Raw genomic sequence first — 112,844 nt, forward strand, 5'->3', positions numbered from 1 at the left:
CGACCAGCATGGTGAAGGTGTTGGCGATGATGAAGATGCCGACGAAGAGCGCGATGCCCGCGAAGATCAGCAGGACCTGGCTCATCGAGCTGGTCTGCTGCTCGATCATCGCGTCCTGGTCGTCGGAGAGCTGGGTGCCGGTGACGGCGTCCGTGTCCTTGGGCAGGATCTTCTCGACCGAGCTCTTGAGCGCGGTCTCGGAGGTGCCGGCGGCCGCCTTCACGTCGATCTCGTCGTACTCGGTCTTGTTCAGCGCCTTCAGCGCGGTCGCGTTGTCGAAGACCATCAGGCTGCCGCCCGCGACGACACTGCCGTCGTCGGTGTCGAAGACGCCGCTGACCTTCGCCTCCCGCACCGGACCCTCGGTGGAGTAGCGGACCGTGTCGCCGACCTTGTAGCCGGTGCGCTCGGCGGTGCGCGAGTCCAGGGCGACATCGCCCGCGGACTTGGGCGCGGCGCCCTCGGTGAAGTCGTAGCGCGGGTCCTTGCCGTCCTTGGCCGGGTAGTAGTTGGAGCCGGTGGTGCCCCACTCGCCGCCGACCAGCTTGCCGTCCTTGTCGGCGAGCGCGGTGAATCCGGAGACCCCGCCGATCGCCGATGCGGCGCCGGGCAGCTCCTTGGTCTTGGCGAGCAGGGAGTCGGTGAGCCGGGGCTGCTGCTTGGTCTCGTCGTCGGAGCCGCCGTTCTGCTGGATGGCGACCGAGACGTGGTCGAAGCTCTTCGCCGACTTGTTCTTGTAGGCGTTGCCGAAGGTGTCGGTGAAGACGAGGGTGCCGGAGACGAAGGCGACGCCGAGCATGACGGCGAGCACGGTCATCAACAGCCTGGCCTTGTGCGCGAGCACGTTGCGCAGGGCGGTACGGAACATGGTGTGAGTCCTGGAGAGAGAGGGCCGAGGGGCGCGCCCCGAAGGGGCGCGGGGAACTGCGCGACCAGCCACGACGGACCGCAGGCGGTGAACCTGCGGACGTGGCACGGCGCTTAGCTCGTACGGCCCTTCGCGTCGAAGGACTTCATCCGGTCAAGCACGCCCTCGGCGCTCGGCGAGAGCATCTCGTCGACGACCCGCCCATCGGCGAGGAAGATCACGCGATCCGCGTACGCCGCCGCCACCGGGTCATGGGTGACCATCACGACGGTCTGCCCCAGCTCGCGTACGGAGTTCCGGAGGAAGCCAAGCACCTCGGCACCGGACCGCGAGTCCAGGTTTCCGGTGGGCTCGTCACCGAAGATGATGTCCGGCTGAGAGGCCAACGCACGGGCCACCGCGACGCGCTGCTGCTGCCCGCCGGAGAGCTCGGTGGGCCGGTGGCTGAGCCGCTCGGCGAGGCCGACCATGCTGATGACCTGCTCCAGCCACGCCTTGTCCGGCTTGCGGCCCGCGATGTCCATCGGCAGCGTGATGTTCTCCAGGGCGGTCAGCGTCGGCAGCAGGTTGAAAGCCTGGAAGATGAAGCCGATCTTGTCCCTGCGGAGCTTGGTGAGCTGCTTGTCCTTGAGGGTGGAGAGCTCGGTCTCGCCGATCCGCACGGAGCCGCCGCTGAAGCTGTCGAGCCCCGCGACGCAGTGCATGAGCGTCGACTTGCCGGAGCCCGAGGGGCCCATGATCGCGGTGAACTCGCCCTGCCGGAAGTCGACGGAGACATGGTCCAGGGCGACCACCTGCGTCTCGCCCTGTCCGTACACCTTGGAGAGATCCGTGGCGCGCGCTGCCACGGCGGTGGCGCGGGCGGCGAAGGGGGTGGTGGTCACGGGACGGTGCTCCTGTCGGGACGACGAGTGGGGACGTACTCCATCGTGCTTGCCGATCCGCGCCGTGTAGTCAGCCGCTGTTCCGGTTCCCGGGGCCCTCTCCAGTCGGACCCGGGACGCCCTTGTCATACCTGGGGATGACACCTGCCCCTGAGACGGGCAGCAGGCGGAAGCGAGCCGGGTGCGGTCCGGCTGCGGCTAAATTCCGTCATTCCGTGCAGGAGGCCGGGAACTCGCGGAATGGCCTGCGGCATGTACCGATGGCCCGTACCGGTGGCTGATGCACCCTCAGACGTCAATAAAATAAGACAACATCGGGCTGTTGTTCCGCTGTTCGGGGGACGCCTCCCGATAGGGTCGAATCACTTGATGCGGAGCCCATGGCCTGCCCGGATGGTGGAATGCAGACACGGCGAGCTTAAACCTCGCTGCCCCTCGGGGGCGTGCCGGTTCGAGTCCGGCTCCGGGCACCTCAACCGTCCCCTTGCGGGACGCTTGGGCAAGTCTGACGGAAAATCAGTTCAACGGTCAAGCATCGGCGTTGGCCAGTCACAGCGCATCGACGGCGCTCACCTTCCAGCCGTCCGTCATACGCGTGAGGGTCATCCGGACCCGATTCAGATCCACGCGCGAGCCGGAGACCTGAGTGCTCTTGGTGACCTGGTTGACGAAGAGCACCACAACGGCGCTGTCCGCCGACGCCGACGCCACCGAGGCCGCCGGGGCACCGCCGTCGGGCGGCGTGACCACGGAGGCCTTCACCACCCCCTTGTACTTCTTCGCGGTCGGCGCGACCACCGCCTTCGTCGTCCGGCCGTACTCGTCGCGGAAGGAGCCCGTGAGCCGACCGCGCGCCGCGGCGAAATCCCGGTCCAGATGTCGGTAGTCGTACGACAGGACGAGGGGCGCCGCCTTCTGCGCGGCCGCGAGGGCCTGTGCCCGCGCCGCCTCGACCTGGCGGCCGTCCCGGTACTGCCACCCGAGCACCGCGACCGCGACGAGGCCCGCGGCGGTCAGGAGGGCAAGGACGGCGCTCAGCCGTGCGCGCCGGCGCCCGCGGGGCGGGTCCTCTTGGTCCGAGGCCTCCGGGTCCGGCCCGGGATCGGACTCCGCCGGCGCGAGCAGTACCTCCCCGACCACCTTCTCGACGGGCGGCAGCCCCGTCAGGTCGTTGACCAGATCCTCGGGTACGCCGTCGAGCGCGTCCTGCGCGCCGGAGCGGCTGCCGTCGGCCCGCTTCGCTGCGGCGCGGGCGGCCGCGGTCAGGGAGCGCCGGCCCGGTGAGCCGGGTCCGGTGCCGCGGCCTCGGGTACTGGTGTTCGCCACGGTGTCTCTCCTTACGGCGAGGTGATGCGCCTTACGGGGCATGCGTTGTACGGGGTCATGCGCTTCGTGGGGTGGGGTGCGGTCAGCCGACGAACTCGACTCCGGACGTCAGCCAGCGGCCGTTCTTGAGTTCCAGGTCCAGCTGCAGCCGGTAGGTGCGGGCCTGGCCGTCGGGGGCGGCGGTGTTGGTCACCTTGCTGTCGGCGACCACCAGGACACGGGCGGAGTCCTCGTCGGCCCGGGTGATGCCCGCTTCGAGGACCTGCCCCTTGGAGACCGACTTGTTCTTGGCGACCAGCTTCGTCAGCTGCGCGGTCTGCGCCGTGAACTGCTTCTTGAAGTCACCGGTCGCGCCCTTCAGCACGTTCTCGCTGTCCCGCCCGTAATGCCGGTAGTCGAGCGAGGTGAAGTTCAGGGCCGACTGCCTGGCCGCGGCCAGGATGTCCTGGTGCCGCTGCTCCGTCGCACGCTGCTCGTACACCTGGAGGCCGAGCCAGAGGGCGAGCGCCGACGTTCCCGCGGTGGCCACGGCGAGTCCCGCGGCCATGGCGCGGCCGCTGCGGGCGGCGCCCGTGAGTCTGGCGCCGATGCGGCGCAGCGCCCATCCGGGGCGGGAGATCAGGCCCCCGGCCGAGCGGGCGATGCGGGCGATCAGAACCCCGCTCATGCCATCGGTCCTACGAGCAGCCATTGCCACGAGTCCTTTCCGAACGCGTTCTGTTCGCCGCCCGTCGAGCCGATCTCGACGGGCATTCCGTCCGGTCCGACGGCGGTGCCGGTGTCCGGGTCGTACGGGGTGACGTGCGCCGCCCGGTCCGCCCCGCCGGAGCGGGCCGGGGCGCCGGGGGCGTTCTGCGCACCGCGCACCGAGGTGTCGCCGCCGCGTGGTGCTGTGCAGCGTGCGCCGGTGTTGGCCGGGCGGTCGCCGGTGTCCGCGGGGTCGCGCCGCCGGGTGTCGTACCCCTGGCGGCAGGGCGCCGGTTCGTCCTTGCCCGCGACCAGTCCGAAGTGCGTGGTGCCGTCGCCCGGCACCACCGTGTAGCTGCCCGCGACGGTCAGGGGGAAGGTGACCAGGGCCTGTTCCACCCCGGGCAGTCGGGCCACCGTGATCTGGCCGCCGCTGATCAGATTCCCGAGGAGTACCGGCAGTTGGGTCCGGTTCGCCTTGAGCAGCGAGTCCACCTCGTGCGCGGCGGGCGCGCCCGACCCGATCAGCCTGCGGATGTCCCCGTCACTGGACTTGAGTTCCGCGGTGAGGGCCGCCAGGTCCTCGGAGAACGACTTGATCGACGAGCCCTGCTCCGACTGGGTCCTGAGGACCTTCCGCGAGTCCTCGATGAGCCTGATCGTCTCGGGGAGCGATTCGGAGGCCGACTCGACCAGCTCATTGCCCGAGTCCACCAGGCGGCTCAGGTGCGGTCCCGTCCCCTTGAAGGCCTTGCCCAGTTCGTCGACCGTGACCCGCAGATCCTCCTTGCCGACGGACTTGACCAGGCGGTCCACGCTGAGGACGAGCTCCGTGCTGGCCAGCGGCACCCGGGTGTCGCCGCGGGCGATCGTGCTGCCCTCCTTGAGCAGCGGCCCGGAGCCGGTGCGCGGCTGCAGATCGACGTACTGCTCACCGACCGCCGAACGGTGCGCCACCACGGCAAGCGTGTCCGCCGGAATCCGCGCCCCGTCCTCGATGTCGAGCGCCACCGACACCCCTCCGGCGTCGGCGAGTTCGAGCTGCCCGACCCGGCCCACGGGCACGCCGCGATAGGTGACCTCGGCCCCCTGGAAGATGCCCCCGGACTCGGCGAACTCGGCGCGCACGGTGTACCCGCGGTCGAGCAGGGCGTCGGGGATGCCGGTGTACTGCGCGCCGACGTAACTCACGCCCACGGCGGTCACGGTGGCGAACGCGAGCAGTTGGATCTTGACCGTACGTGTGATCACTAGTAGACCCCCCTCAGCAGGAGCTCGGCCAGAGCGAGGTTGATCCCGGGCGCAGAGCCCTCGGCGTTCCCGTTCCCGTACGCGGCGTACTGGCCGGTGCACACCGGCGGGCACAGCTGCCCGCCGTCGCCATCCGGGTCCGATAGGTCGTCGGGGGTGTCCGGCAGCTTCGGGCCGTCGGGCAGCTCGGGGATCTCGGGGGCGTCCGGAACGCCGGGCACGTCCGGCAGCTTCGGTGGCTTCGGCACCTCGGGCAGCCCGGGTTTGTCCGAGCCGTCCGGCTTCTCGGGGTCGTCGGCGAGATTGCCGTAGATGCTGTCCAGATCGAGATCTGCGGTGATCTTGAGGTTGACGTAGTCGCCCTTGATGGCGTCGGTGGCGCCGCGCGGGAAGGGATAGGTCGTCAGGAGCTCAAGGGAGTTCGGCAGATCGTCGCCCGCCTTGTTCAACTGCTCCAGGATCGGCCGCAGATGCTTCAGATTGGCGACCACGTCGGAGCGTGAGGCGTTGACCACCTTGGTGCCCGCCTTGCCCAGCTTCGACAGCGACGTGAGCATCCTCGTCAGATCGCGTCGCTGGTCGGCGAGCACCTTGAGGGCGGGCGGCACGGTGTCGACGGCTTTGCCGATCGTCTTCTTCTCCTTCTTGAGGCGCTTGGCGAGGCGGTCGACGCCCTTGAGCGCCCGCACGATCTCCTTGCGCTGGCCGTCGAGACCGCCGACGAACTTGTTCAGCTCCTTCAGCAGCGACTTGACCCGGTTCTCGCGGCCTGACAGGGCCTTGTTGAGCTCCGTGGTGATCGTCTTGAGCTGGGCCACACCGCCGCCGTTGAGCAGCGCCGACAGCGCGGAGAGCACCTCTTCGATCTCCGGGTTGCGGCCGCTGCGGGACAGCGGAATCCGCGCACCGTCCTTGAGCCTGCCGACGGGGGCGCTGTCCGGTGGGGCGGACAGGGCCACGTATTTCTCGCCGAGCATGCTGGTCTGGCGCAGACCGGCGAACGCGTTGGCGGGCAGCTTCACCGAACCGGCGACCCGCAGCCGTGCCTTGGCGTGCCAGCCGTCGAGCTCCACCTTCTCGACCGAGCCCACGGTGACGTTGTTGACCTTCACGGCCGACTGCGGCACCAGGTCGAGCACGTCCCGGAACTCGACCGTGACCCGGTAGGCGCCCGCGTCCTTGGCGGCGCCGCCGGGCAGTTCGACGTCGTACAGACCGTTGAACTCACAGCCGGCCAGGAGCAGTGAACCGATCGCGGCCCAGGCGGCCGTCCCGCCCTTGCGCAGTGCGCTCATGCCGCGGCCTCCAGGATTCCGCCGAGGGTCTTGTCGCCCGGCTTCGCGCCCGAAACCCCTTGTGGCTGCGACAACTTGGGCAGCGAGTCGAAGAGTTTCCGCAGGTCCTTGCAGTCCGCGGCCTGCTTCTCGCCGGTGGTGCCGAGCAGCGAGCAGAGCAGCGCGGCCGGGTCCTGTGCCTGCTCGGCGTTGTTGCGGGTGTCGAGGGTGCCCGAGCCCGGGTTGTAGGCGTTCTGCAGATTCGACAGGCCGGTCGGCGTGGTCTCCAGGATCTCGGCGAGCGCCTTCTTCTGGGTGACGAGCACCTTGGTGACCTTGCTGAGCCCCTTCACATTGGAGGTCAGCGACTTCTTGTTCTTCTTGACGAACCGCTGCACATCGCCGAGCGCGGTGCCCAGGTGCTTCAGCGCGGCCGCCAGGTCCTTGCGCTCTCCGGCGAGCTGCCCTGCCACCTTGGCGAGGCTGGTGTTGAACGACCGCACGCTCTTGTCGTCCTTGGCGAGCATGGCCGTGAACACCTGCAGGTTCCGTACGGTGCCGAACAGATCGCCCCGGCCGTCGGAGAGGGTCGTGACGGCCGTCGAGAGATCCTCCACGGTCTGATGCAGGTTCCCGCCCTGCCCTTCGAGGTTGTCCGCGCTGACCCCGAGCAGCCGGGACAGCGAGCCCTTCTTGTTGGCGCCGCGCGGGCCGAGCGCCTGCGACGTGGTGTGCAGGCTGTCGAAGACGCGGTCGAGCTCGACCGGTACGGCGGTACGGCTCTGCGGAATGACGGCGCCGTCCCGCATCGCCGGGCCCTTCCGGTACACCGGAAGGAGCTGGAGATAACGGTCGCTGACCACGGAGGAGTTGATGATCGCGGCCCGGGCGTCGGCGGGCACCTTGCGCTCACTGTCGTACTCAAGGGTCACCCGCACCCGCTCGCCCTCCGGGGTGATCTCCTTGACCTCGCCGATGCGGACGCCGAGCACCCGGACGTCCGAACCCGGATAGATGCCGACGGTGCGCGGGAAGTACGCGGTGACGCGCACCGGTTCACCGCGCGGCCACAGCACCACGGTGAGGGCGGCCACCACAGCCAGGGCGGTCACCAGGGCCGTCCGCCGCAGGAGTCGTGCGTGCTTGCTCATCGCTTGTCTCCCGTCCGCGGGACCACCGGAGTGGCGACCAGGTTCTGGATGTAGCTGTCGAACCAGCGGCCGTTGCCGAGGGTGTTGGTGAAGAGCCGTACATAGGGCGCGAGCAGCTGGACGCTGCGATCGATGCTGGAGTAGTTGCGCTCCAGCATCGACACCACTCTGTTCAGGCCCTTGAGCGCCGGGCCGATCTCCTTGCGGTTGTCCGCCACCAGGCCCGAGAGTTCGATGCCGAGCGTGGCCGAGCTCTTGAGCAGGGTGTGGATGGCCTTGCGGCGCTTGGCGATCTCGGTGAGCAGTTTGTCGGCGTCCTTGACCAAGGTGGAGAACTCGTCGGAGCGGTCGGCGAGCACCTTGGTCACGCCGTTGGCGTGGTCGAGTAGTTCGCGCAGCTCCTTGTCGCGCGATGCGACCGTGCGGGAGATCTTCGACAGGCCCTTGATGGACGCCTTCACCTCGGCGGGAGAGTCCTCGAAGGTGGTGGAGATGGTGTCCATGGCCTTGGCGAGCTGTTCGGTGTCGACCTTCTCCGTGGTGGTGGTCAGATCGCTGAACGCGGTCACGACGTCGTACGCGGGTGTCGTCCGGGACACCGGGATCTCGGCGCCCGGCTTCAACTGGCCGGGTCCCTTGGGCTCCAGGGCCAGGTACTTCGAGCCCAGGATCGTCTTGATCCGGATGGACGCGCCGGTCCTGGTGCCGAACTTCGGCTCGCCCTTGACCTGGAAGGTGACCTTCACATGGTCGCCGTCCAGGTCGACCTCGTCGATCTTGCCGACCTTCACCCCGGCGATCCGTACCTCGTCGCCCGGCTTGAGCCCGCCCGCCTCCGAGAAGGCCGCGCTGTACGTCTCGCCGTTGCCGATCAGCGGCAGGCTGTCGGCGTTGAACGCGGCGGCGGTCAGGAGGCCGAGGGTGGTGAGACCCACGACACCGATCGTCACCGGGTTCCGCTCACGGAAGGGCGTCATCCGCCCACGCCTCCGCGGGAAGAGCCGCGGAATGCGCGGCACACGCAGCCTCATCCGCCACACCTCGCCCGTGCCACATGCAGCTCGGGAGTGAGCACCTCCTTGGTCTTCGGCAGCACGATCCGGCCGTCGAAGTCACAGAGGTAGAAGTTGAACCAGGAGCCGTAGGACGCGGTCCCGGTCAGCTTGTTGAGCTTGTTCGGCAGCCGCTTCAGCACGCCCTCCACGGTCTTCTCGTTGTCGTTCAGCGTTCCGGTGAGCTCGCCGAGCTCCTTGATGTCGTCCTTCAGCGGGGGCCGTGCCTCCCCGACCAGGCCCGAGGTGGCCTCGGTCAGGTGCCCGATGTTCACCAGTGACCTGCCGATCGGCTTGCGGTCCGCGGACAGTCCGGAGACGAGCCGCTGCAACTGCTTGAGCAGCGAGGAGAAGCGGCCGCCGCGCTTGTCCAGCGTCGTGAGCACCTCGTTGAGGTTGTCGATCACGGAGCCGATGAGCTTGTCGCGGCCGGCCAGGGTGGTGGTGAGCGACGCCGTGTGGGCCAGGAGGCTGTTGACCGTGCCGCCCTCGCCCTGCAGCGTCTTGACGATCTCGGTGGCGAGCTGGTTCACGTCCTTGGGGCTCAGCGCGGCGAACAGCGGCTTGAACCCGGCGAGCAGCGCGTTCAGATCGAGCGCGGGCTGCGTCCGGGACAGCGGGATCCGGCCGCCGGGCCGCAGCGGTGTGCTGCCGCCCGCGCCCTCGGTCAGCGCGATGTAGCGCTGCCCGACCAGGCTCCGGTAGCGGATGACGGCGCCGGTGCTGGTGAACAGCGGGCGGTCCTCGGTGACGGTGAAGGTGACCTCGGCCCGGGTCCGGTCCTTGATCCGGATGCCATCGACCTCGCCGACCCGCACCCCGGCGACCCTGATGTCGTCGCCCTCCTCCAGGCTCGTGACATCGCTGAACACCGCGCGGTAGGTGTGCTCCGGAGTGAAGGAGATATTGACGATGGTGGCCGCGAGCAGCGCCGTCGCCACCACCGTCACCACCGCGAACAGCAGGAACTTCACCAAAGGCGCCGCGGTGTCCGTGGCTCGTGCCGTCTTCATGCGACGCTCACCGCCGTTCCGCGTGCCATCGGGCCGAAGAGGAGCGTCGCGACCGGGGGCACCTGGTCCGCCGGCATCCCGAGGACCGGGGCCACGAGGGAGCCGACGGCCCGCTGTTCGGCCGAGGTCGAGGACATCGTGGCCGCGCCGGAAGGACCACCGACCTTGTTGGGCTTCGTACCGTCGTTGAGCTGGTCGTCCCCCGCGGGCACCCGGGGATGGGGCAGACCGCGGCAGTCGGGGCCCGAGCGGTCCGCGTACCGCGGTTCCTCGCCGGGCTCGTACGCGGGCTGCGGGTGGACGAATTCGAGGGTGATACGCATCTTTCCGCCTCGATAGGTCTCTTCGGACGCCTTGTCCTGCCGCACCAGGCCCTCAAGGAGGCAGGGGTACTCGGGCGCATAGCGGGCGAACAGCGCCAGCGTCGGACGGGAGACCCGACCGAGGGCGATCAGGCGCTCGCCGTTGTCGTCGAGGAAGTCCTCGCCGGTGTCGGCCGCGGTGGCGGTCGCGGTGAGGGCGGCGGCCAGTTGGCCCTGCTTCTCCACGAGGGTGCGGCTGGTGGTGACGGAGTTCCGCAGGATCTTCATCAGGTCCGGCGCCGCGTCGGCGTACACCTCGGCGACGTCGGCGAAGCGCGTGATGTCCTCCTTCAGGGACGGCAGATGCGGGTTGAGGCGGCGCAGATAGCGCTCGACGCGGGTGAGGTTGGCGCCGATCCGGTCGCCGCGCCCGTCGAGCGCGGTGGCGAACGCGGAGAGCGTCGCGTTGAGATCGGCGGGTCGCACGGTGCGCAGGAGCGGCAGCAGATCGTTCATCAGCTGCTGCACCTCGATGCCGACCGTGGTGCGGTCCTGCGTGATGACGTCACCGGCGCGGATGTGCCGCTGTGCCGGCTCACGGGGCTCCACCAGCTCGACGTACTTCTCGCCGAACAGCGTCTTGGGCAGCAGCCGCGCGTGGACATCGGACGGGATCCGGGCGATGTGCTCCGGCTTGAGGGCGATGCCGAGGGTCGCCTTCTCCCCGTCGGCCCGCACCTCGCGGACCTCGCCGACCAGCAGGCCGCGCAGCTTGACGTCGGCCCGCGGCTCCAGCTGGTTGCCCAGGGTGTCGGCCTGCAGCGTGATCCGTACGACGGAGGTGAACACCTGCTGGTACACGGCGACGGAGAGGGCGAGCAGCAGTGCGATGACCGCGATGAACACGATGCCGTACAGCCGCAGTCTGGCGCCGGGCGAAACGAGAGAGACCGGAATCCGCATCTGCCCTACCCCGCTATTCGTACGGTCGTGACGGCGCCCCAGATCGCGAGGCTGAGGAAGAAGTCCAGGACGTTGATGGCGACGATGGAGGTGCGCACGGCACGGCCGACCGCGACGCCGACCCCGGCGGGGCCGCCGCTCGCGTAGTAGCCGTAGTAGCAGTGCACCAGGATGATCACGACGGCGAAGACGATCACCTTGCCGAAGGACCAGAGCACGTCCACAGGTGGCAGGTACTGCTGGAAGTAGTGGTCGTAGGTGCCCGCGGACTGCCCGTAGTAGCCGGTGGTGATGGTGCGCGCGGCGAAGTACGAGGACAGCAGGCCGACCACGTACAGCGGGATCACCGCGACGAATCCCGCGATCATCCGGGTGGTCACCAGGAACGGCAGCGAGGGGACGCCCATCACTTCGAGCGCGTCGGTCTCCTCGCTGATCCGCATCGCGCCCAGCTGCGCGGTGAACCCGGCCCCGACCGTTGCGGACAGGGCGAGGCCCGCCACCAGGGGCGCGATCTCCCGGGTGTTGAAGTACGCCGAGAGGAACGCCACGAAGTTGGAGGTGCCCAACTGGTTGAGGGCGGCGTAGCCCTGGAGGCCGACCTCGGTGCCGGTGAAGAAGGACAGGAAGGCGATCACACCGACCGTGCCGCCGATGACGGCGAGGGCGCCTCGGCCGAAGCTCACCTCGGCGAGCAGGCGCAGGATCTCCTTCTTGTAGCGGCGCAGGGTGCGGCCTGTCCAGGCCAGGGAGCGGCCGTAGAAGGCCAGTTGGCTGCCCAGCTCTTCGAGCGAGCGGAGCGGGCGGTCGAGAAGTCGCATCAACTACCCTCTCTGCGGGACGATTTGGAAGTACACGGCGGTCATCACGAAGTTCGTCACGAACAGCAACATGAAGGTGATGACCACGGCCTGGTTCACCGCGTCACCGACGCCCTTGGGGCCGCCCTTGGCGGTGAGCCCCTTGTACGAGGCGACGATCGCGGCGATGGCGCCGAAGACCAGGGCCTTGAGCTCCGCCGCCCAGAGGTCGGACAGCTGGGCGAGGGTGGTGAACGAGGCCAGATAGGCGCCCGGAGTGCCGTTCTGCAGGACCACGTTGAAGAAATAGCCGCCGGCCACCCCGACCACCGAGACCAGGCCGTTGAGCAGTACGGCGACGACCATCGACGCGAGGACCCTGGGCACGACGAGGCGATGGATCGGGTCGATGCCGAGGACCTGCATCGCGTCGATCTCCTCGCGGATCTTGCGCGCCCCGAGATCCGCGCAGATGGCGGTTCCGCCGGCTCCCGCGATGAGCAGCGCGGTGACGATCGGCGAGGCCTCCCTGAGCACCGCGAGCACCGAGGCGGCGCCCGAGAACGACTGCGCGCCCAGCTGCCGGGTCAGGCTGCCGATCTGCAGCGCGATCACCGCACCGAACGGGATGGAGACGAGCGCGGTGGGCAGGATCGTGACGCTCGCGATGAACCAGGACTGCTGGATGAACTCCCGCACCTGGAACGGCCGTCGAGGCAGCGTCCGCAGCACGTCCAGGCCCATCGCGAAGAGACTGCCCGAGTGCCGCAGCGCCCCCTTGGGTGACAGACTCATGCGCCGCTCACCTCGCGAGCCTCTTGCGCCTCTCGCGTCTCCTCCTGCTCGGCGATCGCCTGCCAGCGGGGCGGGCGGTCGATTCCGGGCCCCGGAAGGAGTCGTGGGGTCATCTCGGCGACGCCCACGCTGTCGGCGGCGCCGCCGTTGCCGAAGTGCACCGCCTCGCGCGCCATCGTGGCGGCGTCCTTCTCCTCGGCCATGCCGATCGGCCCCTGCATCCGGCCGTTCAGGAACTGCCGTACGACTGGCTCATTGCTGGTCAGGAGCTGCTTGCGGGGGCCGAACATCACCAGTTCACGGCGGAAGAGCAGTCCGATGTTGTCGGGGACCTGGCGGGCCGACGCGATGTCGTGCGTGACGATCAGGAAGGTCGCGTCGATCTGCGCGTTGAGGTCGACGATCAGCTGGTTGAGGTAGGCCACACGGACCGGATCGAGGCCCGAGTCGGGCTCGTCGAAGAGAATGATCTCCGGATCGAGCACCAGGGCCCGTGCCAGACCGGCCCGTTTGCGCATCCCGCCGGATATCTCGCCGGGCAGCTTGTCCTCGGCGCCGATCAGACCGACCATGTCCATCTTCTCGAGCACGATCTTCCTGATCGCGCTCTCCTGCTTACGGGTGTGCTCGCGCAGCGGGAAGGCGATGTTGTCGTAGAGGTTCATCGACCCGAACAGGGCGCCGTCCTGGAACAGCACGCCGAACAGCTTCCGTACCTCGTACAGGTCGTGCTCGCGGAGCTCGGTGATGTCCGTGCCCGCGATCCGGATCGACCCGCGCTCCGGCTTGAGCAGTCCGACGAGGCTCTTGAGGAAGACCGACTTGCCCGTGCCCGAGGGGCCCAGCATGACCGAGACCTCTCCGGCGGGCAGTGTCAGCGAGACGTTCTGCCAGATGACCTGGTCGCCGAAGGACTTGGTCAGCCCTTCCACGCAGATCTCGACACCCATCCGGTTCACCCTTCGCCGTGAGCAGCTCTCTCATCTGCTCTACGGGGAAGGGCGCCCCGTCCGTCGCGGAGAAACCGAAGTTTTTTCTACGGGGCCTGTGTGACGCCGTCGGCGGGCAGCTTCGGGGCTGTCGCGGAGGCGGACGGGGCCGCGGGTACGGACACCTCCGGCGGCTCGACCGGTACCTCGGGGACGTCGGGGGAGGGCACCGCGGGCAGTGTTTCCAGGGCCGGGAGCGGCACCTCGGGCAGGGACGGCACCACGGGAAGCGAGCCGTCGGCCGGCGCCGTGCCGGGGGTGGTGGTCGACGGAGCCTGGCGGGAGCGGGCCGAGGGCGTCGCCCCGCGCTCCGGAGTACGTGCGTCATCGGCCCCATCGGAGACGGAGGACACGGAGGAGACGGAAGGGGCGGGCCGTGCCGGTCCTGGCCGGTCCCCGTCGGTGATGCCCGGCAGGACGAACCCCGCCACGGCGAGCGTCGCCGCCGTCATGGTCACGGCCGCCAGTTGCACGTTTCCGCCCGGTCGCGGCCCGCGCCCGCACAGCCACAGGGCGAGACCAAGGGTGGCGGCAAGCGCCGTGCGCAGTGTGCGCCGGGCCCTGGCGAGCAGCGACTCGGCCGTCCGGTAGCTCAGGCCCATCTTCTTGGCGACCTGACCGACGTCCAGGTCCTCGGACTTGAGCCAGATCGCCTCCGCCTGCCGCGCGGGCAGCTCCCCGCTCCGCGCGGCCAGCCACCGCGCCTCCGCACGGTCGCACACCGCGTCGTCGACGGGCAGTTGGCCCGGCGCGACCAGTTTGGGGCTGCTGCGCACCTCGGCCTCGCGACTGACCTGCCGGTACCGGTCGACACACAGCCGTATGGTCACCGTCGTCAGCCAGGCGCCGAGCCGCTCGTCGTCGAGCTGCGGATGCTCGGCGGCGCGCAGCATCGCCTCGTGTACGGCGTCCTCGGCGTCCTCGGCGCTCATGGATCTGCGGCGGGCCACCCGCAGTAGTTCCTCGCGGTGACTCCACGCGCGCTGCCACCGGTCGAGGTCCGCCTGGTCGGCCGCCCCGCCCGAACGCGCAGGGTGCATGTCCGTCGCCATGAGGGCTCCTTTGCACTCACCCGCCGGTTCTGTCCTCCCGGCGGCGCCGCGACATTACCGTTCGGTATCCAGTGTTGTGCAGGGGGAGGCGCTCATCGATTCCGTACCGTTGCCGACCGGCTGATCGGCGGTTCGACTCCGGCTCGGGGCACTTTCACCGCCCTGTGCGGGCGCGCTCAGGGCATGCGTACGGCGTTGAAGCGGGCCGCGGTGTGCAGATCGGTCTCGATCGCCGCCGCGGTCTCGCGCAGGGCCGGCAGCAGGGCCTCGACCGTCTCGCTCAGCGGGGCGGTGCCCGCGTGCTGGGCCACGTTCAGGGCGGCGACCACGCGGCCGTCCGCGCCCTTGAGCGGTACGGCGACCGAGCGCAGGCCCTCCTCCAGTTCTTCGTCCGCGGTGGCGTAGCCGTCGGCGGCGGCCCGGTCGAGGATGCGCCGCAGCTCCGCCGGGTCCGTGACCGTGTGCCGGGTGAGGGCCTTCGGCGGCTCGGCCGCCAGCAGGCGGGCGCGGTCCCGCTCGGGGAGCCCCGCGAGCAGGACGCGGCCCATAGCGGTGGGGTGGGCGGGGAAGCGCGTGCCGAGCGTGATGTAGACGCTCATCACGCGGACCGTCGCCGCCCGCGCCACGTACAGGATGTCCGTGCCGTCGAGCACCGTCACCGACGCCGACTGGTGGACGCGGCCGGTCAGTTCGCGCAGATGCGGCTCGGCGATCTCGGCGAAGCCAAGGCGGGAAAGGCCGGGGTAGCCGAGCTCCAGGATGCGGGGGAGCGGGCGGTAGAGGCGGCCGTCGTGCGCGGCGTACCCCTCCAGTTCCAGGGTGTGCAGGCAGCGGCGTGCGGTGGCCCGGGGCAGTCCGGTGGCCTCGGCGATCGCGGTGAGCGGCAGTCCGTCGCCGCGGGCCCGGCCCAGAGCGCGCAGGACGGCGAGGCCGCGGGCGAGCGACTGCAGGAAGCCGGGGCCCAGTTCGGCCTTGGCGTCGGCGGTTTCCAGTGTCTGGGTCTGAGTCTGGGGCTGGGTCTGAGTCTGATCTGGCGTCAACTCGCCCTTCTCGTACGGCGATGGGGCGGTCGGCAGTGCTTCCAGGTGGGCCGCCTCCTCGCGCAGCCGCGGAAGGACCAGTTCCGCGAGGCCCTGCGCCGTGTGTCTGCTGGTGTGGCTCACCGCGGACAGGGCGTACCGCACGCGGCCCGCGGCGTCGCGCACCGGGACCGCCGTCGCGATCAGGCCCGGCTCGATCAGCTGGTCGTCCAGGGCCCACCCCGCGGCGCGCGAGTGCGTCACGCGGTCCGCCAGGTCCGGGACGCGGGGCGCGGGCCCTGGCGGGAGTGCGGGGAAGGCGTGGCCGTCCGGATCGGCGGCCACGCGCGCGTGCCACGCGGCCCACCCCGTCTCGTCCCACTCGGCGGCGAACAGGGCGCCCGGAGCGCACCGTTCGGCGGGCAGCAGATCTCCGATGCGGAAGGCCACCGACATCGCGCGGCGACGCGCGGCCTGCGTGACGAAGCGGACGCCGTCGCCGTCCGGCACGGCGAGCGACACCGACTCGTCCAGCTCGTCCGCGAGCCGTGCGGTGCGCGCCGCGACCTCGCCGGTCAGACCGCTGGCCGCCAGATAGGCGTTGCCGAGCTCCATGAGGCGCGGGGTGAGCTGAAGCTCCTGGCCGCTCTCGCGTACGTATCCGAGCCGGGCCAGGGTCGCCACCACCCGGTCCACGGTCGAGCGGGCCAGACCCGTGGCGCGGACCAGATCGCCCGCCCTCGCCCTGTCTGCGGCCGCGAGGGCGCGCAGCACCGCGAGGCCGCGCTCCAGGGGGCGTACGGACTCTTCGGGCATGGCGCCGCTCCTCGTGGCCGTGGAAAGCCGTCGAAATGGGTGCCCCGCAACCGTTGACAGCCGCTGGGTCCGGTCGGAGACTCCCGTCAGCACATTATGAACGAAAGTTCACCAGGCGAACAAGTCGAGTGGGCTGGTTCGGAAGCGAAGGGAACGATCGATGCGCACCACCGTCGGAATCATCGGGGCCGGACCCGCGGGACTGCTCCTCGCCCGCCTGCTGCACAACGCCGGCATCGATTCCGTCGTCCTGGAGACCCGGGACCGCGCCTACGTCGAGCAGCGCCAGCGCGCCGGGATCCTGGAGCAGGGCAGCGTGGATGTCCTTCGGGAGGCCGGCGTGGCTGCCCGCATGGACCGCGAAGGCATCCCGCACGACGGCATCGAATTGCGCTTCGACCGCCGCAGGCACCGCGTCGACTTCCCCGCCCTGACCGGCGGCCGGTCCGTGATGGTGTACGCCCAGACCGAGGTCTGCAAGGACCTCATAGCCCTCCAGCTCGCGGCCGGAGGACCGCTGCTCTTCGAGGCGGAGGCGCTCGCCGTCGAGGGTGCCGAGAGCGAGAACCCGCGGGTCCGCTTCCGGCATCAGGGCCGCGAGGACGTCCTGGAGTGCGACTACGTAGTGGGCTGCGACGGCTCCTGGGGCGTGGCCCGCAAGGCCGTGCCCGCCGACATCTCCCGGGTCTTCGAGCGCACGTACCCCTTCGGCTGGCTCGGCATCCTCGCCGATGTGCCGCCCTCGCACGACGAGTTGGTCTACGCCCGCCACGACCGCGGCTTCGCGCTGCTCTCCATGCGGTCGCCGACCGTCACGCGCGCGTACCTGCAAGTCCCCGCGGGCACGGACGCCGCCGACTGGAGCGACGAGGAGATCTGGGACGAGCTCGACCGCCGCCTGGAGACCGACGACCCCTCCTGGACGCTGAAGCGCGGACCCGTCACCGCCAAGTCCGTCACGCCCATGCGCAGCTACGTCCACGAGCCCATGCGGCACGGCCGGGTCTTCCTCGCCGGGGACGCCGCGCACATCGTCCCGCCCACCGGCGCCAAGGGCCTCAACCTCGCCGTCGGCGACGTCGTCACCTTCGCCCGCGCGCTCGTCGACCTCCGCGAGACCGGCTCCGACGCCCGCCTCGATGCGTACTCGGAGACCTGTCTGCGCCGCGTCTGGCAGGCCGAGCGCTTCTCGTACGCGATGACCACGATGCTCCACCGCGGCCCCGAAGCCACCCCCTTCGACGACCGCATCCAGCTCGCCCAGCTGGACCGCATCACCACCACGCGCTCGGCCGAGGCCGACCTCGCGGAGGGCTATACGGGCTTTCCCCTCGACTGAGCCCGCCGCATCGCCGGAAAACCCCCGTCCCCCCGGAAGTCCCCACTCCCCACTCCACAAAGAAGTGAGAGCCCCGTGACCGCTCCCCAGAGCGCCGCCCCCGAGCGCACCTTCAGATCCGTGGCCCCCGTCATAGCCCTGTGCTGGCTCGTCGTCTTCTTCGACGGCATGGACGTCAACATCTACGGCGCCGTGATGCCGCACCTCATCGACGACAAGGGCTTCGGCTTCACCCCGTCGACCGCGGGCACCATCGGCTCCTGGACCACCTTCGGCATGCTGATCGGCGCCCTCGGCTGCGGCACGCTCACCGACTGGATCGGCCGCAAGCCGATGGTGGTGGGCAGCGTTGCGCTGTTCTCACTCGGCTCCGCGGTCTGCGCGCTCGCGCCGAGCGCCGCCGTCTTCGGCGCCGGACGCTTCATCGCCGGGCTCGGGCTCGGCGGTCTGATGCCGATCAGCCTCGCGATCGTCGCCGAGTTCGCGCCGAAGCGCAGGGCCGCGCTCGCCACCGGCCTGATGATGACCTCGTACCACGCGGGCGGCATGGCGGCCACGGGCCTCGGCCTCACGCTCGGGCCCGACCACGGCTGGCGCGTGGTCTTCTGGGCGGGCGTCATCCCTGCCGTCGTCGCCATCCCCCTCGTGGTGAAGTGGCTGCCCGAATCGCCGGGGGTGCTGCTCAACAAGGGCCGGGCGAGCGAGGCCGAGGCGGTCGCCGCCCGCTATCTGCTGCCGTCGCCGACCCTCGCCGAAGCCCCCGAGGCGGGTGCCAAGGGCCGTTTCTCCGCCGTGGCGTCCCTCTTCACCCCGGGACAGCGCCTCGCGACCCCGCTCCTCTGGGTCGCGTCCTTCGCCGGACTGCTCCTCGTCTACGGCGTCTCCACCTGGCTCCCCGAGCTGATGCGCGCCTCCGGCTACTCGCTCTCCTCCTCCGTCACCTTCCTCATGGTGATCAACGCGGGCGGCATCGTCGGCATGCTGGTGGCGGGCCGTGCCGCCGACAAGTTCGGCGCCATGCGGATCTCCGCGATCTGGTTCCTGCTCACCGCCTGCGGCGCCTTCCTGCTCAAGGCGGAGCTGCCGCTCGGCGTCGCGTACGTGATCGTCTTCGTCACCGGCATCTGGCTCTTCTCGGCGCAGGTCATGGTGTACGCCTCCGCTCCCTCGGTCTACACGCCGGCCCAGCGCGCCACGGGCCTCGGCTGGATCACCGGCGTCGGGCGGACCGGCGCGGTCGTCGGGCCGTGGCTGGGAGGCGCCGTCGTCTCGGGCGGAAACGCGTCCCTCGGATTCACCACGTTCGCCGTCGCCGCCGTGCTCGGTGCGGTGGCGATCTCCCTGGTGCCACTCGTCCGGCGCAGCCGCCGCAACCCGGCCGCGGCGGGAGAATCGGCGGGAGACTCGACGGGAACAGAGAGCGCGGCACCGATCGTTCTTGGTCACAAGGAGGGAAAGATCCTCCCCAAGCACTAGGGTCTTCCTTTTGCCTACGCATTACTCTTGAGCCAATGCCACGCCCGGTGGCCATGGAGGAGTGAGATGAGGAGCAGCAACCCGGTCTTCTCGCGACGGGGGTTCAGCCGCGACAACGGCTACGCGGGCTTCGGCCAGCAGCCGCAGGCCGGGGGACCCGCGGGCGGGACGCAGACCCAGTACGCGCAGGGCAATCCGTACGCGGGCGCGGGCCAGCAGGCCCCCACCAACCCGTACGCGGCCAACCCTTACGCCCAGCAGGACCTGCAGTACGGCGCGCCGCAGGCGCCCGTGACCACTGCGGGCCGCATGACGATGGACGACGTCGTCATGCGTACGGCCACGACGCTCGGCACCCTCGTGGTGACCGCCGCGCTCGCCTGGGCGCTGCTGCCGGTGGACGACGCGAACATCAGCAAGTCCTACGGCATCGCGATCGGCGCGGGCCTCATCGCGATGGTGCTCGGCCTCGTCCAGGCCTTCAAGCGCAAGGCGTCGCCCCCGCTGATCCTGACGTACGCCGCGCTCGAAGGTGTCTTCCTCGGCGTCGTCTCCAGCGTCGTCGACAACCGCATCGCGAGCGGCGCGGCCATGCAGGCCGTGCTCGGCACGATGGCGGTCTTCCTCGGTGTCCTCATCGCCTACAAGGCGGGCTGGATCCGGGTCAACCGTCGCTTCTACGGCTTCGTGATGGCCGCGGCGATGGGCTTCCTGCTGCTGACCGCGGTGAACCTGCTGTTCGCGGTCTTCGGCGGCGGCGACGGCCTCGGCTTCCGCAGCGGCGGCCTCGGCATCGTCTTCGGCATCGTCGGCATCCTGCTCGGCGCGTGCTTCCTGGCCCTGGACTTCAAGCAGGTCGAGGACGGCATCGCGTACGGCGCTCCGAAGGAAGAGGCCTGGCTCGCGGCGTTCGGTCTGACGATGACGCTGGTCTGGATCTACCTGGAGTTCCTGCGCCTGATCGCCATCCTGCAGGGCAACGACTGACGCACGACGTCGGTCAACGGCCGGCAGCCGAAGGGCCCCGCGGAACAGATGTTCCGCGGGGCCCTTCGCCGTGTGTGACGTGTGTGTGAGGGGACAGGGGGTCAGAGGAACTTGCGTGCGGCCCTCCGCAAGTCGTACTCGTGAATGATTGCCTTGGCATGTCCGTACGCGAGGTTGTGTTCGGCGCGGAGCCAGCTGACCTTCTCCTCGAAGCGGAAGAGAGAAGGGCCTTCGTCCACGGCGCGAAGCCAGTCGGAGACTTCACGACCGGTGCAGTGGGGGATGCGGGCGAGCAGATTGCGGTGGGTCTCCTCGGAGAAGACTTGGGACATCGGCGCCTCCGGACGCGTCGCGATGTGTTCCGTCCTTCACGCCACCGTGCCTGAGCGTTCGGGCGTTGGCAACAGTCCCGTCCCGGCGCATAAGGTCGCCGGGTGCTTGATACGACGCCTTTGACGGCCGCAGTGGACCATTTCGCCGATCGGTTGCGGGCCGCCCCGCAGAGTCGCCTGCAGCGGGGGGCGGCGACCGAAGCCCTCGCTCTGGCCAGGGAATTGGCGGCGTGGGCGCAGCGGATCGAGGTGCCCGACGAGGAGCCGCGGGAGATGCCGGACGCCGGGATGTTCGCGGCGGCCGACCAGATCACGGTCGCGGGGCGGGACTTGGCCCTCGTACTGGAGGACGAGCGCCAATTGGCGGAAGCGCTGACGCTGGTGGAGAAGGCGCAGAAACGCGCGTCGGTCTGAGGCCGCCCGGCGCGGGGTCTGAGGGGTGGGGACCCTCAGACCAGGGGGACGGTCAGACCGAGGCGATGACGCGGTCGGCCAGGATGTAGACGTTCTCGGTGCCGCACTCGAACGTGAGGGCGTAGGCGCCGGAGACTCCGGAGCCGCCGAGCAGGACCGGGGTGTGGCCGTCGCGCAGGGCGTCGGCGAGCTGCTCCGCGGTCTCGCGGTGGCCCGGCGTCATACAGAGCGTCGTACCGTCCGCGAAGACATAGACGTCCAGGGTGCCCAGCGGGCCCGGGCGGACGTCGGCGAGCGCCGTGCGGGCGCCGGCCAGCTCCTCCAGGCAGGCGACCGTGCGCTCGTGGTCGCCGTGGCCGTCCGTGTGGGGCGTCTGGACCGGTACGAAGTCCGGGTGCGAGGGGTGCCTGCGGCGGGCCGCGGCCAGCTCGGGGGAGTCGCCCGCGAACTCGTCGGCCGGATCCGCGTAGGGCTCGATCACCGGCTCGAGGCTGTCCGCCTCGATGCCCGCGAGATCCGCCTGGCGCGGCAGGAACAGCTCGTCCGCCATGTCGGCGAGCCCCGGCAGACCGCTGAGCAGGGACGGCGCGTCCGACGCGTCGCGGGCTTCCTGGGCGGCCCAGAAGGCCCGCGCCTCGGCGAGCTCGCGCTCCCGCTCCTCGGCGAGCGCGTCGGCCACGGCCGCGCGTATCTCGTCGGTGTCCGGAGTGGTGCGTGCCGCGGGCACGGTGGGGCGCCCCGTCGCGGCGTGGCTCTGGGCCAGCTCGGTGCGCAGGGCCGTTATCTGCTTCCGCAGCCCGTGCACGGCGTGCAGGGCGGCGGCGCCCACGGCCGTGGCGGCAGCCGTGGAGAGCAGCAGGGCAAGAGGCATGGCGCTCACTGACGTACTCCCGGTTTCAAGTCGACCCCCGACTTCCTACATCAGCTTGAAGCCTGCACGATCCACCTGTCAGTGCATTACGTCACGAATTGGACAGGTCTTTTGGCCCGGTGTTTATCCACAGATGTGCTCTGACCTGGGCATATGCATCTCCCCCAGGAGATAGGTCACATCCTGGGGGAGATTGAGTCACGAATCAATGGCGACGCCGGGGATCCGCAGGGGTCCAGAGGGTCAGCTGAGGCGCTCGATGACCATCGCCATGCCCTGGCCGCCGCCGACGCACATCGTCTCCAGGCCGAACTGCTTGTCGTGGAACTGGAGGGAGTTGATGAGCGTGCCGGTGATGCGGGCGCCGGTCATGCCGAAGGGGTGGCCGACGGCGATGGCACCGCCGTTGACGTTCAGCTTGTCGAGCGGGATGTTCAGGTCGCGGTAGGAGGGGATCACCTGGGCGGCGAAGGCCTCGTTGATCTCGAAGAGGTCGATGTCGTCGACGGTCAGACCGGCGCGGGAGAGTGCCTGCTTCGACGCTTCCACCGGGCCGAGGCCCATGATCTCGGGGGAGAGGCCGGTGACGCCGGTGGAGACGATGCGGGCGAGCGGGGTCAGGCCGAGCTCGCGGGCCTTGGTGTCGCTCATGATCACCAGGGCGGCGGCGCCGTCGTTGAGCGGGCAGCAGTTGCCGGCCGTGACGAGGCCGTCGGGGCGGAAGACGGGCTTGAGGCCCGAGACGCCCTCGACGGTGACGCCGGCGCGGGGGCCGTCGTCCTTGCTGACGACGGTGCCGTCAGGGGTGGTGACGGGGGTGATCTCGCGCTCCCAGAAGCCGTTCTTGATGGCTTCCTCGGCGAGGTTCTGGGACCGGACCCCGAACTCGTCCATGTCCTGACGGGTGACGCCCTTGGCGCGGGCCAGGTTCTCGGCGGTCTGCCCCATGGCGATGTACGCGTCCGGGATCAGTCCGTCCTCGCGCGGGTCGTGCCAGGAGGAGCCCTCGGACTTGGACACGGCCTCGGTGCGGGCCTCGGCGTCGGCGAAGAGGGGGTTGTGGGTGTCGGGAAGGCCGTCGCTGGAACCCTTGATGCTGCGGGACACCATCTCGACGCCCGCGGAGATGAAGACGTCGCCCTCGCCCGCCTTGATGGCGTGCAGGGCCATGCGGCTCGTCTGCAGGGAGGAGGAGCAGTAGCGGGTGATGGTGCAGCCGGGGAGGTGGTCCATCCCCATCTGTACGGCGACGATGCGGCCCAGGTTGTGCCCCTGCTCGCCGCCGGGCAGACCACAGCCGAGCATCAGGTCGTCGATCTGCTTCGGGTCGAGCTCGGGGACCTTGGCGAGGGCGGCCTCGATGATCGTGGCGGTCAGGTCGTCCGGGCGCAGATCCTTCAGCGAGCCCTTGAAGGCGCGGCCGATCGGGGTGCGGGCGGCAGAGACGATCACGGCTTCGGGCATCACGGACTCCTGGCGGGGGCGCCCCGAGCGGGGCGGGCGGCTGGCGGACTCCCTGGGAAGTTACCTGTACGTATCGCTGTCAGTCACCGGGCGGGGACTGTGACGCGGGACGCATTTTTCTAAGCGCTTGCTCATTTCTGGCGGGGGCGCCTTGGATGGGGGGTGCGGATTCTGGCTGCGGGCCGGTGGGGGCTTGGCGCGCAGTTCCCCGCGCCCCTGAAGGGGCACGACCGCCTGCGCCCCTTCAGGGGCGCGGGGAACTGCGCGATCAGCCACAGACGGCCCGCAGATCGTGAACAGCGTCAGTGCGGCAGCGGAGACGGATCCGGGGTGTGGATGCGGCGGCGGCGCCGCCGCTTGAGGAGGGCCCAGGGTCCCCGTGGCCCCGTAGGCATCGCGGCAGCGACCTCCGTGCCGCCCTCCGACGCGGCCTGCGCCGCCGCGCGGGCCACCGGCAGGAAGCCCTCCCGGCGGGAGACGTCGGGGCGCTCCTCCTCCGGCCACAGGCCCAGCGCCGCGCAGAGGGTCGGCAGGACCGCCATGGCCGCCGTCGCGTACCCCTCCGCGGAGGGGTGGTAGTTGTCGGGGCCGAACAGCTCCCGCGGGTTCGCCGCGAACTCGGGGCCCAGGAGATCGCCGAGCGACACCGTACGGCCGCCCTGCTCCACCACGCCGATCGTCTGCGCCGCCGCCAGCTGCCGCGAGACCCGGCGGGCCATCCAGCGCAGGGGCTGGTAGACGTTCTCCACGGTGCCGAGGTCCGGGCAGGTGCCGACGACCACCTCCGCGCCGGCCGTCCGCAGCCGCCGCACCGCCGCCGCCAGGTAGCGGACCGACCGTGTCGCCGGGATCCGGTGCGTCACGTCGTTCGCGCCGATCATGATGACGCAGACGTCCGGGATCCAGGACGAGGGGTCGGAGAGGATCAGGGACACCTGGCGGTCCAGGTCGTCCGACTGGGCCCCCGGCTGCGCCACGTTCCGCAGCTCCACCGGACGCTCCGCCACCGCCGCGAGCCCCGAGGAGAGCAGCGCCCCCGGGGTGTGCCGGGCCCGGTGCACCCCCTGCCCCGCGGCCGTCGAGTCGCCGAGCATCGCGAACCGCACGGGCTCGGCGCCGTCCTGCCGCTCCGCGAGCGCCCCGCCGTACCGCCCGTCGGCCCGTGGCGGCGCCGCATGCTCCCCGTTGTTGCCCACCGAACGCTTCGCCAGCTGCACCTCGGCGAGGACCACCCCCACGGTCGCCGCGCCGAGCAGCCCGATGCCTCCGCCGCCGTACGCCGCGCCCGCGGCGATCCGCCTCGCCACCCTCGCCCTCGACATGCCCTGCAGCCACCTCCTCGTAGCCATACCGCCGTACATCCACTCATTGCCCCGTAAGGGCGGTCGGCCAATCGTGATCGGAGGTGAACGGGCGACCAGGAGTCTTACGCTTACGACACCCATTCGTCGCACTACATGGCAGCCCGGAGACAACGGTGCAATTCCACGACTCGATGATCAGTCTCGTCGGCAACACCCCGCTGGTGAGGCTCAACAACGTGACCGCGGGCATTCAGGCCACGGTCCTGGCCAAGGTCGAGTACTTCAACCCCGGCGGGTCGGTGAAGGACCGCATCGCACTGCGCATGATCGAGGCCGCCGAACAGAGCGGGGAGCTCGAGCCCGGCGGCACGATCGTCGAGCCGACCTCGGGGAACACCGGGGTCGGCCTTGCGATCGTGGCCCAGCAGAAGGGCTACAAGTGCATCTTCGTCTGCCCGGACAAGGTGTCCCTGGACAAGATCAATGTGCTGCGGGCGTACGGCGCCGACGTCGTCGTCTGCCCCACGGCCGTCGACCCGGAGCACCCGGACTCGTACTACAACGTCTCCGACCGCCTGGTGCGTGAGACCCCCGGTGCCTGGAAGCCCGACCAGTACTCGAACCCGAACAATCCGCTCTCCCACTACCACTCCACCGGCCCTGAGCTGTGGGAGCAGACAGAAGGAAAGATCACCCATTTCGTGGCGGGCATCGGCACCGGCGGCACGATCTCGGGGACCGGCGGATATCTGAAGGAGGTGTCCGGCGGCAAGGTCAAGGTCGTCGGCGCCGACCCCGAGGGGTCGGTCTACTCCGGCGGCTCAGGGCGGCCGTATCTCGTCGAGGGCGTCGGCGAGGACTTCTGGCCGACGGCGTACGACCGCAATGTGACCGACGAGATCGTCGCGGTGTCCGACAAGGACTCCTTCCAGATGACGCGGCGCCTCGCCAAGGAGGAGGGACTGCTCGTCGGCGGCTCCTGCGGCATGGCGGTCGTGGCCGCGCTGCGGGTGGCGGAACGGCTCGGGCCCGACGACGTCGTGGTCGTACTTCTCCCCGACTCCGGCCGCGGCTACATGAGCAAGATCTTCAGCGACGAGTGGATGAACGACTACGGGTTCCTGGAGCAGGCCGGCGACCAGCCTCGCGTCGGTGACGTACTGAGCCGCAAGGAGGGTGGCAAGCTGCCCTCGCTCGTTCATATGCACCCGGAGGAGACGGTCGGCGAGGCCATCGAGGTACTGCGTGAGTACGGCGTCTCGCAGATGCCCATCGTCAAGCCGGGCGCGGGCCACCCCGACGTGATGGCGGCGGAGGTCATCGGCTCGGTCGTCGAACGCGAGCTCCTGGACGCCCTGTTCGCGCAGCGCGCCTCGCTCGGCGACCCGCTGGAGAAGCACATGTCCGACCCGCTGCCGCAGGTCGGCTCGGGCGAGCCGGTCGGCGACCTGATGTCGGTGCTCGGCGCGGCCGACGCGGCGATCGTGCTCGTCGAGGGCAAGCCGACGGGTGTGGTGAGCCGTCAGGACCTGCTGGCGTTCCTCGCGGAGCAGCAGGGGCAGTAAGCCACCGGGTGTGCCGTGGGCCGAACTTCGCGGAAGTGGTACGAGCGCGTCACGTCCGCGCAGCACCCGCTTAACACGGCTCCGGCACATTGGTCGTTGTCGGCGTACAGGAACTCCGGAGCGGCTCCCGGACCTCTGAACGCCCGGACGCGAGGCCCGGCCTGACCCGGCCCGCGTCCCTCGCGGGGACCGCCGTCGTCCCGCCCCCTGGGAAACCGGGGGTGCGGCGGTCCCCGCGCATGAACTTCACTCGTCCCACTCCGACTTCCGGCCGCCGCGGTCCCCGCGGCGGCCGAAGCGCATGCCGCGCATCGCGTGCACCCCGTTCACCCCGACGATGCCCGCCCAGGTGATGAAGAGGCCCGGCAGATCGGCGTTGACCACGCCGATCGCCGAGAGGGGGATCGCGAGGATCAGTGAGACGACGGCGAAGCCGAAGCGCTCGCCCCATGAGTCCACCGCGTTGTCGGGCGCGCGGGAGCCGCGGGCGACGACCATCTGCTGCTCGGCCATGTGCCGGCGCATCCGCCGGTCGATGGTGCCGTCCAGGCGCTGCTCGACCTTTCCGAGGAACGAGTCGACCAGCGCGGACTCATACTCTTCGCCGAGCTCTCTGCGGGCATGCAGAGTGGCGTCGAGTTCCTTCTTGAGTTCGGCGTCACGGGCTTCCATGGTTCTTTACCGTACGCAGCTCGGACGCCTCTGGCAGTGGGGCTATCCCCCCATTCTCATCGGGGTTCAGCCCTAGAGTGGCGCCGCGCCGGGCCAGCAGCCAATACAGGACCGCCGGTACGACCAGGCCCACGATCCACGACACGTCCGCGCCGCCGAGCGGCTCGACCAGCGGGCCGGTGTAGAAGTGCGTGACCAGGAACGGGAGCTGGGCGAGCAGGCCCACCCCGTAGACGACGAGGGCGTCCCAGCGCCATGCGCCGTACCGTCCCGCCGGGTCGGAGAGCGCCGGGATGTCGTAGCGCTCCTTGGAGATCAGGTAGTAGTCGACCAGGTTGATCGCCGACCACGGCGTGAAGAACGTCAGCAGGAAGAGCAGGAAGTCCTTGAAGGACGTCAGGAAGCTGTCCTTGCCCAGGAGGGCCACCGTCGTTCCCGCGATCATGATCAGGGCGATGTACACCGCCCTGCCGCGCTGCGAGAGGACCTTCTGGCCGCGGAAGCCGCTGACGCTGGTCACCATCGACATGAAGCCGCCGTAGGTGTTGAGGACGTTGATGGTCAGCTTGCCCAGCGCGATCACGAAGTACAGGAACGATGCGATCAGGCCCGTGCCGCCCAGGCCGACGACGTATCCGACCTGGTTGGCGAGGAACGCGTCCCCCGCGGTCGCCGCCACGAGGACACCGAACGTCATCGACCACTGCGAGCCCAGCGCTGATCCGGAGAGGGTCCACCAGAAGGTCGCCTTGCCCGACGTCGTACGCGGCAGATAGCGCGAGTAGTCCGCGACGTACGGCCCGAAGGCCAGCTGCCAGGACGCCGAGAGGGAGACGGCGAGCAGGAACATCGGCAGGTCGAAGTGTGCGTCGGAGAGGAGCGCGGAGAGGTCGACGCGGTCCAGGAGGCGGATGCCGAGGTAGACGAAGGCCAGCGCGCAGATCACGCTCGCGATCCGGCCGAGCGTGTGGATGACGCGGTAGCCGACCGCCGCCGTCACCGCCGTGACCACCGCGAAGATGATGATGCCGGTGGTGTCGTTCGTGTGCGTCAGCTCGGCCGTGGCCTGTCCGGCCAGGACGCTGCCGCTCGCGAAGAACCCGACGTACATCACGATGACCAGGAGCAGCGGGACGACCGCGCCCTTCACGCCGAACTGGGCGCGGGACTGGATCATCTGGGGCAGGCCCAGCTTCGGGCCCTGCGCCGAGTGCAGGGCCATCACCGCGCCGCCGAGCAGATTGCCGAGCAGGAGCCCGATGACCGACCACACCACGTCGCCGCCGAACACGACGGCGAGCGCGCCGGTGACGACCGCGGTGATCTGCAGATTGGCGCCGAGCCAGAGGGTGAACTGGCTGAACGCCGTGCCGTGCCGTTCGTCGTCGGGGACGACGTCGATGGAGCGCCGCTCCACCAGATCCTCAGCTGCCATGCCGCTCGACTCCCCTGCTTCCTTCGTAAGTCCGCCGTAAGTCTGCTTTTCCGTACGTGCGTTACTTCTTCGTCAGGCCGTGGCGCGCCGCCCAGTCGTTCGCGACGTCCTCCGGGTCCTTCTTGTCCTTGTCCACCAGGCGGTTCAGCTCGGTGAGTTGCTTGGTCGTCAGTACGCTCCCCAGGCGGGCGAGGGCCCCCCGCACCGTCGAGTCGGCCTTGCGGTCGGCGATGAGCGGGACGACGTGCTGGCCGGGGATCAGGTTCTTCGGGTCGGTGAGGACCACCCACTTCTCGGCGGCGATGTCGGTGTCGGTGGTGAAGAGGTTCGCCACGTCCACGTCGCCCTTCTTCAGGGCGCCCTTCACCAACGGGCCCGAGGAATCAAGGGACTTGAACTCCTTGAACTCCACGCCGTAGACGTCCTTGAGGCCGACGGCGCCCACGGTGCGCTTCTTCACCTCGGGGGCGGCGCCGATGACGAGCTTGCCGTTGTGCTTCGCCAGATCGGCGAGGGACTTGAGGCCGTACTCGTCGGCGGTCTCCCGCGTGACGGCGAAGGCGTCGGAGTCCTCGGCCATCCCGTAGGGGAGGATCTGCAGTCCGCGCGGCAGCGTCATGGCGAGGGCGTTCTGCATCTCGCCCTCCTCGGTGGCCTTCGCCTTGGGGTCGAGGTAGTGCAGGAGCGCGCCCTGGTACTCGGGCAGCAGGTCGATGTCGCCGCCCTTGAGTGCGGGGATGAGGATCTCGCGGGTGCCGAGGTTGGGGCGGACTGTGGTCTTGACGCCCTCCGCTTCGAGCGCCGCGGCGTACAGGTAGCCGAGGACCTGGTTCTCGGTGAAGTTGGCGGTGCCGATCGTCACGCCGTCCTTGCTGGAGCCGCCGCCCCCGCCGCCGGCGCCCTGGCCGTCGAGGGAGGTGATGCCGCCGCTGCAGGAGGCGAGTGCGGGGACGGATGCGACGGCGAAGAGTCCGCCGAGGAGAGTCCTGCGGTTCATGGGGGCCATCTGGCTTGCTCCTAGGCCGACTTGGCGGGGCGGTGACGGAAGAGGGCGCGCTGCAGTCCGGAGAGCGCGAGATCGAGTACGACGGCGACGACCGCCACGAGCACGGCTCCGCCCAGGACTTGGACCAGGTCGCGCTGGGCGAGCCCGTCGAAGACATACCGGCCGAGCCCGCCGAAGGAGACGTACGCGGCGATGGTGGCCGTCGCCACGACCTGGATCAGCGCGAGCCGGAGCCCGGTCATGATCAGCGGCATGGCGAGGGGGAGTTCGACCTGGAAGAGGACCTGGTGCCAGCGCATGCCCTGGCCCTTCGCGGCGTCCTTCACCTCGCGGTCGACGGCGGTCATCCCGGCGTAGGTGTTGGTGACGATGGAGGGCACGGCGAGCGCGACGAGCGCGATGTAGACGGGCCACATGGAGAGCCCGCTGGCGAGGAAGACGAGCACGACGAGGCCGACGGTGGGCAGCGCCCGGCCGAAGCTCGACAGGTTGATGGCGAGGAAGGCGCCGCGCCCGGTGTGCCCGATGAGCAGGCCGAGCGGCAGCGCGATGGCGGCCGCGATGAGCGTGGCGAGCAGCGAGTACTGGAGGTGTTCGGCGAGGCGGTGCCCGATGCCGTCGGGCCCGGCCCACTGATCGCCGCTGACCAGCCAGGCGCCGAGGTCCTTGAAGAGTTCGTACATGTCACGCGCTCCTCTTGCGGCGGGTCCAGGGCGTCAGGACGTACTGGAGGGTGACGAGCAGCGCGTCCGCGACGAGTGCGAGGAGCAGGGTCAGGACCACGCCGACGATGACGGGGGTCGGGAAGTTGCGCTGGAACCCGTCCGTGAAGAGCTGTCCCAGACCGCCGTCGCCGATGTACGTCGCCACGGAGACGAGGGAGATCGCCATGACGGTGGCGATCCGTACGCCCGCCATGATCACGGGCAGGGCGAGGGGGAGTTCGACGGTGAGCAGGGTGCGCAGTGGGCGGGTGCCCATGGCCTTCGCGGCTTCCTTCGTCTTGGCCGGTACGGAGTCCAGGCCCTCGACGGTGTTCCGCAGGAGCACGACGAGGGTGTAGATCGTCAGGCCGATGACGGTGGTGGTGCGGGTGAGCCCGCTGACCGGCAGGAGCAGCACGAAGATGGCGATGGACGGGATGGTGAACAGGACGTTCGAGAGGCCCAGGAGCAGCCCGCGCAGGGGGCGCACGCGATGCGCGACGACGGCCAGCGGGAGCGAGATCAGCAGGCCGAGCAGTACGGCGGTGAGGGCGGCCTGGAGGTGCGAGAGCGTGAGGGTGGTGAGGTCGTCGGTGTGGTCGGATATCCACGACCAGTCGATGGTCATGCAGGACGCTCCGCCGTGCCCGCGGGGCCCGTCTTGGCGGGCTTGGCGTCTGCGTTTGTGTCGCTGGTGTCGTCCTTCGGGTGCGGGTCGTCTTGGGTTGCTCGCGCCCGCGCGGCGGAGCCGCACATGTCAGAGCCCCGCGCCCCTTCGGGGGCGGCTGTGCGGCCCTGTTCGTGGGCCGTGCCCGCGTGGTCGTGGATGTCGTCGCGGGACGTGACGCCGGTCAGGGCGCCTGCCGCGTCGACGCGGGCGACCAGGCCACTGGGGGCGGCTATGGACTCGTTCAGGGCCGAGAGCAGTGAGTCTGTGTCACGCAGCGGGCGTACGGGAACATCCGCGGCCTGCGCGTCCTTGTGCCGCCAGGCCACCGGGGCCCCCGCGGCGTCCAGGCGCAGCGTCCATGCGCCGCCCTCCGGAGCCGGCCCCTGCGGGACCTCGGCCAGTGTCGTCAGGGAGAGCAGTTTGAGGCCGCGTTCGGCGCCCAGGAAGTCGGCGACGAAGTCGTCCGCCGGGCGGGCCAGGAGTTCGGCGGGGGACGCGCACTGGACGAGATGGCCGCCGGTGCGGAAGACGGCTATTCGGTCGCCGAGCCGTACGGCCTCGTCGATGTCGTGCGTGACGAAGACGATGGTCTTGTTCAACTCCCGCTGCAGGCGCAGGAGTTCGTCCTGTAGCTGGGTGCGGACCACCGGGTCCACCGCGCCGAAGGGCTCGTCCATGAGCAGCACCGGCGCGTCCGCGGCCAGCGCGCGGGCCACGCCGACGCGCTGCTGCTGGCCGCCGGAGAGCTGGTGCGGGTAGCGCTTGCCCGCGTCGGCGGTGAGGCCGACCGTCTCCAGGAGTTCGGCGGCCCGCGCCCGCGCCTTCCTGCGGCCCCAGCCGAGCAGCAGCGGCACCGTGGCGATGTTGTCCAGGACCGTGCGGTGCGGGAAGAGCCCCGACTGCTGGATCACATAGCCGATGGAGCGGCGCAGTTCGGCCGCGTCCTGCCGCAGGACGTCCTTGCCGTTGACCTTGATCGTCCCTGAGGTCGGGTCGACCATCCGGTTGATCATGCGGAGCGTCGTCGTCTTGCCGCAACCGGAAGATCCGACGAGGACGGTCACGCCGCCTTCCGGCATCTCAAGTGTGAGGTCGTGGACCGCGGTTGTGCCGTTCGGGAAGCGCTTGTGGACCGTATCGAATTGGATCATGAGGAGTCCCTTGCCCGGCTGTATATCGTCATGCAGAGTTCTCGTTGACTGAATAGATTGTCAATAGCTAGTCCACGCCCTGACGTAAATCGCCGGTTACGAGTGATCGCAGGGCAAGACGGAGCGTCCGGGTTGAGGAGGAATTGCGCGTGATGTCGTCTCATATCGCGGACAGGGCGACCGGAAGGGCGACCGTCGACAGCGGCTCGGTCGTCGTCCTGGACGGCCGCGGACTGATGGTCGCAGATGTCGTACGCCTGGCCGAATCCACCGCAAAGCCCGTTCCGGCGACCGATGGGATGAAGCGGGCCGAGAGCTCCTGGAACGCCGCGCGGGAGATCGCGTCCTGGGGCCGCGTCTACGGCCGCTCCACCGGCGTGGGCGCGAACCGGAATGAGTCCGTGCCGACCGAGGCGGCCGCCGACCACGGCCTGCGGCTGCTGCGCAGCCATGCCGGAGCGATCGGCGAGGAGCTGCCCGCACGGCAGGTCCGCGCGATGCTCGCGGTCCGCGCCAATCAGCTCCTTGCCGGCGGCGCGGGCCTGCGCCCGACCGTCGTCACGGCGCTCTGCGAGGCCCTGGAGACGGGCGCGTACCCGAAGGTCAATGAGTTCGGCTCGGTCGGGACCGGCGACATCGCGGCCCTCGCCCAGATGGGCCTCGCGCTCGCGGGCGAGCACCCCTGGCAGGGCACCGGGGCGGCCCCGGCGCCCCAGCCCCTCGACAACAACGACGCCCTCGCCCTGATCAGCAGCAACGCGCTCACCCTCGGCCAGTCCGCGCTCGCCCTGCACGAACTGCGCGGCCTGATCGCGGCCACGCAGGTGGTGGCGGCGCTCTCCCTGATGGCCGTCGACGGTTCGTACGAGGCGTACGCGCTGCCCGTCCACGAGGCGCGCCGCCACGCGGGTTCGTACGCGGTCGCGGAACGCATGCGCCTGATTCTCGGCGCACCGGACCGGCCGACCCCACCGCTCGGCCGCATCCAGGACCCGTACGGCTTCCGCTGCGTCCCGCAGATCCACGGCCCCGCGCACGACGCGGCGGACGCCCTTGAGAACGTCCTCACGGTCGAGATCAACGCGGCCGCCGAGAACCCCCTGATCTCGCCGGACGACATGGCTGCGTACCACCACGGCGGCTTCTATCTCGCTCAACTGGCCCTGTCCCTGGACCACTTCAGGCTGGCGATGACACAGGCGGCCCGCCTCTCCACGTCCCGCCTCTCGACCCTGAACGAACCGGCCTTCACCCGCCTGCGCCCCTTCCTCGCGGACGGCGAACCGGCCTCTTCGGGCGTGATGATCCTTGAGTACGCGGCCGGGGCGGCCCTCGGTGACCTGCGGGCCTTCTCGGCGCCCGCGTCGCTCGGCCACGCCGTCCTCTCCCGCGGCGTCGAGGAGCAGGCCAGCTTCGCCTCGCTGGCGGCCCGCCAGACGCTGCGCGCGTGCGAGGCTTACCGGCTGGTGGTGGGCTGTGAACTGGTCGCCGCGGTAAGGGCGTTGCGCCAGCGCGACATGCGCTTGGACGCCGAACTGCCCGTCGGGCGGGCCTTCGAACTCGCGGACTCCGTCCTCGACGCGGAGCTCGCCGACCGCCCGCTGACGGATGATGTGACGGCGGCGGCCGGACTCCTTGACCGGTTCACCGAGTTGTGGGCGGGCCTGGGGGCCGGAGGCGGAACGGCCGTCGAGGGCCAGGGTGTTGTGAGGGGAACGGTATGAGTGACAGTCCTGCGGCACGGCTGCAAGTGCTCTTCGAGGGACACCGGCTTACGCCCACGCAGCGGCGCATCGCGCACTGCATGGTGCGAAGGGCGGCGGACGTCCCCTTCCTCTCCAGCGTCGAACTGGCGGAGCTCGCCGGGGTGAGCCAGCCCTCGGTGACGCGGTTCGCGGTGGCGCTCGGCTTCGACGGATACCCGGCGCTCCGCAGGCACCTGCGGGAACTGTCACCCGCGGAGGAGGGGGGCGAGTCCTCCCTCAACGAGTACCAGCAGGCGGTCGAGGCGGAGATCGCGAACCTGCGGCACCTGGCGGAGGTCCTCGCGGACCCGGCACCGGTGGAGCGCGCGGGCCGGCTCCTCGCCGCCTCCCGCCCGCTCCCCGTCCTCGGCCTGCGGGCCGCCGCCTCCCAGGCGTACGGCTTCGCGTACTTCGCGGCGAAGGTCCATCCGGACGTACGCCTCCTCGACGAGGGCGGCACGATGCTGGCCGACCGGATCGACGCGGCGGTACGGGCGGGCGCATCGACGCTGCTGTGCTTCGCGCTGCCGAGGCATCCGCGCGAGGTGGTCGACGCGCTGGCCTACGCCCAGTCGGCGGGCCTGACCGTGGTGACGGTGGCCGACTCGGCGTTCGCCCCCGTGGCGGCCCACTCCAACCTCCTCCTCCCGGCGGCGGTGGGCACAGGCCTCGCCTTCGACACGGCCTGCGCCCCGATGCTCCTGGGCCGCGTCCTCCTGGAGGCCATGTGCGACGGCCTCCCCGACGCCCAGGCCCACCTGGAGGAGTTCGACGCGGGGGCGGCGGCGCGCGGGCTCTTCGTGGAGTAGGCGCGGCGGCACGCCCCGGACGGTGTCAGACGTCCAGCCCCGACTCGATGCGCTTGAGCTGGTGCCGGGCCATGGCGAGGTTGGCCCTCGCCTTGTCGAGGGCCACGTACAGGAAGAGGCCGTTGTTGTTGCGCCCCTTGATCGGCCGGATGAGGTGGTACTGGGAGCCGAGCGTGATCAGGATGTCCTCGATCTCGTCCTTGAGCCCCAGGAGCTCCATCGTGCGCAGCTTGGCGCGCACCACGTCCGTGTTGCCGGCCGCGGCGACGGTCAGGTCCATGTCCTTGCTGCCGCCGAGCGTGCCGAGCGCCATGCCGCTCGTGTAGTCGACGAGGGCGACGCCGATGACGCCCTCGATCGAGGTGGTCGTTTCCTTGAGTGCAATCTCCGTGGTGGTCACGAGTGCCGCACTTCCTTTCCGTCTGGTGGATTTACGTGGTGAGGAGGGGGATGAGGCTGGTGTGGGGGACATGGGTCAGATTTCCTCCGCTCGGCCGGTGGCGGCGTCGCCCCGTCCGGCGGCGTCGACCAGCTCTCCGATGAGTGCGCTGGAACGGCGGGCTTCCAGGTGCAGCCGGCCCACGTTGACGCGGGGCTCGGCGAGCAGGGTCAGGACGGCCGACGAACCGGCCGCGTACGTGGCCACATAGCCCTGCTCACCGCGGATGAGCAGCTCCCGGAAGCCGCCCTGGTGCGTGGTGTCGGTCAGCCGCAGGGCCACCCCGAGCGCCGCAGCGGTGAGCGCGCAGACGCCCTCCACCTCGACGTCCGTGGCGTCCTGGGCCAGCACGAGCCCGTCGACGCTGGCGGTCAGGGCGCCCGTGAGCTGGGGTATCCGGGTGCGCAGGCGTTTCAGTTCGCCGAGTACGTCGGCTTCGGCAGCCATCAGCTGTCTCCTCCCGTGGCGCTTCCAGAGCGCGAAGAACTTCATGGGGACGGGTGCCGGGGCAGGTGGGCGGTACGGAGACTCACAGGGTCGCCTCCAGCCCGTCACGGATCCGGCGCAGCAGGGCGATGTCCGGCTCGGCGCAGTCCTGTGGAGCCGGGGCGTGCGGGGCCGGGCCGGCCTGCCGTGGGGTCTCCACGAGTCCGGCGGCGGCCAGCCGTCTGACCTCGATCAGGGTGTGGAACGCCGGGCGGCCCAGGGCCCAGGCGATGGCCGTCGGTGTGCGGACGCCGTCGGCGAGCCGCAGCAGGGCACGCTGCCGTCCGGTGACCGCCTGGCCCGGCGCGGGCGGGCGGGGCACCACGGGGGCGGTGTCGAGATCCGGGCAGGACCAGACGCTGTCCAGGAGCGCCCGCCGCCGCCGGGTCTCCCGCTCCACGGCCTCGGCGGGCACCGGACGCACCCGGCCGAGCCAGTGCGCGACGCCGTAGCGGAACCGGGTGGGCCCGCTCGCCGGGCCGAGCACGAAGAACGCGGCGTCGAACAGCGCGCCCAGGTGGCACATCTCCAGCTCGCCCTCGGTCACCCGGCCGCTGTCGATGAGCTGCCGGCCCACCTCGTGCCGGGTCCCCGCCTGCGAGAGGGCCTCCTGCCAGCCCTGCGGGAGCAGCGCACCGCCGACCGTGAGCAGGACGTCGATGCCGGGTGCCGCGGAGCTCTCCGCGTGTACGACACGGCCCTCCGCCAGGTAGAGGGTGCCCTGGTCGCGCAGGAAAGCGCCGGTCGCCCGCTCGTCGGCCAGGCGCATCAGCATGGGGGAGGTGGCGGGCACGGCGGCCGGTGCGGTTCTCACACCAGCACCAGACGCTCGGACAGGTCCCGCAGCCGCATCCGGGCGAGCGCGAGGTTGGCGGAGTGCCGGTCGAGCCAGAGGTACAGGAAGACACTGCTGTCGAAGGTCGTCTCCACGAAGCGGATCACATGGAAGCCGTTCCTCGTGGTGAGCATCAGATCCTCGACCTGGAGCCCTTCGCGGCCCGGTTGGTCGAGCGCTCCGTCGCCGGGGGTGAACGCCCGGTACTCCGCCGCCGACCGCGCCACCTCGGCGGTCTCGGTGGCCGTCTCCTCGGGGTCGCCGTTCGGCGATGCGCCGACGGAACCGAGGGCGAGCCCGCTGGTCCAGTCGACGATCGCTGCACCGCGTGCGCCGGGCAGTGTCATGGCTTCGAGCAGACACTCGTCGATTCCGGGCACGCGGCCTCCCCTTCCCCAGGTGGAACCAGGTGGTCCCCACCACCCGGCCGGGCGGCGGTTGCCCTCGCCCGGCGGGGAGGAAGTTACGCAGCGAAGCCCAAGTGCCGTACGCAATGGGCACTTTCCACGTGAACGTGCCCGAGCTCGACGCGATCGGTTCGGTGCGCGCTTCGGGAAGGCCCACGAGTGACCGGATGTAACGCGCACATGATCCGGCGCCTCTCACGGTCCCTTCACGACTCTCACGGTCCCCTCAGATTCCCCCGCTAACCTGCGCCGCCGAAGGGGCGGAGCAGAGCGGCGGCGAAGGAGGCAGGACCGTGGGACGCGGTGGGCAGGGGCTGGTCAGGGTGCCGGTGGTCGTACGGGCGGGGGCCGCCCCGCTGTGGTGGCTCGGCGTGGTCGCCGCGGGCGTGGGGGCACTGCCGGGCGGGCTCACCGGGCGGCGCATCGGGGTGCTCACCGGAGCGGCTCTCTGGATCGTCGTGGCCGCCGCGACCGCGTGCTCCCGCAGGAAGCGCTACACCGCCCTCGCCCGCGAAGCGACCCGCGCCGCCAAGTACGACGTACTCCAGGACCGCGCCGTCACCGTACGCAACTGGCGCCGCGCGCACCTCTGGTGGCTGGCCGCGGGCTTCGTCGCCGCGCTTGGCAGCGCCTTCGTGGTGCCCGCCGCGGCCGGAATGGCCATGGCGGGCGCGGGAGTCGGGCTCTGGGCCAAGGCCGCCTGGCTCGGGCGCCGCGAGCAGGACGGCGACGTGCTCCTGTGGGTGCGCGTCGACTGGCTCGGCCGCCGGGCCGGATCCCCCGCGGGCAGGGCGGTGAAGGGTTACCGCTCCACCGGCCTCGCCGCGGGAGACGCCGCCCCCGGCGGCGCGCGCCGCCGCCCGCAGCAGCGGGTGGCCGCCTGATCAGTCCTCGCCCCGCGCCTTCATCACCGCCTTGTTGACCACCCAGAGGCCGACCCCGATGGCGACGAGGATGCCGGCCCGGATGTAGACCTCCGCCGGGCGGTCCGCCAGCGGGCTCGCCAGGATCAGCGCGGTGATCGCCCCGATCACGGGCAGCGCCGTCGGCGTACGGAAGTGCTCGTGGTCCACGGGGTCGCGGCGCAGTACGAGCACCGACACGTTGACGATCGCGAAGACGCACAGCAGCAGGAACGCCGTCGTGTCGCCGAGCCCCTCGATCTCGCCCGTCGTGACCAGGCCGATCGCGAGGAGCGAGACGAAGACGATGCCGACCACCGGCGTGCGGCGGCGGGCCAGGACGCGGCCCATCGCGCGCGGCAGGATGCGTTCGTTGGCCATGCCGTAGCAGAGCCGCGAGGCCATCATGATGTTGATGAGCGCGGAGTTGGTGACCGCGAACAGGGCGATCAGCGCGAAGAGTTTGTGCGGGAAGTCGATGCCGCCCGCCTTGACGACTTCGAGCAGCGGGCCGCTGGAGCCTTCCAGGACCTTGTAGTCGACCAGGAGCGAGGACACCAGCGCCACCAGGACGTAGATCGTGCCCGTCACCGCGACCCCGATGAAGATGGCGCGGGGGAAGGTGCGCCCCGGATCTTTTGTCTCCTCGGCCATGTTCACCGAGTCCTCGAAGCCGACGAAGGCGAAGAAGCCGAGCGCGGTCGCGCCTAGCACGCCCGTCAGGAGCGCGTAGCCCGTGCCGCCGCCGGGTGATTCGAAGTTCGTCAGGCGGCCGGGGTCCCCGTCGCCGCTCAGGACCGCGTACGCGCCGATGGCGAGGATGATCGCCAGGCCCGTCAGCTCGACGAGCGTGAGGACCACGTTCGTCTTGACCGACTCGGAGACGCCGCGCAGGTTCAGCGCCGCAAGCGCCAGGATGAAGACGATCGCGATCAGCGTCGGCGGGAGCGCGTCGCTCGTCAGCTCGCTCAGATAGTCGCCGCTGAAGGCACGGGCCGCGGCGCTCGCCGACGCCAGGCCCGAGCACATCACCATGAACGCGATGATGAAGGTGAGGAACGGCGTCTTGAACGCCTTCTGGGTGTAGAGGGCCGCTCCCGCCGCCTTCGGATACTTGCCGACCAGTTCGACGTACGAAGCCGCCGTCAGGATCGCCACGACGAACCCGATCGCGAACGGCAGCCACAGCGCGCCGCCGACCTTTCCCGCGACCTTGCCGGTGGTGGCGTAGATGCCGGTGCCGAGGATGTCGCCGATCACGAAGAGGATCAGGAGCTTGGGGCCGATCGCGCGGTGCAGCGAGGGTTCTTCGGCCGGTGGTGGTGCGGTGGTGGTCGTGTTGGATGTCGTCACGGATGCCTCCCCCGAGACCGGGACCGAGTTACGGGCCTGGAGGGAGGATTTGCCCGTGATCCACGTCACTATGCGGGAGTTGAGGAACCTCAGAGCCTTCGAGGGGGGCGCGCCGGCTCAGAGGCGGCGCAGAGCCTCCCGCGCGATGCCGCCGCCCGCCTCCGCCACGATCTCGTCGAGCGTCTGCGGCTCCCGCACGGCGGCGAATCGCACCTCGTCGGCGCGCGTCGAGAAGCCGTAAATGCCGGGCCTGGCAAGGCTGTTGTACGAGTAGTGGTGCGCGAAGTAGTACGCGCCGGTGTCGAGCGCCGCAGCGTAGTCGCCCTGTTCGAGCAGGGGGAGCGGGCGGTTCTCGGCGAGCAGGTCGCCCGCGAAGCAGGCCGGGCCCGCGATGTCCTGGCCCACCGGCGGGCCGCTCTTGGGGCGGCCCTTCGCGTCGTACGCGGCGATCCGCAGTGGCCAGGACGCGGGCGCGTACACCGTGCGCGTCGCGACCTGAACGCCCGCGTGCGTCACCGCGATCGGCCGGGCGCCCGCCGACTTGGCGTACTCGACGCGGGCGAGGATCGTGCCGTGCTTGGCGAGCAGCGAGCGGCCGAACTCGGTGACCAGGCCGTACCGCCCGTCGAGCAGCCCCGGGACGCGGGACTTGAGGCGGCGCGCGTACTGCGCGTGGGTCGGACTCTCCTCGTCCGAACCGAAGTTGACGGGCAGTCCGCCGCCGATGTCGATCGTGTCGATCTGCCGCCGTCCGGCGCGTTCGTTGATCTCCTCGGCCAGTTCGTACGTCGCCGCCACGCCCCGCACCATCAGTTCCAGGGGCAGGCCCTGCGAGCCGGAGTGGGCGTGCAGGCGGGTCAGCCAAGGGCGGTCGAGGTACGCCTGGACGATCCACTCGCGGGCGCCCTCGTCGCGCAGGCCGACGCCGAACTTCGAGGTCGCCGTCGCCGTCGAGAGTGCGCCGATGGAGCCGCCGCCGATCTGCGGGTTCACCCGCAGGCCGACGGGGGAGCGGGTGGGCGCCGACTGGGTCATCGCGTCGATGCGGGCGAGCTCCTGCGGATTGTCCGCGTTCACGGCGATGCCGAGCGCGAGGGCCTCGCGCAGCTCGGCCGGGGTCTTGGCGGGCGAGTCGAGGACCGTGTGCGCGGGCGGCACGCCGGCGGCCCGCGCGATGGCCAGCTCGCCGGGGCTCGCCACCTCGGCGCCGATGCCCGCGTCGCGGAGCAGGCGCAGGACCGGGACCAGGGGCGATGCCTTCACCGCGAAGGCGTGCAGGACGGGGGTGCCGTCCGGGGTGACCGCGTCGAAGGCGGCGTGCAGGGCGGCGGCGGATGCGCGGATGCCGGTGATGTCGAGGAGCCCCGCGATGGGGGCTGCGGGCCCGACGAGGCCCTGCTCGACGGCGGCGCGGACGGCCTGGTCGCGGCGGGCGGCGGGCTCGGCTGCCGGATCCACCGCCGTGAGGCGTCGTGTGGGGGTTTCCGGGCCGCCGCCCGCCCCGGATGCGTGTGCGGTCCCCGCGCCCTGATCGCTCATGTGTTCAAGCCAATCACCCGCGACGCGGTCCCGCTGCCCTGTCAACGTATTGACTAGCTCTATTCAACGTCGCAGGATGTGAATAACAAGGTCACAGCAACGCACCCCTGCAGTACTTCACGCGAGGAGGCAATCGCCATGTCAGGACCCCGCCCCGTACGGGCACCGCGCGGTACGGAACTGAGCGCCCTGGGATGGCAGCAGGAAGCCGCCCTGCGCATGCTGCAGAACAACCTCGACCCCGAGGTCGCCGAGCACCCCGACAAGCTCGTCGTCTACGGCGGCACCGGCAAGGCGGCCCGCGACTGGCGCTCCTTCGACGCCATGGTGCGTACGCTCCGGACCCTCAAGCAGGACGAGACGATGCTCGTCCAGTCCGGCCGCCCGGTCGGCGTCATGCAGACCCACGAGTGGGCGCCGCGTGTCCTCATCGCCAACTCCAACCTGGTCGGCGACTGGGCGAACTGGGAGGAGTTCCGGCGCCTCGAGCAGCTCGGCCTGACCATGTACGGCCAGATGACCGCGGGCTCCTGGATCTACATCGGCACGCAGGGCATCCTCCAGGGCACGTACGAGACGTTCGCCGCCGTCGCCGCGAAGAAGTTCAACGGGACGCTTGCCGGGACGATCACGCTGACGGCCGGGCTCGGCGGCATGGGAGGCGCCCAGCCGCTCGCCGTGACGATGAACGACGGCGTCGCGATCTGTATCGACGTCGACCCGCGCGCCATCGAGCGCCGCATCGAGCACCGCTACCTGGACGTGAAGGCCGACAACCTGGCCCACGCCCTCCAGCTGGCCACCGAGGCCCGCGACGCCCGCCGCCCGCTCTCCATCGGCCTGCTCGGCAACGCGGCGGAGCTGCTGCCGCAGATGCTGGCCGAGGGCGCCCCCATCGACATCGTGACGGACCAGACCTCCGCCCACGACCCGCTCGCCTACCTCCCGGTCGGCGTGGACTTCGACGACATGGCCGACGCGGCCGCCAAGGACCCGGCGGGCTTCACCACCCGCGCCCGCGAGTCCATGGCCAAGCACGTCGAGGCGATGGTCGGCTTCATGGACGCGGGCGCCGAGGTCTTCGACTACGGCAACTCGATCCGCGGCGAGGCCCAACTGGCGGGCTACGACCGCGCGTTCGCCTTCCCGGGCTTCGTCCCCGCCTACATCCGCCCGCTCTTCTGCGAGGGCAAGGGCCCGTTCCGCTGGGCGGCGCTGTCCGGCGAGGCGTCCGACATCCACAAGACGGACAAGGCGATCCTCGACCTCTTCCCGGAGAACGAATCGCTGCACCGCTGGATCAAGATGGCCGGCGAGCGCGTCCACTTCCAGGGCCTCCCGGCGCGTATCTGCTGGCTGGGCCAGGGCGAGCGCGACAAGGCGGGCGACATGTTCAACGACATGGTCGGCAACGGCACCCTCGCCGCCCCGCTCGCGATCGGCCGCGACCACCTGGACTGCGGCTCGGTGGCATCCCCGTACCGCGAGACGGAAGCCATGCTCGACGGCTCCGACGCGATCGCCGACTGGCCGCTCCTGAACGCCATGGTGAACGTCGCTTCGGGCGCCTCCTGGGTCTCCATCCACCACGGCGGCGGCGTCGGCATGGGCCGCTCCATCCACGCGGGCCAGGTCTCGGTCGCCGACGGCACCAAGCTGGCGGGCGAGAAGATCCGCCGCGTCCTCACGAACGACCCCGGCATGGGCGTCATCCGGCACGTGGACGCGGGCTACGACATCGCGGAGTCGGTGGCGGACGAGAAGGGCGTACGGATCCCCATGCGCGAGGAAGGCACCGCGTGAGCGACACGTTCCACGCCATGTGGCGCTCGCTGCGGCCCATCGGCCGCAGCGACGCCACCGGTGGCTACCGCCGCTACGCCTGGACCGGCGCCGACGCCGAGTGCCGCCTGTGGTTCCAGGCGCAGGCGGAGGCACGCGGCCTTGAGTACGAGGTCGACCGCAACGGCAACCAGTGGGCCTGGCTCGGCGACCCGTCCCGTGGCGACGCGGTCGTCACCGGCTCCCACCTGGACTCCGTCCCGGACGGCGGTGCCTTCGACGGCCCGCTCGGGGTCGTGTCCGCCTTCGCGGCGCTGGATGAACTCCGCGCACGGAAGGTGGCATTCCGCCGCCCCCTCGCCATCACCAACTTCGGCGACGAGGAGGGTGCCCGCTTCGGCCTGGCCTGCGTGGGCTCACGCCTGACGGCGGGCAAGCTGACCGCCGATGCCGCGCACCGCCTGACGGACGCCGACGGAGTCACGCTCCCGCAGGCGATGGAGGCGGCGGGCTACGACCCGTCGACGATCGGCCCGGACCCCGAACGCCTCGCCCGTATCGGTGCGTTCGTGGAACTGCACGTGGAACAGGGCCGCGCCCTCGACCTCTCCGGCGACCCCGTGGGCATCGCGTCCGCCATCTGGCCGCACGGCCGCTGGCGCTTCGACTTCAGGGGCGAGGCCAACCACGCGGGCACGACCCGCCTGGTGGACCGCCGGGACCCGATGCTGACGTATGCGGAGACGGTCCTTGCGGCCCGCCGCGAGGCCGAACTCGCGGGCGCGGTGGCGACGTTCGGCAAGATCTCGGTGGAGCCGAACGGCGTGAACGCGATCCCGTCGCTGGTCAGGGGCTGGCTGGACTCCCGTGCCGCAGACCAGTCGACTCTCGACACGGTCGTGACGGGCATCGAGAAGGCGGCCCGTGAGTACGCGGACCGGCACGGCATCGACCTCGACGTCGTACGCGAGTCCTTCACGCCGGTGGTGGAATTCGAGGACGCGCTGCGGGATGAGCTGGCCACGATCCTGGGCACCGGTGCGGACCAGCCGATCCCCGTCCTGGGAACGGGCGCCGGACACGACGCGGGCATTTTGTCCGAGTCGATCCCCACCGCCATGCTGTTCGTACGGAACCCCACGGGCATCTCGCACTCCCCGGCCGAGTTCGCCGCCGAGGACGACTGCGTGGCCGGGGTGACCGCACTGGCCGACGTACTGGAAGGGCTGGCGTGCAGGTGACGACGTACTGGCTGGAGCAGGCCTGGCTGGACACGCATGTCGAGCCGGGGGTCGCGGTCGACGTGGAGGGCGACCGGATCAGGGCCGTCCGCAAGGGGGTCGATGCACCCCCGCCCGGCGCGACGGTCCTGCGCGGCCTGACGCTCCCGGGATTGGCCAACGCCCACTCGCATGCCTTCCACCGGGCGCTGCGCGGCACGGTCCAGGTCGGCTCCGGCACGTTCTGGACGTGGCGGGAGGTCATGTACTCGGTGGCGGACCGCCTGACGCCCGAGACCTACCACGCGCTCGCGCGGGCGGTGTACGCGGAGATGGCGCTGGCGGGCATCACGACGGTGGGCGAGTTTCATTACTTGCACCACGGGCCGGGTGGTGCGGCTTACGCCGACCCCAACGCGATGGGCGAGGCACTGATCCAGGCGGCGGCGGACGCGGGCATCCGCATCACGCTCCTGGACACGGCGTACGTGGCGTCGGGACTCCTCACCGAGTCGCGGGGTGAGCCCCCGAACCGCCACCAGCTCCGCTTCTCCGACGGAACGACGGAGGCGTGGGCGGAACGGGCGTCGGCGCTCAAGGACCGCGACCACGCACGCATCGGGGCGGCGATCCACTCCGTACGGGCAGTCCCGGCACGCCAGTTGGGAGTGGTGGCGGAGTGGGCCGCGTCCCGCAAGGCCCCCCTCCACGTCCACCTCTCCGAACAGACGGCGGAGAACGAGGCGTGCGAGGCGGTCCACGGCCGCACTCCCACGCAATTGCTTGCGGACCACGGGGTGCTGGGCCCCCGCACGACGGGCGTCCACAACACCCACCTCACGGACGAGGACATCGCGCTGCTCGGCGGTTCCTCGACGGGCACGTGCATGTGCCCCACGACGGAACGCGACCTGGCGGACGGCATCGGCCCGGCGGTCAGCCTTCAGCAGGCCGGCAGCCCTCTCTCCCTGGGCAGCGACAGCCACGCGGTGATCGACATCCTCGAAGAGGCGCGGGCGATGGAACTGAACGAGCGCCTGCGCTCGCACACGCGGGGGCATTGGACGGCGGCGGCGCTCCTCCGGGCGGCGACGGCGGACGGTCACGCGGCGCTGGGCTGGGCGGACGCGGGGATCATCGAGGCCGGCGCCCTCGCCGACCTCACCACGATCGCCCTGGACTCGGTCCGCACGGCGGGCCCGCTGCCGCGCCTGGCGGCGGAGACGGCGGTGTTCGCGGCGACGTCGGCGGACGTCCGCCACACGGTCGTCGGCGGCCGCCACGTGGTTCGCGACGGCGCCCACACCTCGATCCCCGACGTGCCGGGAGCCCTGGCCGAGGCCATCGCAGAGCTGCACGCCTGACCGCCCTTCCCGGAAGAGGACTACAGGACTCCCATGACAACCACCCTCATCACCAACATCGGCAGCCTCGTCACCAACGACCCGGCGCAGGGTGACGGCAGCCCCATCGGCCTCCTGACGGACGCCGCCGTCGTCCTGGACGGCGAGCAGGTCGCTTGGGTAGGCCCAGCCGCCAAGGCCCCCGCAGCGGACACCACCCACGACGCGGAGGGCCGTGCCGCGATCCCCGGCTTCGTCGACTCCCACTCCCACCTCGTCTTCGCGGGCGACCGCACCCAGGAGTTCAACGCCCGCATGTCGGGCCGCGCGTACTCGGCGGGCGGCATCCGCACGACGGTGGCGGCGACCCGCGCGGCGACGGACGCCGAGCTGGAGGCGAACCTCACGCACTACCTGGCGGAGGCCCTCCGCCAGGGCACGACGACGTTCGAGACGAAGTCGGGCTACGGCCTGAACACCGAGGACGAGTCCCGAGCCCTGCGCATCGCGTCCCGCCACACGGACGAGGTCACGTACATGGGCGCGCACATCGTCTCCCCGGACTACGCCGAGGACCCGGCGGCGTACGTCGAACTGGTGACGGGCGAGATGCTCGACGCCTGCGCGCCGCACGCCCGCTGGATCGACGTCTTCTGCGAGAAGGGCGCGTTCGACGGCGACCAGGCCCGCGCGATCCTGACGGCGGGCAAGGCACGCGGCCTGCACCCCCGCATCCACGCGAACCAGCTTTCGTACGGCCCGGGAGTCCAACTGGCGGTGGAACTGGACGCCGCATCGGCGGACCACTGCACGCACCTGACGGACGCGGACGTGGACGCCCTCGCGAACAGCGACACGGTGGCGACGCTCCTCCCGGGCGCGGAGTTCTCCACCCGAGCGGAGTGGCCGGACGCCCGCCGCCTCCTGGACGCGGGCGCGACGGTGGCCCTCTCCACGGACTGCAACCCCGGCTCGTCCTTCACGTCCTCGGTCCCCTTCTGCATCGCCCTCGCGGTACGAGACATGGGCATGACCCCGGACGAGGCGATCTGGTCGGCGACGGCGGGCGGCGCGGCGGCACTGCGCCGCACGGACATCGGCGTACTCCGCGAGGGCACCCGAGCCGACCTGGCCCTGCTCGACGCCCCGAGCCATGTCCACCTGGCCTACCGGCCGGGGGTGCCGCTGGTCAGCGAGGTATGGCGGCGGGGCGTGCGCGTCGGCTGATGTCCCTTGCAGGGCAGGGAAGTTCGGGCAGGAAGCGATTCGGGGAGCAGCACACCAGGGCCAGCGACAGGAACGAGGGCCGTTCCAGATAGCAGCCGTGGGACACGTCGCCGCCCCAACCGAGCCGTTCGGCAGCGGAGTCGACGAGTATCGCGAGGCGCGCCCCCTCCCGCCCGCTCCCGGAGTCGAACCGAGGCGCGTACTCGACCAGCCGCTCCCCGAGCCAATCCGCGGCTTCCTTCGGCTCCTCCCACGTACCCCGGATCAGCTTCTCCGGTTTGATCAGCCAGTACGCCGTTTCCAGCGGCGGCAGGTCCACGACGGGGAACTCCGCCTGCACCTCCCGGTGGCGCTGGATCAGCTCGGGGCGGCCGCCGTCCGGAGGCGGTTGCGGGGGCGGAGGCCGACGCAGGGCCTCGTCGTCGAAGCGTTGCTTGGGGCCGGTCCACAGGTAGCCATGGTGGTGCAACTGTCGTCCCCTTCGGTCCGGCCGGTCTCCGTCCTGCGGAGGGATCGGAGCCCGGCCGAAGGCACATGAGCCGTGGTCAGGCGGAGAGCCCGAACCTCGCCGGATCGATACCGGCCGCGTCCAGCTCGGCTGTGGTGAAGCGCAGGGGCGGGATGTCGGGCCGCTTGCTGTCACCCACCGCCCAGGCGCTCTCGCCGATTTTGGCCAGGGTCACGCACGATTCGCCGTCCGGGTGCGTGTTGCCTCCGCATGCCTTGCTGAACACGGCTGCCTCGGAGATAGGGAGGCTGTACAGGTCAGTTCTGTTCTGCATGGCTGCACCTTCCTGCTCAATTGGTGAAGCCATCATTGCGCCCCAACGGGGAAATGTGGAGCGCTAGTTACGTTGACGCATAAAGCCTTCAGCGGTTTCGGTCAGAAAGGCTGAAGCGTCATCGCCGGTGAGGGCGTGAGACCAGAACAGGTCGAATAGATTCAGATGCTGGGTTATATCCCTCGGGTCGCGCAACACGACTTCCCCGGAGAACAATTCGACCGTCACGAGGCGGTCGTCGTATACGACGAAGATGTTCATCGGAGTGCCGGGCGCTTGCACTCCTTGCGGGATTATCCCGATCTCGACGTTGGGCTTCCTGTTGACCTTCGCCATGTGCGCACACTGCGCCCCCATGGCTCCGACGCTCGCCCGTCGCCATTTCACGGCCTGCTCGGTCATCAGGAACCAGAACGAGCGTGACGTGTCGTCCAGGATGGCCTGCCGATGCATGCGGGCCCGCACGGCCCTGAGGACATCCCGGGCCGGATCGCTGTCCACCGTGGGTGACAGCGTCTCGATGGCGTACTCACGGACATGCAGGAGACCGGTAGGGATGGCGGGCAGGAAGTGCCGCATCACCCGCGAGGAAGACTCAAGTGCTTTCAGCTCGGCTTGCTTGTGGTAGAGGCCAACACGCGCATAAGCGCGCCAAGACGCGTAATCAACATTGGCCCTGCGCGCCAGCCGTAGCAGCTCGTCGGAAACCTCGTCGGGTACGGCCAAAGCCTTGAGGATTCACTCAACGTCAATGACCGTGGGCAGCGCGCGGCCAGTCTCGATACGACTGATCTTTGTCTGGCTCATGTTGCAGCGGAGCGCCAGTCGCTCACCGCTGAGGCCGGAAGCACGGCGGAGACCTCGAAGGGCCTCCGCCAAGTCCTTCCGTTCCCGTGCTTGTGTCTCAGGTTCGATAGGCACTGAACGGTACGGCACTTTCCAGGGCGAGATCCCGCCACGCGAGATACTTACCCATGTCTGGGTCTTGGATCAGCTCGCGATTGATCTGCGTTCCGTCGGAGCGGTAGTTGAGGTGTACGACCGTCGACTCGTCGAACATCCAGAAATCCTGTTCAGGAATTCCAGGGTTCGACCTGTCAGTCAAATCAACCATTTGGTAGTCCTCCCCGGCTGCAACATTGCCGGGGATGCACCACTCGAACAGATACCGGCTGTACGGCGTGAGCGGTCGGTGCACGATCTTGGCGCGTGTCATCGTCCGCCCGGCCGCCGCATGGTCTCTGATCGTCCGATGCCACGACGCGTTGAAGCCCTCAGGCTTCTGAGCGCCGGCAAGGAAGTCGCGGACCGCCTCAGCCTCGGCGGGCATGGTGTACGTCTGGTGCACTTCGAGCCGGAAGGCCGAACGCTTGAAATCGCGGAAGTACGCCTGCCACGCGTCGCCGTCCAGCAGTACGGGGCTAGAGCCATCCACGGGCACGGGCCGCCTCCTTCAGGATGTCCTCCGGGATCAACACGACCGATTCGCCATCAGGCGTCGGGTGGGTCACGTCGTATCCCTGAATCGCCAACATGCCGGGTTCCGGCGTCGCGTACACGGTCGGGCAGTCGCCGTTCCCGCACTTGTCGTAGTCGCTGGTGCACGGTCCACCGGCAATCATCCGCAGTTCGTCCACTGAGACCCCTCCGGTCTGTGTGGTTCAGCAAGCTACGGATGGTCATACCCCTGCCACAAGGACGGCCGCAGTCCAGTCACGTAGTCGCATAGAACCGTGGGGCCAAGTCATGGCAGATGGCGACTTGACCAGCCACTACATGGGTGTGGCGCGTGATCAGTGCATGAACTCCTCGAAGGGCACGGCGTGCTCAAGGGCTATGCGCTTCCACTCCCGGTAGGGGGCCGGATCACCCTCGTACGCCTCGCGATTGATCTGTGTACCGTCCGGCCGGAAATTCAGGTGGGCGATGCGGGACTCGTCGAACATCCACCAGTCGCGCCCGGAGAGTGGCAAGCCATAGCCCTCCTGCGTCACATCCAGGACGCGGATGTCCTCTCCGGCGGCAATGTTTCCGGGGATGCCCCAGGCGAACTGGTACCGCTGGTAGTCGGTGAGCGGTCGGCGCACGATGCGGACGCGGCCGATGCGCCTGCCGGACTCGATGTATGCGTGCACTCGCTCGTGCCAGCGGGCGTTGTGGTCGGCGGGCTTGGCCTCGCCCCGCAGGAAGCGGGCAACGTTCTCCTGCTCTTTGGGCATGGTGTACGTCGCCTGCGCCTCGAACCGCCAGGCCTCCTGCTCGAAGGCGTCGAAAAACCGACGCCAGTCCTCACCGTCCAACGACACGAATAGTCCTCCCTCAGGCGGTCAGTTCGCCTTTCGTGACGGCGGTGATGAAGGGGGTCCACGCGTTCGTGGGGAGCACGAGGGCGGGGCCGTGCGGGAGCTTGGAGTCGCGGACGGGGACGACGCCGGGGAGGTTGTCGGCTATCTCGACGCAGTCACCGCCGGTGCCGTTGCTGTGCCTGCTCTTGCGCCAGGCAGCTGTGCTCAAGTCAATGTCGTGGCTTGCCATTTCGGTAATCCTCAGCCGCATCCTCGATCATGGCCAGGGTCGCCTCAGGCGGCAGTGCGACGGCCCTGAGCAGATCGTACGACCGTCGGTACTGCTTCACGAGCGCCGGATAGTCGATGAGTTGGCCGCTGTGCAGACTCTCGGTGTACACGACCGGAGGTGCGTCCGTGAAGGTCATGACCTTGGCCATGCCCATCATGAGCGGATGGGCGGCGGTGGTTTCCGGAACGATCTGCACAATCGACCGGGTGGACTCGACCACCTCCGCGATGTGCTCCAGCAGTTCAGCCATCTGCTGCGGTGCGAGGACCCGGCGGCGGACCACCGACTCGTCCAGGATCGCCCAGAACTCCGGTGGCTTCGCCTGCTCGAAGAGCTCGGAACGCTCCATCCTGGCATCCACCTTCTTCTCGACTTCGCTGGTCGAGGCCCGGGGCATTGCCGCTCGTACGATCGCGCGCGTGTACGCAGCGGTCTGAAGCAAGCCAGGGACCAGCATTGGCGCCCACTCCTCAATGGACTCCGCATACCGCTCCATCTCCGCGACATCCGCGAAGTACTCGGCGTGACCGCCCTGGCGGGCCTTGCGCGCATCTTCACAACGGCGTTGGAAAAAGCCGTCCGTCCCGAGCTTCTCGTCGACGTGTTGGGCCAGATCGAGTGGCATGCGCCGCTCACCGCGCTCGATCTGGCTGAGGAAGGAGACACCCCGATAGCTGCCCTCGGCCAGCCGTTCGAGGGTGAGGCCCGAGGCTTCTCTCTTGAAGCGCAACTCCGCGCCGTAGAAGGCCGGAACACTCGCAGACGCGTCGGGATCTTTACGAGGAGGCACAACTCACCACCGCCATTTGCCAGTCGCCCTGCGCAACCCAAACCCCTGTCACGTTACGCCGCCCCACACCACTGTGTGACCGAAACATCACAGAGCGCACTGGAAGGCGTACCCCATGCAAGTCCCGGACTCCGCCCCCGACTTCGAACTCGACCTGCTTGCCGTGCCCAAAGCAGTCCCCGAACTCCGCCGCACCCTCAGCACGTTCCCCTACGGCCCCCACCCCGACTTCCAGCTCTGCGTCAGCGAACTCCTCAGCAACGTGATCCGGCACCTCGGCGAGGGAACCCCGGTGACCGTCCGCGTCACCGGCGCCCCCGGCCGGATTCGCGTGGCCGTCACCGATCCGGACCCCCGCGCCTGGCCCCTCCCCCGCCGCGCGGGCAGCGACGACGAGACGGGGCGCGGCCTGGCGCTCCTTGACGCGGTCTCGCTGCGGTGGGGCGTGGAGCAGGGGGCGGACAGCAAGACCGTCTGGTGTGAGCTGGGGGAGGGGTAGGTGCTGAGCCGCCTGCTCGCGCGGCTGCTGCCCGGTACGGGCGTACGACGCCGGGCCCGCGTCACCCGGCCAGAGCCGCAGCCACCGAAACCCGGAAAGCCGAACCCCAGGCCCAGCCCCCGAAACCTCCCCCGCAGCCCCTACGCCCGCGAGGTCACCGAGGGGCAACCCATCGACGTCAGCGGCACCCCCCTCACCCGCCCCTACTACCGCGCCGCAGAGCACCGCCTCCTCCAAGCCGAACGGCGGCTGGCGCTGGCCCTCGCGCTGGAGGGCGTGGACTACGGGCCGGCCGTGATCCACGGCATCGCGCTGCCCGTGAGCCTGGCCTGAGCGGGATTCCGGATGTTCCGTGTCAGCCGGTCATGACGACCATGGCTCCCGTGGACGGAGGCGCGGACGGGGTCGCCGACGGCGGCACGGGGGCCGTCACCGGTGCGCCGAAGTCCGACAGCGCGAAGTTGACGTGGACGGACCTGCCCCCGTTCCGGTAGCTGAGCCTGGCCAGCACGAGGCGTCCCTCCTTCATGTACGCGTCTACGGATACCGGCTGGTCAGGGTCCTCCTCGGCCAGGTGGAGGGCGTCGATGTCGTCGCGGGATTTCGCGGCCATGCGCACGGTCAGCGCGCGGTGGTCGAGCACGCCGCGATAGTGGGTGGCGTTGATGCCGTAGACGGGGTCCGGGCTCGCCTTCTTGACTTTGCTGGTGGCTGCGATCTGGTCCAGGAGGTGCTGCGGGTCGTTGACCGGGGCGCGCAGGAAGTAGTGGGACTCGGCCTTTGAGCGGGTGGTCACGAGCCACCGGTCCTTGCCGGTCCCGAGGTAGACCTTGTCACCTGCGAAGACCTGGTCGAGCCGTTCGATGGGGTTGGGGCCGCTCTTCTGGACGACGAGATTCCCGCGGTCGCGGGCGAGGTCGAAGGGGCCGTTCATGGTGAGGAGAATCTTCTTCCCCTCGTCTTGGAAGATGATCGTCTCGTTGATCTTGACGCTCGTGCCGCGGGTGGCCTCAACGGCGTTGCGCAACGCCTTGGCCGCGGGGGAATCGTCGGCGGCGGGCTTCTCGGAGGCGCCGCGCGCACCTCCGCTGCCGCCGGGGTCCGGCGCGCAGCCTGCCGCGGTGAGGCCGGTGAGAGCGGTGAGGGCGAGGGCCAAGGCAAGGGGCGCTGGTGCAGTGCGACGCATGTCTCCTCGTGCGGGTCGAAGTCGGCGCCGGCGTGGGGGCAGCAGCTCAGTTCAGTCTCGGCTGGCACAGCGGGGGCGAGCGTACACTCGCGCCCCGACGCGGGCGTGGCGAGGGTCCGTGATCCCTGCGGTCCTCGAACTGGCGGCAATGGAAAATGGAAAGGTGACCCCATGAACGCCCCCATGAATGCTCCCAGTAACGCCTCCAGCAATGCCCCCATCAACGCCCCCATGAAGACCATCGGGCTGCTCGGCGGCATGAGTTGGGAGTCCAGCGCCGAGTACTACCGGCTGCTCAACGAACTCGTACGCGAGCGCCTCGGCGGACTGCACTCCGCCCGCTGCGTGCTCTACTCCGTGGATTTCGCCGAGATCGAGCGGCTGCAAGTGGCGGGGGAGTGGGAGCGGGCGGGGGAGGTGCTGGCCGCCGCCGCCAAGGGAGTTGAGGCCGCCGGCGCCGATTTCGTGCTCATCTGCACCAACACCATGCACAAGGTCGCCGACCAGGTGCAGGGCGCCCTCTCCGTGCCGCTGCTCCACCTCGCGGACGCGACCGCCGATGCCGTGCTCGATGCAGGGGTGCGGCGTGTGGGGCTGCTCGGTACGGCGTTCACCATGGAGCAGGACTTCTATCGGGAGCGGCTTGTCTCGCGGGGGTTGGACGTCCTTGTTCCGGATGCGGCGGGGCGGGCGCTTGTGCACCGGGTGATTTACGAGGAGTTGTGCGTGGGGGTCGTGCGGGACGAGTCCCGTGCGGCGTATCAGGAGGTCATCGCGGACCTCGTGCGTGACGGCGCCGAGGGAGTGATCCTCGGGTGCACGGAGATCGAGCTGCTCATCTCCCAGGAACACAGCGACGTCCCGCTGTTCCCCACGACGCGGATCCACGCGGAGGCAGCCGTGGCCGCGGCGCTGCAGAGCTGAAGAGAAAAGCAATCGCCGGACGGGCAGCTCAACTCATTGAGCCCGTCCGGCGATTGAGGACAGCTTGGGCAACGCGCGGGGTCACTCCTCGACGGTCAGACCCTTGCGGAGCTTGACCAGCGTGCGTGACAGCAGGCGCGACACGTGCATCTGCGAGATGCCCAGCTCATCGCCTATCTCCGACTGCGTCATGTTGGCGACGAAGCGGAGCGACAGGATCTTCCGGTCACGCGGCGGCAGTTCGGCGATCAGCGGCTTCAACGACTCGACGTACTCGATGCCTTCGAGCCCGTGGTCCTCGTAACCGATGCGGTCCGCGAGCGCGCCCTCGGAGTCGTCCTCCTCCGGCTGGGCGTCCAGCGAGCTTGCCGTGTACGCGTTGGAGGCGGCCATGCCCTCCACGACCTCGTCGTTGGAGATGCCCAGGCGCTCGGCGAGCTCGCCCACCGTGGGGGCGCGATCGAACTGCTGGGCGAGTTCGTCGCCCGCCTTGGCGAGGTCCAGTCGGAGTTCCTGAAGGCGGCGCGGCACGCGCACCGACCAACTCGTGTCGCGGAAGAAGCGCTTGATCTCACCGACGATGGTCGGCATGGCGAAGGTGGGGAACTCGACGCCGCGGCTGAGCTCGAAGCGGTCGATCGCCTTGATCAGGCCGATGGTGCCGACCTGGATGATGTCCTCCATCGGCTCGCTGCGGGAGCGGAACCGGGAGGCGGCGAACTTCACCAGGGCGAGGTTGAGTTCGACCAGCGTGTTGCGGACGTACGCGTACTCGTGGGTGCCTTCCTCGAGCGACTCGAGGCGTTCGAAGAGCGTCTTGGACAGAGCCCTCGCGTCCAGCGGCCCCACCTCGGCGTACGGCGGGATCTCGGGCAGATCGGCGAGCCCGTTCTCCAGGGCTTCCGCGTCTGGCGCGGACTGCGGGGCCGGAGAGACTTCCGGCGTGCCGTCCGTGCGGGGGCCCGGGATCGCTGTCTCGATGCGGTGCGGCGGGAGTGTCGACGTCGCCTGGTCAGTATGCGATTCGTCGAGCCGGGGTGACATGGTGTCCTCCATCGTTCTCGGCATATGGCTGCCGATGCCAATACGTGCACTGCGGTGTGCGGCGCCTCCAAAGCCGTCCGTGTTGATTGCTGTCTCTTCTACCCCTACCCGCTTGAACAGCTCAGTCGCAAGTGCGTTCTGCGACGAAATGTCCGAATTCGGGGGGATGTTCGGGTACCCGGGGCGTACTGAGGGCGGTAATGTTCAAGGGCGTCATCAACAGCCACGACGGTCGGAAGTGAGTGACGGAATGGACCGCGGGACGGTCGGCAGCGCACATCGGGGCCGACTTCTGGTCGAAGTGCGAGGAGAGGGCCCGAGTGCCGTCGTGACTCCGGCGGGTGAGTTGGATCACCACACCGCCGATTTGTTGCGTGAGCCACTCGAGAGCTGCCTCGACGACGGCTTCTCGCGGCTTGTCATCGACTGTTCGGGGCTGGAGTTCATGGACTCCACGGGGCTCAATGTGCTTCTCGGCGCCCGGCTCAAAGCCGAGGCCGCGGGAGGCGGAGTCCATTTGGCAGGGATGCAGCCGGTGGTGGCCCGGGTCTTCGAGATCACTGGTGCCGATGCGGTCTTCACCGTCCACGAGACGCTAGAAGCGGCGCTGACCCTCTGAGCGGGGCGCCCGCTGACGGTACGTACTCAAGAGTTACGCGCCAGTTGTCCCTGCGTGATCGTCGCGTTACCAGCGTCACACGGGTCGCACCGAATAAGTGGGTGTTCTCACGGTTCGGCCGGGCAGGAGACACCCTGGATCCGTCAGCAGAAGTCCGGTCAGAGGTCCGGTCAGGAGTCCCGTCGGAAGTCGCGTCAGAAGTCTCTAAATCAATCTTGTCCAGTTTCTTGTCCAGAGTCCCCTTGTCGGTGAGGTGAAGCGCTGATGAGCACCACCCGGCCTTACTCGCCGGGCGACCGCGGCCCGGAGTCGGAGGCCGCCGTCGCGGACGCTCCCGAGGGCCCGGCCTCCGCGGCTGCGGTCGGTCAGGGTCGCCAGGTCCGCAGGCTGAGCCTGAACGGCGCGAGCGGCATCGTCCCGCTCGCCCGGGACTTCGCGCGCCAGGCCCTGCAGGCGTGGGGCTGGCTGCCCGCGGCGGGCGCCGATCAGCGCGCGGCTGCGGAGGATGTCCTCCTCGTCGTCTCCGAGCTGGTGACCAACGCGTGTCTGCACGCCGAGGGTCCGGACGAGCTGTGGCTCTCCTCCGACGCCAAGGTGCTGCGCATAGAGGTCTCCGACCGCGGCGCGGGCCAGCCGGCGCCGCGCACGCCGCACCGCGCGGGGCGGCCCGGCGGGCACGGGATGTTCATCGTGCAGCGGCTCTGCCTGGACTGGGGGGTCGTCAGAACCCCCGGCGTCTCCGGCAAGACGGTGTGGGCGGAGCTGAGCGCGCCCGTGTAGTGCGCGCCCGGGCCGCCCTTCGTAGCGTCCGCCCAATTCCCCCTTGGGTTACCCGCGGTTCGTTCACGCGCCGGATCACTACAGATCCGGCGCGTTCTTTGTCTTCCCTCGGCAAGGCGCCGGGCGTACCTTGAGCGCCCAATCTGATGTGCCGTCAGTAAATCCGCACCCCGCGGCACGCCACGACCGGCATGAGGGGAACTTGAGGTGTCTCACCAGAAACGCAGGGCCGCACTCGCGCTCGCCACGGTTCTGGCCGGTGGCTCGGCGGTGCTGATGGCCGCCCCCGCCGCGCAGGCCGAGGTCCAGGACGTCAACTACCAGTGCAAGACGCCCATCGGGAACAAGGGCGCGGTCTCGCCGATCGACATCAAGAGCGTCAAGAGCGGCAGCGGCTACAAACTCACCATGTCCTTCCAGAAGGGCGTCTCCTCCAGCCCCGTGGAGCTCGGCAAGGGCGCGATGAAGCCGAGCGCGCTGATCAAGCTGGGCGGCGCCGAGAGCGGCACGGTCCCGGTGTCCGGGGCGCCCAACGACAAGGCGATCCCCGCCAACACCCCCATCAAGATCAGCGATCTGACCGGGACGTACACGCCGAAGAGGAGCGGCAAGGTCACCTTCACCGCCGGTGTCCTGACCATCAAGGCACTCGGTACGACGACGACGTGCACCCCGTCCAACAGCCCCAAGCCCTCGCTCTCCCTGGACGTGAAGGGTTCGGGCGGCGGCGACGAGGGCGGCACCACAGGCGGCGGATCGAGTGATGACAGCGGCTCCGGCGGCTCGGCGAGCGCCCCCTCCGGCGGCGACGAACTCCCGCAGACCGGACCCGCGGACTCCGCGATCGCGCTCGGCACCCTCGGCGGCACGGTGCTGCTCGCGGGCGCGGCCGGTGCGCTGTGGCTGACCCGCAGGAACCAGGCGGCGCGTTCGCGATAGGCGCGGTGCGCGGCGTCGTGGGGACGCGGTGACCGCGCGCGCCCTCATTCCGACCGCCGCGTACGACGCGTTCATCGCGTACGAAGATCCAGGAGCCGCCGATGCCGTCGCTGCTGTCCGTTGCCCGCGCTCTCCCCCTGGCCGTGGCCTTACTGGTGACGGGCGCGGCTGTGGCGACTCCCGGGTACGCCGACGAGTCCGGAGCATGGTCCGTCGCGCCATCGGCCGGAGGCGGGACGCGGCCCGCGAAGGACGGGCGGCCCTACTTCTATGTGGAGGGCACGCCCGGCTCCGTCCTGGAGGACACGGTGACGGTCACCAATCCGGGGTCGAAGCCGCGCACGATCGAGCTGACCGGCGCGGACGCGGACAACACGCGGGGCGGCGCCTTCTCCCTGGACCGGGGGAAGCCCACCGACACCGGCTCCTGGATCACCTTCGCCCGGCGCGAGGTGAAGGTGCCGCCGCGCACCCGCGCCGAGGTGCCGTTCAGCGTGAGCGTCCCCGAGGGCGCCATACCGGGCGACCACCCCGGGGCGATCGTCGCGCGCGGCGGCGGGCGCGACGCGGGGGTCCGTGTGCATCTGCGGGTCAGCGGCCCGACGCTGTCCGCGCTGACGGTGGAGAAGGTGAAGGCGGAGGGTTCGCGCATCACGTACGACATCGTGAACCGCGGCAACACCGTCCTGACCCCGAAGCTGGCGGTCCGCGCCGAGGGACTCTTCGGCACCCTCCTGGACCGCCCCGCCCGCCCCCTCCCGATCGAACTCCTCCCCGGCCGCAGGGTCACCCTGACGGAACCGTGGAAGGACGCCCCTTCCCTCGACTCCGCCGAGGTGACCCTCACGGTGACGGCGGCAGGCGGTGCCAGGGGCGAGGCATCGGCCTCGGTGCGCTTTGCGCCGTGGGGCTGGGTGGCGGGGGCCGGGGCTGCGCTCCTTGGGCTTGCGGGGGCGGCGTTCTGGTTCGTACGCAGACGCAGGGGGCCGGTGGGGGAACCGCCACCGGACGAGCTTGAACAGGGCAGTACAGAGCGGGAGTTGACGTCAGCGGGGACGGGAAGGGGCGAGCAGCTGTGAACGGCTACCGGAAGGGGCTGCCCGCGTTGTTGGCAGTAGTGGCCCTGCTCGGCTTCGCGCTGATGCCGCAGGCGTCCGCCGCGGCCAAGCCAGAAGTGACCCTCTCCAAGACCCAGGCCGGCAAGGGCGGCGACATCACCGTCAAGGGCAAGGCCTGGCGCCCCGACGCCCTCCTGATGATCCTCATCTGCGGCCAGGCCACCCCGGCCAGAGGCGTCCCCGGCGGCACGAACTCCTGCGCCAACGCGGAGGGCCTCGCCGTCACCACCAGGAGCGACGGCACCTTCACCAAGAAGCTCCCCGTGGTGGAGCCGCTGGAGCCCTGCCCCTGCGTGGTCCACGTGGCGACCGTCACGGGGGAGAAGGCCCAGGCGGACGCCCCCTTCAAGGTCGCCGGCCACCCGGTGGAAGCCCTGCCCAAGCAGCAGGGCGGCGGCAGGCTATCCGTCCTCACCGACACCCGCCTGGAAGGATCCAGCGGCGTACTGAACTGGTTCGGCGCCCCGCCGTCCCGCAAGTTCGTCTTCACGGTGGGCAACGTCGGCTCCGCCCCCGTCAAGGACCCGATCTTCCAAGTGGGCACCTCCCACGGCGTGTTCGCCCCGCAGTGGGAGGAGCAGCAGTGGCGCGGCACCATAGCCCCCGGCAAGAAGGCGCAGATCAAACTGCCGGTGGAGCTCTCGGCGGGAGCGCACGGCAACTACCTGGTCTCGCTGAAGTTCGGCGGCAAGGTCCTCGCCGAGCAGCCCTGGGGCGTCGGCCGCCCCTGGGGCGTCACCCTCTTCTGGATCCTGCTCTGCGTGGTCGTGCCTGCCGCCGTCTTCCGCATCGGCATGGCGGTGGTGGACAGGCTCCGCCCGAACCGCCGCGGCGGCGCGCGCACCCGTGCCCCGGGGCGGCACTGCACCGGCAGGCTCGCCGAACTCACCGACCGGCTGCCGAAGTTGCGGCTGCCTCAGGGGGCGGTCGCGGCGGATCAGGCGGCGCGCGGCAAGCAGCGTACGAAGCCGACCGTCACGGAGGAACCCGGTACGCACACGACCACCCTCCCGTGGTTCACCCCTGACACCGACCCCGGCGGGACCGCACCCGCCGGACAGCTCTCCGCACCGTCAGAGAACAGCCCGACGACGAATACGACGAAGGGAAACACGTGATCAGCAAACGACGGAGAGCGGGCGCGGCCTCGGTCTCGCTCCTCCTTGGCGGGGCGGGCATCCTGTTTGCGGCGGGCCCCGCGCAGGCCGCCGAGGTGGCGTACAAGACGGAGTGCATCCCGCCGGCGATCTCGGGTCTGCCGCCGGTGCAGGGCACCACGAAGGTGGAGATCACCGCGCCGGCCACCGCGAAGGTGGGCGACGAGGTCGAGGTCGTATGGAAGACGACCCAGGCCGCGTCCAAGAACCCGGACATCCTCGACCTCGACAAGGACACGGTGAAGCCGACCGGCACCATCAAGGTGGCGGGCGGTCAGACCGGGGACCTGGCGATGGCGGGCGAGCGGGTCAATCCGCCGATCAAGAAGAACAGCCCGATGGTCCTGTCCGACATGAAGGGCAAACTGAAACTGACCAAGGCGGGCGACGTCACGCTCACCCCGGACGCGTACAACATCAACGTCAGCAAGCCGATGTCGACCGACACCAAGTGCACGCCGAAGGAGCAGGTGAAGGCGGGCGCGACCATCAAGGTGACGGACGGCGGCGGTAGTTCAGGCGGCAGTACGTCAGGTGGCTCGACCGGCGGCGACACCGGCGGTACGGGAGGTACGGGCGGTTCGTCGGGTGGTGACACCGGTGGTGACACGGGAGGAGGCTCGACCGGCGGCTCCACCGGAGGTGGCGGCGGCGAGACCGACTTCACCGGCAAGGAAGTCCAGATCCCCTACAAGTGCAAGACGCCCATCGGCGACAAGGAAGCGACGTCCCCCGTCCAGATCGACGCGAAGAAGGACGGCGGGAACTACGGCCTGACCGTGCAGTTCAAGAAGTCCGTCATGGACAGCCCCGCCGACATCCCCGCGGACTCGGTGAAGCCGTCCATGGAGGTCAAGCTGGGCGGCGCGGACAAGGGCACGGTGCATGTCGAGGGCCCCACCAACAAGGAGCCCATCAAGTCCGGCGAACCGATCAACATCCCTGACCTGACCGGCACTTACAAGCCGGGCGCCGACGGAAAGTCGACGCTCTCACCGGGCGTCCTGACGGTCGAGGCACTCGGTACGACGACGACCTGCACGCCGGCCAAGACGGAGGTGTCCCTGGAGATCGACACGGCGGCCCAGCCTGGCGGCGCGGCAGGCGGGTCCGGATCCGCGGGCGGCTCCGACACGGGTGGCTCAGCCGGGGGTTCGTCCTCTGGTGGTGGTGGCCTCGCCGAGACCGGCGCCGATGACAACGGCGCGCTGCGGGCCCTGGGTCTGGTCGCCGGCACGGTGATCCTGCTGGGCGGCGCGGTGTTCACGTTCCTGCCCAGGCGGCGGGGCGGCTTGCGCTAATGCCCTGCGGGGTGCGGGGAATTCTGCGGGTCCGTTGTGGCTGGTCGCGCAGTTCCCCGCGCCCCTTACGGGGCGCCCCTCAGCGCCCCTCAAGAGTGCTCCTGAAGCCATCGGAGTACGTTCTGCGCCATCGCCGGAGCACTGAGCAGCGGCCCTCCGTGCCCCGACCCCCGCACCGTACGCACCGTCACATCGGTCAGGCCCAACCTGCTTTGCGCGCCCGCGAGTTCAGCCGAGTGCGCGACCGGCACGAAGTCCCCCGCCGAGTGGGCGAGGAGCATGGGGGCGTCGTCCGGGCCCGATGCGTGTGACTTGGCGGCGAGGTCGGCCCACCGGTTCCAGCACCGCTGCCCGCCCCGGTCCGGCGAGCACCCCGCGAGCAGTTGGGCCGACCGCCGCAGACCGCGCTGCGCGGACGAGGCGGCGGGCCGCCCGCCGTCCACCCAGGCGCGGTGGGGCGAGGCGACGGGGGAGAGGGCCACGACGCCGCGGACCCGTGTGCCGCCGGCCCCGTACGCCCCTGCGCTCAGGGCGAGATGCCCGCCCGCGGACGATCCGAGCACCAGCGGCCGCTCGCCCGAACGCCGCTCCACCCACCGCAGCGCCGCGAGCACGTCGTCGCGCTGCGCGGGCCAGGCGGCGTCGGTGGCGAGCCGGTAGTCGGTGTCGTACACGGTGAACCCCTGCCCGGCGAACCACCGGGCCCACCCGCTCCAGTCGGTGTCCCGCACCCAGGAACCGCCGTGCAGGATCAGCAGGGCGGGGCCCCCGTCGCCGTACACGGTGAGGGTCTGCCGAGGGTGCCCCCCGTACGAGAAGGTCGTGCCGGGCGGCGGCTCGGGAGCGGCCTGGACGGCGGCACTGGACGACAGCAACGCCACACACAGGGCGAGGGCCGGCAACGTACGACGCATGGCCAGATGCTTCACCGCCCTGCGGCCCCGCGCCCGCGAAATCGCCAAAGGCCGCCGCACCGGGTGGTGCGGCGGCCTTCAGTTCGAGCGTGGGTCTTTGCGGGTCAGCGCACGTCGCCCATGAGCGCCCTGACCTTGTTGCGGGCCGTGTAGACCGCGAAGCCGGCGAGCACCGCGGCCGTGGCCTCCAGGGCGACCATGCCCCGGCCGTTGAGGTCGACCCCGGCGATGGCGAGCATGCCGGTCACGCTGTCACCCGCGGTGACGGCGAGGAAGAAGACTCCCATCATCTGGGAGGCGTACTTCGCGGGCGCCATCTTCGTGGTCAGCGACAGGCCCACCGGGGACAGGCACAGCTCGGCGACCGTGTGCATCAGGAAGATCAGCACCAGCCACCACATGGTGACCTTCGTGTCGCCGGTGGCCATACCCATCGGGACGAGGAACACGAAGAACGAGGCGCCGGCCACCACCAGGGCGAAGGAGAACTTCACGATCGTGCTGGGCTCGCGGTTGCGGCGGGCCAGCGCGATCCAGACGGCGGCGAAGACCGGGGCGAGCAGCATGATGAAGCCCGGGTTCAGCGACTGGAACAGGGTGTTCGGCATCTCCCAGCCGAAGATGTCCCGGGAGGTGCTGGAGTCACCGAAGAGGGACAGCGTCGACGCGCCCTGGTCGAAGATCATCCAGAAGATCGCAGCGGCCACGAAGAACCAGATGAACGCCGTCATCTTGGTCTGCTCTTCGGCGTTGAGGTCCTTGTCCCGCTTGATCTTGACCAGTACCGCGACCGGGATCAGCAGGCCGGCCACGGTGATCGGGAGCAGCGCCCAGTTGAGGGTGAGCCGGTAGACGTCGGTGAAGGCCACGACGGAGTAGAACGCCGCGATCGCGGCGACGGCCGCCAGCGTCTTGACGATGACGCCGCGCTTTTCCTCGGCCGACAGCGGGTTCGGGACCTGGTTGCTCTCGGCGGCCAGGTGGCGGGAACCGACCATGAACTGGATCGCGCCGAGCGCCATGCCGATCGCGGCCAGGCCGAAGCCCAGGTGCCAGTTGACCTTCTCGCCGAGAATCCCGATGGCGAAGGGCGCGGCAAAGGCACCGAGGTTGATGCCCATGTAGAAGATGGTGAAGCCACCGTCGCGGCGGAGGTCCTTCGGGTCGCTGTAGAGCTGGCCGACCATCGTCGAGATGTTGGCCTTCAGCAGACCCGAGCCGACCGCGACCAGGGCCAGACCGACGAAGAACATCGCCGAGCTCGGCAGGGCCAGGCACACATGACCGGCGACGATCACGAGGCTCGCGATGGCGACGGTCTTGCGGGCGCCCCAGATGCGGTCGCCGATCCAGCCTCCGGGCATGGCCATGAGATAGACCATGGCCACGTAGACGGAGTAGATGGCCGTGGCGGTCGCCGCGGTGTACGCAAGGCCGCCGCCCTGGCTGCCGGTGGCCGCGTCGGCGCCGCCGGAGACCAGGTAGAGCACGAGCAGAGCGCGCATGCCGTAGTAGGAGAAACGCTCCCACATCTCGGTCATGAAGAGTGTGGCCAGTCCGCGGGGGTGGCCGAAGAAGGTCTTCTCAGAGCCAGGGGTACTGGCCGAGTCCTTCGTCAGGCTGGACGCCATGAGTCGATCCTCGTGGGTTCGGGACGCGCGGCAGGAGCGTGTGCGCGCCCGGTGGGGGGCGGTCGGCACCGGCGTCTTGCGACTCCGAGATCCACGCCCTGGGCGCATCGTCACGCGCAGGGCCCGACCACAGGTCATTCCTTTCAAGGCTGGCTTGAGCCAACCCGCACATAAAAGAGACCTAAGGCGCGCACAGCGGGCCAAAGGTCCTTGAGTAGTGCATCAGGCGTTGGGTCACCATACGTCACGAGAGTGCGGCATATGGAAGGACTTGAGAGATGGATCACAGGTTATGACGGAACCAACAGCCCACATCTAAAGGTGATTCTCAGGATCGCACCTCATAGCCGCAGGCTTCCACCGTAAGCATTCGATCAGCTGTCGATCACCCCACGGCGGTCGTCCGTCGCGGACTACCATCACCCCATGACCCGTGTACTGCTCGCCGAGGACGACGCGTCCATCTCGGAGCCGCTGGCCCGCGCCCTGCGCAGGGAGGGCTACGAGGTCGAAGTCCGTCAGGACGGCCCGACCGCCCTCGACGCAGGTCTGCAGGGCGGCGTCGACCTCGTCGTACTCGACCTGGGGCTGCCCGGCATGGACGGCCTGGAGGTGGCCCGCCGGCTCCGCGCCGAGGGGCACACGGCGCCGATCCTCATCCTGACCGCCCGGGCCGACGAGGTGGACACCGTGGTGGGCCTGGACGCGGGCGCCGACGACTACGTGACCAAGCCCTTCCGCCTCGCCGAGCTGCTCGCCCGGGTCCGGGCCCTGCTCCGGCGCGGCGCCACCGAGCCGCAGCAGCCGCCGGCCACGCACGGCGTGCGGATCGACGTCGAGTCGCACCGCGCCTGGATGGGCGAGGAGGAGCTCCAGCTCACGGCCAAGGAGTTCGACCTGCTGCGGGTCCTGGTCCGCGACGCGGGCCGGGTGGTCACCCGCGACCAGCTGATGCGCGAGGTCTGGGACACCACATGGTGGTCCTCCACCAAGACCCTGGACATGCACATCTCTTGGCTGCGCAAGAAGCTGGGCGACGACGCGGCGAACCCGCGGTACATCGCGACGGTACGGGGCGTGGGCTTCCGCTTCGAGAAGAGTTGATCCGGGGCGGGAGGAGCGCCCCGTAAGGGGCGCGGGGAACTGCGCGAGCAACCACGATGAACCCGCACTCGCCGTAGAACCGCCGGAGACAGACGCGTCTGCGGGCCGGTGGGGGCTTGTCGCGCAGTTCCCCGCGCCCCTGACGGGGCCCGTATCCAGGACACTGGGTAAATGCGCCGCCGCCTGATCAGCTCCACGCTAGCCGTGGTCCTCGTAGTCATCGCCGTCTTCGGAGTGAGCCTCGTCGTCGTAGAGACGAGGACCATCAGCAGCAGCGCCCAGGAGCGAGTCACCTCCGAGGCCGTCCGCCTCGCCGGCATCGTCGACAGCCGGCTCATCAGCGACGAGCGGATCAACGCCGAGATCCTGCGTGACGTGGCCGGGGTCGACAACGACCGCTACGCCCTCATCGAGATCCCCGGCCGCACCCCCATCGAGATCGGCAGCCGCCCCGGCGGCGACGTCATCCGGGCCACCGCGGGCGGCGAGGAGGGCGAGCGGGTCACCGTCGAGGAGCCCCGCACAGCGGTCACCCAGGAGGTCGGCCGCACGCTCCTGATCATCGGCGCCGTCGCGCTCCTCGCGATCGTCGCCGCCGTACTCCTCGCCGTGCGCCAGGCCAACCGCCTGGCATCCCCGCTCACCGACCTCGCCGAGACCGCCGAGCGCCTCGGCTCGGGCGACCCGCGGCCGCGCCACAAGCGGTACGGGGTGCCGGAACTCGACCGGGTCGCGGACGTCCTGGACGGCAGCGCCGAGCGCATCGGCCGCATGCTGACCGCCGAGCGCCGCCTCGCCGCCGACGCCTCGCACCAGCTGCGTACGCCGCTGACGGCCCTCTCCATGCGCCTGGAGGAGATCACCGTCACCGACGACCTGGACACGGTCAAGGAGGAGGCGACGATCGCGCTCGCGCAGGTCGAGCGGCTCACCGACGTGGTGGAGCGGCTGCTCACCAACTCCCGTGACCCGCGCACCGGTTCGGCCGTCTCCTTCGACCTGGACGAGGTCATCAAGCAGCAGCTGGAGGAGTGGCGCCCGGCCTACCGCAGCGCGGGCCGCGCCATCGTCAGCTCCGGCAAGCGGCATCTGCAGGCCGTGGGCACGCCGGGCGCGGTCGCCCAGGTCCTGGCCGCGCTGATCGAGAACTCGCTCATGCACGGCGGCGGCACCGTCGCCCTGCGCACCCGCGTCACCGGCACCCAGACGGTCGTCGAGGTCACGGACAACGGCCCCGGAGTCCCCGCCGATCTCGGCGCACGGATCTTCGAGCGCACCATCAGCGGCCACAACTCGACGGGTATCGGCCTCGCCGTGGCGCGCGACCTGGCCGAGGCGGACGGCGGCCGCCTGGAGATGCTGCAGACGAAGCCGCCGGTGTTCGGCCTGTTCCTCTCGCGTACGCCGCCGCAGAGGCGCGACGGCGGTGACGGCGGGGAAACGGTCCGCTAACGGCTCCGCTAGCGGGTCCGCTGCACGGTGCGCCGGGGGGGCCTGGAGGGCTCGGGCTCCGCGTCCAGGAACGATTCCGCATGGGCGACGGTCTCCCGCGCGGGCAGCGTTTTGAACACCCAGGTGCGGTACGACCAGAAGCGGAAGCAGGTGGCGATGCCGATGCCGAGGAACTTGAAGAGGTTGGACTCCAGACGGCCGTCCCAGCCGAAGCCGTACGTCGCCGCGTAGAGCACGCCGTTCTCGATCACCAGGCCGACGAGGCTGAACAGCAGGAAGAGCGTGAGCTCCTTCGTCCTGCCGCTCTTGTCACGGTCCTTGTACGTGAAGTAACGGAAACCGACGTAGTTCACGGCGATCGCGACGACCGTGGCGATCACGCTCGCGCGTACGACCTGCAGGTCGGAGACATGGCGTACGAAGTTGAAGACGCCGAAGTTCACCACCGTCCCGACCGCTCCCACGGCCCCGAACTTGACGACTTCGCGCGCTAGCCGATCCAGCCGCACCCGTAGTGCGCCACGTTCCGTCATGGTGGTCGCCCCAACCCCCGTCGATTCGAATTTGGTCGTGTCGACGATGTGGTGATTCGGTCGCGTCAACCCAGCCATGCTAACCAGCGACCCCCGTCCGACGCTCGCGGACGTCTCCACACTGTGGCGGCTCTGTGACGGGAGAGGCGGTGGTGGGCGCGGAATCCGGCCGTTCTCCGATGGCCGATACAGGCCGATACCCTGGGGGTGTGACGTTCCCGGTAGTCGGCATGGTCGGCGGCGGTCAGCTCGCCCGCATGACCCACGAGGCGGGCATCCCCCTCGGCCTCAGATTCAAGCTCCTCAGTGACACCCCTCAGGATTCCGCGGCGCAGGTCGTCAGCGATGTCGTCATCGGCGACTATCGCGACCTCGACACGCTGCGTGACTTCGCGAGGGGCTGCGACGTGATCACTTTCGATCACGAACACGTACCCACCGAGCATCTACGGGCCCTGGAGGCGGACGGCATCCCCGTGCGTCCGGGTCCCGACGCGCTGGTGCATGCCCAGGACAAGGGCGTGATGCGCGCGAAGCTCATGGAGATCGGCGTGCCGTGTCCACGCCATCGGATCGTGAAGGATCCGGCCGACGTGGCCGCCTTCGCGGCCGAGGGCGACGGCTTCCCCGTGATCCTCAAGACGGTGCGTGGCGGCTATGACGGAAAGGGGGTGTGGTTCGTACGTTCCGTCGAGGACGCCGAAGACCCCTTCCGGGCCGGTGTCCCTGTGCTCGCCGAGGAGAAGGTCGATTTCGTACGCGAGCTCGCGGCGAACGTCGTGCGCTCTCCGCACGGCCAGGCCGTGGCCTACCCCGTCGTCGAGTCGCAACAGGTCGACGGCGTCTGCGACACGGTGATCGCCCCGGCGCCAGGCCTCGACGCGGCCCTCGCCCTGCAGGCCGAGGAGCTGGCGCTGCGCGTCGCCAAGGACCTCGGCGTGGTCGGCCACCTGGCGGTCGAGCTCTTCGAGACGACAGACGGCCGCATCCTGGTCAACGAACTGGCGATGCGCCCGCACAACTCGGGCCACTGGACGCAGGACGGCGCGATCACGTCCCAGTTCGCCAACCACGTCCGCGCGGTGCTCGACCTGCCGCTCGGCGACCCGCGCCCGCGCGCGAAGTGGACGGTCATGGCCAATGTCCTGGGCGGCGACTACCCGGACATGTACCAGGCGTACCTGCACTGCATGGCGCGCGACCCGCAGTTGAAGATCCACATGTATGGCAAGGACGTGAAGCCCGGACGCAAGGTCGGCCACGTCAACACCTACGGCGACGACCTGGACGACGTGCTCGAGCGCGCCCGTCACGCAGCCGGCTACCTCAGAGGAACGATCACCGAATGAGCACGTCTCCTGTGTCTCCCGTAGTCGGCATCGTCATGGGCTCGGACTCCGACTGGCCCGTCATGGAGGCGGCGGCCAAGGCGCTCGACGAGTTCGAGATCCCCTACGAGGTCGACGTCGTCTCCGCGCACCGCATGCCGCGCGAGATGATCGCGTACGGCGAGCAGGCGGCCGACCGCGGCATCAAGGCGATCATCGCGGGCGCGGGCGGTGCGGCGCACCTGCCGGGCATGCTCGCCTCGGTGACCCCGCTCCCCGTCATCGGAGTCCCCGTCCCGCTGAAGTACCTGGACGGCATGGACAGCCTCCTCTCCATCGTGCAGATGCCGGCCGGAGTCCCCGTGGCGACGGTGTCGGTCGGCGGCGCGCGCAATGCGGGCCTCCTCGCGGCCCGCATCCTCGCCGCTCACGACCCCGAACTCCTCGCGCGTATGCGGGAGTTCCAGCAGGAGCTGAACGAGCAGGCCACGGAGAAGGGCAAGCGGCTTCGGGCCAAGGTCGAAGGCGCGGGTTCCGGTTTCGGCTTCGGCTCGGGAAAGTAAGCGGCATGACTTCTCTGGACAGTGCCTCTCTGGATGATGCCCGTTCCCTCCTCGCCGACTTCCCGGTGGTCGACGGCCACAACGACCTGCCGTGGGCGCTGCGCGAGAAGGCGGGTTACGACATCGACCGCCTCGACATCGCGGCCGACCAGACGGGCAGCCTCCACACGGACATCGCCCGCCTGCGGGCGGGCGGTGTCGGCGCGCAGTTCTGGTCGGTGTACGTCCGCACGGACCTGACCGGCGACGCGGCGGTCAGCGCGACGCTCGAACAGATCGACTGCGTCGAGCAGTTGCTGGCGCGCCATCCCTCGGATCTGGCCCGCGCTCTGACGGCCGCGGACATGGAGAAGGCCCGCACCGAGGGCCGTATCGCGTCCTTGATGGGCGCGGAGGGCGGCCACTCGATCAACAACTCCCTTGCCACGCTGCGGGCGTTGCACGCGCTGGGCGTCCGCTACATGACCCTGACGCACAACGACAACATCGCGTGGGCGGACTCGGCGACGGACGAGCCGGGCGTCGGGGGCCTGTCGGCCTTCGGCCGTGAGGTGGTTCGGGAGATGAACCGCACGGGCATGCTCGTGGACCTCTCGCACGTGGCGGCGACGACGATGCGGGCGGCACTGGACACGTCCGTGGCACCCGTGATCTTCTCCCACTCCTCTTCGCGAGCGGTGTGCGACCACCCGCGCAACATCCCGGACGACGTCCTGGAGCGCCTGTCGGCGAACGGCGGCGTGGCGATGGCGACGTTCGTCCCCAAGTTCGTCCTCCAGGCGGCGGTGGACTGGACCGCGGCGGCCGACGAGAACATGCGGGCGCACGGCTTCCACCACCTGGACACGACGCCGGAGGCGATGAAGGTCCACGCGGCCTTCGAGGAGTCGACCCCGCGCCCCATCGCGACGGTCTCCACGGTGGCGGACCACCTCGACCACATGCGCGAGGTGGCGGGCGTCGACCACATCGGCATCGGCGGCGACTACGACGGCACGGCGTTCACGCCGGACGGCCTCGACGACGTCGCGGGCTACCCGAACCTGATCGCGGAACTCCTCGACCGCGGCTGGTCCCGGGCCGACCTCGCGAAGCTGACGTGGCAGAACGCGGTACGGGTCCTTGCCGCCGCGGAGGACGTGGCACGGGACATCCAGTCCCGCCGGGGCCCGTCGGTGGCGACGCTGGAGCAGCTGGACGCCTGAGTCCAGGGGTACGTTGCCGGGCCCCTCCCCGCGGGGGTGGGGCCCTGCGGGGAGGGCCCTTCCCTGCGAGGCGGCCCCCGTGGCTGGGGGGCTTGCCCACGGTGGTGGGGTCCCGCCGGCTGGGGGCCTTCTCCGCGTGGCGGGGCACCGCCGGCTGCGTGCCCGGCAGCCCTCGCGCGACCGCACCGTGCTGCACCTCGCCCCTCTCCCACCCACCCGCCCCCGCCTGAGGCTGTGGGCCCCGGCCCCGGCCCGGCGTGCGGATGGGTGCCGCCCGGCGTTGCGGCCTGTGTCTGGGCCCGATGTGGGGCTATCGCCCCGAGGTGCGGGGCGTCCGGACTGCCCCGCAGCCGACGCAGGACCGCACCGTGCTGCGGCGCGCCTCTCTCCCACCCACCCGCCCCCGCCTGAGGTGTGGGCCCCGGCCCCGGTCAACTGGGGCTCGGTGGTGGCGGGTTGATCAATCTGCGGGGTTCGGTTGCTGAGTGGGGGCTTTGCCGATCCGGTAGTGGATGAGTTTCTACTTCCTGTCCGGCGTCGACAACACGCGCGTCACCGCGCACACGTGGCCAAAGTAGGCCGTCAGCACGAAGTCGCCCTCGCCCCAAGTAAGGGGCGAGGGCGACGAACGTACCGGTGAGAGCGCAGGCGCTAGGGAAGGTTGCGGGCCATCACGATCCGCTGGACCTGGTTCGTGCCCTCGTAGATCTGCGTGATCTTCGCGTCGCGCATCATCCGCTCGACGGGGTAGTCACGGGTGTAGCCGTAGCCGCCGAGCAGCTGGACGGCGTCCGTGGTGACCTCCATGGCGACATCGGATGCGAAGCACTTCGCCGCCGCACCCTGGAAGGTGAGGTCGGCGTCGCCGCGCTCGGACTTCGCCGCCGCCGCGTACGTCAGCTGACGTGCCGCCTCGATCTTCATGGCCATGTCCGCGAGCATGAACTGGACGCCCTGGAACTCCGCGATCGGCTTGCCGAACTGCTTGCGCTCCTTGACGTACCCCTTGGCGTAGTCGAGCGCGCCCTGCGCGATGCCGAGTGCCTGGGCCGCGATCGTGATGCGGGTGTGGTCCAGGGTCTTCATCGCCGTGGCGAAGCCGGTGCCTTCCTCGCCGATCATGCGGTCGGCGGGGATGCGAACGTTGTCGAAGTAGACCTCGCGGGTCGGCGAGCCCTTGATGCCGAGCTTCTTCTCCGGGGCGCCGAAGGAGACGCCCGGGTCCGACTTCTCGACGACGAAGGCGGAGATGCCCTTCGAGCGCTTGGTCGGGTCAGTGACGGCCATGACCGTGTAGTACTCGCTCACACCCGCGTTGGTGATCCAGCGCTTCACGCCGTTGAGGACCCACTCGTCCCCGTCACGGACGGCCTTCGTCTTCATGCCGGCCGCGTCCGAGCCCGCGTCGGGCTCGCTCAGGCAGTACGAGAACATGCCGTCGCCCTTGGCGAGCGGCGACATGTACTTCTTCTTCAGCTCCTCGGAGCCGGAGAGGATCACGGGGAGGGAGCCCAGCTTGTTCACCGCGGGGATGAGCGAGGACGAGGCGCAGACTCGCGCCACCTCCTCGATCACGATGACCGTGGCGAGCGCGTCGGCGCCCGCGCCGCCGTAGCTCTCCGGTACGTGCACCGCGTGCAGGTCATTGGCGACGAGGGCGTCGAGCGCCTCCTGCGGGAAGCGGGCCTCCTCGTCGACTGCCGCGGCGAACGGTGCGATCTTCGCCTCGGACAGCGAACGGATCGCGTCGCGGAGCATGTCGTGCTCCTCGGACGGGCGGTACAGGTCGAAATCAGCCGATCCGGCCAAGGTCTCTCACGCTCCAAGGATGCTAATTACCGTTAAGTAACCCAAATTTTAGTGGTCGGCTCACGGGACGGATACGTGACCTTCCTGACAGCGGGCAGCAAGGGGACACCGACGGCGAAAACGTGCCCGGCCAAGGGCCCGACTATGCTCGGGCACCGCACTGACGGCCGTAGACCCCTGGAGCACCGCATGGCCCTCAAGATCACCGTGATCGGCACCGGCTATCTCGGCGCCACGCACGCCGCGGCCATGGCCGAGCTCGGCTTCGAGGTGCTCGGGCTCGATGTCGTGCCCGAGAAGATCGAAATGCTGCAGCGGGGCGAGGTCCCGATGTACGAGCCCGGCCTGGAGGAGCTGCTGCGCAAGCATGTCGCCGGGATCGAGGGGTCGAGCGGGCGCCTGCGCTTCACCATGGACTTCGCCGAGGTCGCCGCCTTCGGCGACGTCCACTTCGTCTGCGTGAACACTCCGCAGAAGCACGGCGAGTACGCCTGTGACATGAGCTACGTCGACAGCGCCTTCGCGCAGCTCGCCCCGCATCTGACGCGGCCCGCCCTTGTCGTCGGCAAGTCGACCGTGCCGGTCGGTTCCGCGGACCGCCTCGCGCGCGAGCTGGCCGCCGCCGCTCCGGTCGGCGCGGACGCCGAGCTGGCCTGGAACCCGGAGTTCCTGCGGGAGGGCCTCGCCGTGCAGGACACGCTGCACCCGGACCGCATCGTCGTCGGCGTACGCAGCACGCACGCGGAGAAGCTGCTGCGCGAGGTGTACGCGGGTCCGGTCGGCGAGGGCTCGCCCTTCGTCGTGACGGACTTCCCGACCGCCGAGCTCGTGAAGACCTCCGCGAACTCCTTCCTCGCCACGAAGATCTCCTTCATCAACGCGATGGCGGAGGTCTGCGAGGCGGCGGGCGGCGATGTCGTGAAGCTGGCGGAGGCGCTCGGGTACGACGACCGGATCGGCAAGAAGTTCCTGCGGGCCGGTATTGGTTTTGGTGGTGGCTGTCTGCCGAAGGACATCCGGGCCTTCATGGCGCGGGCCGGGGAGCTGGGCGCCGACCAGGCGCTGACCTTCCTCCGCGAGATCGACTCCATCAACATGCGGCGGCGCGGCCAGATGGTCGAGATGGCGCGCGAGGCGCTGGGCGGCGGGTCGTTCCTGGGCAAGCGGGTCGCCGTCCTCGGCGCCACGTTCAAGCCCGACTCGGACGACGTCCGTGACTCGCCCGCGCTGAACGTCGCCGGGCAGATCCACCTCCAGGGCGGTCAGGTCACGGTGTACGACCCCAAGGGCATGGCGAACGCGCGGCGCCTCTTCCCGACGCTGGGGTACGCGGAGACCGCGGTGGAGGCGGTCAGAGGCGCGGACGTGGTCCTGCACCTCACGGAGTGGCGAGAATTTCGAGAGCTGGACCCGGAGGCCCTCGGCGAGGTGGCTTCCAACCGGCTCATCCTGGACGGCCGCAACGCCCTGGACCCGGGAGTCTGGCGCGCGGCGAGCTGGACGTACCGGGCGATGGGCAGGCCGTCGGCCTAGGGTTCGCCCAATTCCTTCTGGCCTAAGCGCCGCCCCGGGCGCGACCCGGTGGTGAATCAGGCGGCATGCGTGGTGAGCCATCGGCGCAACATCGCCCAGCGCAGTGCCGTTGTGGGGTGTTGCGGTGTGTGGCTGTCGAGCGTGGTGGAACGGATGGGGAGCCAGTCGAGGGCCTGGGCCTCCCATCGGTCCTCGGCGTCGTCGCGCCAGCGTCGCTCAATTTCGTGGGCCGTCAACTGTGGCCTCACCAGCATGGTCAGAGCGAGGTTGAGAAGGCCGATTTCGATGACGACGGAGAGGGGCGTAACCCGCCCGGGACGGACTTCGGCGCCGAACTCCTCACGGAAGCCGCGGCACGCGGCATGAGTGAAGGGGTCCGGGTGCGCTGCGATGTCGTGCTGGTTGAGCTGTTCCTCGAAGCTGGCCGACCAATGGCCTGGGGCGTAAGAGGCCTGTGCGTTCCGCTGAGTTACGAGCACTCGCTCGTCGCTGCTCAGCACGATGCAATGGACGCACGCTATGCCAGGGAGAACGGTGTCACCGAGTGGTACGGGCCTGACCCAGCGATGACTGTTGGCTTCGGCATGGCGGTGGTCGGTATGGCGCGCGCAGCCTGGATCTTGACGCAGGGCGACATGGAAGCGCCTGGCTTCCCTCCAGCTTGTCGGAGCGAGCGAAACCTCCAGTACTCGACTGTCGGGGCGTAAGCCGATACTGGTGAAGCGGTACTTGTGCTCGAGGCCGGGGCCGTCGACGGGGCCATCGAGGCGGTGCAGCGCCGGATCCACGGGAGTCGCGGAAGGGCCGCTCTCTATTTGCACTGCGAGGGTGACCGGGCTCTGCGTCGGCTCGTGAGGCAGGACATCCAGCGCATCCGTCTCGTTGCTCGCGCCGGCAATCGCGACCAAACCGCGGGCCACAGCCTCCGCGCCACGGTGTCGGGCAATATGCGCTGCGTACAGCAGTTGGAACGTGAAGGTCCGGCGCCCCAGTGGCTCGCCGGTCGTTCGGTCGAACTGCTGCTGCAGGGCGCGCAAACAGGCTTCCCGTACTTCTGCGGTGAGCACGTCCCGCAACAGCTGCTCGAGGAGGGCGTCGCGGGCCGCGTCGTCGTCGAAGCAGCCGAGAGCTACGGCGACGGGATAGCCGACGTAACTCATCTGGTGCTGGAAGCAATTGATCAGGGCACCGATCACGTTCGGGCCGAAGCGTCGCCCACGTGTCGCCTCGTCCCGTACGTAGGAGGCGTACTCGCGTACCACGTCCCAGTCGGAGTAAGGGCCGATCTTGTCGGCAATGCGCAGTCCCTCCACGACCTCCGTTTCGTCCCGCTCGGGCTCTGGTCGACCGTCGTGGGCGTGCAGTGTTTCGTGTGCGCGGCGTCGAGTGACCGGGTCGATGCTGGGGTCGTCGATGATGCGCTCCAGGAGTTCGGTTGTGGCCTCGTCGGGGTCGAAGCCGCGCAAGCCTTGGGCGATGTAGCCGAGGAAGGGCAGGTCTGTGCGATGGGCGAACTCGCAATTGCCCCTGCGGGTGAGCTCGTTGCGCACTTCGGTGGTGCGGTACTTGGCGAGGGCTTCTACAAAGCGGGCCTTGAGCCGGAACTTGTCCAGACCGCCGGCGAGCACCGGCACCACACGGGGCGCGTCCGCCACGTCACCCGCCTCCAGGCCACCGAATGCGGAGGCCAGCGAACTCGCGGCTTCCTGGGTGACACAAGGACGGGGACCGACGGCGCTGGGGGTGCTGCCCGGGCCTGAACGCTGCACCAGCGGCCCGTCCAGTGTCTCCAGGACCAGAGGCAGTAGGAGCGGGAGCCGTTGGCGCAGCACGTACGTGACGCCCCAGGCCCGCGCCATGCACACGTCCCCGTCATTCTTGCGGTCCAGGATGCCGAGGAACTCGGTGAACAGCGTGCGCAGCAGCGTCTCGGAGTGCTGCTCGTGCGCCAGTTGGACCAACATCGACCCGACCGGCCAGCCGATCTCCTGCTCCATGTGACCGCACAGCTCGCGCGCGGCCGCGTTCCGGTCGGCCACGCCGTACACGACGCTCGCCACCGCATGGGCATCGAGGAGGTCGTGACTGAGGCGCAGCACGGACCGCCGCTCCACGAGAAGTCTGTCGTCCTTGAGCCGGGCAACCGCTTGCGCGAAGTCGACTTCGGCGAGGTCGCTCCGTTCGTGGACGGACGCTCGCGGCACCTCGTACGTCATCGCGTGCAGTTGTGACTCGGCGAGTGCGGTGAGTACGGCCTGCTTGCGGCGCCTGGACGCCTGGGGAACTGGCCCGCCTTCCTCGGAAGAATCGCGGAACAGCCGCCGGAAGAAGGAGGTTTCGGCGGTGGGGATGGAGTCCCAGACCGCGGCACGGCGAAGAGCCAGATCGAGGAAGAACGGGGTGCGCAGCAGCCTGTTGTCCATCGCTTCACGAGAGATGTCGTGTGAGTGCAGGATGCGGGCGACGACGCGTTCGTCGAGCTCGCCCAGTTCATGGACGGGGAAGTGCAGCGAGGGGGCGTAGGCGGCAGCCCACACGTCGTCCCGGCAGGTGATCAGAAGCCTGTCGCAGGAGGCGTGCAGAAGTCTCAGCAGCTCGATGCCGCGGATGTGCTTGGGGTCGTCGCCGGGCGGGATCTGGTCGAGGGCGTCGACGATGAAGACCACTTGCTTGCCGTGCCCACGTTGCAGCGACTGCAGATGTCCGGGTAGATCGTTTGCGGACCGCGCTCCAAGCTCTTGCGGGAGAACATCAGCGTCGCGTGCCGCGACGGAGCCCTCGATCAGGAACGGATACACGTTCGTGGCGGCGCGGATCCGGTCGATGAAATGAGCTGCGACCACAGACTTGCCACGTCCTCCCGGAGCAACGAGAGCGACAGCTCCGGTGTCCGGAACGAGTGTGTCCCACGCGTACTCCCAGAAGGAGGGGTACGGCAGGTGTTGCCCGGCCCAGGCCGTGGCAGCCCGGCGACGTGACTCCAGGCTGTCCACGACACGCTGGACGAGAGAGCGGCGCAGGGCTCGCTCCAGCCCTGTGACATCACCGCATCGGCCGTTGTGCCGGGGGCTGGTGAGATAGTGGGTGTCCGCTTCACCGAGCAGCAACTCGATTGCCCCGGCGTCGAATTCCACTGGAACTATCGTCACGTTCCGTTTCCGAGCCTCTGCCAGCTCCTTGCGGATGAACTGAGGCTTGGCCATCGCCTCCCGGGTGCCGAGGAGGAGCAGGTAGCGAACTTCATCGAGCGCATTGGTGATTTTCTCCCACCAGAGGCTGCCGCCGGGAATCGTCTCGCGGTCGATGAAGACGGCGCCTTTGTAGGGGAGTCGCTCCTCCAGTATGTGCAGGACCTCGTCGCCGATCCCGGAGGCTGCCCTGCTGTAACTGATGAAGATCTCGTACGGCATGGCGGCGATGCCTCCGGTTAAATCGCAGCGTCGAAACGCGGCTTGTGGACGAGCATGCCCCACCTCTGCAGTTCCAGAGTCAGCACTGCCTCCGTCTGCAGGACGATCGCCTGGAACTCCACGGTCCCCAACGCGCCCTCAGCTCCCGATTCGAGGCGGTCGATCAGTCCTCGCAAGGACGACTGGCAACGCATCAGCTCCTGCTGTGCGTAGCCGTAAGAGATGGCAAGGCTTCGGAAGGCGAACAGTTCATGCGTCGCGAACAGGCCTGTACACAGAGCCGGTAGCACAGCGGTGAGCAACACGGTGGACGAAGACGCGCCTCCGTGCTGCTGATCTGTCGACAGCAGTACCGCGTTGGCCACAGCCACGGCCACCGCAGCCAATACGGTGACCTGTGTTGTCCGGGTGATCCTGCGGTCGGCGCGCTCGAAGGCAGTGGTGCTGAGCCTGAACCACATGAGCTGCTTGCCGATGCGGTAGTAGAGGTAGCTCCGCCCGCGGTCTCGGACTCGGTCGGGGAGACCGGGGTCCGCTTCGGCGTCAGAGCCGATGCGTGTGGCTGCTGCCTGCCACAGACCGTCCACCCATGGACGTTCGATACCCGGTACCGGAGTGTCTTGGTCTGCCATCGAAGCGAGACGCTCAAGCTCTTCCAGATTTCCGGTGGCGATTCGAGCGACCCGTTGCCTCCGGATCGCGGTGGAGCTGTCGTGACCCAGCCTCAGGTACGGTCCGACCTGGGCAAGGCGAAGATACTGTTCCCGGCGCAGCAGCTCGGCCCGGGTGCGGCTGAGCACCCAGGCGAGGGTGGGCTGCTCGTTTGTGTGGACCGTCAGGACGAGAAACAGCAACAGGAGAGACTGGCCGTAGGCCAGGCCAAGGGCAGTTGGCCCGCGTGCTGGGAAGAAGATCGCTTGAAGAGCGATGAAACCTACGGCCAGGGCGGGCAAGAATGCCACCTTGATTCCCGTGGCGCGGTAGCGGCCCTGGTAGTCCGGCGTCTGCTTGAGCTCGGTGTGCTGCGCCTCGTCGATCTCACGGACACCGTGAAAGCTGCCGGGCGGAATGACGTCGTCGGGAATGGCGAGGCTCCTGAACGCCTGCCTCTCGGCGCGCCGTCGCTCACGCCATCGATACGCCCTGAACAGCTGGTATCCGCAGTGCAGAGCGAGGACCAGAAAGGCCGCGAGTGCAACATTGACACTCGCGATGAGCACTGGATGGGCAGAGGCGGCGGCAGCAGCAGCGAGTGCCACGAGCATCACGCCCGCGGCCAGGAGGGCGCCGCCGATGAAGAAGTAAGGGCGCTGCCGTGATGCGGTCCTCGCCCAGAACACGTGCATGGGGCGACTGTCGGCGGCTCAGCGAACGCTGTCAATGCTTTGTTCGTCGGCTCTGTGCGCCAGCGAACCAAGATGCGGATGGTGTCGCTGAGGCTCGTATGCGGTAGTCGGCGAGCAGTTGCGGACTTGCGGCCATCCATGGCCCGGGGCGGCATCGGAAAAGGAATCGCCGGACGCTAGTCCACAGCCCTCCTTGCCCGATACGCCCGCATCTTCGCCCGAGCCCCGCACACCCCCATGTCGCACCACCGGCTCCGCCCGGCCGGGCTTCGGTCGTAGTACGCCCAGTGGCAGTCCGACGCCTCGCAGGCCTTGAGGCGGCCCCACGTCCCGGCGGCGACCGCCTCCGCGATGGCCGCCGCCACGCGGGAGGCGAGGGCGGCGGGCTCCGCGGGGGTCAGTGACGCCGAGCCGTCGGCATCCGACACCGTCACCAACAGCGGTGCCCCTGCGAGGAGTTGGGAGAGCGGCGGCGCGGACGCATGCGGTCCGTGCCCCGCATGGGCCAGGCACGCCACCCGCAGGGACTCCCGCAGCTCCCGCGCCGCCACCGTCTCCGCCCCCGCAGCGAGCCCGAAGGGCGCCCGCCCCTCCGCCGTGTCCAGTGCGTCCGCGCCCGACTCCAGGTCCAGTGTGTTCACCAGCGCCTGGACCAGCGTGAGTCCGCCGGGAGCGGGTGCTCTGTCATTCATGCTTGCGACGTTACCTCCATTGCGGGAGTATGGAGTAACCGTTACCTGATGAGAGCCTGCAAAGGTAACCCAGCACTCGAACCGGGAGAGACTCATGCCACTCGCCAAGCTCGGCGTCGTCGTACTCGACTGTCCCGACCCCCTCGCCCTCGCCGGCTTCTACGCCGCCATCCTCGGCGGCACCCCCAAGGACGACGGCGACGGCTGGGTCGACCTCGAAGGCCACGACGGGGCGCCCCTCGCCTTCCAGGCGGCACCCGGCCACGTCCCGCCGCAGTGGCCGTCGGCCGACCGCTCGCAGCAGTTCCATCTGGACCTCACTGTGGAAGCCGCGGAGATGGACGCGGTCGAGCGCGAGGTCCTCGCGCTCGGTGCCACCGCGCTGGAGGCATCGGACCGCAGCCGCAGCTTCCGGGTGTACGCGGACCCTGCCGGGCACCCCTTCTGCCTCTGCGCCTGCTGAGAGAGCGTGACGCGGACTGGGTCACCCTCCGCGCCCCCGACGGCCTGCGTCTCTGCTGTACGCCGATCCGGCAGGGCATCCCTTCTGCCTCTGCCGGATCAGCCATGACGATGACGAGAGCGAAGGCGTCAGCCGGCGGCCGCCTGGCGGCGCTGCCGCTCCCGCGTCGCCCGCGCGGTGAAGTCCGCGCCACGCAGCGCCCGTTGGACGTTGCCCCAGGTCAGCATCGCGAGCTCCTCATCCGGCCAGCCGCGCTCGATGAGCTCGGCGATGAGATGCGGATAGCGCGAGACGTCGGCCAGGCCCTCGGGGTGCGTGGCCGGGGTGTCGTACATGCCCGAGAGGCCGACGCACTCCGGGCCCGCGAGACGGCGTACGTGATCGAGGTGGTCCGCGACCTCTCGGATCGAGGAACCCGTCTGCTCGGCCGCGAGCGGCACCAGGCACAGGGCCTTGGCCTCGCCGAGCGCGGTCAGCAGGCCGTCGGAGAGGTTCCCGGGGGCGTCGCGCAGGGCCAGGGCCCCGGAGCGCACGAAGAGCGCCGGCGCCCTGGAGAGGATGAGCACCCGGTACGCCGTGGCCTCGGACGCTTCGGAGAGGTCGGGGAGCACCCCGAGCCGGTTCAGCTCGCGGACGACCTCCTCGCCGAACGGGCTCAGGCCGTCGGGGCCCGCCCATGGCGTGCCGGAGAGCGTGAGCGAGCACAGACCGAGGTCGCGCAGCGCCCGCAGCGCGGCCAGTGAGTCGCCGATCGCCGCGGCGCGCGCCGGGCCCATCAGGGTGGCGATGCGGCCGCAGTGGCGGGCGTCGACCGCCTCGGACGCCGTGCGGGCGAGCCGCAGTCCTTCGGGGTGTTGGTCGACGATGTACTTGATGAGGTCGAGCTGTTCGAGGGTCACGCCCAGGGCGCGGTCACCGCTGAGGTTCTCCGGGACGTGTGCGGACCAGAACTGCGCCCCGACACCGCCCGCCCGCAGCCGGGGCACATCGGTGTCCACCCCGGTTTCGCCGAGCTCCAGGTCGTACCAGGGCAGTTCGCGCAGCGCCCAGGACAGTCCGCTGTAGCCGTCGGCGACGGGGTGGGCGGCGAGCAGCGCGCGGGCATGCCGGAGCGGGTCCGGCAGGGGGTCGGGCAGGGGATCGGGGTCTGACGCGGGGGCCGCTTCAGGCACGGTTATGACGGGTTGGGCGGGCTCCGTGGAGGGCTCAATGGAGGGCTGATCCAGCTCTCCGGCCTCGGCGGTGGTGATGAGTTCGACCTGCAGGTCTGCCATGGCATTGCTCCGGACTTCAGGGTGGCAGTCGATTTCACCGTGACACGCGGGAGCTGCGGCTTCGCGGCAGGCGAAGCATTCGGGGTACGAGCAAGTCCGCCGGGACGCGAAGCCGGTATGCGAAGCCGGTACGCGAAGGGGCCCCGCCGATGCACCGGCGGGGCCCCTTCCAACGTACGCGTGAGGCGGCTCAGTCGCCCGAGACCGTCACCTTCTCGTCGTTGTTCAGCTCCGAGACCATCTGCTTGACCTTGGCCTTGTCCCACAGGAGGTTGCCGCCGGTGGAGCCCGCGAGCGGCATGTTCATCGACTTGCCGTCGCCGCCCGTGACGCCCTTCATCGCCCAGAACATGGACGCCACGTCGAACAGGCCCATGTCCTTGTCGACGACCAGCGTGTCCAGGCCCGCGCCCATCGTGGGGTAGAGCTTGAACGGGTTCATGACCGTGCCCGGCGTCGCCGCCTGGCTGGCGAGGGCCGCGAGGAACTTCTGCTGGTTCTTCGTACGGTCCAGGTCGCTGCCCGGCAGGGCGTAACGCGTGCGGACGAAGGCGAGGGCCTGCTGACCGTCGAGGGTCTGCTTGCCGGCCTCGAAGTCGGCGCCGGACTTCTCGTCCTTGAAGCCCTTGGGGATGTCCATCTCGACGCCGCCGACCGCGTCCACGATCTTCGCGAAGCCGCCGAAGCCGATCTCGGCGTAGTGGTCGATCCGCAGGCCGGTGTTGAACTCGACGGTGCGGACGAGGAGTTCGGGCCCGTCCTCCGCGTACGCCGCGTTGAGCTTCGTCTGGCGGCCGGTGTTCGGGTAGAGCTTCCCGGACTCGGCGCCCTTGAAGGAGGGGATCGTCACGTTCGAGTCGCGCGGCAGCGAGATCATCGTGTTCCCGCCGTCGTCCGCGACGTGCAGGATCATCATCGAGTCCGTGCGCTTGCCCTCGGCCGAGCCGGTGTGGAGCTTCTTCTTGTCCTCGTCGGACATGCCCTCACGGCTGTCGGAGCCCACGATCAGGTAGTTCGTGCCCGCGCCGCCCTCGGGGCGCTCGATGACCTTGGAGAGGTCGACCTCGCGCTTGAGCTTGGAGTCGGCCCAGAAGTACGTGCCGATGGAGACCGCGAGCAGTACGACGATGAGGGTGAGCGAGCCGATCTTGATGCGCCGGCGCCAGTTCGGGGCGGGGCGGGGAGCGCGGGTGCCGTAGCCGTCGTCGTCGCCGCCCTGGCCGCCGCCCTGGCCGTTGCCGTTCGGGGAGCCGTAGACCTGGCCGGTGTTGTAGCCGCTGTCGTAACCGTCGTCGTAGGAGTTCTGGCGGGGCGCGCGGGGCTCGAACATGTCGTCGCGGGCGTCGCCGTACCGCTGGCCGTACCCGTCGTCGTACGCGGGCTGCTGCGGGACCCCTCCGGGCTGCTGGCCCGGGCGGCCCGCGCCGCCGCCGCGCTGGACATGCCGCATCACGCGGGCGCCGTCGGGCTGCGCGTTCCCGCTGCCACGGCCGTATCCCCGGCCGTTGCCCTGCTCGTCAGGCCAATCGCTCATGTGGCCCAGTGTGCAGTCTCCGGGGGCGCGCCATACAGGGCGGGCGGGATTTCGGTTCAGGGCTGTTGCAGAGCTGATGCAAAGCGGCTCGGGGAGTCCGGGACATACGTCAGACATAGGGTGGAGCCCATGACAGACCTCGCCCCTGGACCGGAATCGGAGATTCCGGGCAAGCCGACCTCGGCGTCCCGCACGACACTCAGCCACATCATGACCCACAACGACACCAACCTCCTCGGAACGGTGCACGGTGGAGTAATCATGAAATTGGTGGACGACGCGGCGGGAGCGGTCGCCGGGCGGCACTCGGGCGGGCCCGCCGTCACCGCGTCCATGGACGAGATGGTCTTCCTCGAGCCGGTGCGGGTCGGTGACCTTGTTCACGTGAAGGCGCAGGTGAACTGGACCGGGCGGTCCTCCATGGAGGTGGGCGTCCGGGTCCTCGCCGAGCGGTGGAACGAGTCGACGCCCGCGCAGCAGGTCGGCTCCGCGTATCTCGTCTTCGCCGCCGTCGACGCGGACGGCAAGCCCCGGACGGTGCCGCCCGTCCTGCCGGAGACCGAGCGCGACCGGCGGCGCTACCAGGAAGCGCAGATCCGGCGCACGCACCGCCTCGCACGCCGCCGGGCGATCAAGGACCTGCGGCAGTCCCGCGCCGCGGAGGGTCTCGACGACTGAGCGTTGCGTACGTCACTGATCGCTACGGGCACACCACCTGGTCGCCCGTGACCGCGCCGAACTCCCCCTGGTAGGCGTCCTCCGCCCGTACCGGCCTGATCTTCTTGAAGTCCTGGCCCGCGAGCACCTTCAGGGTCGCGCCCTGGCCCTTGACCGCACGCAGCCGGCAGCCCGGAAGCGCCGCCGCGAGGGACTTCGCCGAGCGGTCCCAGCGCGGGTCGTACGCGACGACCGTACGTGCGAGGGGCCTGCCCGGCGCGTTGCCCGGCACCCGCGTCGTACGGAAGCCGGTGGACCGCAGCGCGCTGTCGACCCGCTTGCCCAGGCCCGCCCTGCCGGTGGCGTTGTCGACCTGCACCCGGATCTGCTGCGGCGACACTCCCACCACGGCGGCCTTGAGCCTGGGGTTGTGCGCGGCGAGCGGGCGGTCGTCGCGCAGCGCCTTGAAGAGCTTCCGGGACTTCCGCGGGTCCCACTTCAGGGTGGAGCCGATGCCGGGCACGTTCACGCCCTTGCTGCGCAGCGGCACGGTGGTGAACTCCGACGAGGACGGTGTGAAGCCGCGCATCGCCCGGCCCAGGGCCAGCATCTCGTTCGTGCCGAAGCCCTTGTCCGCCCGGACCGAGCCGAGCAGCGTCCTGCTCACGTCGCGGAACTTGAGCGGATTGAGCAGCACCCCGCTGCTGGTCGCCTTGGCGATCAGCGCGGCGAGGAACCGCTGCTGGCGCTGCATCCTGCCGAGGTCGGACGAGCCGTCGACGTGCCGGGTGCGGACGTACTGCAGGGCCTGGCCGCCGCTCAGCTTGTGCGTGCCCACGGCCAGATTCAGTCCGGTGTACGAGTCCTTCAGCGGGCGCGCCGTGCAGATCTCCACGCCGCCGAGCACGTCCACGGTCTTCATGAAGCTGGTGAAGTCGACCTCCATGTAGTGGTCGATCTTGACCTTCGTCATCTTCTCGACGGTGCGCACGGTGAGGTTGGGGCCGCCCTCCGCGTACGCCGCGTTCATCTTGACCGGGTGGGCCTTGTGTCGGTCGCCCGAGTTCTGGTCGATGTGCGGCGGCATCAGCGCGTAGCTGTCGCGGGGCAGGCTCACGACGCTCGCGCGGTCCCGGTCCTCGGAGATGTGCACGATCATGATCGTGTCCGTGCAGTGGCAGGGCGCGCCGCCGAGGCGGTACTTCTTCTTCTCCGCCTTGGTGATCTTGTCCCGGCCGTCGGTGCCGACAAGGAGCACGTTCATGCCGTTGCCCCCCTGCGGCCGGTTCTTCATGTCCTTGAAGGCGTCCACCCGGTCGATCCCGGTGTCGAGACTGGACACCACCCCGTGCCCGATCCCCGCCGCCGTGAGCACCGTCAAGGAGAACGCCGTCGCCACCCGCATGGCCCAGCGGGGCCGCTTCCTCCGCACGGCCGGGCGGGGCGTCTGCCTCCGGGGTGCGGCCTGGCGCGGGGGGCGCGGTCCGCGCGAGGAGGGGCTTGGGGAGCGGCGGGGCGGTGTGGGCACGAGGGGGACACCTCCGCTGACGGGCCGGGGGACGCCAGAACCGTAGGCCCATACGATCTGCGGCCCGGGTAGTGACCCGGCGGCGCGCGCCGGTGTCCCCCATTCGCGGTAACGTGGCGCCGATGAACGCGACGCCCGACGTGCAGCTTCCTGCCGTATCCGTGATCATGCCGGTGCTCAACGAGGAACGGCATCTGCGTGCTGCTGTTTCCGCGATCCTTGAGCAGGAGTACGACGGCGAGATGGAGGTCGTCGTAGCGCTCGGCCCCTCCACCGACCGTACGGACGAGATCGCCGCCGAACTGGTCGCCGAGACGGCCGGTCACCGCGCGAGGGTCCAGACGGTGCCGAATCCCACCGGGCGCACGCCGGCGGCCCTGAACGCCGCCATCAAGGCATCGAGTCACCCGATCGTGGTGCGCGTCGACGGCCACGGCATCCTCTCGCCCGGCTACATCGCGACGGCCGTCCGCCTCCTCGAGGAGACCGGCGCGCAGAACGTCGGCGGCATCATGCATGCCGAGGGCGAGAACGACTGGGAGCACGCGGTCGCCGCCGCCATGACCTCGAAGATCGGCGTGGGCAACGCCGCCTTCCACACCGGCGGCGAGGCCCAGCAGGCCGAAACGGTGTATCTGGGTGTCTTCCGGCGCGAGGCCCTTGAGCAGCAGGGCGGCTACAACGAAGAGTTCATCCGCGCCCAGGACTGGGAGCTGAACTTCCGTATCCGGGAGGCCGGCGGGCTCATCTGGTTCTCGCCCGAGCTGAAGGTGCAGTACCGCCCGCGGCCTTCCGTGCGCGCCCTGGCCAAGCAGTACAAGGACTACGGCCGTTGGCGGCACGTGGTCGCCCGGTATCACGAGGGCTCCATCAACCTGCGCTATCTGGCGCCGCCGACCGCCGTGTGCGCGATCGCGGCGGGCGTCGTCGTCGGCGCGGTGCTCACGCCGTGGGGCTTTGTGATCCCCGGCGGATATCTCGCGGCGATCGCCGCGGGCTCGCTGCCCGCGGGCAAGGGGCTTCCGCTGAAGGCACGCCTTCAGATCCCGGTGGCGCTCGCGACGATGCACATGTCGTGGGGCTGGGGCTTCCTCACCAGCCCGCGCTCGCTCGCCAAGAAGGTCATCGCGTCCCGGCGTCCGGCCGTCCTCACCGAAGCGTGAGAACAGCCGGACGGGGCATCGGGGCCGGGTTCACTTCCAGGTGAAGTCCGGGTCGACGTGCATGCACGCCTTCTTGTCCGAGCCGTTGAGCGCGTCGGCCGAATCCGGCGTCTTGTCGTCCTTCTTCCCGGCCGACTTGGGGTAGGTGTTCCCCTCCCGCCAGTCGGCGCCCACGACGAGCACGACACCGGAGACGTCCGTCGACTTCTCCACCGAACTCAGCGGCAGGCCAAGGGACTTGGCGACCCGCTGGGCATCACCCTCCAGCTCGGCGCTGGGATACCTGATGACGGTCTTCTCCTCCGCGAGAGCCGTCGCCGTGTCGGCCGTCGCCTTGGTGAAGCCCTTGCCGGTGAGCAGCTGAGTCACCGTCGACGCGCGCCCGCTGACCGGCGGCTCGGTGTCGCTGCGGGTGCCGTTCTGCACCTGTACGGCGATCTGGTCGTCCGGCGCCGCCGGATCGTCCGAGAGCTTCTCCTTCGCGGGCTTCTTCCTGCCCTTGCCGTCCAGTGAGATGTCGTCGCGCACGAGCCGGAAGAGCTGCTCGGCGTCGCCCGGCTTGGGGACGACGCGTGCACCGACGTACTCGTACGGCATGGTCGTCATCGTGGTCCGCTGCGGCGGGACCTTCTTGAGCTCGTTGCTGAGGTCGTAGAGCTTCTTGACGCTGCCGAGGCCCTCGTCGACCTTGAGCGCGCTGGTGGCCGTCTCGGCGAGCTTGCGCAGCTTGTTCGGGCTGCTCAGATTGGCGTTGTCGCGCAGCTCGCGCACGAGCGAGTTCATGTACATGTGCTGGGCCTTGGCGCGGCTGATGTCGGTGCCGCCGTCGAAGCCGTAGCGGGTGCGCAGCCACTGCAGGGCCTGCTTGCCCTTGACGGGCGTGGTGCCCTTCTCCAGCTTCAGACCGGAGCCGTGGCCCTGGTTGTCGCGCGAGTAGATGTTGGCGTCCACACAGACCGGTACGCCGCCGATGGCGTCGGCCATGGAGACGACGCCCGCGAAGTCGACCTCCATGAAGTGGTCGATGTGGATGTTGGTGAGCTTCTCCCAGGTGGCGACCGTGCAGCCGGGGCCGCCGCGGCCGAGCGTCTGGTTCGTCATCGTGCGCTGCGTCGATGCCTCGTACACCTTGCCGTCGTCCGGGTCGGTGCACTTGGGGATGTCGAGGAGCGTGTCGCGCGGCATGCTGACCACGGACATGTTGGTGCGGTCGGCCGAGAGATGCAGCAGCATCTGTACGTCGGCGAGCGGCGTGCCCCCGAAGGTCTCCTTGGCGCCGCCGAGCTTCTGGTTCGCCTTGGAGTCCCGCGCGTCCGAGCCGATCAGGAGGATGTTCAGCGGGGTCTGGCCCGCGGCGTTCGGCGTGGGCTCGGGGGCCCGGTGGTCGCCGAGGTTCAGATCGTCGGTCTCGAGGTTGTTGTTCAGGTGCTGGTAATAGAGATATCCGGCGCCGGCCGTGCCAAGTATCAGTACCGAGAGGACCGTTGCCGACCAGCGCAGTATCCGCCGTCTGCGGCGCGGTGGTTCCTCGCCACTCCCACCGCCGCCCCCACGGCGGTGTTTGTGCCGGCCTGCGCCGTCCGGGGGCTCATCACCCTCGTGCTGGCTGTCGTCCCAGCCGTGATCACTGGCGTGCGGGGCGCGTTGTCGCGCCCCCTCCCCACGCACGCTGCTTCTCCCCATCGCCTGCCCCTCCCCACCTAGCCCCCCAAGTACGGCCGTCCCGCGTCGTGTTAGACGCAGAACGGCCGCTTCAGGTCACTTGGCACACACAGTTTTGTCGGCTTCGACCTTCTGGATGCCCTCCGGCGCCTTCGACGGTGCACTGATGGGAACCCCGGCGCCCTTGAAGTCGCCGCCGAGCGTCAGCTTGATCGCCGGGAGTCCCTGCGCGTTCTTCTCGCTCTTGCCGGGCTTCATCGCGGAGCCGGGCAGGCCCATGATGTCGGCGAGCCGCCTGGCCTGGTCGGCCTGGTCGGGCGCGTACTCGAGCGTCGTCTTCTTCATGTCGGACGGCGCGTTGCCGAGCTGGCTGGATTTGAGCACGCCCTCACTGTTCTGCAGCCACTCGAGCGTCGTCTGAGCGGCGCCGGCCTTGCCACTGCCGTTGTAGACGTTGACCCGCACCTCGGAGGGGTCCGCCTTGCTGCCCTTGAGCCGGGCGGCGACCGCGGCCTTCTCCTTCTTCTCCTTCTTCTTCACCTCGGTCAGCGACTCGTCGGCGCGCATCATGGCGAACAGCGGGTCGGCCTTGGCCTCGTTCACGACGACCGTGGCCTTGACCTTCTCCGTCGGGTTGTCGACGACGGGCACGGTCGCGAAGCTGAGGTTCTTCATGTCGAGCTTGCCCAACTCCATGCCCAGGTCGCGGAGTTTCATTATGTCCGCGATCTTGGAGTCGACCGAGAGCGCCTCGGTGCCCGCCTCGGCGAGATCTATCATCTTCGTCGGGCTGGTGAGCGTGTCGTTCGACTTGAGCTTGCGCATCAGCGAGCTGAGGAACTGCTGCTGAAGCTCGATCCGGCTCAAGTCGCCGCCGGTGCCCACCGAATGACGCGTACGGACGAAGGCGAGCGCTTCCTCGCCCTCGATGGTGTGCTCGCCCTTGGACAGCTTCAGGTGCGAGTCCGGGTCGTCGATGTCCTTGGCGAGGCATACGTCCACACCGCCGACGGCGCTGGAGAGCGTCTTGACCGCGTTGAAGTCGGCCACCATGAAGTGGTCGGGGACTATCCCGGTGATCTCGGTGACCGTGCGCATCGTGCAGCTGGGCGTGCGGTCGCTCTGGCCGAGGCTCTCGTTGAAGCGGACGTTCTGGCTGCCCGGGATGGTTTTCTTGCTGCCGTCCTCCATCGTGGTCGGGCAGTCCGGAATGTCCGTGATCATGTCGCGCGGGATGCTCAACGCGGTCGCGTTGGTGCGGTCCTTGGAGACGTGCAGCAGGATCGTCGTGTCGGCGTGACCGACGCTCTCCTTGTCGCCGTACTTGGTGTTGCCCTTGCCGGTGCGCTTGTCCGTGCCCATCACCAGGATGTTGATGGCCCGGTCCTTGCTGAAGCCGCCGGTTCCCGCGCCGTCGTCGGGGATCGAGGTGATGTTGTCGTTCAGGTGCTGGTACCAGAGGTACGCGCCCGCGCAGCCCGAGACCAGGACGAAGGCGAGCACGCCGCCGGTCCACGTCAGGGCCTTCTTGCCCTTGGACTTCTTCGGCTTCTGCTTGCGCCGGCCGCCCGCGGACTCCGGCTGCGGAGCCCGCCGTCTGCGCTGGCCCGGCACCTGGTGCTGCTCGTGCTGCTCGTCACGGTGCTCGTCGCGTCGGCCACCGCGGCCGCGCGTTCCCGGGCGGGCCGCCGACCGTGAAGGTCTGCGCGGTCCGGGCACCGCCGACTGCCCTGCGGAAGGGCTCAGTCGCAGTTCGTAATCGCCGGTGTTCGGGTTGAGCACCCACTGGTCTGCGGGGTCGATGTTCTCCGCCCGCCCACGGCCTTGCGCGTCCACGGTTGTTTGCGTCCTCCGTCGGGGCCACGCGGCGCCTTTCCCCCCTCAGAAGGCGCTCGGTCAGTCGTCCAGCGGTGCGCGGCCACAAAGGGCCCGGCGCACCGGATCGCTCACACTATCCGCCCAGTTCAGCGCTGAACGACGTCGGTGACAAATTCCACTCCCCTACAACTGGGCAATCCGCCCCATTTCTTGATGCGGGGCGTCTTCCGTTTGGGGATGCCTTTACTTACAGGCCGTTCCGGCAGCCGTGTTGCCCCGGAATGTGGGTGCGGGACTCGGCGTATCTGAGGGGTCGTCCGGCTTCTCGTCGCTCTCGTCGTCGCTCCCGTCGTCCGACGAGTCCTCGGCGTCCTCGCGCACCACCTGTGGCGGTTTCTTGCGCGACACCTGAAGGGGTGCGTCGGTGCGCAGGCGCGTGAAGAGTTCCTCGGCCTCGGGCTCTTCGAGTTCGTCGCGATTGGCGTCGTAGACATACGAGCGCCGGGGCACCGTAAGGAACTGCACCCGTTCTGTGGGGATGTTGCGCATGCCGCGCACCAGTTCGTACAAACCACGCAAACTCGCAAGTCCCGGGTCCGTCGTCAGCGCCGAGGTCGCCGCGTCGAGAACCGGATACAGCTTGGCGGGATTGAGCAGGACGTCATTGCTCCGCACCTTGTTGACGAGCGCCGCGAGGAACTGCTGCTGACGGTCCATCCGGTCGGTGTCGCTGCCGTTGCCGATGCTCTTGCGGGCCCGCACATAGCCCAGCGCCTGCTCGCCGTTGAGGGTCTGCCGGCCGGCGGCCAGCTTCACCTTGGCGTCCTTGTCCCTGATCGGGGTCTTGAGGCAGACCTCCACGCCGTCGACCGCTTCGACCATGTCCTTGAATCCAGCGAAATCAATCACTATGTGGTGGTCGATCCGGATCCTGGTCAGCTTCTCGATAGTACGGATCGTGCAGGCCGTCCCGCCGAACTCGTACGCCCAGTTGAACTGCGCGAACTGGGCCCGCGTCCGAGACCCGTCGGGGCGGCGGCATCTGGGGATGTCCACCATCACGTCGCGCGGGATCGACACCGCCGTCGCGCTCTGCCGGTCGGCCGCCAGGTGCAGCAGGATCGTGGTGTCCGAGCGCTGGGTGCCCGGATCGCGGCCGTACTTCTTGTTGGCGCGGCCCGCCCGGGTGTCGGAGCCGATGAGCAGGATGTTCTGCGCGTCGTGCACCAGCGGGGTCGGGCGCTCCTTCTCGTAGCGCGCGAGCTCGGCGGCGGCGTCGGTGTCGGTGGTGATGTTGCCGTCGAGCTTGTTGTAGACCGCCCAGCCGACGCCTGCCGTGCCGAGCACGACTGTGGCGGCCCCGATCGCCGTCCAGCGCAGCCACCGCCGCCTGCGCCGGACGACGCCCGCACCCGTGGGGCTCGAGCCCGCTCCGGGTCCGTACGTGGCCTTCGGCTCAGGCGGGGCGCCGTCCGGGTCCGGGCGATCCGGTCCGGAGGGCATGCCTGCGGTGTCGGTCACGTGTGCGTCCACCCCTCATGGCGACGTCGGTGCATGGTGCGCTCTTACGACCATGGACCTGCGCGGCGCCCGTGGCCTGCGGGCCAGGGCCCGGGGTGGGCCGAACGGGGGACGGATTACCGGGCGGTGTCGGTCACCCGTCCGCCGTGGTGTCGGGTCACCCGCCCGTCACGGTGTCGGTCACCCGCTCGTCCTCGGTCCGCTTGGCGAGGCCGCCGTCGGCGAGCTGGTCCAGATGGCGGCAGAGCACCACCGAGCCGCCCGCCGCGAGCGGGGCGTGCAGACCGCAGCTCAGGCCCTCCCAGGTGTCGTACGACAGACCGGAGAGCAGCCGGGAGCCCGGCGCGAGCCCGCGCGCTGCGGCGTCGGCGCGGGCCCGCTCCACCAGCTCGGCGCCCGTCAGCTCGCCGGCGCCGGAGACCGCGAGCGCGGGCTCGTCCGGGTCCACAGGCGCGTACGGAGCGAAGCGGTCGCCCTGGCTCGGCACCTCGACCGCGTAGTCGGCGAAGCCCGCGGGCGGCTGCGGGAAGCGCCCGCCGAGCGGCCGCAGCGCGAGGGCGACGCGCTCCCCGGAGCAGGCGCGCGCCGCCTCCAGCGAGTCGGGCCCGCTGACGACGAGGTCCGCCTCGGCCGGGTCGCCGCCGACGTCCGCGACGACGCCCACGGACGAACAGGCGAGCAGCCAGACGGCCGTCTGCCAGTGCGCGGGAAGCAGCAGCGCGAGCCGGTCGCCGGGCTCGGCGGCGAGATCGCCCTGGAGCAGATTGGCGGTCTTGGCCACCCAATTGGCGAAGGTGGCCACGGACAGTTCGACGCGCTCGCCCGTGGCGTCGTCGTAGAAGGTGATCAGCGGGCGGCCCGGGTCCGCGGCGAGCGCGGATCGCAGCAGGTCGGCAGGGGTGCGGTCGGTGGCGTTCACGGGCGCAAGGGTACGCGGGCGCCCGCGCGCCGCCCGGGGCGGCGGGGGAGTGCGGGCCACCGGTTCGGCCGAGTCGAGCCGACGGTCCGTCAGTTCCCCGATGGACAGAAGTATCCGGATATGCCAACTATCAGACGTATGCGTGGATTTCTTGCTTCCTCGATCGGCATCACGTGCGCGGCCGCCCTGGCCCTTCCCCTCACCCTGCCGTCGTCCGGCGCCCGCGCGGCGACCCCGAACGCGGCATCGGTCCCGGCCGCGGAATCGGCCTCGGGCGCGGTCCCCGGCAGCACCCAGTCCCTCCGGCTCACTCCACTCGATTCCGGCCGGGCCCTGCGTGCGGGGCCCTCCCGCGAGCAGGGCCTGCTCCGGCGCGAGGTCCGTCCCTTCTCCCTGGTCGGCGTCATCTGGGACGACCCGGACGCCGAACTGCACGGCAGCGTCCAGGTCCGCACCCGCGGGTCCGGCACCGGCACCTGGTCCTCTTGGCAGGACCTGGAGACCCACAACCACGAGCACGCCGCCGATCCCGACGCCGCCGAGCGCACCTCGGGCAGGGTCCGCGGCTCCACGGCACCGCTGTGGGTCGGCGACTCGGACGGCGTCGAGATCCGGGTACGGGCGGAGGCGGAACGGCCGGGTTCCGGACAGCCGGGATCCGACCGGCCGGATTCCGAACAGCCGCAGCACCGGGCAGCGGCCGCCCCGCCCGCGGAGTCCCCGCTCCCCAAGGGCCTGCGCCTCGAACTCGTCGCCCCCGGCGCCGAACCGCCCCCGCAGGGCTCCCCGCCCGACGGCCCCCGCGGCACGCCCCTGACCGCAGAGACCGCCGCCGCATCCGCGGTCAACGCCGACCTCGTCCCGCTCGGCGCGGCCGTCATCCCGGCGCTCGGCAAGAAGGAGACGGAGTCCGACCTGATCGCCGCCCACGGCGGCGCAGAGGAGGCCGCGGGGAAGGCCAGGCCCTACATCGGACCCCGGCCGCGCATCATCACGCGCAGGGGCTGGGGCGCGAACGAGAAGCTCCGCGAGAGGGACTTCGCGTACACGAAGTCGGTGAAGGCGGCCTTCGTGCACCACAGCGCGTCGGGCAACAACTACCGCTGCTCACAGGCCGGATCCGTGCTGCGCAGCATCTACCGCTACCACGTCAGGAGCAGCGGCTGGCGTGACTTCGGCTACAACTTCGCCGTCGACAAGTGCGGAAACATCTACGAAGGACGTGCCGGAGGTGTGGCAAAGCCAGTCCTCGGGGCCCACACTCTCGGTTTCAACACCAACAGCATGGGCATCGCCGTCCTCGGCTCCTTCGGCTCGGCCAACCCGCCGAAGGCCGCCGTGAAAGCCATCGCCCGGCTGACTGCTTGGAAGCTCGGCCTGTACGGCGCGAACCCGCGCGGAACGACATACCTGAAGTCCGGCGGTGGAAATCTGTACAGGAAAGGCAGGAACGTCCGGCTGCGTGTGATCTCCGGGCACCGTGACGGCTTCGCCACGGCATGCCCCGGAATTCGCCTGTACAAGAAGCTGGGCACGGCCCGGTCCATCTCGGCCCGCTACCAGGGCCGCTGAGGCCGGCGCCCACCGCACGACCGGTACCACAGCGCACACCGCACGACCCGCACAGCGCACTGCACGATCTGCAAAGCCATCTGCATACACTGGCCGGCCGCGACTCAAGTTCGGCCGGCCCCAGCAGGAAGCAGAGACGACAGGTGACAGAAGCGATCCTCCTGGTCGGCGGCAAGGGCACCCGGCTGCGTCCGCTCACGGTGCACACCCCCAAACCGATGGTCCCGGCGGCGGGCGTCCCGTTCCTCACCCACCAGCTGGCGCGGGCCCGCGCGGCGGGCGTGGAGCACATCGTCCTGGCGACCTCCTACCTCGCCGAGGTCTTCGAGCCGTACTTCGGAGACGGTTCGGCCCTCGGCCTCCACATCGAGTACGTCACCGAGACCGAGCCCCTGGGCACGGGCGGCGCGATCCGCAACGTGGCGTCGCGCCTCCACTCGGGACCGGACGAACCGGTCCTGATCTTCAACGGCGACATCCTCACGGGCCTGGACATCCGCGCCCTCGTGGCGACCCACGAGGACTCGGGCGCGGACGTCTCCCTCCACCTCACGAAGGTCGACGACCCGCGTGCGTACGGCCTGGTCCCCACGGATCCGACGGGCCGCGTGACGGCCTTCCTGGAGAAGCCCCAGACGCCCGAGGAGATCGTCACCGACCAGATCAACGCGGGCGCGTACGTGTTCCGCCGCTCGGTCATCGACACGATCCCCGAGGGCCGCCCGGTCTCGGTCGAACGTGAGACGTTCCCCGACCTGCTGGCCTCCGGCGCCCATCTCCAGGGCATGGTCGACTCGACGTACTGGCTCGACCTGGGCACCCCGCAGGCCTTCGTACGCGGCTCGGCGGACCTGGTCCTCGGCCGCGCCCCCTCCCCGGCGGTCCCCGGCCGCTGCGGCGACCGCCTGGTCCTGCCATCGGCGACGGTGGCCCCCGACGCGAAGCTCACCGGCGGCACGGTCGTCGGCGAGAACGCGGTGATCGGCGAGGGCGCCCGCGTGGACGGCAGCACGGTCCTGTCCGGCGCGGTCATCGAAGCGAACGCGGTCGTCACGGACTCCCTGATCGGCGCGGGCGCGAGGATCGGCGCCCGCTCGGTCCTCGCGGGTGCGGTGATCGGCGACGGCGCGGTTGTCGGCGCCGACAACGAGCTCAGGGACGGGGTACGGGTGTGGTGCGGGGCGGAGCTGCCCGCGGGGGCGGTGCGGTTCTCCTCGGATCAGTGACCTCGTCGGATCAGTGACCACCTCGTCGGATCAGTGACCTCCTCGGATCCGTGACCTCAGGGGACGAGAACCCCCTACCCTCGGACAGATGTCATCCCGTTTCGCCCCGCGTCCCACCCGCACCACCGTGCGCGGCGGCGAAACGGCGATCCCTCAGGGGATGCCCCGCCAGGCCACGGCGTCCAGGACCCGCACCTGGACCCCGCACTACCCCCTGGACCTGGGCCTGACCCTGGGCCCGCTGCGAAGAGGCCCCTCGGACCCCACGTTCCGTACGACACCGGACGGCTCGGCCTGGCGGGCGAGCCGCACCCCGGAGGGCCCCGGAACACTCCGGGTGGCCCTGCGCACCGGCACGGCGGAGGCGGAGGCCTGGGGCCCGGGAGCCGACTGGCTCCTGGACCGGCTCCCGCACCTCCTCGGCGATGCGGACGCCCCGGAGGACTTCACCCCCCGCCACCGCCTGCTCGCAGCGACGGCGCACCGCCGACCCGGCCTCCGCCTGACCCGTACGGGACTGGTCCTGGAGTCCCTGATCCCGTCGATCCTGGAGCAGAAGGTCACGACGGACGAGGCGTACCGCGCCTGGCGCCTGCTGGTCCGCAAGTACGGCGAACCGGCCCCGGGCCCGACGCCCCCCGAACTCCGCCTGCACGTCATGCCGGACCCGAGGACCTGGACCCTGATCCCGTCCTGGGAGTGGCACAAGGCGGGCGTGGACAACAAGCGCGCGTCGGCGATCCTGCGCGCGGCGCGGGTGGCGGCCCGCCTGGAGGAGGCGGCGGCGATGGAACCGCTCCAGGCCCAGGCCCGCCTGGAGCTGATCCCGGGCATCGGCCCCTGGACCTCGGCGGAGACCGTCCAGCGCAGCAACGGCGCCCCCGACGCCGTGACGGTCGGCGACCTCCACCTGCCCGGCATCATCGGCTACGCCCTCGCAGGCGACCGCAGAGCGGACGACGAGGCGATGCTGGCCCTCCTGGAGCCGTACGCGGGCCAACGCCACAGGGCGGCCCGCCTGATACTCCTGAGCGGCAGAACACCACCGCGCAGGGAGCCACGCATGCGGGTGGGCAACATCGCGCCCCTTTAGGGGCGCGGGGAGCTGCGCGAGCAACCCCAACAAACCCGCAGCCGACGAACCGGCCCCGTAAGGGGCGCGGGGAACTGCGCGACAAGCCCCCACGAGCCCGCAGTCGAGGAACAGAGGCGAGTCACCGCACCTCGACGAAGTCCCCCGCATCCCGCCCGACCCGAGCCGCAGGCTCACCCGCAGGATGCCCCACAGCAACGGCCCCCATCGGATCCCAAGCCCCCGGCAGCCCAAGAACGTCCCGTACAACATCCCGGCAGAACATCGTCGAGGAAACCCAGGCGGACCCAAGCCGCTCCCCGGCAAGCGCGACAAGGAAGTTCTGCACCCCGGCCCCGGCGGCGACCACGAACATCTCCCGCTCAGCAGCGTCACGCCTCGCATCCCCATACGTGTGCGAGCCGTCCATCACGAGACAAGGCACCACCAGATAGGGCGCCTTGCGCAGAACATCGCCACGCCGAACCCGCTTCGCGATGGACTCCGAAGACTTCCCGTCCCGCTCCAGGTCGGAGACCCACGCGTCCCGCATCGCGTCGAGCAGCCGCACCCGCGACTCCTCGGACTCCAGGAGGACGAACCGCCACGGCGTCGTGTGATGCGGCGCCGGCGCGGTCACGGCAGCCGCCACGGCCCGCCGCACCGCCCCCGGATCGACCTCCTCGTCGGTGAACTCCCGCACGGTCCGCCGCTGCGTCACCGCTTCCCGCACGGCCTCGGACGTACCGAGCCGGAACATGTCGTCACGCGAGCCCCGCACCATGGCGCGGGCCCCTTCATCGGCCTCCCCGGTCTCGCCCACGACGTGCGGCAGCCCACGGACCACCGCGACCGGCAGCCCGCCGGCCTTCCCCTTGGCCAGATCCCCGGCGGCGGAGAGCTCGTCCGCGGTGGCGACGACGGTCGCGCTCAGCGGATTGCCGTACGCGTCCACGCCGCCCCGCAGGTCGTTGAGGACCCGCACGCCCGCCGCCCCGATGGCGACATCGGTGACCCCGGCGCGCCAGGGCCGCCCGAAGGTGTCGGTGACGACGACGCCGACGTCCACGCCCAGCGCGTCCCGCAGGCCGTCGCGCACGGCGCGGGCCGAGGCGTCCGGGTCCTCGGGCAGCAACAGCACGGTCCCGGAAGGGGTGTTGGAGGCGTCGACACCGGCGGCCGCCATCACGAGCCCCTGCCGGTTCTCGACGATACGAAGGGTCCCGCGCCGCGCGACCACCCGCACCGTCTCGCTGTCGATGGCCGCCTCGCGGTCCGCGGCCTCGACGATCCGCCCCTCGGCCTTGCTGACGATCTTCGAGGTGACCAGGAGCACGTCCCCGTCGGCGAGCCCCGGCTCGGTGGCGGCGATCAGCTTGGCGATGTCGTCGCCCTGCCGCACCTCGGGAAGGCCGGGCACCGCCCAGACACGGAACGAGCTCACGCGCGCACCGCCTCCGCGAGGTCGAGCGCGGCCCGTGCCATCTCGGCGGTCGCGTCGAGGCCGGTCATCATCAGCGGAATGGCCCGGCAGCGGATGCCCGCCGACTCGACCCGCTCCACGGAGCCCTCGTCCACGGTGTCGACGAGCCAGCCGTCGAGCAGCCCCGAGCCGTAGTGCTCGGCGACCGCGGCGGCCGTCGACTCCACGCCCACGGCGGCGAGCACCTTGTCGGCCATGCCCCGCACGGGCGCGTCCCCGACGATGGGGGAGAGCCCGACCACGGGCACGCCCGCCTCCGCGATGGCCTCGCGGATCCCGGGAACGGCGAGGATCGTCCCGACACTCACCACGGGGTTGGACGGCGGGAAGAGCACGACGTCGGCCTCGGCGATGGCTTCGAGGACACCGGGCGCGGGCTTGGCCTGGTCCGCGCCGACCGGCACGACGGCGTGCGCGTCCACGGAGGCCCGCAACCGCACCCAGTACTCCTGGAAGTGCACGGCCTTCTGCTCGCCGTCGACGGTGACGGCGACATGCGTCTCGACGCGGTCGTCGGACATCGGGATGAGGCGCACTCCGGGCTGCCACCGCTCGCACAGCGCTTCAGTGACGGCGCTGAGCGGGAATCCGGCGCCGAGCATCTGCGTCCGCACGATGTGCGTGGCGAAGTCCCGGTCGCCGAGCCCGAACCACTCGGGCCCGACTCCGTAGGCGGCGAGCTCTTCCTTGACCTTGAACGTCTCGTCGGTGCGGCCCCAGCCCTGTTCCTCGTTGATGCCGCCGCCCAGCGTGTACATCACGGTGTCGAGGTCGGGGCAGACCTTCAGACCGAACAGGTGAATGTCGTCACCGGTGTTGCCGATGACCGTGACGTCCGCGTCAGGCGCGGCTTTCTTGAGCCCGCGAAGGAAACGGGCGCCGCCGATACCGCCGGCCAGTACCACAATGCGCATGAGGCCAAGCATGTCAGGCGGGTACGACACCGCGTCAGGCGGTCACGACATCTCCGGCCACCGGCTCGCCGGCGCTCACGCCGCACTGCGCCGCGTGCATCGGCATGTCGGTCAGGCCGGGGTAGTAGATGTGCAGGCTGACGGCCGGTTCCAGGGAGTCGTTCACGACCTCGTGTACGTAGCCGGGCGCGAAGACCCGCTGGGCGCCCGCGCCGATTGCGCGCTGGCCGCGTTCCGTACGCTCCGTCAGCTCGCCGTCGAGAACGGTCAGCACGCCGGACGAGCGGCCGTGGTCGTGCAGCCCGCTGCCCTGTCCCGGCACCCAGGAGAGCAGCCAGACCTCGTAGCCGGGCCCGGTGCGCAGTCGGTGGTACCAGCGGCTCGTCGCGTCGTACTCGACGAGATGGGCCCACTGCGCGCGGTCGGCCGCGATGGTGCGGGCCAGGCCCGCGAACTCGGCCACGGTCGCCGGGTGTTCCCGGGCGGGCTGCAGGAGGTGGGTGACTTCGAGGATGTCGCCGGCGATCTGGAGGTCGCTGTCGCTGTTCATCGTGCGGTGGTTCCTCAACGTGAGTGCTGGGGTGTCGCGGAAGGGAAGCGGTGGAAGCGTCGAAAGCGGTGATGCTCTGGAAACGGCTCTACGGAGTGGCGCGTTTCGAGCGGTTCAACAGCTGGAAGCGGTGGCTCAACAGCTGGAACAGGAACAGCGACAGCGCGCGTGGGCAGCACCGAGGAGCCCGCTGCTGCGGGTCGTCGAGAGTGCCAAGTTTGCGAGCATGCCCAACAGGACATCGGCTCACACCTTTTCTGTCAACTCACTGTCCGCTATGTGGGATATGTTTCACCTCATCCGGTTGCTCTCTGAGGTGAAAGGTTTGTGCATCCGGCGCACGGGACACATCGCGCTTCAACCGGCGCGTAAACCCCGTCGTGATCCCGTGACCCGAATGTGATCCCCTTCGCTTCGGTGGACCGGTTGCAACGGGACTGATCTCCGTGACGTCCTTCCCTGATGGGAGGCGGTCGCGGGGCTTCTCGAGATGGGCCACTGGCAAGTGTCGGGGTTTATGTCGATTTGAACACTTTCCGCATAGCCTTGGTTCCGCAGAGTGAATAAGGGACCCAATAGCAGATCTCGGCTTGACTGGCCCGGATCGGCACACTTGTAATTTCACTCGTGTCGTTCAGCCGAAATCGGTAACGGCAGCACCACGGGGACGCACGTACAGACGAGGGGCGCACATGACCGAGCTGGTTCAGGAACTGCTGGTCGAGGACGCGGACGAGGAACTCGGCTGGCAGGAGCGCGCGCTGTGCGCCCAGACCGATCCCGAATCCTTCTTCCCCGAGAAGGGCGGCTCCACGCGCGAGGCCAAGAAGGTCTGCCTCGCCTGTGAGGTCCGCTCCGAATGCCTTGAGTACGCACTCGCCAACGACGAGCGATTCGGCATCTGGGGCGGCCTGTCGGAGCGTGAACGCCGCCGCCTGAAGAAGGCCGCAGTCTGAACGCCGGCAGGTTCGGCCCGACCAAACGGCACACACCCCTACGTAAGGAACGGCCCGTCGCCCGTGGGATATCCACAGGCGGCGGGCTGTTGTGATGCCAGCCGTTAGTGTGGGGCCCCGTCCGAGACGCCCCGGCGCCCCCATGAAGCGCAGGCGTCCACCGCAGTCCATCGAACCGGGGCCCGTACCTCGATGTCCGTGCACAGCCATTCGGCAGCCAGTCACCACGACGCTGCCGCACCTGAGTTCCCGCGGCACGTTGTCACCGCCGTGATCGTCTCCCACGACGGCGCCCGCTGGCTGCCCGACGCCCTCGCCGGGCTGCTCGGCCAGGAGCGTCCGGTGCAGAACGCCGTGGCCGCAGACACCGGCAGCGCGGACGACTCCGCCCGCCTCGTCACCGAGGCCCTCGGCCCCGACCGCGTCCTGCATCTGGCTCGGCGCTCCGGCTTCGGCACCGCCGTCGACGAGGCGAACCGCACCGCCGGCGTGCTGACCCCGGAAGAGCTGCCCTATCTGAAGCGCCCCAGCGGCTGGGACCCGGTCAGCAGGTCCTGGCGCGACGACGCCTACGACCTGCCCGAACTGCCGCACGGCGAGCCCGAGCAGTGGCTGTGGCTGCTGCACGACGACTGCGCGCCCGAGCCCGGCGCGCTCGCCGAACTGCTCCGCGTCGTGGAGAACGAACGCGAGGTCGGCAAGGACGTCGCGATCGTCGGCCCCAAGCTGCGGGGCTGGTACGACCGCAGGCAGCTCCTGGAAGTCGGCGTCTCCATCGCCAACAGCGGCCGCCGCTGGACCGGCATCGACCGCCGCGAACAGGACCAGGGCCAGCACGACCACGTACGGCCCGTCCTTTCGGTGTCCACGGCCGGCATGCTGATCCGGCGCGACGTCTTCGACCAGCTCGGCGGCTTCGACCGGCGCCTTCCGCTGATGCGGGACGACGTCGACCTGTGCTGGCGCGCCCAGGCCGCCGGACACCGCGTCCTCGTCGCCCCCGACGCCGTCGTACGGCACGCCGAGGCATCGTCGCGCGAGCGCCGCACCGTCGACTGCGTCGGGCGTACGTCGACGTCGCCGCACCGCGTGGACAAGGCGGGCGCCTCGTACACGCTGCTGGTCAACGCCCGTACGGCCGTGCTGCCCTGGGTGCTGTTCCGGCTCGTGGTGGGCACCGTCCTGCGCACCGTCGCGTATCTGGTCGGCAAGGTCCCCGGGCAGGCGGTCGACGAGGTCGCGGGTCTCCTGGGGACGCTGCTGCGGCCCGGAAGGATCGTCGGCGCCCGTAAGAAGCGCGGCAAGCCGGTGGTCGAAGCCGCCGAGATGCGGCCGCTCTTCCCGCCCCCGGGCGCCACCGTGCGCGCCACCGTCGAACAGGTCGCGGGCAACATCGTCGGCCGCTCCGACCCCGAGGCCGTCACCGGCGCGGGCCGGCACGGCGCCGTCGAGTCCGGACCCGGCGGGGACGACGCCGACTTCCTGGAGGTCGAGCAGTTCGCGCGCCTCAAGCGCATCGCCCGCAAGCCGGGACCGATGCTCTTCGTAGTGCTGCTCTTCGCCTCGCTCATCGCCTGCCGCCAACTCCTCGGCAGCGGAGCGCTCGCGGGCGGCGCACTGCTGCCCGCGCCCGCCGACGCCGCCGGGCTCTGGTCGCGCTTCCTGGACGCCTGGCATCCCGTGGGGACCGGCGGCACCCAGGCCGCGCCGCCGTATCTCGCGCTCGTCGCGGGGCTCTCCTCGCTGCTGTTCGGATCCACCGGGCTCGCCGTCACGGTGCTCCTCGTCGGCTCGGTGCCGCTCGCCGGGTTCGCCGCCTATTTCGCGTCCCGGCCGCTGGTCGAGTCGCGCCTCCTGCGCGCCTGGGCCTCGGTCGCCTACGCCTTCCTGCCGGCCGCCACGGGCGCGCTCGCGGGCGGCCGCATCGGCACCGCCGTCCTCGCGATCCTGCTGCCGCTCATCGCCCGCGCGGGCGTCGCGGCCAGTGGCCTCGCCTCTTCTGAGGGCACGCGGGGGAGCTGGCGTGCCACGTGGGCGTACGCACTGCTCCTGACGCTCGCCACCGCTTTCACGCCGATCGTCTGGCCGATCGCCCTGGTGCTCGGCCTCGCACTCCTCGCGGTGCGCCGCGGCGACATCACCGCCTACGGACTGCGCTTCCTGGCGGGGCTCGGCACTCCGATCCTGATCCTCGCCCCCTGGTCGCTGTCGCTGCTGCCCTTCGGCTTCTTCCGTGAGGCGGGCCTCGAGTTCGGCACGGGCTCCGCGAGCGCGCTCGACCTCCTCGGGGGCAGCCCCGGCGGTCCCGGGACCGTGGACGGGCTGCTGCTCATCGGCATCGTGCTCGCCGCCCTGGCCGCGCTGCTGCGCACCGAGCGGCAGTTGGCGGTCCGCACCGCGTGGGTCGTCGCCCTGGTCGCGCTGGTCTTCGCCGCCCTTTCGAACGGCTCGGCCTGGGCAGGACCCGCCACGCTCGGCTACGGCATTGCGCTCCTTGCCGCCGCCGCGCTCGGCGCCGACGGCGCACGCACGCGTGTCGCCGAGCAGAGCTTCGGCTGGCGCCAGCCGGTCGCCGTCCTCATCGCGTTCGCGGCGGCCGCCGGGCCGCTGCTCGTCGCCGCCGGGTGGATGATCCGCGGCGCCGACGAACCCTTGGAGCGCCGTGACCCGGTGCAGGTGCCCGCGTTCGTCGCCGAGGAGAGCGGCACGCAGGACCAGGCCCGCACGCTCGTCCTGGACAGCGAGTCGGCCGGACAGGTCGCGTACTCGCTCGTACGGGGATCGGGCTCCCGGCTCGGCGACGCCGAACTCGCCGATGCCGGCGGCTCGAACAATCACCTCGACAAGATCGTCGCCCGCCTCATCGCGGGCTCCGGAGCCGACCAGGCCGACCAGCTCGGCGGCTTCGCCGTGCGCTACGTCCTCGTACGCGACGGTGCGCCCCGCCAGATGAGCCGCGTCCTGGACGCGACGCCCGGCCTCACCCGGCTCAGCCAGGAGGACGGCAGCGCCCTGTGGCGCGTCGACCGGCAGGTCGCGCGCGCCACGATCGTGTCCGAGTCGGGCGATCCGCTGCCGGTGGCCGCGGGCCCGGTCGAGCTGCACACGAACATCCCGGCCGGCGAGGAAGGCCGCACCCTGCGGATCGCCGACGCCGCCGACGAGGGCTGGACGGCCACCCTGGACGGCAGCCCGCTGACCAGGACCACGCTGGACGGCTGGGCGCAGGGCTTCGAACTGCCCGCCACCGGTGGCCGCCTGGACGTCACCTTCGAAGGCTCGGCGGGTCACACCGGATGGCTGTGGGCGCAGGGCGCGATGGCCGTCGTCCTGGTGGTGCTCGCGCTGCCGGGCCGCCGCCGTGACGTGGACGACGACCTCCCCGAAGAGGCCGTCATCCCGGCCCAGCCCGTCGAGGGCGAGGGGCGCAGGGCGCGCAGGCTGCGGGCCCAGAACGAGCAGGCCGCGGCCGAACAGGCCGCCCAGGAGGGCACGGTGCCGGACGGCGCGGGCACGCCTCCCCCTCCGCCGCCGCCTCCTCCTTCGGAGGAGGCCCTTGCCTCGGTTCCGCAGCAGCAGTCGCACGCGCAGTCGTACGAGGAATGGGAGGCCCCGGCTCACGCGGGCGCCGACCACGGCACGTACGAGGGCGGCGAGCAGCAGTACCAGGACGCGCAGTACCCGGCGGGCTCGTACGACGGGTCCGGCTACCAGGCAGACCCCTACCAGGGGGGCCAGTACGACCCGTACGCCTACGGAGGGGCGCAGGGCGGCGCCGAGCAGTACGAGCAGTCGTACGACGCGACGTACGGGCAGCAGCAGCCCCCGATGCCGCCGCTGCCGCCGCACAGCCCCGACAGTGAGCGCCCCGACGGGAGCCAGCAGTGAACCGCACCACCCAGTCCCTGATCGCCGCCGTGGCCGCCCTGGCGGCCGTCACCGGGTTCGCCGCGGCCAACGTGCCCGACGGCTCGGCCGACGACGGCGCGAAGGCGGCCGCCCGGCTGCCCGTCGAGCGCACCAGCATGCTCTGCCCGGTGCCCAGTTCGTCGGACCTCGCCGAGACGTCGTACACGGCGTTCACCCCGGAGTCGAAGGGCTCCGAAGAGACGGGCCGGGCGGAACTGCTGCCCGCCACCCAGGCGTTGACGGAAGCCGCCGTCAAGGGCGACGAGCAGGACAAGAAGAAGGCCGTCAAGCCGTTCCTGACCTCGAAGAAGCCGGGCGAGCCCGTCGCCGCCGAGAAGTCCGGGGCCGAGTCGCCGGCGCTCATCGGCACCGCCGACGGCAGGCTCGCCCCCGGCTGGACCGTCCAGCAGACCACCACGTACGCGGCGGGCAGCGGCCGCGGCGTCCAGGGCGCCAACTGCACCGCGCCCGACACGGACTTCTGGTTCCCCGGCGCGAGCACCGCCAAGGACCGCAGCGACTACGTCCACCTGACCAACCCGGACGACTCGGCGGCCGTCGTCGACGTCGAGCTGTACGGCCCGGACGGCCCCATCAAGTCCGAGGTGGGGGAGTCGATCCAGGTCCAGCCGCACGGCAGTGTCCCGGTGCTGCTCTCCACGCTCATCCCCAAGGAGCAGACGAACATCACGCTGCACGTCACCGCGCGCAGCGGCCGGGTCGCGGCCGCCGTGCAGGCGTCGGACGACAAGCTCGGCGGCGACTGGCTGCCCCCGTCCGCCGACCCCGCGGGCCGCGTGGTCCTGCCCGGCATCCCCAAGGACGCCACTTCGGTACGTCTGGTGGCCTTCGCCCCCGGCACCGACGACGCGGACCTGAAGGTCCAACTGGCCTCGCCCACCGGCTCGATCAGCCCGGCGGGACACGCCACGCTGCACGTCAAGTCCGGCATGACGACCGCCGTGGACCTCGGCGACGTCACCAAGGGCGAGGTGGGCTCCCTGGTCCTCACGCCGACCGAGGACGCGGTGCCGGTGGTGGCCGGCCTGCGGGTCGTCCGCGGCAAGGGCTCCGACCAGGAGACGGCGTTCATCTCGGGGACGAGTGCCGTGGGCACGCGCGCGACGGTGGCCGACAACCGCTCCAAGGGCTCCACGCTGTCGCTGGTCGCCCCCGGCAAGACGGCCAAGGTGAGGGTCACGGCGTCGCAGGGCACCGAGGGCGGCAAGCCGGCCACGAAGACGTACACGGTCAAGGGCGGCACGACCCTGGGCATCAAGCCCCCCGCCCCGGCCGGCCTCAAGGGCGCGTACGCCCTCACGGTGGAACCCCTGTCGGGCGCCGAGGTCTATGGCTCCCGCATGCTGGAGATCCCGGAGGACGGCGTCCCCGGCTTCACGATCCAGACCCTGCCGGACGACCGGGGCATGGTGTCGGTGCCGAAGTCCGAGCAGGACCTGACGGTGCTGCAGAAGTAGGTTTGCGCGGGTACGGGGAGGCGGGTACGGGGGAGAGACGTTCAGTCTTCCCCGTACCGCGGGTCCACCGACTCGGGTGAGAGCCCGAGCAGTTCGGCGACCTGCTCGACCACCACTTCGTGGACGAGCGCGGCCCGCTCCTCCCGCCCCTTGGTGCGGATCTCGACGGGCCGCCGGTAGATGACGACCCGGGCGGGCCGCCCCTCGGCGGCCTCGATCGTGCCACCCAGGGGTACGGCCTCGTCGCTCCAGTCGCCGTCCTCGCCGCCCAGGGGCGGCACCTCGAGCACCAGGAAGTCGATGTCGCTCAGCTGCGGCCACCGCCGCTCGAGCCGCTCCACGGAGTCCTGCACGAGGTCGGTGAAGACTTCGGCGCGGCTGGCCGAGAGCGGCACCTGGGGCGGCGCGACGGGGCCGCGCATGCCCCTGCCGTGGCGGTCGCGGCGGCGGGGCCTCGGCTCTGCGGAACGGGGCTGTACGGGGTCGTCCATCACTGACGAAGCGTAGTCCTCGAGATCGCCGATTCCGCACAGCTTGCGCCCGGCTTCCGCCCGGCGTCCGTGCCGCTTCCGAACGGCGCACCCCATGTCGCCCGATGACCGTTCCGGCCAGTCTTGAGCCCGATTCCGCATCTCTCCCGGACCGTCGATCTCGCGATGAATGACGGGAAATGAACCAAGTGGTGACCGGATTCAACACCACGCGCCCCTGTGGCCCCAGGCGTCACCGCAGGTCAGCGAGGCGCCGTGCTGACGCGTCGTGTCGGGGATCACAGCGCGACACGGTGGGGTGACCTCGGGGAGAGTCGTCGCGGCCCGCTCAAGAGTGCGGTACCGTCCAACATCGTGAGCCCTGTACGTCGCTGTTCGCGCACCGCTTGCGGCCGTCCTGCCGTCGCGACGCTGACGTACGTCTACGCCGACTCGACCGCGGTCCTCGGCCCCCTCGCCACCTACGCCGAACCCCACTGCTACGACCTGTGCGCCGAGCACTCCGAGCGCCTCACCGCGCCCCGTGGCTGGGAGGTCGTCCGGCTCGCCGACGCCTCGGGTCCGGCCCGCCCCAGCGGTGACGATCTCGAAGCGCTCGCCAACGCGGTGCGCGAGGCCGCGCGGCCGCAGGAGCGCGTGGCGGAGGCCGGCGGCTCGGGCCCGCGCACGGCGGACCCGATGGAGGTCGCACGCCGCGGCCACCTCCGGGTGCTGCGCTCGCCGGATTCCTGAGCGCCCTTCTCCGTAGACCGCCTCGGTAGCCCTCTCCGTAGATCGCTGTCTTCGTAGGCCCCTGTCGTTTACTGCTGAACAATTTCTCGTGCATGACCCATTGACGTGCCCATGCAGTCGACACGACCATTCCCCCACTCGTGAGAGATCACCTTCCGCATCACGGAAACCGGGGAGCCGTCCGTGTACGTGCAGCAGTTGCAGCCCGTGGCCGACTCGCTCGGCCTGTCCGCCCTCATCGCGACCCTGCCCCTCCTCACCGTTCTCGTCCTGCTCGGCGCCGTCCGTATGAAGGCTCACCACGCGGGCCTCATCGGACTCGGCGTCGCCGCCCTGGTCGCCTGGCTCGCGTACGGCATGCCGCTCGGCCAGACCGCCTCCAGCGCCGCGCAAGGGGCCCTCTTCGGCCTCTTCCCCATCCTGTGGATCGTCGTCAACGCCCTGTGGGTGTACCGGATGACGGTGCGCACCCGGCACTTCGACATCCTGCGCCGCTCCTTCGGACGGCTCTCCGACGACCCCCGCATCCAGGCCCTCGTCATCGCCTTCTGCTTCGGGGCACTCCTGGAGGCACTCGCCGGCTTCGGGGCGCCCGTCGCGATCTGCGCGGTGATGCTGGTGGCGCTCGGCTTCGACCCCGTGAAGGCCGCCGTCGTCGCCCTCGTGGCCAACACCGCGCCCGTGGCCTTCGGCGCCATGGGCACCCCCGTGGTGACGCTCGCCCAGGTCACCGGGATCCCGCTGGACACCGTCGCCACCGTCGTCGGCCGCCAGACACCGCTGCTCGCCCTGGTGGTGCCGCTGCTCCTGGTCGGCCTGGTGGACGGGCGGCGCGGGCTGCGCGAGACCTGGGTGCCCGCCCTGGTGTGCGGAGTCGCCTTCGCCGCCGCGCAGTTCGCCGCGTCCAACTACGTCTCCGCCCAACTGGCCGACATCGGGGCGGCGCTCGCCGGCGCGGGCGCCCTCGTGGCGGTGCCCAGCGCGCGCAAGGCCGCGGCGGAACCCGTACGCGCCGCGGTCCTCACCGGCGTACGTAGGGAGGGCCTGCGTACCGGGAGGCCTGCGCTGGTTTGACCCCGGTGCCCCGGGGCCTCTCTCGCAGGCCATCGGCACTTCGACTGGCCCTTCGTCAACTGCCCGTCCACAAACGGGCTTGCTGCTCGACTTCACCGAAGGCTTCGGTGAGTGTCGGCTGCGTCCAACTGCACGCAGGCAGTAGAGGTGATTGACCGCACCCCGCACCTAGCGTGGTCAACGTCCCGTGCAACCGGGTCCACCGGGCGGCGCCGGAATTGTGCCTTCAGGTGACTCACACGCTGGGATCGGCAACGTACCACCACGGAGCGGTAGCTGAAGGGGCCTTCGTCAGGTTGGTCGGCGGCCGGCGCGGGGCTCGCCTTCCTCTCGCCGGTGCTCGGCTGGTTCGGCGTGGCCGTCTCCGGCTCCGACACCTCGGCCAACGCGCTCTTCGGCGCGCTCCAGGTGACGGCGGCTCAGCAGTCCGGGCTCTCGCCCGAGCTGCTCGCGGCCGCCAACAGCTCGGGCGGTGTCCTCGGCAAGATGATCTCCCCGCAGAACCTGACGATCGCGTGCGCGGCGGTCGGGCTCGCGGGCAAGGAGGGCGACCTGCTGCGCAAGGTACTGCCGTGGAGCATCGGCCTGTTGCTGGTGATGTGTCTGATCGTGGTGGGGCAGAGCACGGCGGTGCTCGGCTGGATGCTGCCGTGACACCGGTGGATGCCGCCGTGAACACCGGCTCGAGCCACTCACAGCTGGTTGTCAGCCGTTGCGGGTAGTTTGGGGTGACCGACGAGTACTTGGTGACCGACCAGTGCTCGACGAGTACTTCCGAGACCGCTGAACTCGCAGAACCTGCAGAGAGGGTTGGCCGTGACTGCTGATCTGTCCCAGATCGTGAAGGCGTACGACGTGCGCGGGGTCGTCCCGGACCAGTGGGACGAGTCACTGGCCGAGCTGTTCGGGGCGGCCTTCGCGAAGGTGACGGGCGCGGACGCGATCGTGACCGGGCACGACATGCGGCCCTCGTCGCCGGGCCTCTCGCGGGCCTTCGCGCGCGGGGCCGCGGCGCTCGGCGTGGACGTCACGGAGATCGGCCTCTGCTCGACGGACCAGCTGTACTACGCGTCGGGGGCGCTGAACCTGCCGGGCGCGATGTTCACGGCCTCGCACAACCCGGCGCAGTACAACGGCATCAAGATGTGCCGCGCGGGCGCCGCCCCCGTCGGCCAGGACACCGGCCTCGCCGACATCCGCGCCCTGGTGGAGGGCTGGGCGGAGACCGGCGCCCCGGAGCCCGCGGCCACGCCCGGCACGCTCACCGGGCGGGACACCCTCAAGGACTACGCGGCGCACCTGCGCGGCCTGGTGGACCTGACCTCCATCCGCCCGCTCAAGGTCGTCGTCGACGCGGGCAACGGCATGGGCGGGCACACGGTCCCCACGGTCTTCGAAGGCCTGCCCCTCGATGTCGTCCCGATGTACTTCGAGCTGGACGGCACGTTCCCCAACCACGAGGCCAACCCCCTCGACCCGAAGAACATCGTGGACCTGCAGAAGCGGGTGCGCGATGAGGGCGCCGACCTCGGCATCGCCTTCGACGGCGACGCGGACCGCTGCTTCGTGGTCGACGAGAGCGGCGATCCGGTGTCCCCCTCGGCCATCACGGCCCTGGTCGCCGCGCGCGAGCTCGCGCGCAACGGCGGCAAGGGCACCGTCATCCACAACCTCATCACCTCCTGGTCGGTCCCCGAGGTCGTGCGGGAGAACGGCGGCTCGCCGGTCCGCACGCGCGTGGGGCACTCCTTCATCAAGGAGGAGATGGCCAAGACGGGCGCCATCTTCGGCGGCGAGCACTCGGCGCACTACTACTTCCGCGACTTCTGGAACGCGGACACGGGCATGCTCGCCGCGCTCCACGTCCTCGCCGCGCTCGGCGGCCAGGACGGCCCGCTGTCGGGCCTGGTCGCCCAGTACGACCGCTATGCGGGCTCCGGAGAGATCAACTCCACGGTCGACGACCAGTCGGCCCGCCTCGCGGCGATCAAGTCGACGTACGAAGGCCGCGAGGGCGTCACCCTCGACGAACTCGACGGCCTCACGGTGACGGCCACCGACTGGTGGTTCAACGTCCGAGCCTCCAACACGGAACCGCTGCTCCGCCTGAACGTGGAGGCGAGGGACGAGCCCACGATGACAAAGACCCGGGACGAGGCCCTGGCCATCATCAGGGCCTGACCATGGCGACGGGGCCGGCGTCCGTCCCAACGCCTGCCCACGCGTTTGTGGGCAGGCGTTGGGACGGCACGGCTCCACCCGGTCCGCGCGTTCGTGGGCAGGCGTTCCGGGCCGCACCGCTCCACCCCGGTCCGCGCGCTTTCGGGCAGCGTTCCAGGCCCAGCGCTTCCCACCCGTCCCGCCGCGTTTGTGGGCAGGCACCCCGGACCGCACGGCTCCCCCCCCCGGGCCCGCCGCGTTTGTGGGCAGGCGTTCCGCACGGCGAGTGGGGCCTCCCCTGCTCGAGCGGAGCCGAGAGCTTGGGGAAGGGTGGGCACAAACGCCCACCGGGTCGCGCCCGAAGAACGACCGCAAGCCCACCGGGGGCCCGGGGCGCAGCCCCACCCGAACGCAGGCCGAGGCCCCGGCCAGCACAAGCCCAGGCCCCCGGCCAGCGGTACGCTGACCAGGCCACATCCCCCACCCCACCGCACCCCGAAGGGACCCACCCCATGCCGCTCGAAGCCGGCCTCCTGGAGATCCTCGCCTGCCCGGCCTGCCACGCCCCCCTCAAGGAGGCGGACACGGAGCTGGTCTGCACGGCGGACGCCAAGGCCTGCGGCCTCGCGTACCCGGTCCGCGACGGCATCCCCGTCCTCCTCGTGGACGAGGCCCGCCGCCCGGCGTAACAACCCGCCCGCAGCACCCGCAGGGACCCGCACCCGGCGATCGGAGGCCTGACCCCCATGCTCGACGAATCGCTGCTAGACGCCCCAGAGGCGCTCGCCGTGGCCGACCGCCGCGGCCTGCTCCGCGGCGCCGCGGAGGCGGGCGCCCGCGTCCGCACCGCGGTCCGGCACGCGACCGAGGCCGGACTCACGCAGCTCAAGCCCGACGGCCGCCCCCGCTCCATCCTGATCGCGGGCCCCGGCACCGCCGCCACCTGCGTCGCCGACCTGCTCGGCACGCTCGCGGGCGCCGGCTGCCCCGTGATCCGCCTGGCCCCCACGGGCGTCGCCCCCGCCGCGGGCGCCCTGCGCTGGGCACTGCCCGGCTGGGCGGGCTCCGTGGACCTGCTGCTCATCACCACGCCGGACGGCACGGAACCGGGCCTCTCGCTCCTCGCCGAGCAGGCCTACCGCCGCGGCTGCACGGTCGTCGCCGTGGCCCCCGCCCGCTCCCCGCTGGCCGAGGGCGTCGAGGGCTCGCACGGCCTCACCGTCCCGATGGCGACATCCCCGTACGGAGAATTCGAGGCCCCGCACGACGGCGAGCGGGCCTCCGAGGCATACGAGGCACGCCGCCTGGAGGACGAGGCCGCGGCCGCCGCCCCCGCCACCCTGTGGGCCCTGCTCACGCCCCTCCTGATCCTCCTGGACCGCACGGGCCTGATCACCGCCCCGCCCGAGACCCTGGAGAAGATCGCCGACCGCCTCGACAGCGTCGCGGAACGCTGCGGTCCAGCCATCGCGACGTACAGCAATCCCGCCAAGACCCTCGCCGCCGAGCTCGCCGAGGCCCTCCCGCTGATCTGGACCGAGGGCGCGCTCGCGGGCCCCGCGGGCCGCCGCTTCGCCGCCACGCTCGCCGAGCTCGCCGGACATCCGGCGCTCGCCGCGCAGCTCCCCGAGGCGCTGCCCGCGCACGGCGCCCTGCTCGCCGGCGACCTCGCCCCGAGCGCCGACGGCGACGACTTCTTCCGCGACCGCGTCGAGGACCCCCAGTCGCTGCGCGCCCGCGTCGTCCTGCTCCGCGCCAGCCCCGTGGACGCCGGCGGCCTCACCGCCGCACCCGCGGCCCGCGAACTCGCGCACAGCCACGACGTCGCGATCAGCGAGCTCGAACCGGAGGACGGCGAGGAGCTGGAAGCCCTCGCCGACCTGATCGCCGTCACGGATTTCGCCGCCGTTTACCTGGCGCTCGCCCCGAGGGACCGATCATGACCCCAGCCCGGTCAACCGGCCCGGTCATGACCTGAGACCCGCATCGCGCACGAGCACAAGAGCAGACGAGCGCACGCACGTACGTACGTAAGGGAGAACCCCTCCGTGGACCGCCTCACCAACACCATCCGCCCCTACGCCTGGGGTTCCACCACCGCCATCGCGGAGCTCATCGGCGTCGAGCCGACCGGCGAGCCGCAGGCCGAGATGTGGATGGGCGCCCACCCGGGCGCGCCCTCGCGCACCGCGCGCGGCCCGCTCAACGAGGTGATCGACGAGGACCCGGAGCGCGAGCTCGGCAGGGCGGCGGCCGCCAAGTTCGGCCCCCGCCTGCCCTTCCTCCTCAAGATCCTCGCCGCGGGCGCCCCGCTCTCCCTCCAGGTGCACCCCGACCTGGAGCAGGCGAAGGAGGGTTACGAGGACGAGGAGCGCCGCGGCGTCCCGGTCGACGCCCCGCACCGCAACTACAAGGACGCCAACCACAAGCCCGAACTGATCTGCGCGCTCACGGAGTTCGACGGCCTGTGCGGCTTCCGCGACCCCGTCGAGGCCGCGGATCTGCTCGCCGGTCTTGGCGTCGACTCCCTCAAGCCGTACGTCGACCTGCTGCACGCCAAGCCCGAAGAGGCCGCCCTGCGCGAGGTCCTGACGGCCGTTCTGAGCGCCGACCCCGAGCAGATGGCCGCGACCGTCTCCGAGGTCACCGCCGCCGCCGAGCACCTGGGCGGCGCCTACGCCCCGTACGCCGGAATCGCGCACCACTACCCCGGCGACCCGGGCGTCATCGCCGCGATGCTCCTCAATTACGTCCAACTCCAGCCCGGCGAGGCCCTGTTCCTCGGCGCCGGCGTCCCGCACGCCTACCTCGACGGCCTCGGCGTCGAGATCATGGCCAACTCGGACAACGTGCTGCGCTGCGGCCTGACCCCCAAGCACGTCGACGTGCCCGAACTCCTGCGCATCGTCCGCTTCGAGGCGACCGACCCCGGTGTCCTGCGCCCGGAGGCCTCGCCCGACGGCGAAGAGGTCTACGACACCCCGATCGACGAGTTCCGCCTCTCCCGCTTCGTCCTGCCCGAGGGCGGCGCGCGGCACGACCTCACGGCCGGCACACCGCAGATCCTGCTCTGCGTCGCGGGCTCGGTCCGCGTCGGCGACGCCGGACAAGTCGGCCCCGGTGAGTCCGTGTTCGTCCCCGCGGGCGAAAAGGCCGAAGTGTCCGGAGTCGGCACCCTCTTCCGTGCCACTGTGGTGGCCTGACACACCACGAGTCGCCCGTGCTGCAACAATGACCCACCGCAAAGGACGGGCAAAGCCGCGTCCGAAGAGCGGTGGGTCATGAACGTACGCAGGCGAAGGGACAACGGGCACACATGAGCGCGTCAGGCGGAACAAAGGCGATTGTCGCGGCACTCGCCGCGAACCTCGCGATCGCGGTGGCGAAGTTCGTCGCGTTCCTCTTCAGTGGCTCGTCGTCGATGCTCGCCGAGAGCGTGCACTCGCTCGCGGACTCGGGCAACCAGGGGCTGCTGCTCCTCGGCGGCAAGAAGGCGCAGCGCGAGGCGACGCCGCAGCACCCCTTCGGCTACGGCCGCGAGCGCTACATCTACGCGTTCCTCGTCTCCATCGTGCTCTTCTCGGTCGGCGGCATGTTCGCGATCTATGAGGGCTACGAGAAGATCAAGCACCCGCACGAGATCGAGGCCTGGTACTGGCCGGTCGGTGTCCTGGTGTTCGCGATCATCGCCGAGAGCTTCTCCTTCCGTACGGCCATCAAGGAGTCGAACCACACGCGCGGCAACCTCACGTGGACGCAGTTCGTCCGCCGCGCCAAGGCCCCCGAGCTGCCGGTCGTGCTCCTGGAGGACCTCGGCGCCCTGGTCGGTCTGGTCCTGGCCCTCGTCGGCGTGAGCCTCGCGCTCGCCACGGGCGACGGCGTCTGGGACGGCATCGGCACGCTCTGCATCGGCATCCTGCTGATCTTGATCGCGATCATCCTCGCCGCGGAGACCAAGTCCCTGCTCCTGGGCGAGTCCGCGGGCACGGAAGAGGTCGAGAAGATCGAGAAGGCCCTGGTCGACGGCGACACCGTCACCCGCGTCATCCACATGCGCACGCTGCACCTCGGCCCAGAGGAGCTCCTCGTCGCCGCCAAGGTCGCGGTGGAGCACGACGACACGGCCACGGAGATCGCCAACGCGATCAACGCCGCCGAGGAGCGCATCCGCGCGGCGGTCCCGATCGCCCGCGTGATCTACCTGGAGCCGGACATCTACAGCGAGACGGCAGCGGCCGAGGGCACCAACCCGGCGAAGTAGCCGCTTACGTACGCCGATGGGGCCCCGCACCTTCCGAGGTGCGGGGCCCCATCGACGTACTGACGCTACTTACCGAACCTCACGCAACACGTCGAGGATCGCCGCATCGTCCGCCGCCGCCTCCAGCCGTGCCCGGAAGCCGGTGTCCATCAGCTTCCGCGAGAGCAGCGCGAGAATCCGCAGATGCTCGTCGCCCGCGGCCGCCTCCGGCACGGAGATGATGAAGATCAGCTTGGCCTTCGTACCGTCGAGCGAGCCCCACTCGATGCCTGCCGACGACCGGGCGAACCCGACGACGGGCGAGGTCACCGCATCGGTCTTGGCGTGCGGGATGGCGATCTCCTCGCCGAGACCCGTGGTGCCCTGGGCCTCGCGGCGCAGCGCCGTCTGCACGAGCTCCTCGACGTCGGCGACCTTGCCCGTGGCGGCAAGGAGGTTCGCCATCTCGCGGATCGCGGACTCCTTGTCCTCCGACTCCAGTTGGACCTTCACGGTCTGCTGGGTGAGATAGCCGGAGAGGACCTCGTCCTCGTCCTTAGGGGCGGGGGCTGGTGCGGCGGGAGCCTTCTGCAGACCACCTCCGGAGCCACCCGTGGGGACGGCTCCCGCCCCCGCGAGCACGAGCTCGGGCTCGGGACCGCCCGGTACATCCACGAGCGGCACCCCGCGCCGCTTGCGCTCGCTGAGGTCGACCAGCGCGACCGTGGTCAGCGCGGTGACGACGGTGCCGATGGCGACCGCGATGAAGAACATCGGTACGCCGCCGACGGCACCCAGGACCGCCACGATCGGCCCGCCGTGCGGCACCGCGTCCTCGACGCCCGCGAGCCCCGCGATCGCACCGGCGACGGCACCGCCGAGCATGTTCGCCGGGATGACCTGCGCGGGCCGCGCGGCAGCGAACGGAATGGCACCCTCCGAGATCCCGAACAAGCCCATGAACAAGGCGGCGAAGCCGGTCTCCCGTTCCTGTTCGCTGTAGAGGCGCTTGCGGATCAGCGTCGCGAGGCCCTGCCCGAGCGGCATGACCGGAATCGCCGCGGCACACATGCCCATGACGGTCTGGTTGCCGGTCGCGATGAGCCCCGCGCCGAACAGGAACGCCGTCTTGTTGACCGGCCCGCCCATGTCGAACGCGATCATGAGCCCCAGGATCGCGCCGAGCAGGATCGCGCTGGTCCCGGTCATGCCGCTGAGCCAGTCGGTCAAATGCTCGAAGACCCACGAGATGGGCTTGCCGATGACGTAGATGAAGAAAAGACCGAGTGCCGTGGTCGCGACGATGGGGATCACGATGATCGGCATGATCGGCTGTGCGAACTTGGGGACCTTGACCTTCTTGATCCACAGCACCAGATAGCCGGCGAGGAAGCCGGTCACGATGGCCCCGATGAAGCCCGCGCCCGCCTTGGAGTCGTACAGCTCACCGGTGTTGGCGATCCAGCCGCCGATCATGCCCGGCACAAGCGCGG

General features: G+C 70.2%; 103 protein-coding genes, 1 tRNA gene and 2 pseudogenes (2 of these 106 cut by a window edge). 45 read left to right on the forward strand and 61 right to left on the reverse strand.

Translation table 11 applies throughout. The features are described 5' to 3' along the window. On the reverse strand, window positions 1-868 hold the start of the coding sequence (locus OG453_RS08530; RefSeq protein ID WP_266866087.1) for an ABC transporter permease. It extends 1,643 nt beyond the left edge of the window; the window shows 868 of its 2,511 coding nt (coding positions 1-868); its start codon is at window positions 866-868; its stop codon lies off the left edge, out of view. 113 nt (window positions 869-981) lie between these two features. Further along, window positions 982-1,752 (reverse strand): ABC transporter ATP-binding protein, encoded by a 771-nt coding sequence (locus OG453_RS08535; RefSeq protein ID WP_266866089.1) that lies wholly within the window; start codon window positions 1,750-1,752, stop codon window positions 982-984. Window positions 1,753-2,139: 387 nt separating this feature from the next. Here OG453_RS08535 and OG453_RS08540 point away from each other — a divergent pair. After that, window positions 2,140-2,222: transfer RNA gene (locus tag OG453_RS08540), tRNA-Leu, on the forward strand. A gap of 79 nt (window positions 2,223-2,301) precedes the next feature. Here the strand turns inward: OG453_RS08540 and OG453_RS08545 are convergent. From OG453_RS08545 to OG453_RS08605, 13 genes are all read right to left on the reverse strand, one after another. Then, window positions 2,302-3,078 carry a hypothetical protein gene (locus OG453_RS08545; protein ID WP_266866091.1) on the reverse strand — a complete coding sequence of 259 codons (777 nt, stop codon included), beginning with the start codon at window positions 3,076-3,078 and terminating at the stop codon, window positions 2,302-2,304. Window positions 3,079-3,160: 82 nt separating this feature from the next. After that, window positions 3,161-3,745, reverse strand: coding sequence for a hypothetical protein (locus OG453_RS08550; RefSeq protein WP_266866093.1), 585 nt, complete (start codon window positions 3,743-3,745; stop codon window positions 3,161-3,163). Further along, window positions 3,742-5,016: an MCE family protein gene (locus OG453_RS08555; protein WP_266866094.1), complete on the reverse strand. Its 1,275-nt coding sequence runs from the start codon at window positions 5,014-5,016 to the stop codon at window positions 3,742-3,744. The genes OG453_RS08550 and OG453_RS08555 overlap by 4 nt, the downstream gene beginning before the upstream one ends. After that, window positions 5,016-6,311, reverse strand: a complete 1,296-nt coding sequence (locus tag OG453_RS08560; protein ID WP_266866096.1) for an MCE family protein — start codon at window positions 6,309-6,311, stop codon at window positions 5,016-5,018. The genes OG453_RS08555 and OG453_RS08560 overlap by 1 nt, the downstream gene beginning before the upstream one ends. Next, window positions 6,308-7,441 carry an MCE family protein gene (locus tag OG453_RS08565; protein WP_266866098.1) on the reverse strand — a complete coding sequence of 378 codons (1,134 nt, stop codon included), beginning with the start codon at window positions 7,439-7,441 and terminating at the stop codon, window positions 6,308-6,310. The genes OG453_RS08560 and OG453_RS08565 overlap by 4 nt, the downstream gene beginning before the upstream one ends. Then, the gene (locus OG453_RS08570) at window positions 7,438-8,418 is read right to left on the reverse strand and encodes an MCE family protein (RefSeq protein ID WP_266866100.1); all 981 of its coding nucleotides are present in this window, start codon (window positions 8,416-8,418) and stop codon (window positions 7,438-7,440) included. Before OG453_RS08570 ends, OG453_RS08565 begins: the two co-directional genes overlap by 4 nt. Before the next feature lie 50 nt (window positions 8,419-8,468). Further along, window positions 8,469-9,506, reverse strand: coding sequence for an MCE family protein (locus OG453_RS08575; protein WP_266866102.1), 1,038 nt, complete (start codon window positions 9,504-9,506; stop codon window positions 8,469-8,471). Further along, window positions 9,503-10,771 (reverse strand): MCE family protein, encoded by a 1,269-nt coding sequence (locus tag OG453_RS08580; RefSeq protein ID WP_266866104.1) that lies wholly within the window; start codon window positions 10,769-10,771, stop codon window positions 9,503-9,505. Before OG453_RS08580 ends, OG453_RS08575 begins: the two co-directional genes overlap by 4 nt. Window positions 10,772-10,776: 5 nt before the next feature. Then, window positions 10,777-11,592, reverse strand: a complete 816-nt coding sequence (locus tag OG453_RS08585; RefSeq protein WP_160505457.1) for an ABC transporter permease — start codon at window positions 11,590-11,592, stop codon at window positions 10,777-10,779. 3 nt (window positions 11,593-11,595) lie between these two features. Further along, entirely contained in the window at window positions 11,596-12,366 is a 771-nt protein-coding gene (locus OG453_RS08590; protein WP_160505456.1) for an ABC transporter permease, read from the reverse strand. After that, on the reverse strand, window positions 12,363-13,316 hold the full coding sequence (locus OG453_RS08595) for an ABC transporter ATP-binding protein (protein ID WP_266866109.1): 954 nt from the start codon (window positions 13,314-13,316) through the stop codon (window positions 12,363-12,365). The genes OG453_RS08590 and OG453_RS08595 overlap by 4 nt, the downstream gene beginning before the upstream one ends. An 86-nt stretch (window positions 13,317-13,402) precedes the next feature. Continuing rightward, on the reverse strand, window positions 13,403-14,407 hold the full coding sequence (locus OG453_RS08600) for an RNA polymerase sigma factor (RefSeq protein ID WP_266866111.1): 1,005 nt from the start codon (window positions 14,405-14,407) through the stop codon (window positions 13,403-13,405). 176 nt (window positions 14,408-14,583) lie between these two features. After that, complete coding sequence (locus tag OG453_RS08605; protein WP_266866113.1) at window positions 14,584-16,242, reverse strand: IclR family transcriptional regulator C-terminal domain-containing protein; 1,659 nt, start codon at window positions 16,240-16,242, stop codon at window positions 14,584-14,586. A gap of 160 nt (window positions 16,243-16,402) precedes the next feature. Here OG453_RS08605 and OG453_RS08610 point away from each other — a divergent pair, with 160 nt between their 5' ends. The 3 genes from OG453_RS08610 (at window position 16,403) to OG453_RS08620 (ending at window position 20,044) form a co-directional block, all read left to right on the forward strand. Further along, window positions 16,403-17,581: a 4-hydroxybenzoate 3-monooxygenase gene (locus OG453_RS08610; RefSeq protein ID WP_266866115.1), complete on the forward strand. Its 1,179-nt coding sequence runs from the start codon at window positions 16,403-16,405 to the stop codon at window positions 17,579-17,581. A gap of 75 nt (window positions 17,582-17,656) precedes the next feature. Then, entirely contained in the window at window positions 17,657-19,057 is a 1,401-nt protein-coding gene (locus tag OG453_RS08615) for an aromatic acid/H+ symport family MFS transporter (RefSeq protein ID WP_266866117.1), read from the forward strand. Between the two features lie 66 nt (window positions 19,058-19,123). Continuing rightward, window positions 19,124-20,044, forward strand: a complete 921-nt coding sequence (locus OG453_RS08620) for a Bax inhibitor-1/YccA family protein (protein ID WP_266866119.1) — start codon at window positions 19,124-19,126, stop codon at window positions 20,042-20,044. Between the two features lie 101 nt (window positions 20,045-20,145). On the opposite strand, the gene OG453_RS08625 is transcribed toward OG453_RS08620, so the two are convergent. Continuing rightward, entirely contained in the window at window positions 20,146-20,376 is a 231-nt protein-coding gene (locus OG453_RS08625; RefSeq protein WP_055545457.1) for a DUF4287 domain-containing protein, read from the reverse strand. 102 nt (window positions 20,377-20,478) lie between these two features. On the opposite strand from OG453_RS08625, the gene OG453_RS08630 reads away from it, so the two are divergent. Continuing rightward, complete coding sequence (locus OG453_RS08630) at window positions 20,479-20,790, forward strand: hypothetical protein (RefSeq protein WP_266866124.1); 312 nt, start codon at window positions 20,479-20,481, stop codon at window positions 20,788-20,790. Window positions 20,791-20,842: 52 nt separating this feature from the next. Here OG453_RS08630 and OG453_RS08635 read toward each other — a convergent pair whose 3' ends face one another. The 3 genes from OG453_RS08635 to OG453_RS08645 all read right to left on the reverse strand — a co-directional run bounded on the left by OG453_RS08635 (window position 20,843) and on the right by OG453_RS08645 (window position 24,447). Beyond that, window positions 20,843-21,661, reverse strand: coding sequence for a hypothetical protein (locus OG453_RS08635; RefSeq protein ID WP_266869757.1), 819 nt, complete (start codon window positions 21,659-21,661; stop codon window positions 20,843-20,845). A gap of 243 nt (window positions 21,662-21,904) precedes the next feature. Then, a complete protein-coding gene (locus OG453_RS08640; RefSeq protein WP_266866126.1) occupies window positions 21,905-23,125 on the reverse strand; it encodes an acetyl-CoA C-acetyltransferase in 1,221 nt (406 codons plus the stop codon). A gap of 302 nt (window positions 23,126-23,427) precedes the next feature. Next, window positions 23,428-24,447, reverse strand: coding sequence for an SGNH/GDSL hydrolase family protein (locus OG453_RS08645; RefSeq protein ID WP_266866128.1), 1,020 nt, complete (start codon window positions 24,445-24,447; stop codon window positions 23,428-23,430). 155 nt (window positions 24,448-24,602) lie between these two features. Here OG453_RS08645 and OG453_RS08650 point away from each other — a divergent pair, with 155 nt between their 5' ends. Further along, window positions 24,603-25,994 carry a cystathionine beta-synthase gene (locus OG453_RS08650; protein WP_266866130.1) on the forward strand — a complete coding sequence of 464 codons (1,392 nt, stop codon included), beginning with the start codon at window positions 24,603-24,605 and terminating at the stop codon, window positions 25,992-25,994. Between the two features lie 246 nt (window positions 25,995-26,240). On the opposite strand, the gene OG453_RS08655 is transcribed toward OG453_RS08650, so the two are convergent. From OG453_RS08655 to OG453_RS08680, 6 genes are all read right to left on the reverse strand, one after another. Next, the gene (locus OG453_RS08655; RefSeq protein WP_266866132.1) at window positions 26,241-26,666 is read right to left on the reverse strand and encodes a hypothetical protein; all 426 of its coding nucleotides are present in this window, start codon (window positions 26,664-26,666) and stop codon (window positions 26,241-26,243) included. Further along, window positions 26,653-28,101: a cytosine permease gene (locus OG453_RS08660; RefSeq protein ID WP_266866134.1), complete on the reverse strand. Its 1,449-nt coding sequence runs from the start codon at window positions 28,099-28,101 to the stop codon at window positions 26,653-26,655. Before OG453_RS08660 ends, OG453_RS08655 begins: the two co-directional genes overlap by 14 nt. A 61-nt stretch (window positions 28,102-28,162) precedes the next feature. Further along, the gene (locus tag OG453_RS08665) at window positions 28,163-29,098 is read right to left on the reverse strand and encodes an ABC transporter substrate-binding protein (RefSeq protein WP_266869758.1); all 936 of its coding nucleotides are present in this window, start codon (window positions 29,096-29,098) and stop codon (window positions 28,163-28,165) included. A 20-nt stretch (window positions 29,099-29,118) separates the two neighbouring features. Then, entirely contained in the window at window positions 29,119-29,790 is a 672-nt protein-coding gene (locus tag OG453_RS08670) for an ABC transporter permease (protein ID WP_266866136.1), read from the reverse strand. A 1-nt stretch (window position 29,791) separates the two neighbouring features. Further along, on the reverse strand, window positions 29,792-30,439 hold the full coding sequence (locus OG453_RS08675; protein ID WP_266866138.1) for an ABC transporter permease: 648 nt from the start codon (window positions 30,437-30,439) through the stop codon (window positions 29,792-29,794). Next, window positions 30,436-31,632, reverse strand: a complete 1,197-nt coding sequence (locus tag OG453_RS08680; RefSeq protein WP_266866140.1) for an ABC transporter ATP-binding protein — start codon at window positions 31,630-31,632, stop codon at window positions 30,436-30,438. Before OG453_RS08680 ends, OG453_RS08675 begins: the two co-directional genes overlap by 4 nt. Window positions 31,633-31,784: 152 nt before the next feature. Here OG453_RS08680 and OG453_RS08685 point away from each other — a divergent pair, with 152 nt between their 5' ends. Both OG453_RS08685 and OG453_RS08690 read left to right on the forward strand, forming a co-directional pair. Then, a complete protein-coding gene (locus OG453_RS08685) occupies window positions 31,785-33,356 on the forward strand; it encodes an aromatic amino acid ammonia-lyase (RefSeq protein WP_266869759.1) in 1,572 nt (523 codons plus the stop codon). Next, complete coding sequence (locus OG453_RS08690; protein WP_266866142.1) at window positions 33,353-34,186, forward strand: MurR/RpiR family transcriptional regulator; 834 nt, start codon at window positions 33,353-33,355, stop codon at window positions 34,184-34,186. Before OG453_RS08685 ends, OG453_RS08690 begins: the two co-directional genes overlap by 4 nt. Before the next feature lie 25 nt (window positions 34,187-34,211). Here the strand turns inward: OG453_RS08690 and OG453_RS08695 are convergent, their stop codons facing one another. From OG453_RS08695 to OG453_RS08710, 4 genes are all read right to left on the reverse strand, one after another. After that, complete coding sequence (locus OG453_RS08695; protein WP_266866144.1) at window positions 34,212-34,586, reverse strand: hypothetical protein; 375 nt, start codon at window positions 34,584-34,586, stop codon at window positions 34,212-34,214. Between the two features lie 75 nt (window positions 34,587-34,661). Continuing rightward, on the reverse strand, window positions 34,662-35,072 hold the full coding sequence (locus OG453_RS08700; protein WP_266866146.1) for a roadblock/LC7 domain-containing protein: 411 nt from the start codon (window positions 35,070-35,072) through the stop codon (window positions 34,662-34,664). An 82-nt stretch (window positions 35,073-35,154) separates the two neighbouring features. Beyond that, window positions 35,155-35,886: a transcriptional regulator gene (locus tag OG453_RS08705; RefSeq protein WP_266869760.1), complete on the reverse strand. Its 732-nt coding sequence runs from the start codon at window positions 35,884-35,886 to the stop codon at window positions 35,155-35,157. Between the two features lie 35 nt (window positions 35,887-35,921). Continuing rightward, window positions 35,922-36,326, reverse strand: a complete 405-nt coding sequence (locus OG453_RS08710) for a hypothetical protein (RefSeq protein WP_266866148.1) — start codon at window positions 36,324-36,326, stop codon at window positions 35,922-35,924. A gap of 320 nt (window positions 36,327-36,646) precedes the next feature. Here OG453_RS08710 and OG453_RS08715 point away from each other — a divergent pair, with 320 nt between their 5' ends. Further along, the gene (locus OG453_RS08715) at window positions 36,647-37,237 is read left to right on the forward strand and encodes a hypothetical protein (RefSeq protein WP_266866150.1); all 591 of its coding nucleotides are present in this window, start codon (window positions 36,647-36,649) and stop codon (window positions 37,235-37,237) included. Here the strand turns inward: OG453_RS08715 and OG453_RS08720 are convergent, their stop codons facing one another. Both OG453_RS08720 and OG453_RS08725 read right to left on the reverse strand, forming a co-directional pair. Further along, window positions 37,238-38,608, reverse strand: coding sequence for an APC family permease (locus OG453_RS08720; RefSeq protein WP_266866152.1), 1,371 nt, complete (start codon window positions 38,606-38,608; stop codon window positions 37,238-37,240). Between the two features lie 117 nt (window positions 38,609-38,725). Beyond that, a complete protein-coding gene (locus tag OG453_RS08725; protein ID WP_266866154.1) occupies window positions 38,726-40,147 on the reverse strand; it encodes a diaminopimelate decarboxylase in 1,422 nt (473 codons plus the stop codon). Window positions 40,148-40,285: 138 nt separating this feature from the next. Between OG453_RS08725 and hutU the strand changes: the two genes are divergently transcribed. The 4 genes from hutU to hutI are packed head-to-tail and all read left to right on the forward strand — an operon-like array spanning window position 40,286 to window position 45,719. Continuing rightward, window positions 40,286-41,950, forward strand: a complete 1,665-nt coding sequence (gene hutU, locus OG453_RS08730) for a urocanate hydratase (protein WP_266866156.1) — start codon at window positions 40,286-40,288, stop codon at window positions 41,948-41,950. Window positions 41,951-41,967: 17 nt separating this feature from the next. Beyond that, complete coding sequence (locus tag OG453_RS08735; protein WP_266869761.1) at window positions 41,968-43,170, forward strand: allantoate amidohydrolase; 1,203 nt, start codon at window positions 41,968-41,970, stop codon at window positions 43,168-43,170. Beyond that, complete coding sequence (locus tag OG453_RS08740) at window positions 43,161-44,513, forward strand: formimidoylglutamate deiminase (RefSeq protein WP_266866158.1); 1,353 nt, start codon at window positions 43,161-43,163, stop codon at window positions 44,511-44,513. The genes OG453_RS08735 and OG453_RS08740 overlap by 10 nt, the downstream gene beginning before the upstream one ends. Window positions 44,514-44,546: 33 nt before the next feature. Next, window positions 44,547-45,719 (forward strand): imidazolonepropionase, encoded by a 1,173-nt coding sequence (gene hutI, locus OG453_RS08745; protein WP_266866160.1) that lies wholly within the window; start codon window positions 44,547-44,549, stop codon window positions 45,717-45,719. Here hutI and OG453_RS08750 read toward each other — a convergent pair. From OG453_RS08750 to OG453_RS08790, 9 genes are all read right to left on the reverse strand, one after another. Further along, window positions 45,682-46,188, reverse strand: a complete 507-nt coding sequence (locus tag OG453_RS08750) for a hypothetical protein (protein WP_266866162.1) — start codon at window positions 46,186-46,188, stop codon at window positions 45,682-45,684. The genes hutI and OG453_RS08750 overlap by 38 nt on opposite strands. A 76-nt stretch (window positions 46,189-46,264) precedes the next feature. Then, window positions 46,265-46,501: a DUF397 domain-containing protein gene (locus OG453_RS08755; RefSeq protein ID WP_266866163.1), complete on the reverse strand. Its 237-nt coding sequence runs from the start codon at window positions 46,499-46,501 to the stop codon at window positions 46,265-46,267. 63 nt (window positions 46,502-46,564) lie between these two features. Beyond that, window positions 46,565-47,227: a DUF5753 domain-containing protein gene (locus OG453_RS08760; RefSeq protein WP_266866165.1), complete on the reverse strand. Its 663-nt coding sequence runs from the start codon at window positions 47,225-47,227 to the stop codon at window positions 46,565-46,567. Between the two features lie 12 nt (window positions 47,228-47,239). Beyond that, entirely contained in the window at window positions 47,240-47,437 is a 198-nt protein-coding gene (locus OG453_RS08765) for a helix-turn-helix transcriptional regulator (protein WP_323178618.1), read from the reverse strand. Next, window positions 47,406-47,942 (reverse strand): DUF6879 family protein, encoded by a 537-nt coding sequence (locus OG453_RS08770; protein ID WP_266866169.1) that lies wholly within the window; start codon window positions 47,940-47,942, stop codon window positions 47,406-47,408. Before OG453_RS08770 ends, OG453_RS08765 begins: the two co-directional genes overlap by 32 nt. After that, window positions 47,923-48,123, reverse strand: a complete 201-nt coding sequence (locus OG453_RS08775; RefSeq protein ID WP_266869762.1) for a hypothetical protein — start codon at window positions 48,121-48,123, stop codon at window positions 47,923-47,925. Before OG453_RS08775 ends, OG453_RS08770 begins: the two co-directional genes overlap by 20 nt. 171 nt (window positions 48,124-48,294) lie before the next feature. Continuing rightward, entirely contained in the window at window positions 48,295-48,807 is a 513-nt protein-coding gene (locus tag OG453_RS08780; RefSeq protein WP_266866171.1) for a DUF6879 family protein, read from the reverse strand. A 13-nt stretch (window positions 48,808-48,820) separates the two neighbouring features. Continuing rightward, window positions 48,821-49,036 (reverse strand): DUF397 domain-containing protein, encoded by a 216-nt coding sequence (locus OG453_RS08785; protein ID WP_266866173.1) that lies wholly within the window; start codon window positions 49,034-49,036, stop codon window positions 48,821-48,823. After that, window positions 49,017-49,868 carry a helix-turn-helix transcriptional regulator gene (locus OG453_RS08790; RefSeq protein ID WP_266866175.1) on the reverse strand — a complete coding sequence of 284 codons (852 nt, stop codon included), beginning with the start codon at window positions 49,866-49,868 and terminating at the stop codon, window positions 49,017-49,019. Before OG453_RS08790 ends, OG453_RS08785 begins: the two co-directional genes overlap by 20 nt. A 115-nt stretch (window positions 49,869-49,983) precedes the next feature. On the opposite strand from OG453_RS08790, the gene OG453_RS08795 reads away from it, so the two are divergent. Next, complete coding sequence (locus OG453_RS08795; protein WP_266866177.1) at window positions 49,984-50,367, forward strand: ATP-binding protein; 384 nt, start codon at window positions 49,984-49,986, stop codon at window positions 50,365-50,367. Further along, entirely contained in the window at window positions 50,368-50,700 is a 333-nt protein-coding gene (locus OG453_RS08800; protein ID WP_266866179.1) for a hypothetical protein, read from the forward strand. 22 nt (window positions 50,701-50,722) lie between these two features. Here OG453_RS08800 and OG453_RS08805 read toward each other — a convergent pair whose 3' ends face one another. After that, window positions 50,723-51,553, reverse strand: a complete 831-nt coding sequence (locus OG453_RS08805; protein WP_266866181.1) for a hypothetical protein — start codon at window positions 51,551-51,553, stop codon at window positions 50,723-50,725. Between the two features lie 231 nt (window positions 51,554-51,784). Between OG453_RS08805 and OG453_RS08810 the strand changes: the two genes are divergently transcribed. Continuing rightward, complete coding sequence (locus OG453_RS08810) at window positions 51,785-52,477, forward strand: aspartate/glutamate racemase family protein (protein ID WP_266869763.1); 693 nt, start codon at window positions 51,785-51,787, stop codon at window positions 52,475-52,477. A gap of 81 nt (window positions 52,478-52,558) precedes the next feature. Here the strand turns inward: OG453_RS08810 and OG453_RS08815 are convergent, their stop codons facing one another. Beyond that, window positions 52,559-53,533 carry an RNA polymerase sigma factor SigF gene (locus OG453_RS08815; protein WP_266866183.1) on the reverse strand — a complete coding sequence of 325 codons (975 nt, stop codon included), beginning with the start codon at window positions 53,531-53,533 and terminating at the stop codon, window positions 52,559-52,561. A 238-nt stretch (window positions 53,534-53,771) separates the two neighbouring features. Between OG453_RS08815 and OG453_RS08820 the strand changes: the two genes are divergently transcribed. From OG453_RS08820 to OG453_RS08845, 6 genes are all read left to right on the forward strand, one after another. Continuing rightward, complete coding sequence (locus OG453_RS08820) at window positions 53,772-54,140, forward strand: STAS domain-containing protein (protein WP_135332046.1); 369 nt, start codon at window positions 53,772-53,774, stop codon at window positions 54,138-54,140. Window positions 54,141-54,404: 264 nt separating this feature from the next. Continuing rightward, window positions 54,405-54,920, forward strand: a complete 516-nt coding sequence (locus OG453_RS08825; protein WP_266866187.1) for an ATP-binding protein — start codon at window positions 54,405-54,407, stop codon at window positions 54,918-54,920. Between the two features lie 207 nt (window positions 54,921-55,127). Next, window positions 55,128-55,859 (forward strand): LPXTG cell wall anchor domain-containing protein, encoded by a 732-nt coding sequence (locus tag OG453_RS08830; protein ID WP_266866189.1) that lies wholly within the window; start codon window positions 55,128-55,130, stop codon window positions 55,857-55,859. Between the two features lie 101 nt (window positions 55,860-55,960). Further along, entirely contained in the window at window positions 55,961-56,938 is a 978-nt protein-coding gene (locus OG453_RS08835; protein ID WP_266866191.1) for a DUF916 domain-containing protein, read from the forward strand. 62 nt (window positions 56,939-57,000) lie between these two features. After that, on the forward strand, window positions 57,001-58,095 hold the full coding sequence (locus tag OG453_RS08840; protein WP_266869764.1) for a hypothetical protein: 1,095 nt from the start codon (window positions 57,001-57,003) through the stop codon (window positions 58,093-58,095). After that, window positions 58,092-59,435 carry a hypothetical protein gene (locus OG453_RS08845; protein ID WP_266866193.1) on the forward strand — a complete coding sequence of 448 codons (1,344 nt, stop codon included), beginning with the start codon at window positions 58,092-58,094 and terminating at the stop codon, window positions 59,433-59,435. Before OG453_RS08840 ends, OG453_RS08845 begins: the two co-directional genes overlap by 4 nt. 89 nt (window positions 59,436-59,524) lie before the next feature. Here OG453_RS08845 and OG453_RS08850 read toward each other — a convergent pair whose 3' ends face one another. Both OG453_RS08850 and OG453_RS08855 read right to left on the reverse strand, forming a co-directional pair. Further along, entirely contained in the window at window positions 59,525-60,349 is an 825-nt protein-coding gene (locus OG453_RS08850) for an alpha/beta hydrolase (protein ID WP_266866195.1), read from the reverse strand. A gap of 104 nt (window positions 60,350-60,453) precedes the next feature. Further along, complete coding sequence (locus OG453_RS08855; RefSeq protein WP_266866197.1) at window positions 60,454-61,980, reverse strand: peptide MFS transporter; 1,527 nt, start codon at window positions 61,978-61,980, stop codon at window positions 60,454-60,456. 426 nt (window positions 61,981-62,406) lie between these two features. Between OG453_RS08855 and OG453_RS08860 the strand changes: the two genes are divergently transcribed. Both OG453_RS08860 and OG453_RS08865 read left to right on the forward strand, forming a co-directional pair. After that, window positions 62,407-63,084, forward strand: a complete 678-nt coding sequence (locus tag OG453_RS08860) for a response regulator transcription factor (RefSeq protein ID WP_266866199.1) — start codon at window positions 62,407-62,409, stop codon at window positions 63,082-63,084. Window positions 63,085-63,255: 171 nt separating this feature from the next. Continuing rightward, window positions 63,256-64,536 carry an ATP-binding protein gene (locus OG453_RS08865; RefSeq protein ID WP_266866201.1) on the forward strand — a complete coding sequence of 427 codons (1,281 nt, stop codon included), beginning with the start codon at window positions 63,256-63,258 and terminating at the stop codon, window positions 64,534-64,536. An 8-nt stretch (window positions 64,537-64,544) separates the two neighbouring features. On the opposite strand, the gene OG453_RS08870 is transcribed toward OG453_RS08865, so the two are convergent. After that, window positions 64,545-65,069, reverse strand: coding sequence for a GtrA family protein (locus OG453_RS08870; RefSeq protein ID WP_266866203.1), 525 nt, complete (start codon window positions 65,067-65,069; stop codon window positions 64,545-64,547). Between the two features lie 209 nt (window positions 65,070-65,278). On the opposite strand from OG453_RS08870, the gene OG453_RS08875 reads away from it, so the two are divergent. From OG453_RS08875 to OG453_RS08885, 3 genes are read left to right on the forward strand one after another with little or no spacing between them, the layout of a single operon-like run. Continuing rightward, window positions 65,279-66,418 carry a 5-(carboxyamino)imidazole ribonucleotide synthase gene (locus OG453_RS08875; protein ID WP_323178619.1) on the forward strand — a complete coding sequence of 380 codons (1,140 nt, stop codon included), beginning with the start codon at window positions 65,279-65,281 and terminating at the stop codon, window positions 66,416-66,418. After that, complete coding sequence (gene purE / locus OG453_RS08880; RefSeq protein WP_266866207.1) at window positions 66,415-66,960, forward strand: 5-(carboxyamino)imidazole ribonucleotide mutase; 546 nt, start codon at window positions 66,415-66,417, stop codon at window positions 66,958-66,960. Before OG453_RS08875 ends, purE begins: the two co-directional genes overlap by 4 nt. 5 nt (window positions 66,961-66,965) lie before the next feature. Continuing rightward, complete coding sequence (locus OG453_RS08885) at window positions 66,966-68,165, forward strand: dipeptidase (RefSeq protein WP_266866209.1); 1,200 nt, start codon at window positions 66,966-66,968, stop codon at window positions 68,163-68,165. A gap of 651 nt (window positions 68,166-68,816) precedes the next feature. On the opposite strand, the gene OG453_RS08890 is transcribed toward OG453_RS08885, so the two are convergent. Continuing rightward, window positions 68,817-69,974, reverse strand: a complete 1,158-nt coding sequence (locus tag OG453_RS08890) for an acyl-CoA dehydrogenase (protein ID WP_266866211.1) — start codon at window positions 69,972-69,974, stop codon at window positions 68,817-68,819. A 189-nt stretch (window positions 69,975-70,163) separates the two neighbouring features. Here OG453_RS08890 and OG453_RS08895 point away from each other — a divergent pair, with 189 nt between their 5' ends. Further along, window positions 70,164-71,507 (forward strand): UDP-glucose/GDP-mannose dehydrogenase family protein, encoded by a 1,344-nt coding sequence (locus OG453_RS08895; RefSeq protein ID WP_266866213.1) that lies wholly within the window; start codon window positions 70,164-70,166, stop codon window positions 71,505-71,507. A gap of 56 nt (window positions 71,508-71,563) precedes the next feature. On the opposite strand, the gene OG453_RS08900 is transcribed toward OG453_RS08895, so the two are convergent. The 3 genes from OG453_RS08900 to OG453_RS08910 all read right to left on the reverse strand — a co-directional run bounded on the left by OG453_RS08900 (window position 71,564) and on the right by OG453_RS08910 (window position 76,955). Continuing rightward, window positions 71,564-74,980, reverse strand: coding sequence for a TIR domain-containing protein (locus tag OG453_RS08900; RefSeq protein WP_266866215.1), 3,417 nt, complete (start codon window positions 74,978-74,980; stop codon window positions 71,564-71,566). After that, window positions 74,935-76,263 carry a hypothetical protein gene (locus OG453_RS08905; RefSeq protein WP_266866217.1) on the reverse strand — a complete coding sequence of 443 codons (1,329 nt, stop codon included), beginning with the start codon at window positions 76,261-76,263 and terminating at the stop codon, window positions 74,935-74,937. The genes OG453_RS08900 and OG453_RS08905 overlap by 46 nt, the downstream gene beginning before the upstream one ends. A 176-nt stretch (window positions 76,264-76,439) precedes the next feature. Then, the gene (locus OG453_RS08910) at window positions 76,440-76,955 is read right to left on the reverse strand and encodes a CGNR zinc finger domain-containing protein (protein ID WP_266866219.1); all 516 of its coding nucleotides are present in this window, start codon (window positions 76,953-76,955) and stop codon (window positions 76,440-76,442) included. 94 nt (window positions 76,956-77,049) lie between these two features. Here OG453_RS08910 and OG453_RS08915 point away from each other — a divergent pair, with 94 nt between their 5' ends. Further along, window positions 77,050-77,418, forward strand: a complete 369-nt coding sequence (locus tag OG453_RS08915; RefSeq protein WP_266866221.1) for a VOC family protein — start codon at window positions 77,050-77,052, stop codon at window positions 77,416-77,418. 128 nt (window positions 77,419-77,546) lie between these two features. Here the strand turns inward: OG453_RS08915 and OG453_RS08920 are convergent, their stop codons facing one another. Both OG453_RS08920 and OG453_RS08925 read right to left on the reverse strand, forming a co-directional pair. Further along, entirely contained in the window at window positions 77,547-78,692 is a 1,146-nt protein-coding gene (locus tag OG453_RS08920) for a dipeptidase (RefSeq protein ID WP_266866223.1), read from the reverse strand. A 190-nt stretch (window positions 78,693-78,882) separates the two neighbouring features. Continuing rightward, the gene (locus tag OG453_RS08925; RefSeq protein ID WP_266866225.1) at window positions 78,883-80,226 is read right to left on the reverse strand and encodes an LCP family protein; all 1,344 of its coding nucleotides are present in this window, start codon (window positions 80,224-80,226) and stop codon (window positions 78,883-78,885) included. A gap of 129 nt (window positions 80,227-80,355) precedes the next feature. Between OG453_RS08925 and OG453_RS08930 the strand changes: the two genes are divergently transcribed. After that, on the forward strand, window positions 80,356-80,904 hold the full coding sequence (locus OG453_RS08930) for an acyl-CoA thioesterase (RefSeq protein WP_266866227.1): 549 nt from the start codon (window positions 80,356-80,358) through the stop codon (window positions 80,902-80,904). 22 nt (window positions 80,905-80,926) lie between these two features. On the opposite strand, the gene OG453_RS08935 is transcribed toward OG453_RS08930, so the two are convergent. Next, window positions 80,927-82,288 (reverse strand): LCP family protein, encoded by a 1,362-nt coding sequence (locus OG453_RS08935; protein ID WP_266866229.1) that lies wholly within the window; start codon window positions 82,286-82,288, stop codon window positions 80,927-80,929. Window positions 82,289-82,533: 245 nt separating this feature from the next. Between OG453_RS08935 and OG453_RS08940 the strand changes: the two genes are divergently transcribed. After that, window positions 82,534-83,574, forward strand: coding sequence for a glycosyltransferase family 2 protein (locus tag OG453_RS08940; protein ID WP_266866231.1), 1,041 nt, complete (start codon window positions 82,534-82,536; stop codon window positions 83,572-83,574). 30 nt (window positions 83,575-83,604) lie between these two features. On the opposite strand, the gene OG453_RS08945 is transcribed toward OG453_RS08940, so the two are convergent. The 4 genes from OG453_RS08945 to OG453_RS08960 form a co-directional block, all read right to left on the reverse strand. Next, window positions 83,605-85,257: an LCP family protein gene (locus OG453_RS08945; RefSeq protein WP_266866233.1), complete on the reverse strand. Its 1,653-nt coding sequence runs from the start codon at window positions 85,255-85,257 to the stop codon at window positions 83,605-83,607. Between the two features lie 75 nt (window positions 85,258-85,332). Next, window positions 85,333-87,072: an LCP family protein gene (locus OG453_RS08950; protein ID WP_266866235.1), complete on the reverse strand. Its 1,740-nt coding sequence runs from the start codon at window positions 87,070-87,072 to the stop codon at window positions 85,333-85,335. A 225-nt stretch (window positions 87,073-87,297) separates the two neighbouring features. Continuing rightward, on the reverse strand, window positions 87,298-88,575 hold the full coding sequence (locus OG453_RS08955; protein WP_266866237.1) for an LCP family protein: 1,278 nt from the start codon (window positions 88,573-88,575) through the stop codon (window positions 87,298-87,300). 157 nt (window positions 88,576-88,732) lie between these two features. Next, window positions 88,733-89,494, reverse strand: a complete 762-nt coding sequence (locus OG453_RS08960) for a TIGR03089 family protein (RefSeq protein WP_266866239.1) — start codon at window positions 89,492-89,494, stop codon at window positions 88,733-88,735. A gap of 138 nt (window positions 89,495-89,632) precedes the next feature. Between OG453_RS08960 and OG453_RS08965 the strand changes: the two genes are divergently transcribed. The 3 genes from OG453_RS08965 (at window position 89,633) to OG453_RS08975 (ending at window position 93,385) form a co-directional block, all read left to right on the forward strand. Further along, window positions 89,633-91,066, forward strand: coding sequence for a peptidoglycan recognition protein (locus OG453_RS08965; protein ID WP_266866241.1), 1,434 nt, complete (start codon window positions 89,633-89,635; stop codon window positions 91,064-91,066). A gap of 143 nt (window positions 91,067-91,209) precedes the next feature. Further along, window positions 91,210-92,292, forward strand: coding sequence for an NDP-sugar synthase (locus OG453_RS08970; protein ID WP_266866243.1), 1,083 nt, complete (start codon window positions 91,210-91,212; stop codon window positions 92,290-92,292). Between the two features lie 88 nt (window positions 92,293-92,380). Then, the gene (locus tag OG453_RS08975; RefSeq protein ID WP_266866245.1) at window positions 92,381-93,385 is read left to right on the forward strand and encodes a DNA-3-methyladenine glycosylase; all 1,005 of its coding nucleotides are present in this window, start codon (window positions 92,381-92,383) and stop codon (window positions 93,383-93,385) included. Between the two features lie 121 nt (window positions 93,386-93,506). Here the strand turns inward: OG453_RS08975 and OG453_RS08980 are convergent, their stop codons facing one another. Genes OG453_RS08980 through OG453_RS08990 form a run of 3 tightly spaced genes read right to left on the reverse strand, consistent with a single transcriptional unit; the run spans window position 93,507 to window position 96,311 of the window. Then, entirely contained in the window at window positions 93,507-94,808 is a 1,302-nt protein-coding gene (locus OG453_RS08980) for a coenzyme F420-0:L-glutamate ligase (RefSeq protein WP_266866247.1), read from the reverse strand. Beyond that, window positions 94,805-95,761: a 2-phospho-L-lactate transferase gene (cofD, locus tag OG453_RS08985; protein ID WP_266866249.1), complete on the reverse strand. Its 957-nt coding sequence runs from the start codon at window positions 95,759-95,761 to the stop codon at window positions 94,805-94,807. Before cofD ends, OG453_RS08980 begins: the two co-directional genes overlap by 4 nt. Window positions 95,762-95,795: 34 nt before the next feature. Then, a complete protein-coding gene (locus OG453_RS08990; protein ID WP_266866251.1) occupies window positions 95,796-96,311 on the reverse strand; it encodes a cysteine dioxygenase family protein in 516 nt (171 codons plus the stop codon). Between the two features lie 692 nt (window positions 96,312-97,003). Between OG453_RS08990 and OG453_RS08995 the strand changes: the two genes are divergently transcribed. The 3 genes from OG453_RS08995 to OG453_RS09005 all read left to right on the forward strand — a co-directional run bounded on the left by OG453_RS08995 (window position 97,004) and on the right by OG453_RS09005 (window position 102,654). After that, on the forward strand, window positions 97,004-97,267 hold the full coding sequence (locus OG453_RS08995) for a WhiB family transcriptional regulator (protein WP_016642094.1): 264 nt from the start codon (window positions 97,004-97,006) through the stop codon (window positions 97,265-97,267). Window positions 97,268-97,459: 192 nt separating this feature from the next. After that, a complete protein-coding gene (locus OG453_RS09000) occupies window positions 97,460-101,155 on the forward strand; it encodes a glycosyltransferase family 2 protein (protein ID WP_266866257.1) in 3,696 nt (1,231 codons plus the stop codon). Then, window positions 101,152-102,654 (forward strand): DUF5719 family protein, encoded by a 1,503-nt coding sequence (locus OG453_RS09005; protein ID WP_266866259.1) that lies wholly within the window; start codon window positions 101,152-101,154, stop codon window positions 102,652-102,654. Before OG453_RS09000 ends, OG453_RS09005 begins: the two co-directional genes overlap by 4 nt. A gap of 41 nt (window positions 102,655-102,695) precedes the next feature. Here the strand turns inward: OG453_RS09005 and OG453_RS09010 are convergent, their stop codons facing one another. Beyond that, on the reverse strand, window positions 102,696-103,145 hold the full coding sequence (locus OG453_RS09010; protein ID WP_266866261.1) for a metallopeptidase family protein: 450 nt from the start codon (window positions 103,143-103,145) through the stop codon (window positions 102,696-102,698). A gap of 354 nt (window positions 103,146-103,499) precedes the next feature. Between OG453_RS09010 and OG453_RS09015 the strand changes: the two genes are divergently transcribed. From OG453_RS09015 to OG453_RS09045, 8 genes and pseudogenes are all read left to right on the forward strand, one after another. Then, the gene (locus OG453_RS09015; RefSeq protein WP_266866263.1) at window positions 103,500-103,877 is read left to right on the forward strand and encodes a DUF3499 domain-containing protein; all 378 of its coding nucleotides are present in this window, start codon (window positions 103,500-103,502) and stop codon (window positions 103,875-103,877) included. 183 nt (window positions 103,878-104,060) lie between these two features. Then, window positions 104,061-104,912: pseudogene (locus OG453_RS45110) on the forward strand (L-lactate permease); the annotation flags it as partial. Window positions 104,913-105,251: 339 nt separating this feature from the next. Continuing rightward, a pseudogene (locus OG453_RS45115) lies at window positions 105,252-105,605 on the forward strand (L-lactate permease); the annotation flags it as partial. A 162-nt stretch (window positions 105,606-105,767) separates the two neighbouring features. Further along, window positions 105,768-107,132 (forward strand): phosphomannomutase/phosphoglucomutase, encoded by a 1,365-nt coding sequence (locus OG453_RS09025; RefSeq protein WP_266866265.1) that lies wholly within the window; start codon window positions 105,768-105,770, stop codon window positions 107,130-107,132. Between the two features lie 491 nt (window positions 107,133-107,623). Then, a complete protein-coding gene (locus OG453_RS09030; protein WP_266866267.1) occupies window positions 107,624-107,800 on the forward strand; it encodes a Trm112 family protein in 177 nt (58 codons plus the stop codon). A gap of 57 nt (window positions 107,801-107,857) precedes the next feature. After that, a complete protein-coding gene (locus OG453_RS09035; RefSeq protein WP_266866269.1) occupies window positions 107,858-109,054 on the forward strand; it encodes an SIS domain-containing protein in 1,197 nt (398 codons plus the stop codon). 105 nt (window positions 109,055-109,159) lie between these two features. After that, entirely contained in the window at window positions 109,160-110,314 is a 1,155-nt protein-coding gene (gene manA / locus OG453_RS09040) for a mannose-6-phosphate isomerase, class I (RefSeq protein ID WP_266866271.1), read from the forward strand. 113 nt (window positions 110,315-110,427) lie between these two features. Continuing rightward, the gene (locus tag OG453_RS09045; protein ID WP_266866273.1) at window positions 110,428-111,372 is read left to right on the forward strand and encodes a cation diffusion facilitator family transporter; all 945 of its coding nucleotides are present in this window, start codon (window positions 110,428-110,430) and stop codon (window positions 111,370-111,372) included. Window positions 111,373-111,441: 69 nt separating this feature from the next. On the opposite strand, the gene OG453_RS09050 is transcribed toward OG453_RS09045, so the two are convergent. After that, window positions 111,442-112,844, reverse strand: the 3' portion of a protein-coding gene (locus tag OG453_RS09050; RefSeq protein WP_266866275.1) for a fructose-specific PTS transporter subunit EIIC. Its footprint extends 658 nt past the window's final position; only the last 1,403 of its 2,061 coding nucleotides appear in the window; its start codon lies beyond the right edge, outside the window; the stop codon is at window positions 111,442-111,444.

This window comes from Streptomyces sp. NBC_01381, assembly GCF_026340305.1.
GTDB lineage: Bacteria > Actinomycetota > Actinomycetes > Streptomycetales > Streptomycetaceae > Streptomyces.

What these genes read in the sequence shown, in the direction of transcription:
- OG453_RS08975 (WP_266866245.1), top strand. Translation starts at nt 92,381, where the DNA reads ATGTCATCCCGTTTCGCCCCGCGTCCCACCCGCACCACCGTGCGCGGC.
- OG453_RS08620 (WP_266866119.1), top strand. Translation starts at nt 19,124, where the DNA reads ATGAGGAGCAGCAACCCGGTCTTCTCGCGACGGGGGTTCAGCCGCGAC.
- OG453_RS08690 (WP_266866142.1), top strand. Translation starts at nt 33,353, where the DNA reads ATGAGTGACAGTCCTGCGGCACGGCTGCAAGTGCTCTTCGAGGGACAC.
- OG453_RS08670 (WP_266866136.1), bottom strand. Translation starts at nt 29,790, where the DNA reads ATGTACGAACTCTTCAAGGACCTCGGCGCCTGGCTGGTCAGCGGCGAT.
- OG453_RS08600 (WP_266866111.1), bottom strand. Translation starts at nt 14,407, where the DNA reads ATGGCGACGGACATGCACCCTGCGCGTTCGGGCGGGGCGGCCGACCAG.
- OG453_RS08865 (WP_266866201.1), top strand. Translation starts at nt 63,256, where the DNA reads ATGCGCCGCCGCCTGATCAGCTCCACGCTAGCCGTGGTCCTCGTAGTC.
- hutI (WP_266866160.1), top strand. Translation starts at nt 44,547, where the DNA reads ATGACAACCACCCTCATCACCAACATCGGCAGCCTCGTCACCAACGAC.
- OG453_RS08590 (WP_160505456.1), bottom strand. Translation starts at nt 12,366, where the DNA reads ATGAGTCTGTCACCCAAGGGGGCGCTGCGGCACTCGGGCAGTCTCTTC.
- OG453_RS08895 (WP_266866213.1), top strand. Translation starts at nt 70,164, where the DNA reads ATGGCCCTCAAGATCACCGTGATCGGCACCGGCTATCTCGGCGCCACG.
- OG453_RS08705 (WP_266869760.1), bottom strand. Translation starts at nt 35,886, where the DNA reads ATGCTGATGCGCCTGGCCGACGAGCGGGCGACCGGCGCTTTCCTGCGC.
- OG453_RS08755 (WP_266866163.1), bottom strand. Translation starts at nt 46,501, where the DNA reads ATGCAGAACAGAACTGACCTGTACAGCCTCCCTATCTCCGAGGCAGCC.
- OG453_RS08815 (WP_266866183.1), bottom strand. Translation starts at nt 53,533, where the DNA reads ATGGAGGACACCATGTCACCCCGGCTCGACGAATCGCATACTGACCAG.
- OG453_RS08825 (WP_266866187.1), top strand. Translation starts at nt 54,405, where the DNA reads ATGAGCACCACCCGGCCTTACTCGCCGGGCGACCGCGGCCCGGAGTCG.
- OG453_RS08930 (WP_266866227.1), top strand. Translation starts at nt 80,356, where the DNA reads ATGACAGACCTCGCCCCTGGACCGGAATCGGAGATTCCGGGCAAGCCG.
- OG453_RS08855 (WP_266866197.1), bottom strand. Translation starts at nt 61,980, where the DNA reads ATGGCGTCCAGCCTGACGAAGGACTCGGCCAGTACCCCTGGCTCTGAG.
- OG453_RS08575 (WP_266866102.1), bottom strand. Translation starts at nt 9,506, where the DNA reads ATGAAGACGGCACGAGCCACGGACACCGCGGCGCCTTTGGTGAAGTTC.
- OG453_RS09035 (WP_266866269.1), top strand. Translation starts at nt 107,858, where the DNA reads ATGCTCGACGAATCGCTGCTAGACGCCCCAGAGGCGCTCGCCGTGGCC.
- OG453_RS08905 (WP_266866217.1), bottom strand. Translation starts at nt 76,263, where the DNA reads ATGCACGTGTTCTGGGCGAGGACCGCATCACGGCAGCGCCCTTACTTC.
- OG453_RS08860 (WP_266866199.1), top strand. Translation starts at nt 62,407, where the DNA reads ATGACCCGTGTACTGCTCGCCGAGGACGACGCGTCCATCTCGGAGCCG.
- OG453_RS08995 (WP_016642094.1), top strand. Translation starts at nt 97,004, where the DNA reads ATGACCGAGCTGGTTCAGGAACTGCTGGTCGAGGACGCGGACGAGGAA.
- OG453_RS08570 (WP_266866100.1), bottom strand. Translation starts at nt 8,418, where the DNA reads ATGACGCCCTTCCGTGAGCGGAACCCGGTGACGATCGGTGTCGTGGGT.
- OG453_RS08550 (WP_266866093.1), bottom strand. Translation starts at nt 3,745, where the DNA reads ATGAGCGGGGTTCTGATCGCCCGCATCGCCCGCTCGGCCGGGGGCCTG.
- OG453_RS08675 (WP_266866138.1), bottom strand. Translation starts at nt 30,439, where the DNA reads ATGACCATCGACTGGTCGTGGATATCCGACCACACCGACGACCTCACC.
- OG453_RS08685 (WP_266869759.1), top strand. Translation starts at nt 31,785, where the DNA reads ATGTCGTCTCATATCGCGGACAGGGCGACCGGAAGGGCGACCGTCGAC.
- hutU (WP_266866156.1), top strand. Translation starts at nt 40,286, where the DNA reads ATGTCAGGACCCCGCCCCGTACGGGCACCGCGCGGTACGGAACTGAGC.
- OG453_RS09000 (WP_266866257.1), top strand. Translation starts at nt 97,460, where the DNA reads ATGTCCGTGCACAGCCATTCGGCAGCCAGTCACCACGACGCTGCCGCA.
- OG453_RS08655 (WP_266866132.1), bottom strand. Translation starts at nt 26,666, where the DNA reads ATGGAAGCCCGTGACGCCGAACTCAAGAAGGAACTCGACGCCACTCTG.
- OG453_RS08580 (WP_266866104.1), bottom strand. Translation starts at nt 10,771, where the DNA reads ATGCGGATTCCGGTCTCTCTCGTTTCGCCCGGCGCCAGACTGCGGCTG.
- cofD (WP_266866249.1), bottom strand. Translation starts at nt 95,761, where the DNA reads ATGCGCATTGTGGTACTGGCCGGCGGTATCGGCGGCGCCCGTTTCCTT.
- OG453_RS08940 (WP_266866231.1), top strand. Translation starts at nt 82,534, where the DNA reads ATGAACGCGACGCCCGACGTGCAGCTTCCTGCCGTATCCGTGATCATG.
- OG453_RS08605 (WP_266866113.1), bottom strand. Translation starts at nt 16,242, where the DNA reads ATGCCCGAAGAGTCCGTACGCCCCCTGGAGCGCGGCCTCGCGGTGCTG.
- OG453_RS08585 (WP_160505457.1), bottom strand. Translation starts at nt 11,592, where the DNA reads ATGCGACTTCTCGACCGCCCGCTCCGCTCGCTCGAAGAGCTGGGCAGC.
- OG453_RS08885 (WP_266866209.1), top strand. Translation starts at nt 66,966, where the DNA reads ATGACTTCTCTGGACAGTGCCTCTCTGGATGATGCCCGTTCCCTCCTC.
- OG453_RS08935 (WP_266866229.1), bottom strand. Translation starts at nt 82,288, where the DNA reads ATGCGGGTGGCGACGGCGTTCTCCTTGACGGTGCTCACGGCGGCGGGG.
- OG453_RS08635 (WP_266869757.1), bottom strand. Translation starts at nt 21,661, where the DNA reads ATGCCTCTTGCCCTGCTGCTCTCCACGGCTGCCGCCACGGCCGTGGGC.
- OG453_RS08640 (WP_266866126.1), bottom strand. Translation starts at nt 23,125, where the DNA reads ATGCCCGAAGCCGTGATCGTCTCTGCCGCCCGCACCCCGATCGGCCGC.
- OG453_RS08835 (WP_266866191.1), top strand. Translation starts at nt 55,961, where the DNA reads ATGCCGTCGCTGCTGTCCGTTGCCCGCGCTCTCCCCCTGGCCGTGGCC.
- OG453_RS08840 (WP_266869764.1), top strand. Translation starts at nt 57,001, where the DNA reads ATGCCGCAGGCGTCCGCCGCGGCCAAGCCAGAAGTGACCCTCTCCAAG.
- OG453_RS08645 (WP_266866128.1), bottom strand. Translation starts at nt 24,447, where the DNA reads ATGTCGAGGGCGAGGGTGGCGAGGCGGATCGCCGCGGGCGCGGCGTAC.
- OG453_RS08595 (WP_266866109.1), bottom strand. Translation starts at nt 13,316, where the DNA reads ATGGGTGTCGAGATCTGCGTGGAAGGGCTGACCAAGTCCTTCGGCGAC.
- OG453_RS08820 (WP_135332046.1), top strand. Translation starts at nt 53,772, where the DNA reads ATGGACCGCGGGACGGTCGGCAGCGCACATCGGGGCCGACTTCTGGTC.
- OG453_RS08990 (WP_266866251.1), bottom strand. Translation starts at nt 96,311, where the DNA reads ATGAACAGCGACAGCGACCTCCAGATCGCCGGCGACATCCTCGAAGTC.
- OG453_RS08925 (WP_266866225.1), bottom strand. Translation starts at nt 80,226, where the DNA reads ATGAGCGATTGGCCTGACGAGCAGGGCAACGGCCGGGGATACGGCCGT.
- OG453_RS08805 (WP_266866181.1), bottom strand. Translation starts at nt 51,553, where the DNA reads ATGCGTCGCACTGCACCAGCGCCCCTTGCCTTGGCCCTCGCCCTCACC.
- OG453_RS08965 (WP_266866241.1), top strand. Translation starts at nt 89,633, where the DNA reads ATGCGTGGATTTCTTGCTTCCTCGATCGGCATCACGTGCGCGGCCGCC.
- OG453_RS08700 (WP_266866146.1), bottom strand. Translation starts at nt 35,072, where the DNA reads ATGGCTGCCGAAGCCGACGTACTCGGCGAACTGAAACGCCTGCGCACC.
- OG453_RS08560 (WP_266866096.1), bottom strand. Translation starts at nt 6,311, where the DNA reads ATGAGCGCACTGCGCAAGGGCGGGACGGCCGCCTGGGCCGCGATCGGT.
- OG453_RS08665 (WP_266869758.1), bottom strand. Translation starts at nt 29,098, where the DNA reads ATGAACCGCAGGACTCTCCTCGGCGGACTCTTCGCCGTCGCATCCGTC.
- OG453_RS08725 (WP_266866154.1), bottom strand. Translation starts at nt 40,147, where the DNA reads ATGAGCGATCAGGGCGCGGGGACCGCACACGCATCCGGGGCGGGCGGC.
- OG453_RS08910 (WP_266866219.1), bottom strand. Translation starts at nt 76,955, where the DNA reads ATGAATGACAGAGCACCCGCTCCCGGCGGACTCACGCTGGTCCAGGCG.
- OG453_RS08735 (WP_266869761.1), top strand. Translation starts at nt 41,968, where the DNA reads ATGTGGCGCTCGCTGCGGCCCATCGGCCGCAGCGACGCCACCGGTGGC.
- OG453_RS08945 (WP_266866233.1), bottom strand. Translation starts at nt 85,257, where the DNA reads ATGGGGAGAAGCAGCGTGCGTGGGGAGGGGGCGCGACAACGCGCCCCG.
- OG453_RS08565 (WP_266866098.1), bottom strand. Translation starts at nt 7,441, where the DNA reads ATGAGCAAGCACGCACGACTCCTGCGGCGGACGGCCCTGGTGACCGCC.
- OG453_RS08870 (WP_266866203.1), bottom strand. Translation starts at nt 65,069, where the DNA reads ATGACGGAACGTGGCGCACTACGGGTGCGGCTGGATCGGCTAGCGCGC.
- OG453_RS08810 (WP_266869763.1), top strand. Translation starts at nt 51,785, where the DNA reads ATGAAGACCATCGGGCTGCTCGGCGGCATGAGTTGGGAGTCCAGCGCC.
- OG453_RS08680 (WP_266866140.1), bottom strand. Translation starts at nt 31,632, where the DNA reads ATGATCCAATTCGATACGGTCCACAAGCGCTTCCCGAACGGCACAACC.
- purE (WP_266866207.1), top strand. Translation starts at nt 66,415, where the DNA reads ATGAGCACGTCTCCTGTGTCTCCCGTAGTCGGCATCGTCATGGGCTCG.
- OG453_RS08775 (WP_266869762.1), bottom strand. Translation starts at nt 48,123, where the DNA reads ATGATTGCCGGTGGACCGTGCACCAGCGACTACGACAAGTGCGGGAAC.
- OG453_RS08785 (WP_266866173.1), bottom strand. Translation starts at nt 49,036, where the DNA reads ATGGCAAGCCACGACATTGACTTGAGCACAGCTGCCTGGCGCAAGAGC.
- OG453_RS08915 (WP_266866221.1), top strand. Translation starts at nt 77,050, where the DNA reads ATGCCACTCGCCAAGCTCGGCGTCGTCGTACTCGACTGTCCCGACCCC.
- OG453_RS09010 (WP_266866261.1), bottom strand. Translation starts at nt 103,145, where the DNA reads ATGGACGACCCCGTACAGCCCCGTTCCGCAGAGCCGAGGCCCCGCCGC.
- OG453_RS09030 (WP_266866267.1), top strand. Translation starts at nt 107,624, where the DNA reads ATGCCGCTCGAAGCCGGCCTCCTGGAGATCCTCGCCTGCCCGGCCTGC.
- OG453_RS08625 (WP_055545457.1), bottom strand. Translation starts at nt 20,376, where the DNA reads ATGTCCCAAGTCTTCTCCGAGGAGACCCACCGCAATCTGCTCGCCCGC.
- OG453_RS08920 (WP_266866223.1), bottom strand. Translation starts at nt 78,692, where the DNA reads ATGGCAGACCTGCAGGTCGAACTCATCACCACCGCCGAGGCCGGAGAG.
- OG453_RS08660 (WP_266866134.1), bottom strand. Translation starts at nt 28,101, where the DNA reads ATGGCAGCTGAGGATCTGGTGGAGCGGCGCTCCATCGACGTCGTCCCC.
- OG453_RS09045 (WP_266866273.1), top strand. Translation starts at nt 110,428, where the DNA reads ATGAGCGCGTCAGGCGGAACAAAGGCGATTGTCGCGGCACTCGCCGCG.
- OG453_RS08850 (WP_266866195.1), bottom strand. Translation starts at nt 60,349, where the DNA reads ATGCGTCGTACGTTGCCGGCCCTCGCCCTGTGTGTGGCGTTGCTGTCG.
- OG453_RS08610 (WP_266866115.1), top strand. Translation starts at nt 16,403, where the DNA reads ATGCGCACCACCGTCGGAATCATCGGGGCCGGACCCGCGGGACTGCTC.
- OG453_RS08795 (WP_266866177.1), top strand. Translation starts at nt 49,984, where the DNA reads ATGCAAGTCCCGGACTCCGCCCCCGACTTCGAACTCGACCTGCTTGCC.